The organism is uncultured Tateyamaria sp., from assembly GCF_947488715.1.
In the GTDB taxonomy this organism is placed as follows: domain Bacteria; phylum Pseudomonadota; class Alphaproteobacteria; order Rhodobacterales; family Rhodobacteraceae; genus Tateyamaria.
Map to the genome: position 1 here is coordinate 176,887 of NZ_CANLAG010000006.1, position 105,876 is coordinate 282,762.

General features: G+C 60.8%; 117 protein-coding genes, 1 tRNA gene and 2 riboswitches (1 of these 120 only partly in view). Of the genes, 51 read left to right on the forward strand and 67 right to left on the reverse strand.

Translation table 11 applies throughout. From position 1 onward, the window contains the following. Together Q0936_RS14900 and Q0936_RS14905 are read right to left on the reverse strand one after the other, a co-directional pair. On the reverse strand, positions 1–1,590 hold the 5' portion of the coding sequence (locus Q0936_RS14900) for an NADH:flavin oxidoreductase (RefSeq protein ID WP_299293211.1). The gene continues 453 nt to the left of window position 1, outside the view; 1,590 of the gene's 2,043 nt are visible here — the first part of the coding sequence; the start codon lies at positions 1,588–1,590; the stop codon falls past the left edge of the window. Position 1,591: 1 nt separating this feature from the next. Next, complete coding sequence (locus Q0936_RS14905; RefSeq protein WP_299293214.1) at positions 1,592–2,683, reverse strand: NADH:flavin oxidoreductase/NADH oxidase; 1,092 nt, start codon at positions 2,681–2,683, stop codon at positions 1,592–1,594. Between the two features lie 89 nt (positions 2,684–2,772). On the opposite strand from Q0936_RS14905, the gene Q0936_RS14910 reads away from it, so the two are divergent. Next, entirely contained in the window at positions 2,773–3,645 is an 873-nt protein-coding gene (locus Q0936_RS14910; protein ID WP_299293217.1) for a LysR family transcriptional regulator, read from the forward strand. Between the two features lie 28 nt (positions 3,646–3,673). On the opposite strand, the gene Q0936_RS14915 is transcribed toward Q0936_RS14910, so the two are convergent. After that, positions 3,674–5,023, reverse strand: a complete 1,350-nt coding sequence (locus tag Q0936_RS14915; RefSeq protein WP_299293219.1) for an aminotransferase class III-fold pyridoxal phosphate-dependent enzyme — start codon at positions 5,021–5,023, stop codon at positions 3,674–3,676. A gap of 196 nt (positions 5,024–5,219) precedes the next feature. Between Q0936_RS14915 and Q0936_RS14920 the strand changes: the two genes are divergently transcribed. The 3 genes from Q0936_RS14920 to Q0936_RS14930 are packed head-to-tail and all read left to right on the forward strand — an operon-like array spanning position 5,220 to position 7,790. Further along, on the forward strand, positions 5,220–6,227 hold the full coding sequence (locus Q0936_RS14920; RefSeq protein ID WP_299293223.1) for an ABC transporter substrate-binding protein: 1,008 nt from the start codon (positions 5,220–5,222) through the stop codon (positions 6,225–6,227). Positions 6,228–6,249: 22 nt separating this feature from the next. Continuing rightward, positions 6,250–7,032 carry an ABC transporter ATP-binding protein gene (locus tag Q0936_RS14925; RefSeq protein ID WP_299293225.1) on the forward strand — a complete coding sequence of 261 codons (783 nt, stop codon included), beginning with the start codon at positions 6,250–6,252 and terminating at the stop codon, positions 7,030–7,032. After that, the gene (locus Q0936_RS14930; protein WP_299293228.1) at positions 7,029–7,790 is read left to right on the forward strand and encodes an ABC transporter permease; all 762 of its coding nucleotides are present in this window, start codon (positions 7,029–7,031) and stop codon (positions 7,788–7,790) included. The genes Q0936_RS14925 and Q0936_RS14930 overlap by 4 nt, the downstream gene beginning before the upstream one ends. Before the next feature lie 96 nt (positions 7,791–7,886). Here Q0936_RS14930 and Q0936_RS14935 read toward each other — a convergent pair whose 3' ends face one another. From Q0936_RS14935 to puuE, 3 genes are read right to left on the reverse strand one after another with little or no spacing between them, the layout of a single operon-like run. Continuing rightward, positions 7,887–8,366 carry an ureidoglycolate lyase gene (locus Q0936_RS14935; RefSeq protein ID WP_299293229.1) on the reverse strand — a complete coding sequence of 160 codons (480 nt, stop codon included), beginning with the start codon at positions 8,364–8,366 and terminating at the stop codon, positions 7,887–7,889. Then, a complete protein-coding gene (locus tag Q0936_RS14940; RefSeq protein ID WP_299293232.1) occupies positions 8,353–9,162 on the reverse strand; it encodes a bifunctional allantoicase/(S)-ureidoglycine aminohydrolase in 810 nt (269 codons plus the stop codon). The genes Q0936_RS14935 and Q0936_RS14940 overlap by 14 nt, the downstream gene beginning before the upstream one ends. Beyond that, complete coding sequence (gene puuE / locus Q0936_RS14945; protein WP_299293235.1) at positions 9,159–10,580, reverse strand: allantoinase PuuE; 1,422 nt, start codon at positions 10,578–10,580, stop codon at positions 9,159–9,161. Before puuE ends, Q0936_RS14940 begins: the two co-directional genes overlap by 4 nt. A gap of 62 nt (positions 10,581–10,642) precedes the next feature. Here puuE and uraH point away from each other — a divergent pair, with 62 nt between their 5' ends. Next, on the forward strand, positions 10,643–11,002 hold the full coding sequence (gene uraH, locus Q0936_RS14950; RefSeq protein WP_299293238.1) for a hydroxyisourate hydrolase: 360 nt from the start codon (positions 10,643–10,645) through the stop codon (positions 11,000–11,002). Here uraH and rsmD read toward each other — a convergent pair. Together rsmD and Q0936_RS14960 are read right to left on the reverse strand one after the other, a co-directional pair. Then, positions 10,999–11,547, reverse strand: coding sequence for a 16S rRNA (guanine(966)-N(2))-methyltransferase RsmD (gene rsmD, locus Q0936_RS14955; protein ID WP_299143632.1), 549 nt, complete (start codon positions 11,545–11,547; stop codon positions 10,999–11,001). The two genes, uraH and rsmD, sit on opposite strands and share 4 nt — an antisense overlap. Continuing rightward, positions 11,544–12,746 (reverse strand): FAD/NAD(P)-binding oxidoreductase, encoded by a 1,203-nt coding sequence (locus Q0936_RS14960; protein WP_299293241.1) that lies wholly within the window; start codon positions 12,744–12,746, stop codon positions 11,544–11,546. The genes rsmD and Q0936_RS14960 overlap by 4 nt, the downstream gene beginning before the upstream one ends. Before the next feature lie 87 nt (positions 12,747–12,833). On the opposite strand from Q0936_RS14960, the gene Q0936_RS14965 reads away from it, so the two are divergent. Beyond that, on the forward strand, positions 12,834–13,322 hold the full coding sequence (locus tag Q0936_RS14965; RefSeq protein ID WP_299293244.1) for a peroxiredoxin: 489 nt from the start codon (positions 12,834–12,836) through the stop codon (positions 13,320–13,322). Positions 13,323–13,385: 63 nt separating this feature from the next. Here the strand turns inward: Q0936_RS14965 and Q0936_RS14970 are convergent, their stop codons facing one another. The 7 genes from Q0936_RS14970 to Q0936_RS15000 form a co-directional block, all read right to left on the reverse strand. Continuing rightward, a complete protein-coding gene (locus Q0936_RS14970) occupies positions 13,386–14,240 on the reverse strand; it encodes a mechanosensitive ion channel domain-containing protein (RefSeq protein WP_299293247.1) in 855 nt (284 codons plus the stop codon). Between the two features lie 3 nt (positions 14,241–14,243). Next, positions 14,244–14,540, reverse strand: a complete 297-nt coding sequence (locus tag Q0936_RS14975; RefSeq protein WP_299143643.1) for a 4a-hydroxytetrahydrobiopterin dehydratase — start codon at positions 14,538–14,540, stop codon at positions 14,244–14,246. Beyond that, the gene (locus tag Q0936_RS14980; protein WP_299143645.1) at positions 14,537–15,724 is read right to left on the reverse strand and encodes a GNAT family N-acetyltransferase; all 1,188 of its coding nucleotides are present in this window, start codon (positions 15,722–15,724) and stop codon (positions 14,537–14,539) included. The genes Q0936_RS14975 and Q0936_RS14980 overlap by 4 nt, the downstream gene beginning before the upstream one ends. 52 nt (positions 15,725–15,776) lie before the next feature. Further along, positions 15,777–16,544, reverse strand: coding sequence for a glycerophosphodiester phosphodiesterase family protein (locus tag Q0936_RS14985; protein ID WP_299143647.1), 768 nt, complete (start codon positions 16,542–16,544; stop codon positions 15,777–15,779). Next, positions 16,541–16,999, reverse strand: coding sequence for a RidA family protein (locus Q0936_RS14990; protein ID WP_299293250.1), 459 nt, complete (start codon positions 16,997–16,999; stop codon positions 16,541–16,543). Before Q0936_RS14990 ends, Q0936_RS14985 begins: the two co-directional genes overlap by 4 nt. A 68-nt stretch (positions 17,000–17,067) precedes the next feature. Continuing rightward, on the reverse strand, positions 17,068–18,369 hold the full coding sequence (locus Q0936_RS14995; RefSeq protein ID WP_299143651.1) for an HlyD family type I secretion periplasmic adaptor subunit: 1,302 nt from the start codon (positions 18,367–18,369) through the stop codon (positions 17,068–17,070). Next, positions 18,366–20,102, reverse strand: coding sequence for a type I secretion system permease/ATPase (locus Q0936_RS15000; RefSeq protein WP_299293253.1), 1,737 nt, complete (start codon positions 20,100–20,102; stop codon positions 18,366–18,368). Before Q0936_RS15000 ends, Q0936_RS14995 begins: the two co-directional genes overlap by 4 nt. 166 nt (positions 20,103–20,268) lie before the next feature. Here Q0936_RS15000 and Q0936_RS15005 point away from each other — a divergent pair, with 166 nt between their 5' ends. Beyond that, complete coding sequence (locus Q0936_RS15005; protein WP_299378220.1) at positions 20,269–21,027, forward strand: VacJ family lipoprotein; 759 nt, start codon at positions 20,269–20,271, stop codon at positions 21,025–21,027. A 2-nt stretch (positions 21,028–21,029) separates the two neighbouring features. Then, positions 21,030–21,617 (forward strand): phospholipid-binding protein MlaC, encoded by a 588-nt coding sequence (locus Q0936_RS15010; protein ID WP_299143658.1) that lies wholly within the window; start codon positions 21,030–21,032, stop codon positions 21,615–21,617. Positions 21,618–21,622: 5 nt separating this feature from the next. On the opposite strand, the gene Q0936_RS15015 is transcribed toward Q0936_RS15010, so the two are convergent. Continuing rightward, positions 21,623–23,806 (reverse strand): transglycosylase domain-containing protein, encoded by a 2,184-nt coding sequence (locus Q0936_RS15015; protein WP_299293259.1) that lies wholly within the window; start codon positions 23,804–23,806, stop codon positions 21,623–21,625. 251 nt (positions 23,807–24,057) lie between these two features. Here Q0936_RS15015 and Q0936_RS15020 point away from each other — a divergent pair, with 251 nt between their 5' ends. Further along, the gene (locus Q0936_RS15020) at positions 24,058–24,396 is read left to right on the forward strand and encodes a P-II family nitrogen regulator (RefSeq protein ID WP_299143663.1); all 339 of its coding nucleotides are present in this window, start codon (positions 24,058–24,060) and stop codon (positions 24,394–24,396) included. A 27-nt stretch (positions 24,397–24,423) separates the two neighbouring features. Then, positions 24,424–25,734, forward strand: coding sequence for an ammonium transporter (locus tag Q0936_RS15025; protein WP_299293262.1), 1,311 nt, complete (start codon positions 24,424–24,426; stop codon positions 25,732–25,734). A gap of 379 nt (positions 25,735–26,113) precedes the next feature. Here the strand turns inward: Q0936_RS15025 and rpiB are convergent, their stop codons facing one another. From rpiB to smpB, 5 genes are all read right to left on the reverse strand, one after another. After that, positions 26,114–26,554, reverse strand: a complete 441-nt coding sequence (rpiB, locus tag Q0936_RS15030) for a ribose 5-phosphate isomerase B (RefSeq protein WP_299293264.1) — start codon at positions 26,552–26,554, stop codon at positions 26,114–26,116. Positions 26,555–26,556: 2 nt separating this feature from the next. After that, on the reverse strand, positions 26,557–27,738 hold the full coding sequence (locus tag Q0936_RS15035; protein WP_299293267.1) for an amino acid aminotransferase: 1,182 nt from the start codon (positions 27,736–27,738) through the stop codon (positions 26,557–26,559). Then, a complete protein-coding gene (gene sseA / locus Q0936_RS15040; RefSeq protein WP_299143675.1) occupies positions 27,738–28,592 on the reverse strand; it encodes a 3-mercaptopyruvate sulfurtransferase in 855 nt (284 codons plus the stop codon). The genes Q0936_RS15035 and sseA overlap by 1 nt, the downstream gene beginning before the upstream one ends. Positions 28,593–28,662: 70 nt before the next feature. After that, positions 28,663–28,932: a hypothetical protein gene (locus Q0936_RS15045; protein WP_299143679.1), complete on the reverse strand. Its 270-nt coding sequence runs from the start codon at positions 28,930–28,932 to the stop codon at positions 28,663–28,665. Between the two features lie 144 nt (positions 28,933–29,076). Then, positions 29,077–29,550, reverse strand: coding sequence for an SsrA-binding protein SmpB (smpB, locus tag Q0936_RS15050; protein WP_299293270.1), 474 nt, complete (start codon positions 29,548–29,550; stop codon positions 29,077–29,079). Between the two features lie 112 nt (positions 29,551–29,662). On the opposite strand from smpB, the gene Q0936_RS15055 reads away from it, so the two are divergent. After that, the gene (locus tag Q0936_RS15055; RefSeq protein WP_299293273.1) at positions 29,663–30,334 is read left to right on the forward strand and encodes an SGNH/GDSL hydrolase family protein; all 672 of its coding nucleotides are present in this window, start codon (positions 29,663–29,665) and stop codon (positions 30,332–30,334) included. 5 nt (positions 30,335–30,339) lie between these two features. Here Q0936_RS15055 and Q0936_RS15060 read toward each other — a convergent pair whose 3' ends face one another. After that, complete coding sequence (locus tag Q0936_RS15060) at positions 30,340–31,158, reverse strand: sulfotransferase family protein (protein WP_299143688.1); 819 nt, start codon at positions 31,156–31,158, stop codon at positions 30,340–30,342. A 142-nt stretch (positions 31,159–31,300) separates the two neighbouring features. Here Q0936_RS15060 and Q0936_RS15065 point away from each other — a divergent pair, with 142 nt between their 5' ends. Both Q0936_RS15065 and Q0936_RS15070 read left to right on the forward strand, forming a co-directional pair. Beyond that, the gene (locus Q0936_RS15065) at positions 31,301–32,878 is read left to right on the forward strand and encodes a DUF5928 domain-containing protein (RefSeq protein WP_299293276.1); all 1,578 of its coding nucleotides are present in this window, start codon (positions 31,301–31,303) and stop codon (positions 32,876–32,878) included. A 74-nt stretch (positions 32,879–32,952) separates the two neighbouring features. Next, positions 32,953–34,068 (forward strand): class I SAM-dependent RNA methyltransferase, encoded by a 1,116-nt coding sequence (locus Q0936_RS15070; protein WP_299293279.1) that lies wholly within the window; start codon positions 32,953–32,955, stop codon positions 34,066–34,068. Positions 34,069–34,111: 43 nt separating this feature from the next. Here the strand turns inward: Q0936_RS15070 and Q0936_RS15075 are convergent, their stop codons facing one another. The 10 genes from Q0936_RS15075 to Q0936_RS15120 form a co-directional block, all read right to left on the reverse strand. Then, the gene (locus Q0936_RS15075; protein WP_299293282.1) at positions 34,112–34,762 is read right to left on the reverse strand and encodes a DUF1523 family protein; all 651 of its coding nucleotides are present in this window, start codon (positions 34,760–34,762) and stop codon (positions 34,112–34,114) included. 11 nt (positions 34,763–34,773) lie between these two features. Beyond that, positions 34,774–35,037: a hypothetical protein gene (locus tag Q0936_RS15080; RefSeq protein ID WP_299293284.1), complete on the reverse strand. Its 264-nt coding sequence runs from the start codon at positions 35,035–35,037 to the stop codon at positions 34,774–34,776. Position 35,038: 1 nt separating this feature from the next. Further along, a complete protein-coding gene (locus Q0936_RS15085) occupies positions 35,039–36,376 on the reverse strand; it encodes a DUF6638 family protein (protein ID WP_299293286.1) in 1,338 nt (445 codons plus the stop codon). Continuing rightward, on the reverse strand, positions 36,373–36,666 hold the full coding sequence (locus tag Q0936_RS15090) for a hypothetical protein (protein WP_299293288.1): 294 nt from the start codon (positions 36,664–36,666) through the stop codon (positions 36,373–36,375). Before Q0936_RS15090 ends, Q0936_RS15085 begins: the two co-directional genes overlap by 4 nt. Beyond that, the gene (locus Q0936_RS15095) at positions 36,663–37,481 is read right to left on the reverse strand and encodes a hypothetical protein (protein ID WP_299293291.1); all 819 of its coding nucleotides are present in this window, start codon (positions 37,479–37,481) and stop codon (positions 36,663–36,665) included. Before Q0936_RS15095 ends, Q0936_RS15090 begins: the two co-directional genes overlap by 4 nt. Before the next feature lie 66 nt (positions 37,482–37,547). Next, entirely contained in the window at positions 37,548–39,482 is a 1,935-nt protein-coding gene (locus Q0936_RS15100; RefSeq protein WP_299293294.1) for an ATP-binding protein, read from the reverse strand. A 72-nt stretch (positions 39,483–39,554) separates the two neighbouring features. After that, the gene (locus Q0936_RS15105; protein ID WP_299293297.1) at positions 39,555–40,670 is read right to left on the reverse strand and encodes a hypothetical protein; all 1,116 of its coding nucleotides are present in this window, start codon (positions 40,668–40,670) and stop codon (positions 39,555–39,557) included. Further along, positions 40,667–41,041, reverse strand: a complete 375-nt coding sequence (locus tag Q0936_RS15110) for a hypothetical protein (protein WP_299293300.1) — start codon at positions 41,039–41,041, stop codon at positions 40,667–40,669. Before Q0936_RS15110 ends, Q0936_RS15105 begins: the two co-directional genes overlap by 4 nt. A gap of 140 nt (positions 41,042–41,181) precedes the next feature. Further along, on the reverse strand, positions 41,182–41,331 hold the full coding sequence (locus Q0936_RS15115) for a hypothetical protein (protein ID WP_299293303.1): 150 nt from the start codon (positions 41,329–41,331) through the stop codon (positions 41,182–41,184). A 3-nt stretch (positions 41,332–41,334) separates the two neighbouring features. After that, positions 41,335–42,411, reverse strand: a complete 1,077-nt coding sequence (locus Q0936_RS15120) for a hypothetical protein (protein WP_299293306.1) — start codon at positions 42,409–42,411, stop codon at positions 41,335–41,337. 194 nt (positions 42,412–42,605) lie between these two features. On the opposite strand from Q0936_RS15120, the gene Q0936_RS15125 reads away from it, so the two are divergent. Then, on the forward strand, positions 42,606–43,727 hold the full coding sequence (locus Q0936_RS15125; RefSeq protein ID WP_299293308.1) for a serine/threonine protein kinase: 1,122 nt from the start codon (positions 42,606–42,608) through the stop codon (positions 43,725–43,727). 172 nt (positions 43,728–43,899) lie between these two features. Here the strand turns inward: Q0936_RS15125 and Q0936_RS15130 are convergent, their stop codons facing one another. Next, on the reverse strand, positions 43,900–44,691 hold the full coding sequence (locus tag Q0936_RS15130) for an alpha/beta hydrolase (RefSeq protein WP_299293311.1): 792 nt from the start codon (positions 44,689–44,691) through the stop codon (positions 43,900–43,902). A 76-nt stretch (positions 44,692–44,767) separates the two neighbouring features. Here Q0936_RS15130 and Q0936_RS15135 point away from each other — a divergent pair, with 76 nt between their 5' ends. Beyond that, the gene (locus Q0936_RS15135) at positions 44,768–46,243 is read left to right on the forward strand and encodes an NAD-dependent succinate-semialdehyde dehydrogenase (RefSeq protein ID WP_299293314.1); all 1,476 of its coding nucleotides are present in this window, start codon (positions 44,768–44,770) and stop codon (positions 46,241–46,243) included. Between the two features lie 69 nt (positions 46,244–46,312). On the opposite strand, the gene msrA is transcribed toward Q0936_RS15135, so the two are convergent. Continuing rightward, entirely contained in the window at positions 46,313–46,819 is a 507-nt protein-coding gene (msrA, locus tag Q0936_RS15140; RefSeq protein ID WP_299143740.1) for a peptide-methionine (S)-S-oxide reductase MsrA, read from the reverse strand. Next, positions 46,816–47,265, reverse strand: a complete 450-nt coding sequence (msrB, locus tag Q0936_RS15145; RefSeq protein WP_299143744.1) for a peptide-methionine (R)-S-oxide reductase MsrB — start codon at positions 47,263–47,265, stop codon at positions 46,816–46,818. The genes msrA and msrB overlap by 4 nt, the downstream gene beginning before the upstream one ends. Before the next feature lie 187 nt (positions 47,266–47,452). On the opposite strand from msrB, the gene Q0936_RS15150 reads away from it, so the two are divergent. Beyond that, positions 47,453–47,920, forward strand: a complete 468-nt coding sequence (locus Q0936_RS15150) for a glutathione peroxidase (protein WP_299293328.1) — start codon at positions 47,453–47,455, stop codon at positions 47,918–47,920. Between the two features lie 7 nt (positions 47,921–47,927). On the opposite strand, the gene Q0936_RS15155 is transcribed toward Q0936_RS15150, so the two are convergent. The 11 genes from Q0936_RS15155 to Q0936_RS15205 form a co-directional block, all read right to left on the reverse strand. Continuing rightward, positions 47,928–48,173, reverse strand: a complete 246-nt coding sequence (locus Q0936_RS15155) for a hypothetical protein (RefSeq protein ID WP_299293317.1) — start codon at positions 48,171–48,173, stop codon at positions 47,928–47,930. 258 nt (positions 48,174–48,431) lie between these two features. Next, entirely contained in the window at positions 48,432–48,668 is a 237-nt protein-coding gene (locus Q0936_RS15160) for a hypothetical protein (protein WP_299143753.1), read from the reverse strand. A gap of 115 nt (positions 48,669–48,783) precedes the next feature. Then, positions 48,784–49,470, reverse strand: coding sequence for a YjbF family lipoprotein (locus tag Q0936_RS15165; protein ID WP_299293320.1), 687 nt, complete (start codon positions 49,468–49,470; stop codon positions 48,784–48,786). Further along, positions 49,467–51,641: a YjbH domain-containing protein gene (locus Q0936_RS15170; RefSeq protein ID WP_299293323.1), complete on the reverse strand. Its 2,175-nt coding sequence runs from the start codon at positions 51,639–51,641 to the stop codon at positions 49,467–49,469. The genes Q0936_RS15165 and Q0936_RS15170 overlap by 4 nt, the downstream gene beginning before the upstream one ends. 119 nt (positions 51,642–51,760) lie before the next feature. After that, the gene (locus tag Q0936_RS15175; protein ID WP_299378224.1) at positions 51,761–53,668 is read right to left on the reverse strand and encodes a nucleoside-diphosphate sugar epimerase/dehydratase; all 1,908 of its coding nucleotides are present in this window, start codon (positions 53,666–53,668) and stop codon (positions 51,761–51,763) included. A gap of 187 nt (positions 53,669–53,855) precedes the next feature. Beyond that, a complete protein-coding gene (locus tag Q0936_RS15180; RefSeq protein WP_299298816.1) occupies positions 53,856–54,491 on the reverse strand; it encodes a sugar transferase in 636 nt (211 codons plus the stop codon). Beyond that, positions 54,488–55,267: an NAD(P)-dependent oxidoreductase gene (locus tag Q0936_RS15185; RefSeq protein WP_299298819.1), complete on the reverse strand. Its 780-nt coding sequence runs from the start codon at positions 55,265–55,267 to the stop codon at positions 54,488–54,490. The genes Q0936_RS15180 and Q0936_RS15185 overlap by 4 nt, the downstream gene beginning before the upstream one ends. 3 nt (positions 55,268–55,270) lie before the next feature. Then, the gene (locus tag Q0936_RS15190) at positions 55,271–56,518 is read right to left on the reverse strand and encodes a glycosyltransferase family 4 protein (RefSeq protein WP_299298822.1); all 1,248 of its coding nucleotides are present in this window, start codon (positions 56,516–56,518) and stop codon (positions 55,271–55,273) included. 52 nt (positions 56,519–56,570) lie between these two features. Continuing rightward, a complete protein-coding gene (locus Q0936_RS15195) occupies positions 56,571–57,557 on the reverse strand; it encodes a GlxA family transcriptional regulator (protein WP_299298824.1) in 987 nt (328 codons plus the stop codon). Next, positions 57,547–57,942, reverse strand: a complete 396-nt coding sequence (locus tag Q0936_RS15200; protein ID WP_299298826.1) for a thioredoxin family protein — start codon at positions 57,940–57,942, stop codon at positions 57,547–57,549. Before Q0936_RS15200 ends, Q0936_RS15195 begins: the two co-directional genes overlap by 11 nt. Positions 57,943–58,016: 74 nt before the next feature. Beyond that, the gene (locus tag Q0936_RS15205; RefSeq protein ID WP_299298829.1) at positions 58,017–58,886 is read right to left on the reverse strand and encodes a DMT family transporter; all 870 of its coding nucleotides are present in this window, start codon (positions 58,884–58,886) and stop codon (positions 58,017–58,019) included. 133 nt (positions 58,887–59,019) lie between these two features. Here Q0936_RS15205 and Q0936_RS15210 point away from each other — a divergent pair, with 133 nt between their 5' ends. Continuing rightward, positions 59,020–60,387, forward strand: coding sequence for a DUF3179 domain-containing protein (locus Q0936_RS15210; RefSeq protein WP_299298832.1), 1,368 nt, complete (start codon positions 59,020–59,022; stop codon positions 60,385–60,387). A 53-nt stretch (positions 60,388–60,440) separates the two neighbouring features. On the opposite strand, the gene Q0936_RS15215 is transcribed toward Q0936_RS15210, so the two are convergent. The 3 genes from Q0936_RS15215 to Q0936_RS15225 form a co-directional block, all read right to left on the reverse strand. Then, entirely contained in the window at positions 60,441–60,728 is a 288-nt protein-coding gene (locus tag Q0936_RS15215; protein ID WP_299143788.1) for an HU family DNA-binding protein, read from the reverse strand. A gap of 175 nt (positions 60,729–60,903) precedes the next feature. Next, the gene (locus Q0936_RS15220; RefSeq protein ID WP_299298835.1) at positions 60,904–62,364 is read right to left on the reverse strand and encodes an AMP nucleosidase; all 1,461 of its coding nucleotides are present in this window, start codon (positions 62,362–62,364) and stop codon (positions 60,904–60,906) included. Next, on the reverse strand, positions 62,361–64,175 hold the full coding sequence (locus tag Q0936_RS15225; protein ID WP_299298838.1) for an adenine deaminase: 1,815 nt from the start codon (positions 64,173–64,175) through the stop codon (positions 62,361–62,363). Before Q0936_RS15225 ends, Q0936_RS15220 begins: the two co-directional genes overlap by 4 nt. 117 nt (positions 64,176–64,292) lie before the next feature. On the opposite strand from Q0936_RS15225, the gene Q0936_RS15230 reads away from it, so the two are divergent. From Q0936_RS15230 to Q0936_RS15245, 4 genes are all read left to right on the forward strand, one after another. After that, entirely contained in the window at positions 64,293–64,715 is a 423-nt protein-coding gene (locus tag Q0936_RS15230) for a glyoxalase (RefSeq protein WP_299298841.1), read from the forward strand. Between the two features lie 15 nt (positions 64,716–64,730). Next, positions 64,731–65,126, forward strand: coding sequence for a hypothetical protein (locus tag Q0936_RS15235; protein ID WP_299298844.1), 396 nt, complete (start codon positions 64,731–64,733; stop codon positions 65,124–65,126). An 82-nt stretch (positions 65,127–65,208) separates the two neighbouring features. Then, positions 65,209–65,964 (forward strand): class II aldolase and adducin N-terminal domain-containing protein, encoded by a 756-nt coding sequence (locus tag Q0936_RS15240; protein WP_299298847.1) that lies wholly within the window; start codon positions 65,209–65,211, stop codon positions 65,962–65,964. Continuing rightward, entirely contained in the window at positions 65,954–66,943 is a 990-nt protein-coding gene (locus Q0936_RS15245; RefSeq protein WP_299298849.1) for a sterol desaturase family protein, read from the forward strand. The genes Q0936_RS15240 and Q0936_RS15245 overlap by 11 nt, the downstream gene beginning before the upstream one ends. Before the next feature lie 7 nt (positions 66,944–66,950). On the opposite strand, the gene Q0936_RS15250 is transcribed toward Q0936_RS15245, so the two are convergent. Continuing rightward, complete coding sequence (locus Q0936_RS15250) at positions 66,951–67,574, reverse strand: class I SAM-dependent methyltransferase (protein ID WP_299298852.1); 624 nt, start codon at positions 67,572–67,574, stop codon at positions 66,951–66,953. 80 nt (positions 67,575–67,654) lie between these two features. Between Q0936_RS15250 and Q0936_RS15255 the strand changes: the two genes are divergently transcribed. Next, positions 67,655–68,509, forward strand: coding sequence for an SDR family oxidoreductase (locus Q0936_RS15255; protein WP_299298855.1), 855 nt, complete (start codon positions 67,655–67,657; stop codon positions 68,507–68,509). A 7-nt stretch (positions 68,510–68,516) separates the two neighbouring features. Here the strand turns inward: Q0936_RS15255 and Q0936_RS15260 are convergent, their stop codons facing one another. The 7 genes from Q0936_RS15260 to Q0936_RS15290 all read right to left on the reverse strand — a co-directional run bounded on the left by Q0936_RS15260 (position 68,517) and on the right by Q0936_RS15290 (position 74,469). Continuing rightward, positions 68,517–69,176, reverse strand: a complete 660-nt coding sequence (locus Q0936_RS15260; RefSeq protein ID WP_299298858.1) for a hypothetical protein — start codon at positions 69,174–69,176, stop codon at positions 68,517–68,519. Positions 69,177–69,237: 61 nt separating this feature from the next. After that, positions 69,238–71,166, reverse strand: coding sequence for a 1-deoxy-D-xylulose-5-phosphate synthase (dxs, locus tag Q0936_RS15265; RefSeq protein ID WP_299298861.1), 1,929 nt, complete (start codon positions 71,164–71,166; stop codon positions 69,238–69,240). 7 nt (positions 71,167–71,173) lie between these two features. Then, positions 71,174–72,040 carry a polyprenyl synthetase family protein gene (locus Q0936_RS15270; protein WP_299298864.1) on the reverse strand — a complete coding sequence of 289 codons (867 nt, stop codon included), beginning with the start codon at positions 72,038–72,040 and terminating at the stop codon, positions 71,174–71,176. Positions 72,041–72,043: 3 nt separating this feature from the next. Continuing rightward, entirely contained in the window at positions 72,044–72,286 is a 243-nt protein-coding gene (locus tag Q0936_RS15275; protein ID WP_299143816.1) for an exodeoxyribonuclease VII small subunit, read from the reverse strand. Beyond that, complete coding sequence (locus Q0936_RS15280; RefSeq protein WP_299298867.1) at positions 72,283–73,221, reverse strand: histone deacetylase family protein; 939 nt, start codon at positions 73,219–73,221, stop codon at positions 72,283–72,285. Before Q0936_RS15280 ends, Q0936_RS15275 begins: the two co-directional genes overlap by 4 nt. A gap of 37 nt (positions 73,222–73,258) precedes the next feature. Further along, positions 73,259–73,960 carry a response regulator gene (locus Q0936_RS15285; protein WP_299143822.1) on the reverse strand — a complete coding sequence of 234 codons (702 nt, stop codon included), beginning with the start codon at positions 73,958–73,960 and terminating at the stop codon, positions 73,259–73,261. Continuing rightward, positions 73,957–74,469: a MarR family transcriptional regulator gene (locus tag Q0936_RS15290; protein ID WP_299298870.1), complete on the reverse strand. Its 513-nt coding sequence runs from the start codon at positions 74,467–74,469 to the stop codon at positions 73,957–73,959. Before Q0936_RS15290 ends, Q0936_RS15285 begins: the two co-directional genes overlap by 4 nt. A gap of 153 nt (positions 74,470–74,622) precedes the next feature. Here Q0936_RS15290 and Q0936_RS15295 point away from each other — a divergent pair, with 153 nt between their 5' ends. After that, positions 74,623–75,489 (forward strand): branched-chain amino acid aminotransferase, encoded by an 867-nt coding sequence (locus Q0936_RS15295; RefSeq protein WP_299298873.1) that lies wholly within the window; start codon positions 74,623–74,625, stop codon positions 75,487–75,489. 3 nt (positions 75,490–75,492) lie between these two features. After that, positions 75,493–75,834, forward strand: coding sequence for a nuclear transport factor 2 family protein (locus tag Q0936_RS15300; protein ID WP_299378227.1), 342 nt, complete (start codon positions 75,493–75,495; stop codon positions 75,832–75,834). On the opposite strand, the gene Q0936_RS15305 is transcribed toward Q0936_RS15300, so the two are convergent. Together Q0936_RS15305 and Q0936_RS15310 are read right to left on the reverse strand one after the other, a co-directional pair. Then, a complete protein-coding gene (locus Q0936_RS15305) occupies positions 75,831–76,772 on the reverse strand; it encodes a DMT family transporter (RefSeq protein ID WP_299296918.1) in 942 nt (313 codons plus the stop codon). The two genes, Q0936_RS15300 and Q0936_RS15305, sit on opposite strands and share 4 nt — an antisense overlap. A 42-nt stretch (positions 76,773–76,814) precedes the next feature. After that, entirely contained in the window at positions 76,815–77,213 is a 399-nt protein-coding gene (locus Q0936_RS15310) for a DM13 domain-containing protein (protein ID WP_299143837.1), read from the reverse strand. Between the two features lie 144 nt (positions 77,214–77,357). Here Q0936_RS15310 and Q0936_RS15315 point away from each other — a divergent pair, with 144 nt between their 5' ends. Then, positions 77,358–77,939 carry a TetR/AcrR family transcriptional regulator gene (locus tag Q0936_RS15315; RefSeq protein WP_299296920.1) on the forward strand — a complete coding sequence of 194 codons (582 nt, stop codon included), beginning with the start codon at positions 77,358–77,360 and terminating at the stop codon, positions 77,937–77,939. Here Q0936_RS15315 and aroC read toward each other — a convergent pair. Then, positions 77,936–79,036 (reverse strand): chorismate synthase, encoded by a 1,101-nt coding sequence (gene aroC / locus Q0936_RS15320; RefSeq protein WP_299296922.1) that lies wholly within the window; start codon positions 79,034–79,036, stop codon positions 77,936–77,938. The two genes, Q0936_RS15315 and aroC, sit on opposite strands and share 4 nt — an antisense overlap. 57 nt (positions 79,037–79,093) lie before the next feature. Beyond that, positions 79,094–79,288: a hypothetical protein gene (locus Q0936_RS15325; protein WP_299296924.1), complete on the reverse strand. Its 195-nt coding sequence runs from the start codon at positions 79,286–79,288 to the stop codon at positions 79,094–79,096. A 151-nt stretch (positions 79,289–79,439) separates the two neighbouring features. Further along, a riboswitch (TPP riboswitch) is annotated at positions 79,440–79,539 on the forward strand. 41 nt (positions 79,540–79,580) lie between these two features. On the opposite strand from Q0936_RS15325, the gene Q0936_RS15330 reads away from it, so the two are divergent. Genes Q0936_RS15330 through Q0936_RS15340 form a run of 3 tightly spaced genes read left to right on the forward strand, consistent with a single transcriptional unit; the run spans position 79,581 to position 82,772 of the window. Further along, positions 79,581–80,561 (forward strand): thiamine ABC transporter substrate binding subunit, encoded by a 981-nt coding sequence (locus Q0936_RS15330; protein WP_299296927.1) that lies wholly within the window; start codon positions 79,581–79,583, stop codon positions 80,559–80,561. Beyond that, on the forward strand, positions 80,537–82,093 hold the full coding sequence (locus tag Q0936_RS15335; protein ID WP_299296930.1) for a thiamine/thiamine pyrophosphate ABC transporter permease ThiP: 1,557 nt from the start codon (positions 80,537–80,539) through the stop codon (positions 82,091–82,093). Before Q0936_RS15330 ends, Q0936_RS15335 begins: the two co-directional genes overlap by 25 nt. Further along, complete coding sequence (locus tag Q0936_RS15340) at positions 82,080–82,772, forward strand: ATP-binding cassette domain-containing protein (RefSeq protein WP_299296932.1); 693 nt, start codon at positions 82,080–82,082, stop codon at positions 82,770–82,772. The genes Q0936_RS15335 and Q0936_RS15340 overlap by 14 nt, the downstream gene beginning before the upstream one ends. Here the strand turns inward: Q0936_RS15340 and Q0936_RS15345 are convergent. Then, positions 82,761–83,201, reverse strand: coding sequence for a 6,7-dimethyl-8-ribityllumazine synthase (locus Q0936_RS15345; RefSeq protein WP_299296935.1), 441 nt, complete (start codon positions 83,199–83,201; stop codon positions 82,761–82,763). The two genes, Q0936_RS15340 and Q0936_RS15345, sit on opposite strands and share 12 nt — an antisense overlap. Before the next feature lie 84 nt (positions 83,202–83,285). Next, a riboswitch (FMN riboswitch) is annotated at positions 83,286–83,444 on the reverse strand. Between the two features lie 62 nt (positions 83,445–83,506). On the opposite strand from Q0936_RS15345, the gene Q0936_RS15350 reads away from it, so the two are divergent. From Q0936_RS15350 to Q0936_RS15370, 5 genes are all read left to right on the forward strand, one after another. Next, positions 83,507–84,121 carry an FMN-binding negative transcriptional regulator gene (locus Q0936_RS15350; RefSeq protein WP_299296938.1) on the forward strand — a complete coding sequence of 205 codons (615 nt, stop codon included), beginning with the start codon at positions 83,507–83,509 and terminating at the stop codon, positions 84,119–84,121. Positions 84,122–84,151: 30 nt separating this feature from the next. Further along, a complete protein-coding gene (locus Q0936_RS15355) occupies positions 84,152–84,757 on the forward strand; it encodes a glutathione S-transferase (protein ID WP_299296941.1) in 606 nt (201 codons plus the stop codon). 264 nt (positions 84,758–85,021) lie between these two features. Continuing rightward, the gene (gene petA, locus Q0936_RS15360) at positions 85,022–85,582 is read left to right on the forward strand and encodes a ubiquinol-cytochrome c reductase iron-sulfur subunit (RefSeq protein ID WP_299143869.1); all 561 of its coding nucleotides are present in this window, start codon (positions 85,022–85,024) and stop codon (positions 85,580–85,582) included. 15 nt (positions 85,583–85,597) lie between these two features. After that, positions 85,598–86,941 carry a cytochrome b gene (petB, locus tag Q0936_RS15365; RefSeq protein ID WP_299143871.1) on the forward strand — a complete coding sequence of 448 codons (1,344 nt, stop codon included), beginning with the start codon at positions 85,598–85,600 and terminating at the stop codon, positions 86,939–86,941. Positions 86,942–86,954: 13 nt separating this feature from the next. After that, positions 86,955–87,743, forward strand: a complete 789-nt coding sequence (locus Q0936_RS15370; protein WP_299143874.1) for a cytochrome c1 — start codon at positions 86,955–86,957, stop codon at positions 87,741–87,743. A gap of 113 nt (positions 87,744–87,856) precedes the next feature. Here Q0936_RS15370 and mtaB read toward each other — a convergent pair whose 3' ends face one another. Both mtaB and dapF read right to left on the reverse strand, forming a co-directional pair. After that, the gene (mtaB, locus tag Q0936_RS15375) at positions 87,857–89,104 is read right to left on the reverse strand and encodes a tRNA (N(6)-L-threonylcarbamoyladenosine(37)-C(2))-methylthiotransferase MtaB (RefSeq protein WP_299296944.1); all 1,248 of its coding nucleotides are present in this window, start codon (positions 89,102–89,104) and stop codon (positions 87,857–87,859) included. Continuing rightward, on the reverse strand, positions 89,101–89,940 hold the full coding sequence (gene dapF, locus Q0936_RS15380) for a diaminopimelate epimerase (protein WP_299296947.1): 840 nt from the start codon (positions 89,938–89,940) through the stop codon (positions 89,101–89,103). Before dapF ends, mtaB begins: the two co-directional genes overlap by 4 nt. 97 nt (positions 89,941–90,037) lie before the next feature. Between dapF and Q0936_RS15385 the strand changes: the two genes are divergently transcribed. The 4 genes from Q0936_RS15385 (at position 90,038) to Q0936_RS15400 (ending at position 93,117) form a co-directional block, all read left to right on the forward strand. Next, positions 90,038–90,113, forward strand: a tRNA-Lys gene (locus Q0936_RS15385). Between the two features lie 139 nt (positions 90,114–90,252). Beyond that, entirely contained in the window at positions 90,253–91,461 is a 1,209-nt protein-coding gene (locus tag Q0936_RS15390) for a tyrosine-type recombinase/integrase (protein WP_299296949.1), read from the forward strand. A 163-nt stretch (positions 91,462–91,624) separates the two neighbouring features. Then, complete coding sequence (locus Q0936_RS15395) at positions 91,625–91,858, forward strand: helix-turn-helix domain-containing protein (protein ID WP_299296951.1); 234 nt, start codon at positions 91,625–91,627, stop codon at positions 91,856–91,858. Beyond that, complete coding sequence (locus Q0936_RS15400) at positions 91,858–93,117, forward strand: hypothetical protein (protein WP_299296953.1); 1,260 nt, start codon at positions 91,858–91,860, stop codon at positions 93,115–93,117. The genes Q0936_RS15395 and Q0936_RS15400 overlap by 1 nt, the downstream gene beginning before the upstream one ends. 159 nt (positions 93,118–93,276) lie before the next feature. On the opposite strand, the gene Q0936_RS15405 is transcribed toward Q0936_RS15400, so the two are convergent. Beyond that, positions 93,277–93,483: a hypothetical protein gene (locus Q0936_RS15405; protein ID WP_299296955.1), complete on the reverse strand. Its 207-nt coding sequence runs from the start codon at positions 93,481–93,483 to the stop codon at positions 93,277–93,279. Between the two features lie 883 nt (positions 93,484–94,366). Here Q0936_RS15405 and Q0936_RS15410 point away from each other — a divergent pair. From Q0936_RS15410 to Q0936_RS15455, 10 genes are all read left to right on the forward strand, one after another. Then, on the forward strand, positions 94,367–94,561 hold the full coding sequence (locus Q0936_RS15410) for a hypothetical protein (RefSeq protein ID WP_299296957.1): 195 nt from the start codon (positions 94,367–94,369) through the stop codon (positions 94,559–94,561). Next, the gene (locus tag Q0936_RS15415; protein WP_299296959.1) at positions 94,558–95,940 is read left to right on the forward strand and encodes a DUF4055 domain-containing protein; all 1,383 of its coding nucleotides are present in this window, start codon (positions 94,558–94,560) and stop codon (positions 95,938–95,940) included. Before Q0936_RS15410 ends, Q0936_RS15415 begins: the two co-directional genes overlap by 4 nt. Beyond that, on the forward strand, positions 95,940–96,551 hold the full coding sequence (locus tag Q0936_RS15420; RefSeq protein ID WP_299378230.1) for a hypothetical protein: 612 nt from the start codon (positions 95,940–95,942) through the stop codon (positions 96,549–96,551). Before Q0936_RS15415 ends, Q0936_RS15420 begins: the two co-directional genes overlap by 1 nt. 75 nt (positions 96,552–96,626) lie before the next feature. Continuing rightward, positions 96,627–97,025, forward strand: a complete 399-nt coding sequence (locus Q0936_RS15425) for a hypothetical protein (protein ID WP_299296964.1) — start codon at positions 96,627–96,629, stop codon at positions 97,023–97,025. Positions 97,026–97,116: 91 nt separating this feature from the next. Next, the gene (locus Q0936_RS15430) at positions 97,117–97,674 is read left to right on the forward strand and encodes a hypothetical protein (protein WP_299296966.1); all 558 of its coding nucleotides are present in this window, start codon (positions 97,117–97,119) and stop codon (positions 97,672–97,674) included. Next, positions 97,671–97,862 carry a hypothetical protein gene (locus tag Q0936_RS15435; RefSeq protein WP_299296969.1) on the forward strand — a complete coding sequence of 64 codons (192 nt, stop codon included), beginning with the start codon at positions 97,671–97,673 and terminating at the stop codon, positions 97,860–97,862. Before Q0936_RS15430 ends, Q0936_RS15435 begins: the two co-directional genes overlap by 4 nt. Next, positions 97,859–98,635: a terminase family protein gene (locus Q0936_RS15440; RefSeq protein WP_299296971.1), complete on the forward strand. Its 777-nt coding sequence runs from the start codon at positions 97,859–97,861 to the stop codon at positions 98,633–98,635. The genes Q0936_RS15435 and Q0936_RS15440 overlap by 4 nt, the downstream gene beginning before the upstream one ends. Beyond that, entirely contained in the window at positions 98,632–98,952 is a 321-nt protein-coding gene (locus tag Q0936_RS15445; RefSeq protein ID WP_299296973.1) for a hypothetical protein, read from the forward strand. The genes Q0936_RS15440 and Q0936_RS15445 overlap by 4 nt, the downstream gene beginning before the upstream one ends. An 84-nt stretch (positions 98,953–99,036) precedes the next feature. Next, positions 99,037–99,351, forward strand: a complete 315-nt coding sequence (locus tag Q0936_RS15450; protein ID WP_299296975.1) for a hypothetical protein — start codon at positions 99,037–99,039, stop codon at positions 99,349–99,351. A gap of 39 nt (positions 99,352–99,390) precedes the next feature. After that, complete coding sequence (locus tag Q0936_RS15455; protein WP_299296977.1) at positions 99,391–99,777, forward strand: hypothetical protein; 387 nt, start codon at positions 99,391–99,393, stop codon at positions 99,775–99,777. A 161-nt stretch (positions 99,778–99,938) separates the two neighbouring features. Here the strand turns inward: Q0936_RS15455 and Q0936_RS15460 are convergent, their stop codons facing one another. After that, positions 99,939–100,427 (reverse strand): hypothetical protein, encoded by a 489-nt coding sequence (locus Q0936_RS15460; protein ID WP_299296979.1) that lies wholly within the window; start codon positions 100,425–100,427, stop codon positions 99,939–99,941. A gap of 232 nt (positions 100,428–100,659) precedes the next feature. Between Q0936_RS15460 and Q0936_RS15465 the strand changes: the two genes are divergently transcribed. Together Q0936_RS15465 and Q0936_RS15470 are read left to right on the forward strand one after the other, a co-directional pair. After that, a complete protein-coding gene (locus Q0936_RS15465; protein ID WP_299296981.1) occupies positions 100,660–100,881 on the forward strand; it encodes a hypothetical protein in 222 nt (73 codons plus the stop codon). A gap of 12 nt (positions 100,882–100,893) precedes the next feature. Continuing rightward, on the forward strand, positions 100,894–103,305 hold the full coding sequence (locus Q0936_RS15470) for a hypothetical protein (protein WP_299296984.1): 2,412 nt from the start codon (positions 100,894–100,896) through the stop codon (positions 103,303–103,305). Here the strand turns inward: Q0936_RS15470 and Q0936_RS15475 are convergent. Further along, the gene (locus tag Q0936_RS15475) at positions 103,250–104,473 is read right to left on the reverse strand and encodes a DNA methyltransferase (protein ID WP_299296986.1); all 1,224 of its coding nucleotides are present in this window, start codon (positions 104,471–104,473) and stop codon (positions 103,250–103,252) included. The two genes, Q0936_RS15470 and Q0936_RS15475, sit on opposite strands and share 56 nt — an antisense overlap. A 455-nt stretch (positions 104,474–104,928) precedes the next feature. Between Q0936_RS15475 and Q0936_RS15480 the strand changes: the two genes are divergently transcribed. Beyond that, on the forward strand, positions 104,929–105,486 hold the full coding sequence (locus Q0936_RS15480; RefSeq protein WP_299296989.1) for a metallophosphoesterase: 558 nt from the start codon (positions 104,929–104,931) through the stop codon (positions 105,484–105,486). 169 nt (positions 105,487–105,655) lie between these two features. Beyond that, positions 105,656–105,811 (forward strand): DUF5131 family protein, encoded by a 156-nt coding sequence (locus tag Q0936_RS15485; protein ID WP_299296991.1) that lies wholly within the window; start codon positions 105,656–105,658, stop codon positions 105,809–105,811. Positions 105,812–105,876: the final 65 nt, after the last annotated feature.

The following is a 105,876-nucleotide window of genomic DNA, read 5'->3' on the forward strand; positions in this document are numbered from 1 at the left end:
CATCTCTGCGGCCTGCAATCCGGCGTGGTCCCCGGACTCGTCAAACACCAGGACATCACCGCTGGCTGTCACGTCACCCGACAGGATATCCCATGCGCTGATGACGTGGGGCAGGTCCGTCATCTGTTCATAGAGACGCATTTGCGGCAGGCCACCGGTCGCGACGATCACCAGATCGGGGTCGAGTGCTGTGACATCCGCAGCTTCCGCCCAGGTGTTGAAATGAAACTGCACGTCGTGCGCGGCGCATTGCGCCATGCGCCAGTCGATGATCCCGATCATTTCGCGCCGCCGGGGGGATTGCGCCGTCAGCCGCACTTGCCCGCCGGGTTGGTCCGCCGCCTCAAAAACTGTCACGTCGTGACCCCGCATCGCCGCCACACGGGCGGCTTCCAGCCCGCCCGGACCGGCCCCGACCACAACGACCTTGCGCGGCGTGTGGGCCGCTTGGATGACATGTGGCATCGTCAACTCGCGCCCCGTCGCCGCGTTGTGAATACAGAGCGCCTCACCCCCTTGATAGATCCGATCGAGGCAGTAAGTGGCGCCAACACAAGGGCGAATATCGTCCTCGCGCCCCTCAATGATCTTTTGCACCAGATGCGGATCAGCCATATGCGCGCGGGTCATGCCAACCATGTCCAGATGCCCTGCGGCAACCGCGTGGCGGGCAGTGGCCACATCAGGAATGCGCGCGGCGTGGAAGGTGGGCAGACCGATCTCGGCCTTGATCCGCCCCGCGAAATCCAGATGCGGCGCGGATGGGGAACCTTGCAAGGGAATGACCTTGGACAGATCAGGGTCAGAGTGGATGCGCCCGCGGATCACGTTCAGGAAGTCGACCAACCCTTCGGCTTTGAGCATCTGCGCAATCTGCAAACCCTCGTCATCGGTCAGACCGCCGGGCGTTGCCTCATCCGCCGTGAACCGGACGCCAAGCAGGAAATCGTCACCCACTTTGGCGCGCATACCCGCCAATACCTCGCGGACAAACCGCGTGCGGCTTTCCAGTGTCTGCGCGCCATAAAGCCCTTCCAGCTCATTGGTAAGCGGGGACCAGAATTGATCCGCCAAATGGCCGTAACATTCGATTTCCAACCCATCCATGCCGCCGGCCTTCATCCGTTCGGCAGCGTCGACATAGTCCTGAATGATGCGGGCGATGTCCCAGTCTTCGAGCAGCTTGGGGTTATACCTGTGCGCCGCCTCGTGGTGGTGGGTGGGCGCAACCGAGGGCAGCCAATTTCCCTTGCTCCACCCCGTGCGCCGACCCAGATGCGTCAATTGGATCATCACGGCGCAGCCATGATCGTGCAGTTCGTCGGTCATGCCCTTGATCCACGGCACCACCTCGTCCTTGTAGGCCAGCACGTTGTTGAAGGCGGGCGGGCTGTCACGCGACACACAAGCCGACCCCGCCGTCATCGCCAGCGCGACACCCGCCTTGGCCCGTTCGGCGTGATAGGCGCGATAACGGTCCTTGGGCATGCCCTCTTCGGGATAGGCGGGCTCGTGACTGGTCGTCATGATCCGGTTGCGCAGCGTCAGATGCTTGAGCCGGTAGGGTTGCAACAAAGGATCACGGGTCATCTCAGCCTCCGACAAATGCGCCGTATTGTTCGGCCAAAACATGCCGCGCGTCTATGCCCAGCGTCTTGGCCGCTGCAAATGGCCAGTGCGGGCTGCGCATCATCTCGCGCCCCAACAGCACGATGTCAGCCTTTCCACCCGCAATGATCTGTTCCGCCTGATGCGGGTCAGTGATCGCACCCACCGCCATGGTCGGCAGTTGCGTCGACCGCCGGACGTCGCCCGCCATATCAGGTTGCTCTGGCGTCCGACCGTTGATCGCCCCGCGTGCCTCAGGCACAGCGCCCCCGGCAGAGCAATCCAGGATGTCGACGCCGCGTTCCCGCAACCAACCGCCAATTTGTCCCATGTCTTCGACAGTCAGCCCGTCTGGCGCAAAATCGTCTACGGACAACCGGACGGACAAGACACGTTCCGCAGGCCAGACCGCCCGTACCTTTTCCACCGTTTCCAGTAAAAACCGCGCGCGCCCCTCGGGAGAGCCGCCATAGGCGTCACTGCGTGTGTTGACCAAGGGTGTCAGGAAAGAATGCAGCAGATAGCCATGCGCGCAATGCACCTCCAACAGATCATATCCTGCGGAGCAGGCACGTTGAGCCGCGGCCACAAATTCATCCTGGATCGCGTGGATCTCCGGCACTGTCAGGGCATGAGGTTCCCGCCACAGGCGTTGCTCGGTTGGATCAAACCGGTCACTTGTCGGACCTACGGGCGTCCACCCGCCATCCTCGTCAGCGATATGATTGCCGCCCTCAAGCGCAGTTGCCGCGCTGCCTTTGCGGCCCGAATGAGAGATTTGGATGCCCGCCACAGCACCATAGCTTTTCACAAACGACACAATCAGCGCAGCCTTTTCGGCCTGCGCCTCGTTCCACATGCCCGCGCACCCGTTCGATATCCGACCCGTTGGCGAAACGGCGGTGCACTCTGCCATGACCAGCCCCGCGCCGCCCACCGCGCGCGCGCCAAGGTGAACCAAATGCCAGTCCGTCGCCACGCCATCGACGGACACATATTGGCACATCGGCGACATGCCGATCCGGTTTCTGAACACCACGTTATTGATCTTGAGTTCCGAGAACAGCTTTGACATGCACGCCACCTTTTGCTTTGCGGATAGAAAACAGGCTCTTGGGCAATTGAGGCAAGCCAAATTAACTGCCTGTCTTATAAGTTGGCGTTATGAATCATACTGAACTTCCATCGCTCAAGGCGCTGCGTGCCTTTGCCCTCGTGGTCGAGGTCGGCAGCCTGTCTGCCGCCGCACGCGCCATGAATGTGACGCAGCCCGCCGTCACCCAACAGGTTCGTGCGCTGGAAAAGCATCTCGGCAAGAAGCTTTTGAAACGGCATGGGCGCGGGGTTTTGCTGACGGATGACGGCCAGATTCTGGCCCAATATCTGCAACGCGGGTTTGACGAGTTGAGGCGCGGTCTGGACGCTGTGGCGGCCAACAGGCATCCCGCAAATGTGCGCGTGACCACCTCGCCCAGCTTTGCCGCCTTTTGGCTGGTGCCGCGCGTTGCTGCGTTTCAGGCGGCACATCCCGGCATCACCGTGCAACTCGACCTCAGCGCGGAGATGCGACCCATCGACAGTTCCGACTTTGACGTCGCCATTCGGTTCTGCCTGCAACAGGACATGCCCGAAGACATCCCGCCACTGCTCAACGTGACGTTGAATGTACTGTGCCACAGCGCCATCCGCCCGACTGCGCCAGTATCCGGCCCGGACCTCACCGATCTCCCGTGGTTGCAAGAGTTGGGCGTGTCCGTGGTCAACGACTGGTTCACCCGCCAAGGCATCGCGGACTGTGTTCCGGCACAGATTTCTGAGATGCCGGGCAACTTGATCGTGGACGCCATCCGCCGCGCAGAGGCTGTTGCATACACCGTCTGTGACTGGGTTTCAGATGACCTGAGCCGTGGGGACATCGTCGCCATATGGGACAAGCCAGAACGCGGCTGCTATTACGCGCTCGCGGATGCGCCCTCACCTGCCTGCGCGGCCTTTCTGCAGTGGCTGCAGGAAGCGGTGGCGTCAGGCGCGCATTGAGACGCGGGACCCTACCCCAGGCTCTGTATCAGATGGTCTGCATGCCTGCGTCCAGGGCGTCCAGCACACGGGTCACTTCGTCTTCGGTCACGACCAAGGGCGGGGACATCATGATGTTGTTGCCGCCGATGCGGACCATGGCCCCGGCTTCGTAGGTGGCCTTGTGCAAGCGCTTCATAGTCTCTGCATCCATCGGCGTTTTTGCAAGCGGATCGCTGACAAACTCAAGGCCGGTCATCAACCCGTGCCCGCCCCGCACATCGCCCAAGATATCGTATTTCTCGGCCAAACGCTGGCACCCTTCGAACAACTGCGTGCCACGCGGCCCGGCATTGGCCTTGGTATCAAGGCGCAGCGTCTCTGACAGGCAAGCCGTGACCGCCGCCGCACCCACCGGATGCGCCGAATAGGTGTAGCCGTGGAAAATCGCCCCATCCGCGTCCGCCTTTTCAAACACTTCGGCCACCGGTTCTGACATCAACGCAGCACCGACGGGGAAATAGCCCGATGTGATGCCCTTGGCACAGCTCATCATGTCGGGCTGCACACCCCAATGGCGGCTGCCGCTCCAATCTCCCGTGCGGCCAAAGCCTGTGATGACTTCGTCGGCGATCATCAGGATGCCGTGCCGGTCGCAAATCTCGCGCATCAGCGGCATGAACGTCTCGTGCGGGACAATCACGCCGCCCGCGCCCTGAATGGGCTCCATGATAAAGGCGGCGATGCTGCCCGGCCCCTGAAACTGAATCTCGTCCTCCATCGCGGCGGCGATGTTCTGGGCCAGCACAGCCGGATCGGTCTCGTGGAACGGGTTGCGATAGGGGTAGGGCGACGGCAGGTGGAAACATCCGGGCATCAGCGGCTCATAGGCGATGCGGAACCGATTGTTGCCATTGACCGAAGCACCGCCGAAATGGGTGCCGTGATAGCCCTTTTTTAGGCTCAGGAACTTGGTCCGGCCCGGCTCGCCCTTGATGCGGTGATACTGGCGCGCCAGCCGCAGGCAGGTTTCCACCGAATCCGACCCGCCGGAGGTAAAGAACACCCGCGCCATGCCGTCCTCGGCGAAAAATTCGCGCACGGCATAGGATGCTTCAATCGCCGTGGGGTTCGATGTGCCGAAAAACGCTGAATAGTAGGGCAGGTCATAAAGCTGCTTTGCAATCGCGTCCTTCACCTCGTTGTTGGAATAGCCCAGGTTCACGCACCACAGACCACCAACGGCATCCACGGTCTTGTGCCCGTCGATATCTTCGATCACTGACCCTTCGGCCCCGGTGATGATCGTCGGCGCATGGGCCATGGCCTCGCCCGGATGGCCCATCGGGTGCCACATGTGGCGGGCATTGTTGGCGCGCAGGAAATTGTCGTCTTTCATCTCGGGGCCTCCCATGGCTGCACCCCAACAAGGCCACGAACAGGCGCGCCGCACAATCCATATTGAAATCGATTGCATAATTTTTAATCGCACCGCACAGTCCACGCCCAGATAACGGCGCGGACCGAACCGCCTTGCGTTCCACACCGGACCGCCAGGGCCTAGGGTCGCGTGATAAACACCTGGGAGAACACGTATGATCAGACAAACCTTTGCGGCCTTTGCCGCAGCCGCCCTCATGACCGGCGCGGCCATGGCCGAAACCAAAGTGCCCTTTGCACTCGACTGGAAATTCGAAGGCCCCGCCGCCCCCTATTTCGCCGCCATCGACAACGGCCACTTTGGTGCCGCCGATCTGGACGTCGAAGTGTCTGCCGGTCAGGGATCGCTCGACGCCATTCCCAAGGTCGCGACAGGCGCGTTCCCCATGGGTTTTGCCGACATCAACAGCCTGGTCAAATTCCTCGACCAGAACCCCGGCGCGCCGGTCACGGCCGTGATGATGGTCTATGACAAACCACCCTTTGCCATCGTGGGCCGCAAGTCGCTGGGCGTGTCCGAGCCCAAGGACCTCGAAGGGCGCGTGCTTGGCGCCCCGCCCCCGGATGGCGCATGGGCCCAGTTCCCGGCCTTTGCCACCGCCAACAACCTCGACGTGGACAAGATCACGGTCGAGCCTGTGGGTTTTCCAACACGGGAACCGATGCTGGCCGAAGGCAATGTGGCGGCTGTGACAGGGTTCAGCTTCTCGTCCTTCCTGAACCTCGTGCGTCTGGGTGTGCCGGAGGAGGACATCTCCACCATCCTGATGGCGGATTACGGTCTTGAGCTTTATGGCAACGCGATCATCGTCAACACCGACTTTGCCAGCGCCAACCCCGAGATCGTCACCGGCTTTCTCACCGCCGTCGCCGCAGGGTGGAAAGACGCCATCGCCGATCCCGCCAAGGCCATCGAAAGCCTGATCGAGCGGAACCCGGCAGCGGATGCAGCACTGGAAACCCGCCGTCTGCAACTGGCCATCGACGCCAACGTGCTGACCGACAACGTGGCGGCCAACGGCATGGGCGGCGTGGATGCCGCACGCATGGAAACCGCTCTGGGCCAGTTGGCTGAGACCTACGCGTTCCAGAACGCACCCGATGCGAGCCTCTATTTCACCGACGCGTACCTGCCCGCTGCAGATGCGCGGATGCTGAAGTAAGCGGGAAAGACGGCGTGCGCCCATGACAAACCTGATTGATATCAAGGGCGTACGCCACGCCTATAAAACCCCCTCCGGCCCGCTGCCTGTGCTAGACGGGCTGGAGCTTTCGGTGCCCGAAGGCGGCTTTGCCGCTGTGGTGGGGCCGTCGGGCTGCGGCAAGTCCACGTTGACGCGACTGGTGGCCGGGCTGATGAAGCCCGACGAGGGCGAGGTCTGGTTGCACGGCGATCTGGTTAAAGGGCCGAAATCAACCGTCGGCATGGCCTTTCAAAACCCTGTCCTGCTGGAATGGCGGACGATCCTGCAAAACGTGATGCTGCCGCTGGAGATCGTCTCCACAGGCATGAACAAACGCGAGCAGGAGGACCGCGCGCGGCACTTGCTGGACCTTGTGGGGTTGTCGGGGTTCGAAGACAAACGCCCCTCCGAATTGTCCGGCGGCATGCGCCAGCGCGCGTCGCTCTGCCGGTCAATTGTGCACAAGCCCGAGGTGCTGATCCTCGATGAACCCTTTGGCGCGCTGGATGCGTTCACGCGCGAGGACCTGTGGCAGACCATGCACAAGGTCAAAGCCGAAGAGCCGTTCACGGGCGTACTCATCACCCACGACCTGCGCGAGAGCATCTTTCTCGCCGATCAGGTCATCGTGCTGTCGGGACGGCCCGCGCGTACGCAATACGTGATGGATGTGCACCTGACCGGCGAGCGGGACATTGAGATGCTCTATACTGCGGAAAGTGCGGAGGCGCTCAACATCCTGCGCCAGCAGATCCGCATCGCGCAAGGGAGGGACGCGGCATGACCTTTCGTCAGATCGGCGTGCCTCTGGCCGCGCTCGTCCTCTTTGGTCTGTTCTGGGAATGGTTGGTTTGGGTCAATGGTTGGCCGAATTACAAGATGGCCTCGCCCAGCGATATCTGGCCCGCGTTCTGGAAGTTCCGGGGCCTGTTTCTGGAATACGGGTGGGACACCTTGTGGCGCACGGTGGCGGGCCTGCTGCTGGCGGTGGTGTTCGGCGTGTTTCTGGGCATGGTCATGGGCCTGTCCAAGACAATGCGCGACGCGCTTTATCCGTTGCTGGTGGGGTTCAACGCCATCCCCAAGGCGACCGTGGTGCCGATTGTGGCGCTGATGTTCGTGGGCCAGCACGACATGAACACGATCCTGATCGCGTTCCTGATTTCGTTCTTTCCCATCGCCGTGTCGGTGTCGATTGGCCTGAGCACGTTGGAGCCGGAATACCGCGATATCCTTGCGTCGCTGGGCGCGTCGAAGTTCACGATCTTCTGGAAGATTGCCTTGCCCAAAACGCTGCCGGAGTTTTTTGGCGCGCTGAAGGTGGCGGTGACGCTGGCCTTTATCGGGACCAACCTGATGGAGATCGTGGAGCCGCATGGCCGCGGGCTGGGGCATCTTTTTGACAGTGGCAAGATCAGCGCGGATTACCCGCTGATGTTTGCCGTTCTGATCGCCTTGGCGCTGATGGGGATTGTCCTTTACTACGTGGTGGTCGCGCTGGAAAAGGTGTTCGCCGGCTGGGCTGAGCGCAATCCGGGCTGATCTTTGCGGCGCGCGTGCCGCGCACGACATGTTTCAGGGGGCTCTGCCCCCGGCGCATGCGCGCCTCCCTCGAGGTATTTGTGGGCGAAAGGAAGATCAGGCGGTGATGGTGTAGCCGGGGTCGAGCGCGTGTTCTTCGAGATTTGCGCCCGGTCCGATGCGGTCGATGACGGCAAAGAGGCCCGGTGCGTGCAGTGGGGTCAGGACGCCGTGCCATGTACCGCGGTGCAGGTTGATCGCTTGGCCCGGTTCGGTGAGGAACGCCTGTGGTAGGTCGGTTTTGTCCCGGGCCACGGTGACGAGGAAGCTGTGTTCCGACATCGGGACAAAGCATTGCGAACCGTCCGGGTGTCGTTCCAGCAGGTCGAGCGTGTAGGGCAGTTGGCGGGGTTGGGCCTGGAACAGGCTGATGCCTGCGCGGCCGTCCGCGAAGTCCATCTGTGCCCGGTCGTGGTAGCGGCCGCAGAGGCCCGCGTTGATGATCTTGTCCGGATCACCCGCGCAGTCCAGAACATCGCCGAAGGGGGCGAAGGTCCGGGCGGTCAGGGGCTGTGCCTTGATCTCAGAGCGGGACATGGCGGTTCACATCTTTGTAGAGCAGGTAACGGAACGGGCCGTCGCCCGTGGCAATGCAAGCTTGCGGGCAGAAGGCGCGCAGCCACATGAAGTCGCCCGGGCCCACCTCGACCCAATCGCGGTTCAGCAGGTAGCGCGCGGTGCCTTCGAGGACGTAGAGCCCATGTTCCATCACGTGGGTTTCGGCAAAGGGGATGCGCCCGCCCGGTTGGAAGTTGACGATGTTGACGTGGCAGTCGTAGCGCATGTCGAGCGGGTCGAGGAAACGCTGTGTAGCCCAAAGATTGCCGCAATCGGGCATGGCGGCGGCGGGGACATCCGTGTCGTGGGTCACGACCGCCTCGGGCAGGCCCACGCCTGCGCCCGGCACGTATTTCTTGCGGATCCAGTGCGCGCCGCAGGGCGCATCCGACCGGTTCCACAGGGTCCAGCGCGCGCCCGGCGGGATATAGGCAAAGCTGCCTGCGCGCAGCTCGTAAAGGTCCGCGCCCACGGTCAGATGTGCGGTGCCGTGCGCCATGAACAGCACGGCCTGCGCGTCCATGTCCGGTTCGGGGTCGTTGCTGCCGCCTTCGGGGGCAAGTTCGATGGCGTATTGCGCGAATGTCTCGGCAAAGCCGCTGAGCGGGCGGGCGAGGATCCACGCGCGCGTGCCGTCCCAGCCAGGCAGAAAGGACGTGACGATGTCGCGTTGCACCGAGGCAGGGATCACTGCGTAGGCTTCGGTGAACACGGCGGTGCTTTCGGGGTTTTCGTTCTGGCCGGGCAGTCCGCCGGGGGGAAAGGCGTATGTCATCCCATCGCCTCCAGCCGCAGGCGCGCAATGCGTTCGACCTGCCGGCAGGCTTCGGCCATTTCGGTGGCGGTGTCATTGCCGATCCGCCGGTCAAAGGCGCGCAGGATCCCTGCCTTGTCATGGTCCTTGACCGCGATGATGAAGGGGAACCCGTGCTTGGCCACATAGGTGCTGTTGCGCGTGTCGAACTGGTGGCGTTCGTCGTCGGTCAGCGCATCGAGGCCCGCGCTGGCCTGTTCGGACGTGCTCTCTGCCGTCAGACGCTTGGCCGCCGCCAGCTTGCCCGCAAGATCGGGGTGTGCGCGCAGCACGCCCAGCCGCTGGTCCTGCGTGGCGGCGCGGAAGACGCGGCAGAGCGCGTTGTGCAGCCCTTGGGAGGTGTCATGGGCAGGCCCCAGTTCGAGCGCATGCGCGCCCTCGGCAATCCATGGAGAGTGTTCGAAGATACCGCCGAACTGGTCGACAAACGCCGCCCGGTCCAGCAGGTGCCAGCCGCGCGGTGGCACAGGCGGATGCGTCTCGGCCCAGTGGTCCGCAATATCCTGACGGCGCGCGCACCACACCCCTTCGAACCCCTGCACATAGTCGATGAACCGGCGCAGCGCCTGCACCCGTCCGGGTCGCCCGATCAGGCGGCAATGCAAGCCCACGGACATCATCGCGGGCCGCCCTGCCACCCCTTCGGCATAGAGCGCGTCGAACGTGTCACGCAGGTAGGCAAAGAACTGGTCGCCCGAATTGAACCCCTGCGGCGTCGCAAAACGCATGTCGTTGCAATCGAGCGTATAGGGCAGGATCAGCTGATCCCGGTCGCCCACACGCGTCCAATAGGGCAGATCATCGTCATAGGTGTCGCTGATCCAGGCGAACCCGCGCGCCGCCGCCAGCGCCACAGTGTTGACCGAACAGCGGCCCGTGTACCAGCCACGCGGGGGCGTGCCGGTCACCTCGGTGTGCAGCGCGATTGCCGCATCCATGTCCGCCGCCTCGTCCTGCGGAGCATGATCCTTGTAGTCGATCCATTTCAGCCCGTGCGACGCGATCTCCCACTCGGCCCCCTGCATCGCCTCGACCTGTGCGGGGCTGCGCGCCAGTGCCGTGGCCACACCGAAGACCGTCACCGGCACGCGGGTCTCGGTGAACAGGCGGTGCAGCCGCCAGAACCCGGCACGCGCGCCATAGTCATAGATCGATTCCATGTTCCAATGCCGCTGCCCCGGCCAGGGGGCGGCGCCCACGATCTCGGACAGGAACGCCTCGGACGCGGCATCGCCATGCAACAGGCAATTCTCGCCCCCCTCTTCGTAGTTCAGCACAAAGGACACGGCGATGCGCGCACCACCGGGCCAGGCCGCATCGGGGCGGTCCGCCCCGTGGCCGTGAAAGTCGCGCGGATATCTTGGTGGCAGGTCTGCCATGGACTTCCCTTTGCAATCAGAGTGAGATGCGCACAATCTGAGAGAAACGGGGGCCGGATGCAATGGCTGCGGGATATCTGACGACACATGTTCTGGACACGGCGCGGGGGCTGCCCGCTGCAGGCATAAAGATTGCGCTTTATCGTGTGTCCGGCAACAGCCACCGCAAGATTGCCGAGGCCGAGACAAATGCCGACGGGCGCACCGATACGCCCATCCTGCCGCAGGGCAAATTCAAGGCCGGGCAATACGAGCTGATCTTTTTCTGCGGTGACTATATCGATGCGCACGGGCTGAACGGCGAGGCGGTCAAGTTCCTCGACCAGATCCCGATCCGCTTTGGCATCTCTGACGCGGACGCGCATTACCACGTGCCGCTGCTGCTCTCGCCGTTTGGCTATTCGACCTATCGCGGCAGCTAGGCAACCGCCTCCAACAGGGTCAGATGGGCAGTGCCAAACCGCCGCGTGTCCACGGGCGCATAGCCTGCGGGCGCGTCCATGACACGCTCTTCTTCCCACACAACCAACGCGCCGGGCCGCAACCAGCCGTGCACAGCACCCAACGCCTTTTGCCCCAACCCCTTGCCGTAAGGCGGGTCGAGGAACACCAGATCAAAGGGGCCCTGCGCCTTGGCGCCCAACCGCGTGGCATCCCCGCGCATCAATGTCGCGGCCTCCCCGGCCTGCAACTTGGCCATGTTCTCGGAGATCAGCCGCTGGCCCACGCGCCCGTTTTCCACGAACACCACCCGGTCCGCCCCGCGCGACAGCGCCTCGAACCCCAGCGCACCGGTCCCTGCAAAGAGGTCCAGCACCTGCGCCCCGTCAATCACGTCACGGTGGGTCAGCATGGAAAACAGGCTCTCGCGCACCCGGTCCGGCGTGGGACGCAGATGCGCGCCCGGATCACCCTTGCCAACCGAGGCAAGAGGCACACCGCGCCAACGCCCGGCAATGATCCTCACTTGAGCAGCGCCTTGAGGTCCCCCGCAGGATCCGCCACCACCGCAGGGTCTGCATCCTTGCCCGCCTCGATCAGCCGCTTGCCGATCATGTAGGCGCGCGGATCATTGGCCGCATCGACGGCCAACAGCGTGTCGCCACGGTAGTACCAGAATGACTGCGCCGCCCCGCCATCCCGCGTCACCACCCGGTCATAGCCGGTGTTGAGCCCCGCAATCTGCAATTTCACATCATACTGATCTGACCAGAACCAGGGCCGCGCAACGTATTCCTTGCCCGCCCCCATGATGTTCTCGGCCACGCATTCCGCCTGATCGATGGCATTGGGCACGCTTTCCAACCGAATGCGCGCGCCGCGAAAGGGGAACGACGCACAATCGCCCGCCGCCCAGACATGCGGTACATTGGTGCACCCCTGCGCATCCGTGGCAATCCCGTTGTCGAGTGCGAGTCCCGCCGCCTCGGCCAGCGCCGTGGCGGGCGTGATGCCCACACCGACGATCACCAGATCCACGTCCAGCATGGTGCCGTCCGTCAGTTCGGCCCCCTTCACGGCCCTATCACCCAGCAGGCGGGTCAACCCGACGCCCTCGCGCAGATCTACGCCATGCCCGGCATGCAGGCTGCGGAAATAGTCACTCGTTTCAGGTGCTGCCACACGTTGCAGGATCCGTTCGGCCATCTCGACCAGCACGACATTCAGGCCCAGCTTGGAACAGACCGCCGCCGCCTCTAGGCCGATATATCCGCCGCCCACGATCAACACCGTCTTGCCCGCCGCACAGACCGGCGCCATCGCGTCCACATCCGGCAGATCGCGCACCACGAACACGCCGTCCAGATCACCGCCAATGGCAGCGGGCAGGCGGCGCGGCTCCGACCCGGTGGCAAAGACCAGATCGGTATAAGACAGATCGTCGTCTCCCACCCGCACGGTCTGCGCACCCGTATCAATGCCCGTCACCACGGACCCAAGACGCAGATCAATGTCATGCTCCGCGTAAAACGCCTCCGGACGCAGGAACAACCGCTCCAGCGGCATCTCGCCCAGCAGATAGGCCTTGGACAAGGGCGGGCGCTGATAGGGCGGCACAGGCTCGGCCCCGATCAATGTCACCGCCCCCTCGAACCCGCCATTGCGCAACTTGGCCACACAGGACGACCCCGCCTGCCCTGCCCCGATCACCACCACATGGCTCATTTGCCCAACCTTTGTTCTCGCCCTTTACCGACGCGCAGCCTATATCGCTCTCCAAGGCATAGGCAATTCCAAGAAAGGCCCAAACACATGGCAATTTCCCAAGGCGATACCCTTCCCGACGCAACCCTGTCCTATCTGGGCGACGACGGCCCCGCCACGCTCCAGCTCAGCGACAAGACCAAGGACCGCAAGGTCGTGATCTTTGCCCTGCCCGGCGCCTATACCGGCGTGTGCAGCACGGCCCACGTGCCCAGCTTTATCCGCACCAAAGACCAGTTTGCCGAAAAAGGCGTGGACGAGATCATCTGCATCTCCGTCAACGACCCCTTCGTGATGGGCGCATGGGGCGAGGCGACAGGCGCCACCGCCGCAGGCATCACCATGCTGGGCGACGCCGAGGCCGCGTTCACCAAGGCCATGGGCCGCGACTTCTCCGCCCCGCCCGCGGGCCTCATCGACCGCTCCAAACGCTATGCGATGGTGGTAGAAAACGGCACCGTCACCCTGATCCACGAAGAAGAAAACCCCGGCATGTGCGAAGTCTCCGGCGGCGAGGCCCTGCTCGACGCCATGTGAGCGGCGCGCCAAATCAATAATGTCGTAAAAGGCCCCCGGCGACGGGGGCCTTTTTCCTTTGGATCACTCCGCCGCCTGGACAAGCGTGCGCGTGGGGAACGGAATGTCCACATCCGCCGCATCCAGCGCTTCCTTGACCTTGCGCTTCATGTCCGCCTGATACTGGAAATAAACCGCACTGTCGCACCACACCCGCACCAGGAAATCCACCGAACTGTCGCCCAGGTTGTTCACCTGAATGAACGGCTCGGGATCGCTGTGCGACCGCTCGTCCGCCATGATCGTGTCGCGGATCACCTCCTCGGCCTGCTTCAGGTTCACACCGTATCCCACACCAAACGTCCACTCGGCCCGCCGCTTGGGATAGATCGAATAGTTGGTGATCACGTTCCCCCACACCTCGGAATTGGGGATGATCACCTGCACATTGCTCAGGTCCGCCAGCTCGGTAAAGTTCAGCGTCACGTCCTTGACCGTGCCCATCTTGCCCGCCACGTCGACAAAATCGCCGATCTTGAGCGGCCGGAACAGGATCAGCATCACGCCCGCCGCCACATTCGACAACGTCCCCTGCAAGGCCAGACCAATCGCCAGACCGGCGGCACCCACGGCCGCGACCACCGACGTCGTCTGCACCCCGAAGGTGTTCAGCACGATCAGAAAGGTGAAGCCCAAAATGATGTAGCGCACCAATGAGCCGAGGAAGTTGAACAGCGTGTCGTCCAGATGCTTGTGGTTCAAGCCGATCTTGCGCACCCGCCGTCCGGCCCAGGCCGCAATCGTCCAACCCACAAACAGAATGGCAATCGCGGCCAGAACCGACCCCACAATCGACGCCAGAAACTCCAGCGACATGAAATCGCCCAACGTCTTGCCGTCCCACACCTCGGTGGCCATCAAACTCTGAATATAGTCCATCTCTTAACCCGCCAGACTGTCCATCTTGCGCGCCAGTTTCACATCCAGCGTGCTGACACCACCCAAATCATGGGTCGTCAGGGTCACATCAACGGTCTTGTAGACGTTGGACCACTCCGGGTGATGGTCCCACTTCTCCGCCCAGATAGCCACACGAGTCATCCAGCCAAACGCCTCGACAAAATTGTCAAAGACGAAGGATTTGAAAATCGCATCACGCCCGTCAACAACCGACCACCCGGTCTCCTCCAGCGGATCCAGCAGGGTGTCGCGCGTCTCTTCGCTCAGCTTTTCGGTCATTCCTGTTCCTCGATCTGGACCCGCTTGAACGGTCCGTAATCCGTGAGAATTTCAATCTCCTCTTCCACCGCCTCACGCTCGGCTTCGAGGTAGTTGGCAATCGCATCGGCAAAACCCGCGTCGCCAACCCAGTGCAGGCTGTGGGTCTGGGTCGGCAGATACCCTCGCGCCAGCTTGTGTTCACCCTGTGCGCCCGCCTCCACACGTGCCAGCCCGCGGTCAATCGCGATGTCGATCGCGCGGTAGTAACACAGCTCGAAATGCAGGCACGGATGATGCTCCACACAGCCCCAATAGCGTCCGTATAACGCATCAGCCCCGACAAAGTTCAACGCACCGGCAACATACCGCCCGTCGCGTTCGGCCAGCACCAGCGCCATGTCGTCCCGCAACGTCTCCTGCGCGATGTCAAAGAACCGGCGCGTCAGATACGGTGTGCCCCATTTGCGCGCGCCCGTGTCCTGATAAAACTCCCAGAACGCGTCCCAATGTTCAGGCCGCAGGTCATCGCCGGAAAACGTGTGGATCACCCCGCCAAAATCCTGCGCCTGCCTGCGCTCCTTGCGGATGTTCTTGCGCTTGCGGCTGCTCAACGTCGCCAGAAACCCGTCGAAATCCGCGTATCCGTCGTTCAGCCAGTGAAACTGCTGCGTGGTGCGCGGCATCAGGCCCAGCGCAGCGCCCGCCTCCCGTTCCGCTTCGGTACAGAACGTGACATGCAGCGAACTCAGCTGATTGTTCGCCCCCAACTGCACCGCCCCCTGAACCAGCGCCGACAGGCCGGTTTCCGCAAAATCGGGATGGGTCAGGAACCGCCGCCCCGTGGCAGGCGTATGCGGCACGGCGATTTGCAGCTTGGGGTAATATCGCCCCCCCGCCCGCTCATAGGCATGGGCCCAGTTGTGGTCAAAGATGTACTCGCCCTGGCTGTGCCCCTTGGCGTACATCGGTGCCACGCCGATGGTCTGCCCGGCCAGCACGGCTTGCAGGTATTGCGGCTGCCACCCGGTGCCGGGGCCCACCGAATTGCTGTCCTCCAGCGCCTTGAGAAACCGGTGCGTCGTGAACGGATCATTGGGCCGCCCACCGCCCGCCGCTTCGGGACAGGCACAGGCATCCCATGTCGCCGCGTCGATGGCGTTCAGGCTGGGCAGAACACGAATTTCGATCTCTTGCTCGGACACGCGGCCTTCCCTTCGCTCTGGACTGTTGAATGTGTGTCGCAGGCGGGCAGGTTCAACCGGGCTGCGCGGCCAAGTACCCCTCAAAGGTCACATTTTCGGCAATCCGCCGCGCTTCCGCCTCTGCCTCTGGCGACCGGATGGTCCAGCACAGGATGTGCGCGCCCGCAGCCTTTAGCGCCGCCACTCGTGGCCGGGACAAATCGGCGGCCTCGTGGCTGATGAAACTTGCGCCCACACGGTCAAAATCGGGGATGTCCCTCAGCCGCGCACAAGTCGCCTCGGGCAAGGGCCAATTGGCGGGGTCATAGGCGCTGGTCACCAACCCTCGGGGCAGGTCGGGGCACAGGTCGGCCATGCGCGCGACGCTGTGCGGGTTGAACGACATCAGCGCCACGGGTCCCGCATAGCCCGCCAATGCCGCAGCGGTTGCAGCCTCCAGCGGGCCGATGTTGTCGCCCATGCCGCCATCCTGATCTTTGATCTCGATCAGCAGCGGCACCTGACCGGCCACAAGGTCCAACACCTCATCTAGTGTCGGAACACCCTCGTCACCACCACGTAAGGTGATACCCCCAAGTGTCCCCGCGGGGACAGATCGCACCGGACCAGTCCCATGCGCCAGCCGGGCCAGGTCATAGTCGTGGAAAACCATCGCCTGGTCATCGGCGCTGAGCTGCACGTCAATCTCGATGCCATAGCCCTGCGCAATCGCCGCACGGATCGCCGCCCGACTGTTTTCCGGGCGGCCATCATCGACGTCATGCAGGGCGCGGTGCGCAAGCGGTGCGCGCAGGAACGCAGGGTCCAGGGCAGGCGTCATTTGATTTCAAAGATGCCTTCGATCTCAACCGCCACACCCAACGGCAGCGCCGCCGCGGACACAGCCGAACGGCTGTGACGCCCGGCATCGCCCAGCGCCTCGACCAGGAAATCAGACGCACCATTGATCACCTGCGGCTGGTTCGTGAAATCAGCGGTCGAGTTCACAAACCCGGTCAGCTTGACCACCCGCACCAGACGCTCGATGTCACCGCCACAGGCCGCCTTGACCTGGGCCAGCAGGCTGATCGCGCAGGTCTTGGCCGCAGCGGCCCCTGCCTCGACTTCCATGTCAGCGCCCAGTTTGCCGGTGATCAACCCGTCTGCGCCGTTCGAGATCTGACCCGAGACGTAGACGATGTTGCCCACCTGAACAAAAGGCACATAGTTCGCGGCGGGCGCGGGAGCGTCCGGCAGGGTTACACCCAGTTCGGCAAGGCGGGATTCGATCGACATGGCGGCATCCTTTCAGGCTGTTTCGCGCGGACGCTAGACCGCCAGCCGGACCGAGGAAAGGGCCAAGATCAGGATTCCCGGAAGGCCCGGTTGAAATAATCCGCCAGCGGCTTGATCAGATAGGCCAGCGGCGACCGATCCGCCGTGCGGATGAATGCCTCGACCGGCATGCCGGGGATTAGCACCTGCCCCTCGGCCAGCTTGTCCTGCTCACCGGGGTTCAGCACGATTTCCGCGCGGTAGTAACTGGCACCAATCGCCTCGTCCTCGAACGCATCCGCAGAAACCAGCGCAACCTCGCCCACCAGTTCAGGCGTCGTGCGTTGATCCAGTGCAGAGAACCGCAGGTTCACCGCCTGTCCCGTCACAATCTGGTCAATGTGCAGCGGGTCCACCCGCGCGGCGATCACCAGCGGACGATCCTGCGGGATGAGGAACAGCACCGGGTCCGCGCCGCGCACAACCGACCGCATCGTCTGAACGCGCATGTTGTAAACGATACCCGACACAGGCGCGCGGATTTCCATACGCTCGATGTCCGTCATCAAGGACAGACGCTGTTCGATCAGTTCCAACTCGCGCGAGCGCAGATCACGCAGTCGGGTGATCGCCTCTTCGCGGCGTTGCGAGTTCAGACGCAGCACTTCGATCTCGATCTCGGTGATGCGCTGTTCGGACTGTGCCTTGCCCGCCGCCAGCTCGCCCAACTGACCGTCCAGCGATGCCGATTGCCGTTGCAGCGCCAGCACGCCCGACGCTTGCGTCAAACCCCGCTCCAGCAGGCTTTGCTGCGCTTCCAACTCGACCTCGATCAGCTCAAGCTGACGGGCCAGCGATGCCTCTTGCGCCTCGATGCCGATAATCTGGTTGCCGGTTTGGCCTGCGCGTTTCTCCAGTTGTTCGATCTGGCGCGCAATGGAATCGCGGCGGGCAAAAAACAGATTGCGCTGCCCCTCGACCAGTTCGGCCACGGACGGGCGTTCCTCTGCGATCTTCAGCAACTCGGGCTCAAAGGTGATCGTGTCGCGCTCGTCCCGCTCGGCCTCAAGCCGTCCGCGACGGGCCATGAACTCGTAGAGTTGCCCTTCGACGATGGCGAGGCTGGACCGCATCTGGGTCACGTCCAACTGGATCAACAGGTCACCCGCCTGAACGGTATCGCCCTCCTGAACCGCGATCTTGGACACAACGCCGCCTGTGGGGTGCTGCACAATCTGCCGGTTCTGATCGACCTCGATACGTCCCGGCGCGATGATGGCGCCCGCAATCTCGGTGTAGATGGCCCAGGCCATGAACCCGCCCAGCAGGCCAAAGAGGCCAAAGAACCCGATGAAAAGCGGGCGTTTGGCCGACCAATTGTTGTCGCTCATGTGACACCCCCTGCACCGGCGGGTGCGCGCTGGATTTGTTGATGGTTCTTGACCATGGATTTCAGAATCTCGTCCTTGGGCCCAAAGGCGGTGCGGACACCGCCGTCGATGACCAGCAACAGATCACATTCCTGGATCGCGGCGGGCCTGTGCGCCATGATGATGACCGAACGACCGTCGGCCTTGGCCCCGCGAATGGCCTGGTTCAGCGCCTGCGTCCCCTCGTTGTCGAGGTTCGAGTTCGGCTCATCCAGAACCAGGATCACCGGATCATCATAGAGCGCCCGCGCCAGCCCGATCCGCTGGATCTGACCGCCTGACAGGCGCTGTTGGGCGGCGTTCACACGGGTGTCGTAGCCTTCGGGCAGTTCAAGGATCATCTTGTGCGCGTCCGCCTTTTGCGCGGCAGCCACCACTTTGGCGTCATCCGGTTGCAAGGACAGCCGCGCGATGTTCTCGGCGATGGTCCCGTCAAAAAGCTGGACCCGTTGCGGCAGGTAGCCGATGTGCTGCCCGAGGACGTTGGGCGCATATTGATCAAGCGCCGCAGCATCCAGACGGATCGATCCACCCGCAGGTCGCCACACACCCGTGACACAACGCGCAAGCGTCGATTTGCCCGCACCCGACGGTCCAATCACACCCATCGCGTGACCGGGCGGCAGGTCAAAATTCAGTCCCCGCAGGGACGCCGTCTTTTCGCCCGGCGGCACCACGGTCAGCGCCTTGGCCACCAGTTGTGCTTTGGGCTTGGGCAGGTCGGTGCGCGGCGGTTCGGGGCGCACAGTTCCCAACAGATCCGCCAGCGCATCCCATCCTTTAGTCGCGCGCTGCACGGTTTGCCACTGGGTCAACATCGTCTCAATCGGAGCAAGCGCGCGGCCCAACAGGATGGACCCCGCAATCATCGCGCCCGGCGTCATCTCGTTCTGCAGCACCAGATAGGCCCCCAGACCCAGCATCGCACTTTGCAGAAACAGGCGCAGCGTCTTGGTCAGCGAGGTAAAGCCGCCACCCACATCCGTGGCCTTGATCTGTTCCTGCAACGCGCCGCTGCGGGCCGTCTGCCACCGGTCAAAGGCCGCGTCGCGCATGCCCATGGCCTGCACCATCTCAGCCTCGATCCGCAATTGATCCGACATCACCGTCGCAGTCTGGCTGGCGTGCCCCGCCTTGAGTTGCGGCAAGCGCGACAGCAACTGGTTCGCCAGCGCGATCAGGATAAGGACCGTGCCGCCCGCAACAGCGAGCCACCCGAGCAACGGGTGAAACAGGAAAATCCCGGCGATAAAGATGGGGGTCCAGGGCAGGTCGAAGAACGCCAGCAAAACCGGAGAGGTCAGAAACCGCTGGATCGATTCCAGATCGGCCAGCCCCGATTGGGTGCGCGCGTCCGGCGCCACGGCGGATTTGCGCACCACCGCATCGAAAACACGGCGATCCAGGTCCGCCTGAAACCGTGCACCCACCCGCGCCATGACGCGGCCACGGGTGAAATCCAGAATACCCATCACACCATAGAGAAACACGACAAGCAGCGACAACGCGATCAGGGTCTCTTCGCTCTTGCTGCCCAGCACGCGGTCATAGACCTGAAGCATGTACATCGGACCGGTCAGCATCAGCAGGTTGGCGAACATACTGAACAGACCAACCGACCAGTACAGCCCGTTGCTCTTGCCGCGCACGGCCCGCAATTCGGCCAGGCCCATCTTTCTAAGATCGTTCTGCATCGGCACCTTTTCGCTTGTCTGTTTGCGTCTTTGTGTGATTAGCGACGCTATGGTTTATTTTGCCTGTCACGCAAGTGCCACATGAGGCTAAAGGAATTTCTACGGCTATGGGCATTTTGAACAAAGGCATTAGGTAACTGATACAAATTGTGGTCGGAGAATTCCATTGACACTTATTGTTCGTTTGCAACGTGCGGCAGTTATGTTGCTCGCCGTGGCATCAGTGGCCGCCTGCGCCAGTTCGGGCGGACAGCCAACGGCGGACGGGGTCTATGACCCTTACGAGACACAGAACCGCAAAGTGCACGCCTTTAACCGTGGTCTGGACCGCGCCATCGTGCGTCCGGCGGCGATTGGGTATTCGACCATCCTGCCCGATGAAATCGAAGACAGCGTGGGCCATTTCGCCAAGAACCTGGGCCAGCCTTCGGTTGTCGTGAACAGCGTCCTGCAGGGCGATCTGCGCGGCGCAGGAATTTCGACAGTACGTTTTCTGACCAACTCGGTTCTCGGGATTGGCGGGCTGTTTGATGTGGCCACGGATTTCGATGTGCCACAGCACGACACGGATTTTGGCGAGACGCTGTATGTCTGGGGTGTGGGCGAAGGTGCCTATCTGGAACTGCCGGTTCTGGGCCCGTCGACACAGCGTAACACCGCCGGCAAGGTTGTGGACCTGTTCACCAACCCGCTGAGCTATGCGCTGGACAGCCCCGAAAGCTATTACGGGACCGTCGCGGGTGTCGCCTCTGGCCTTGGCACGCGTGGCCGGTTCTCGGACACCGTGGATTCGATCCTGTATGAAAGCGCCGACAGCTATGCGCAGGCCCGCCTGATTTACCTGCAAAACCGCAGGTTCGAGCTGGGCGATGGTGAGGCGTCCACGGAAATCGACCCGTTTGCCCTCGACACGGAAGGATTTTGATCATGTTTCGACGTCAGTTTCTTGCTTTGACCGGCGCGGCGGTTGCTCTGCCCGCCCTGCCCGCCTTTGCGATCAACGAAGCAGGTGCCGAACGGCTGGTGAATGCGCTGGTCGGTGACATCAACAATGTGATTGCCTCCGGCAAGGGCGAGAACGCGATGTTCCGCGACTTTGAACGCATCTTTGCGCGCTACAGCGACACGTCCTACATCGCGGCCTATGCCATGGGCGTGGACGGACGCCGCGCCTCGACCGCGCAAAAACGCGCCTTTTCGACCGCCTTTCAGGGGTACATCTCGCGCAAGTATGGCAAGCGGTTCCGCGAATTCATCGGCGGGCGTCTTGAGGTCAAGGGCGTCAAGCGCGTCAAGAACTGGTACGAGGTCGAAACGACGGCGTTCCTGCGCGGCGAGTCGCCCTTCACCGTGACGTTCCACGTGTCGGATCGGTCCGGCAAGGATCTGTTCTTCAACATGTTCATTGAAGGTGTGAACCTGCTGTTGACCGAGCGCACCGAGGTCGGCGCGCTGATCGACCGCAATGGCGGCAACATCGACGCGATGATTTCTGACCTGAAAAAGGCGGGCTGACCGCCTTAGCGGTCTGACCCGGACGGATACCGGTTGGTGTTGTCCGGGTTCGGCGCACCACCGCCCAGAATATCGCGGATCAGGAATTCGATGATGCCCTCGGTCGTGCGCGGCGGTTCGGTCCGTTGCGTCGGCGCAGGTGCCGTACGCGTGGCCCCCTCGGGCGGGCGCATCGGCAGCGGACGCGCGGGCAGGCCATCATGCACCCGCAACATCGTCTCGCGCCAGATCTCTGCGGGCAGACCACCACCCGTCACCCCGGTGAGCGGCGTGTTATCGTCATAGCCCATCCAGACACCCGCCACATAATCAGCGGTAAAGCCGATGAACCACGCATCGCGTGCGGCTTGGGTCGTGCCAGTCTTGCCCGCGATTTCGCGGCCGCCAAATTTCGCGCGCTGGCCCGTGCCCTGGCTGACGACCTTTTCCATCATCCAGATCAACTGGGCGGCGGCACCGTCCTGGATCACGCGTTCGCCAATGCCGCCACCGCTGCCCATCAGCGGCTCGGCGTCGCCTTTGAGGCGCAGATCGACAAGACCGTAGGGCGTCACCGATGAGCCACCATTGAGGATACCAGCATAGGCCCCGGTCATTTCAAGCAACGTGCTTTCGGATGCGCCCAGCGCAAGTGCAGGCCCAGCGGCCAGATCGCTTTCGATGCCAAAATCGCTGGCCACACGGCGCACCAGATCACGCCCGACACTTTCAGATATTTTCACGGCCGGGATGTTGAGCGAATCCTTGAGCGCATCGGTCAACGTCACGCGCCCCTTGTAGTCGTTGGTATAGTTGCGCGGCGACCAGGGCCCCGAGCCGGGGATGTTGATCGTCATCGGGCTGTCATCCACGGTGTCCAGCGGCGAATAGCCCAATTCCAGCGCAGCAGCATAGACAAAGGGTTTGAATGCGGATCCGGTCTGGCGCTCGGCCTGAATGGCGCGGTTGAACACGCCCGAGACGCGGGTTTCGCGCCCACCGACCATGGCACGCACTGCACCGTCCGCGCCCATGACCACAATCGCGGCCTGCGCCTTGGAGCCTTTGCGGACCTTGTTTTCAAACACGTCGATCAGCGCCTCTTCGGCGGCGCGTTGCAGGCGTTGGTCAAGGGTGGTGCGGATCACCACGTCTTCGGTGGTGTTGCGGGTGAAAAATTCGGGACCGGTCGACATGACCCAATCGGCAAAATAGCCGCCCGCTTTGCGCCGAGCGGCAGAGGACAGTGTGGCGGGGTTTTGCTGTGCTTGCGCGACGTCCGCGTCCGACAGGTATCCCTGTTCGCCCATCAGCCGCAGCACAGTCGCCGCGCGATCCTGAGATCGTTTGAGGTCAGATGTCGGGGCCATGCGGGACGGCGCGGTCAACAGACCGGCAATCATCGCCCCCTCCGCCGCGCTGAGCGCAGAGGCGGGTTTGCCGAAATACCGCTGTGCGGCGGCCTCTGCCCCATAGGCACCGCCGCCCATGTAGGCGCGGTTGAGGTAGATCGACAGGATTTCATCCTTGGAATACTTGACCTCCATGGCGAGGGCATAGATCGCTTCCTTGGCCTTGCGTTGCAGCGATCCCCGGCGGCAATCGGCGACATAGGCGGCTTCGGATTTCCATTCGGACGGGTCGTATTCCACGCCGAGGCACAAGAGTTTCGCCGTCTGCTGGGTGATGGTCGACCCACCGTGTCCCTGCAGGGCGCCACGCCCCTCGCTGAGATTGATACGCACCGCGCTGGCGATGCCGCGCGGGCTGACGCCGAAATGACGGTAGAACCGCTTGTCCTCGGTGGCGACAACGGCGTTCTTGAGGTCTTTGGACACCGATTGCGCCGTCACCGCGCCGCCAAACTGGTCACCACGCCAAGCGTATACCTTGCCCTCTTGATCGAGCAAGGTGACGGACCCGCGCGCCCGTCCGTCGAGCAGTTGGGTCACATTCGGCAGGGTGGTCCAGAAATATCCAACCGCAAGTGCGAGCACCAGAACTGCCACGGCAGAGACACGCCAGGTGATCACCCACACCAGACGCAGCACCCAGCGCAGCGCACGCATGAGCAGACCGCCCTTTTTCCTGGGCGATGCCTTGCGTTTGCGAACGGGTTTCTTCGCCTTGGAGGCGGTTGGTTTGGCGGGTTTGGACGCATAGCGCCGATCCGCAACCAAAGGGCGTTTGCCCTTTTTTGAATCACTCATACTCGACCCCTGCCCGGCCTTTTGTTTGGCTCATCATATCCCGTTTGCCCCGCATTGCCACGCCCCGCGCACCGGTGAATTTCGATTCTTAACTGCACTAAAATTAGGCAACGCTGCTCGTTTGCGCATTTTTTATGCACATGTCTCGTATTCGCGTCCCCGAAGATGCGCCCAAATCTTTGCCCTGCGACCGCTTTGCATTCTTTTCCGGGCATATCGCAGGGCAGCCTGCCAACCAAAGGGGACATGTGGTGAAACTCATCATTGCTACAATCAAGCCGTTCAAGCTGGAGGAGGTCCGCGAGGCGCTGACCGAAGCCGGTGTGCGCGGCATGATGGTCACGGAAATCAAGGGCTTCGGCTCGCAATCGGGTCACACGGAAATCTATCGCGGCGCAGAATACGCGGTGAACTTCGTGCCCAAGGTCAAGATCGAGATCGTGGTCGCGGCGACCATGGCCGACCAGATCGTACAGACCATCACCAAGACAGCGCAGACCGGCAAGATCGGCGACGGCAAGATCTTTGTGCTGGACGTGGAACAGGCCGTGCGCGTGCGCACCGGCGAAACCAACGAAGACGCCATCTAAGCGCAGTATCAAAGGGAAAAACGGACAATGAAACCTATCAAATCTCTCCTCGTTGGCGCGGGACTGACCGTTCTGCCGACGCTGGCGCTGGCACAGGATGCTGCACCGGGCTTTGACGAGATCGGCCCATACATCATGACCACCCTGCTGTTCTGCATGGCTGGTTTCCTCGTGTTCTTCATGGCGGCTGGCTTTGCCATGCTCGAAGGCGGTCTGGTGCGGTCCAAGAACGTGACCATGCAGATGACCAAGAACATCGCGCTCTTTTCGATCGCGGCGATCATGTACTGGCTGGTCGGCTTCAACACGATGTACCCCGGCGACTTCAACGGCTTTTTCGCTATTGGTGGCTGGACCGTTCTGGACCCGGTTGGCGTGAGTGCCGCCGATGCCGCGCTTGATTACGCGTCGGTTGGTTCTGACTTCTTCTTCCAGCTGGTGTTTGTGGCCGCAACTGCGTCCATCGTATCCGGCGTTCTGGCCGAGCGGATCAAGCTCTGGCCCTTCCTGGTCTTTGTCGTTGTTCTCACAGGCTTTATGTACCCGATTTCCGGGTCCTGGCAGTGGGGCGGCGGTTGGTTGTCCGAGATGGGCTTCTCCGACTTTGCCGGTTCGACTGTTGTGCACTCTGTGGGTGGCTGGGCCGCTCTGGCTGGCGCCATCGTGCTGGGTCCGCGTCTGGGCAAGTACAAGGACGGCAAGGTTGTTCCAATGCCCGGTTCGAACCTGGCGCTCGCCACTTTGGGTACGTTCATCCTGTGGCTGGGTTGGTTCGGCTTTAACGGTGGTTCGCAGCTTGCGATGGGCACCGTGGGCGACGTATCTGACGTGTCGCGCATCTTTGCCAACACCAACATGGCGGCGGCAGCCGGTGCGATTGCTGCACTGATCCTGACGCAGATCCTGTACAAGAAACCTGACTTGACCATGGTGCTGAACGGCGCGCTGGCCGGTCTGGTGTCGATCACCGCAAGCCCGCTTGACCCCTCGTTGTTTGGTGCGCTGTGGATCGGTGCCGTGGGTGGTGTGATCGTGGTCTTTACCGTGCCGCTGCTGGACAAGTTCAAGATCGACGATGTTGTTGGCGCCATCCCGGTTCACCTGTTCGCAGGCATCTGGGGCACCATTGCCGTTGTCTTCTACCAGGAGGGCGCAAGCCTGATCACACAGCTGATCGGTATCGTGGCTTACGGCGCATTCACATTCGTCGCCTCGCTGGTGATCTGGGTCATCCTCAAGGCTGTCATGGGCATCCGTGTCAGCGAAGAGGACGAGATCAACGGTCTGGATATGTCCGAGCTGGGCATGGAAGCGTACCCCGAATTCTCGAAAGGCTGAGGCTCCTTCCTCTCAGACAACAAGAGAACCAACTGGCCGGGCAATTTGCCCGGCCTTTTTCGTTTGTGAAGGGTGCGTGCAGTGCATTAACCTGTCGGCGCAACAGGTCACAGACAAGGGTGGCGGAGCGCAAAAACGTGCAGAACGAGGCCGAAACTGTACAGTTTTGACCGCATGTTTTTTGTCAGGATCGGGCCATTTCAGGAAACTGCGCAGTTTGACCCGCAAACTGTACAGTTTGCCGGACGCCCGTGGACAGTCGGGTTAACGCCCCGCCCAAAGCCCAAAGATTCAGCGTTCTTTACCCGTTGGTAACGGACAAATCCTGAACGCCACGCATGTTTTTGGGGTGTAGGGTGGGCATTCTGCCCACCTTGCCTCAGGCGCCTGCGGGTTCGATCATGTCCACGCGGGTGGCGTGGCGGCCACCCTCGAAATCGGTGGTCAGGAATGCATCGACAATGGCCATGGCGGCCACGTCACCCACAATCCGCGCGCCGATGGCCAGCATGTTGGCATCGTTGTGCGCCCGGATCAGACCGGCGGACACCGGGTCAGAACAGGCACCGCAGCGGATGCCCGGCACCTTGTTCGCCGCCATCATGATGCCCTGCCCCGTGCCACAGAGGACAATCCCGAGATCGCAGTCGCCCGAGGCGACGTGTTGCGCCGCCGCCTGACCATGCAGGGGGTAGTGCGTGCTTTCTGTCGTGGTGGGGCCGATGTCGACCACCGTGTGGCCGCGTTCCGCCACGTGGGCCGCAACGGCCTGTCGCAGGTCGATGGCGGCGTGGTCGCTGGAAAGAACGATGCGCGCCATGGTCAGGCACCGGCCTTGACGATGGCGTCGGCCAGAATCGGCACGGTTTGCGCGTTCAGACCGGCGATGTTCATGCGGCTGTCGCCGACCATGTAGATGCCGGAGTCTGTGCGCATTTTCTCGACCAGATCGGACGACGCGCCGAGACGCGAGAACATGCCCCGGTGCTCGGCGAGAAAGCCGAAGCGGTTGGAGCCGGAGCGGGTCTCAAGCTCCTTGGCCAGTTGTTCGCGCAGGGTGAGCATGCCTGTGCGCATCTCTTCGAGTTCGGCCATCCAGTCGGCGCGCAGGGCGTCGTCGTTCAGGATCATGGTCACCAGACGCGCGCCGTGATCGGGCGGAAAGCTGTAGTTCTGGCGGTTGAGGAAGTTGAGCGTGCCTTGGGCCACCGCCTTGTCCGTGCCGTTTGCGACCAGCATCAGGATGCCGGTGCGCTCGCGGTAGATGCCGAAGTTCTTGGAGCAGCTGGCCGCGATCAGGCATTCAGGCACAGCGGCCGCAACAGCGCGTGTCGCTGCGGCATCCGCGTCCAGCCCGTCGCCAAAGCCCTGATAGGCGATGTCGATCATCGGCGTGGCCCCGGTGTCGTGCAGAACCTCGATCACTGCGTCCCATTGCGGGCCGGTCAGGTTGGCCCCCGTCGGGTTGTGGCAGCAGCCGTGCAGCAGGATCAGGTCGCCCTTTTTCGCGGTTTTGAGGTCCGCGATCATGCCGTCGAAATCCACGCCGCGGGTTTCGTCGTCAAAGTAGCGGTACATGACCTTTTCCATGCCCAGATAGTCGAGGATGGACAGGTGGTTGGGCCATGTGGGGTTCGACACGAACACGCGCGCCTCCGGGTTGGACATGCGCGTCAGCTCGAACGCCTGCCGCACCGCGCCGGTGCCGCCCGGTGTGGCCACCGAGTGCACGGATGTGCGCGGCACTGCGTCGCCCAGCACCAGTTTCACCATCGCGTCGTTGAAATCAGGCGCACCGGCGAGGCCCACGTAGGTCTTGGTGTCCTGCGTTTCCCACAGTTTGTGTTCCGCCGCCTTGATCGCGCGCATCACCGGTGTGTTGCCGCTGGCGTCCTTGTAGACGCCCACGCCAAGGTCGACTTTGTCCGTGCGCGTGTCCTCGCGGTACATCTGCATCAGCATCAGGATGCCGTCGGGTTTCTGGGCGGTGAGGTGTTCGAACATCAGGCGTCTCCGGTTGCCACTGGTACGGTGGGGAACATCCCCCATTCGGTCCACGATCCGTCGTAGAGGGACCATTGGTCATGCCCCATCCGTTCCAGCGCGAGTGCGAGAATGGCCGCTGTGACGCCGGATCCGCAGCTGGTGATGATGGGTTTGTTCAGGTCGACGCCCGCCGCGTCGAAGATCGCGCGCGTGTCGGCGGGCGACTTCATCGTCTTGTCGTCGTTGAGCAGGGTTTCGTAATGCACATTGCGCGCGCCGGGGATGTGGCCTGCGCGCAGGCCCTCTCGGGGTTCGGGCGCATCGCCGCGGAACCGACCCGGCGCGCGGGCGTCCACGATCTGGGTGGAGCCCAACTTCGACGCCTGGCTGACCTGGGTCACGTCCCGCACGAGGTGGTTCTGAAAGCGCGCAGTCAGGTGGCGGTCCTTGATGACGGGGGGCATGTCTTCGACCGGATGGCCGTCGGCCTGCCATTTGGGGAAACCACCATCGAGGACGGCCACGTCGCGGTGACCCATCAGGCGAAAGAGCCACCAGACGCGCGCGGCACTAAAGAGGCCCGCGCCGTCGTAGACCACGATCTGGTGGCCGTCGCCCACGCCCATCGCGCGCATCCGCGACATGAACTTTTCCGGTGGAGGCGCCATGTGCGGCAGGTCCGAGCGCAGGTCGCTGATTTCGTCGATGTCAAAGAAACGCGCGCCGGGGATGTGGGCCGCGTCATACTCGGCCCGCGCATCGCGATCAGAGCCCGGCAGATACATGGACGCATCAAGGATGCGCAGATCGGGATCCTTGAGATGTGCGGCCAGCCAATCGGTCGATACAAGCGTTTTGGGATCGTCTGACATGGGGTGCCCCTCCGGCGGCGTCAAAAACGCCTTTGACTAACGCCGGAGGGGGATTGAAGCAAGGGTCGGCTTACTTGCCCAGTTGCGCACGCACGGCGCCCACAATGGCCAGCACAGCACCGCCCCCGATGCCGCCGCCTGCGACCTGAGACAGGATGCCCGCCAAGTCCATGCCGCCGCCCGCATTCGCGCCCAGCATGGACAGCACCGTGCCGCCGATACCGCCGCCAACAATGCCGCTGAGCGAGTTGATGAGAACACCCTGATTGAGGTTCTTGAGCAGGCCGCCGGCGACGTTGCCGCCAACTGCACCCGAGATGAGGCCGATGATAAGCTCCATGGGTTCTTCCTTTGATCGTTCAGGCGATTGTATGAACGCCGCGGCCTGCGCCTGATCCGCCAGCGGCGCAACAGACCTAGCCGGTCAAAGGGGGGAGGTATCAGGGGAAAGAGCGCGTTGTTTTCCCACGGGAAACCGCGCGTATCAGCCCTGTTTGAGCAGGCGCTGCTTTTGGCGACCCCAGTCACGCTTGGCCGATGTGTCGCGCTTGTCGTGGTTCTTTTTGCCCTTGGCGATGCCGATTTTGATCTTGGCCATGCCCTTGTGGTTAAAGTAGAGCACCAGCGGCACAAGGGTCATCCCCTTGCGCTGGGTCGCGTTCCACAGATTGCTGAGTTCCTTGCGGCTGACCAGCAATTTACGGCGGCGGCGTTCCTCGTGTTTGAACGATTTCGCCTGATCGTAGGGCGCGATGTAGCTGTTCACGAGCCACAGTTCACCATCCTCGACCGCCGCATAGCTTTCGGCGATGTTGGCCCCGCCCTTGCGCAGGGATTTGACCTCGGACCCTTCGAGAATGATACCGCATTCGATATCGTCCTCGATCGCATAATCGAAGCGCGCGCGCCGGTTTTCGGCGGCGATCTTGTAGTTTGGGTCTGATTTACCTTGGGCCATGGCACGTGGATGTAGGGGCTTGGCCCCGTGCAGGCAAGGGCTGTGCGGCGTTCATGGATTCTTGGTCGTTGGGCCGGTAGGTTGCGCGCAACACATAAGGCGGAGCAGAGAGATGCGGATTTGGTTGGTGCTGTTGGCATGCGTGGCCCTGTTGGGCTGCACCGAACCGGTGCCGTCATCGGGCAACGCGCGGATCATTGCGACGGGCGACAGCATGCTGGCGTGGAATGCCGGGTCGGGGCGGTCCGTCGTTGACGCATTGGAACAGCAATTGGGCGCGCGCGTCGTGGACCGGTCGGTGATTGGCGCGCGGTATCACTATGTCCTGCCGATCAGCGGCAGCCTGGGCGTGCGCATTGGTGCGCAATATGTGTCCGGGCCGTGGGACTGGGCCGTGATGAACGGCGGCGGCAATGACCTGTGGCTTGGATGTGGGTGCGCCAAATGTGACGCGCAGTTGGATCGGCTGATTTCAGCGGATGGCGCGCGCGGCACAGTTGTCGACACGGTAACGCGCGCCCGCGCGGATGGCGCTCAGGTGGTGTATGTGGGGTATCTGCGCACGCCGGGCAAACCGTCGCTGATCGACCATTGCCGCACCTGGGGGCAGAAATACGAGGCACGGTTGGCGCGCATGGCGGCGCGTGATGCCGGTGTGACGTTTGTCTCGATTGCCGATGTGGTCCCCGATGGGGACCTGAGTTTTCACGATGTGGACCGCATCCATCCATCACCCAAAGGCAGTGCCGCCATCGCCGCACGGATTGCGGCGGTGATCAAGTAACCGGGTCAGTCGCCCAGTTTCTTGTGCACTTCGTCCAGGTCGATCTCAGCAATGGGCATCTTGTTGCCCGGATTTTCGAAATCGTATTTGAACAGGTCAAAGTCCCGTTTGAAAATCTCGTAGACAAGGTGCATCGACAGGTCGTCAAAGTAATCCTCGACCGGGTGCGCGCGCTTTGGCCCGTGCCCTTCGCTTTCGTTGAAGCGCGGGATGCCCGCGATATCGACGCTGTGCGGGGTTTCGATGGCCTGCATGACCTCTTCCATCCCCTCGTTGAACTTTTCCGTCCAGATGATTTTATCGTAGCGGCCACCGTTCACGATGAAGGTCGAGACGTGGCCCGACATGGCGGACCAGTGGATGTCGGGATCCATCGGGCGGCGCCAGCGGATGGTGTCGCGGGCAAAGAGCAGGAAGCGGCGGAACGACTGGACCTGGTCGAATTCCTGTTTCCCGTCGTCGCCGCCGACCTCGATCCCGTATTTTTGGATCAGCAGCGGCACGAGGTTGCCACGGTAGCGTTTGCCGTTGCGCTGGATGCCGCAAATCTTGTCAAAGAAGGACGACAGGATGCGCGTGTACGGGTTGCGCACACAGGTAAAAGCATAACTGTTGTGCGCTTTGACGTTCTCGGTGATCACCGGCTGGCTGTCTTCGAGCGCCCATTTGTGCATGCCGCCCTGCGCGTCATGGATGTCGCCGTCAAAGAATTCACCATGGTCCGAGTAGAACATGATCTGACCAATGGTCGAGCAGGCGCACTTGGGCACCACGCGGTAGACCACGCTTTCACTTTCCGTCATCCAGGTGCCAGGAAAACCCATACCACTCGTCCCTCATAACTTGCGCGGATTATCACACCGCGTTGGTGTCATGCAAAAAAGCAAAGAAAGCCTGTTTATTCAATCTCTCCTTAGCTTTATCTACGTAAACAATACGAGGTAAAGAGGCAGTTAAGTTTCCAGAATGGCAAAAATCGCCTACATCCTCCTGTGTCACAAGGATCCGGACGCCATTATCAAGCAGGCGGAACGGTTGACTGCGGCCGGCGACTACATGGCGATCCATTTCGATGCGCGGGCCAATCCGGCCCATTTTGCGGCCATTCGCGGTGCTTTGAAGGACAACCCAAACGTCACCTTTGCGCAACGGCGGATCAAATGTGGTTGGGGCGAGTGGAGCCTGGTGCAGGCGACTTTGCATGCTGTGGAGGCGGCGGTTGATGCCTTTCCGCGGGCCACGCATTTTTACATGCTGTCCGGCGATTGCATGGCGATCAAGTCGGCCGAGTACACGCATCGGTTCCTCGATGAAAATGACGCCGATTTCATCGAGAGCTTTGACTATTTCGAAAGCGATTGGATCAAGACGGGGATGAAGGAAGAGCGGTTGATCTACCGCCATTTTTTCAACGAACGCACGCAGAAGTGGCGGTTTTACACCAGTTATCACCTGCAACAGCGGTTCGGCATCACCCGCGAGATCCCTGCCGACATCCAGGTGCAGATCGGCAGCCAGTGGTGGTGTCTGCGCCGCCGCACGATCGAGTGGGTTCTGGATTTCACCCGCCAGCGCAAGGATGTGATGCGGTTTTTCCGCACCACCTGGATCCCGGACGAGACGTTCTTTCAGACCGTTGTGCGCCACGTGGTCCCGGAGGACGAGATCCGCACGCGCACGCTGACCTTCCTGATGTTCACGGACTACGGGATGCCCGTCACGTTCTATGACGATCACTATGATCTGCTGCTCAGTCAGGATTTCCTGTTTGCCCGCAAGATCAGCCCCGAGGCCAAGGACCTGAAGCGGCGGCTGGGTCTGCTCTATGCGGCGGAGAACGTCAGCTTCCAGATTTCCAACGAGGGGGCCAGCCTGTTCAAGTTCCTGACGGGCCGGGGCCGGATCGGACGGCGGTTTGCCACCCGATTCTGGGAAACCGAAAGCACATTGGGCCGCAACCGCGAGCTGTTGATCATCGTGTGCAAGAAATGGCACGTCGCCAAACGCCTGTTGGAGCGCATCCGCGTGATGACCAACGTCCCGGCGATGGAATACCTGTTCAACGAAGAGCATACGCCGTTGCCCGATCTGGGCGGCATTCAGAACACGCTGGGCAAGCGGACGCGACACCGGCGCGCGTTGATGCGGATGCTGTTTGACTACTACGAGACCGACCGCCTGATCGTGTGCATGGACCCCGGCAACCTTGATCTGTTGCAGGACTTTGCCGGGGATCGGTCGATCACGCGCATGCTGGAAATCCAGTGCGATTTCACCGACGACTACCTCGTCGGGCACGCGATGCGCGTCGGTCTGGCGGGTGAACAAACCGCCCAAGAGACCTTGGAACGGCTGTTGCCCACCATCCGCAACGACATGACGTTTGAATCCGACCGCATCCGCGACGCCGATTTCGAACATCTGGAGCGGATGCGTGAGAATGCCGATCTGGATGACAACGCCAAGGCGCTGGCCCGTTTCCTGACCATGCCAGAGGAAAAAGCGCGCGAGATTGCCGCCGTCGACTACCTGTTTTCCGACTGAGACGACGCGGCCTCGCGGGCGGGACACATAAAATCCTCTCGAACACTGGCGGCTGACCCGCTAAGGACGGCGGCATGTCCGACGACGCCCTCACCCTGTTTGCGATCACCTTGCCCGGTCTGGAACAGACCCTTGCCGACGAAGCGCGCAGTCACGGTTTTGATGTGACGGCGACGGAACCCGGCGGCGTCACCATGGCGGGCGGTTGGTCCGAGGTATGGCGCGCCAATCTGGAGTTGCGATGTGCGACACGGGTGCTGGTGCGCCTGGGGTCGTTCATGGCGTTCCACCTCGCACAACTCGACAAACGCGCGCGCAAGTTTCCGTGGGCCGATGTGCTGGACCCGACCGTGCCGGTCAGGGTCGATGTCGCCACATCCCGGAAATCCAAGATCTATCACGCAGGGGCCGCCACCAGCCGGATCGAGACTGCGTTGACCGAAACGGCGGGGATGCAGGTCGCCGCAGACGCGCCCGTGATCCTGAAAATCCGCATCGACGACAACCGCGTCACCATCAGCGTCGACACGTCTGGCGAGCCCCTGCACAAGCGGGGCCACAAGGAAGCCGTGGGCAAAGCGCCGCTGCGCGAAACGCTGGCGGCGGCGTTCCTGATGCAATGCGGGTTCGATGGCACGCAACCGGTGTTCGATCCCATGTGCGGCTCGGGTACGTTCGTGTTGGAGGCCGCCGACATTGCCGCAGGACTACAGGCCGGGCGGGCGCGACCCTTTGCCTTTGAGCGCTTTGTCGGGTTCGCGCCGGAGGATATGGCGCAGTTGCGCACGGACGCGCGGCGCGCCGTGCCGCCCGTTCGGTTCACCGGGTCGGATCGCGACCAAGGGGTCATTGCGATGGCACAGGCGAACGCCGCGCGCGCGGGCGTGTCCGATCTGGTGCAATTCGACACGGGCAATGCGGGTGATGCGACCCCACCCGACGGGCCACCCGGTATTGTCATGATAAACCCGCCCTATGGCGCGCGGATTGGCAACAAAAAGGCGCTGTACCCGGTCTACGGACGGTTGGGTCAGGTGCTGCAAGAACGGTTCAGCGGTTGGCGCGTGGGCATTGTCACCAGCGAGGCGGCACTGGCCAAGACCACCGGGCTGCCGTTTCTGCCCGACGGCCCGGGAATCGCGCATGGTGGGTTGCGCGTGCGCCTCTACCGCACCGACGCATTGCGGTAGATGTCGGGTGCGCGTTCACTGCGCACCGCCTGTTGACGCCCATTTAACGCCAGGTGTTCAGCCAGCGGCGGAACCGACCGCGGCGTTCTTGCACTGCATCTCCGGCGGCTTCCCAATTGTCCTGCAACTCTTCGATCCGTGGGTCGATCCGCGCCCGCCGGAACCGACGCCACCGCGCCCAGATTGCATAGAAGAACGCCGCCAGCAGAGTGAGCAGGGTGAGCGCGATGATGTTGATCCAGGGGATTCCCTTGGGCGCATCCGGCCCGTCCACGGGCTTGAGGCTGATTGCGTTGGCATAGATCGACAGGAGCGGGCTGCGCCAGCCGTAGTGGGTCACGATCACCCATTGGGGATCAGCCTTGGTCGACACGACCTCTGCCGCCTCGGCTTGCAGGTTCGAGCTGTCGAGTTTGAAGTAGGGCGGCCAGCCAAAACCCGTGTCCTCGTTGCGGTAGACGCTGACCCGCCCGTTGGCGCGGGTCGTGGTGATCAGCCGCAGATCGCGGTTGCCCACATCGGTGTCGCCGCTGTCCGCCTGCGCATAAAACAGCCGCGACAGGCCCGAGAAATCCTTGCGGATGATCTCTGTCCCCGTGACGCGGACGATGTCCTTTTGCGGCAGGGTATAGTGCAGAAAGGCCCCGACAAAGACCCAGAAGGCAATCAGAAGTGTCCAGCCGATATAGCGCATGGGGGTCCCTTTCAGGCAAAATTCACAAGGTAGATGGTGAGACAAACCAGCGTCATGGGCACGATATAGACACCCAGGATCAGTTTGCGACGCAGAGAGCTGTCATAGGTGGTCAGCCCCTGCTGGACATAGGTTTCGCGCGGTCCCGCGATATCGCCGGTGTCCCATTCCGCCTCGAGCCGGTCACGGGCGCGGGCGCGGGAATAGAACGACAGCGACACATAGATCACCGTCAGCACCACAAAGGCGATTAGGAACAGTCTTAGCAGCGCCATGTCATCTCCTCCGGACTGCGCCCCACGGGCCAACGCGCTGGATCATGTCGCGTGGCGGGGGTGCTGGTTGCTCCATCGGCGCGTCATGCCCGAAGAGTGCGGCACGGGCACCGGCCTTGTCGGCCTTGTACTCGGCTTCGAGATACTGCGCGACATATTCCTTTTTCGTCTCGGGCCATGTGGCATAGGCGGCATAGAAGGCCTGTTTGTGGCAGATGAACAGCTGGCGGACGTCACGCGGGCATAGTTCGGCCAGCAGCATGTTGACCAGATCCACGTCCGCTGTGTCCGCGGCGCGCAGGGTGTAGAAATAGGCCGGGTGTTCCGAGCTGATCCGCGGCCACGGCCCGCCATTTTCGGCCCAGTTGACCAGATCGGCCAGACCGTGAAACGCCTCTGGCAGCAGGTGCGCGTGGTGCCGCGCCAGCATTCGCATGTCGCGCCGTGTCGTGCCCGCGAGGTCCACGCCCGCCCCGGTCACCGCGTCGATGAGGATGAAATCCATCTTTTGCCGCAGGATCGCCGCCCCGTCGACGCCCCGCGCCTTGACCACCGGTTCGGCCAGGTCGTTGAATTCGAGGAACTTGGCGATCCGGTTCCGTTCGCTCAGGTCAAAGGTGTATTTGGTCGGAACCCCGTCGGGCTTTTGCGTGGCCGCGATGGTGGCGGGGTGGTCGAGGGTCTGAAAGATATAGAGCCCGCCGAAATGCGCCGTCCAGAAGTTGCCCTTTTGCACCCGCAGCGGGTCCAGTCGGACGGGGTTGCGCGTGACGTCGCCCGTCTGTCCGGCCAGTTGGATCATCTCGCCGATCAGCACGTCGTCGAACCAAGCGTCGTCCGCGTTGAGAAACGTGTCGACCTTGGTGGCCAGCGTCGCCGCATCGCGGACCGCACCGCGCGTGGTATCCGCCTCGACCGTGATGGCGCGGATGTCAAAGAGGCGCGCGGGGTGCGAGATGTCGTAGACGGAATTCACCAGCTCACCCGCCACCGCATCGCGGGCCGTCAGCGCAAAGAGTGCTGCCTCGTTTTCGGTGATGAACCGTTTCAGGATGCCATGCGAGGTCGAGAATTTCGCGTCCAGCAGCGGGCATTTGCGCTGTTCGGTGGAGAGCAGGATGAACTGCCGGTTGACCCCGTTATGGTTGAGGTAGAGCGGGTCGCTGAGTTCGTTGCCCACCTCGGGAGAAAAGCCCGAGATATCCACATAGAAATCGGTGAGGCCCGTGCGCTTGCCCGTCAGATGCTCAAGCGCGCGGTTGTACCGTTCAACCAGCGCCGGGCTCGCCACGTGGAACAGGTTGCCATACATCAGGCCGCGTTGGATGAGGCGGATCATGTGCGGCTCCTTGCGAGGCGGAAGATGAACGGGGTGGCCAGCGCCAAAAGCGGCAAGGCAAAGGCGCGGTAGGTGATTTGGAGGTTGAAGCCCACGTAGGACAGGTAGCTGTCGTTGAACAGCAGCAGCGATTCCGAGATCGGGATGCCTTCGAACCCCATGGCGGTGTTGATAACAGATTGGGTTAGGAACAACACGGCAGCCGCAGCGAGAAAGCCGAAGGCGCCCCAGCGGACGGGGAGGACAGTGCCGATGACTAGGGCGACGGTTGTGACGAGAAAGAGGGTCATGCGCAATCCTCCCAAATGGGCAAGTCGAGTATCTTTTCAAAGATCTCCGCGCTTTCATCTATCCTGGTTCTAACAGCGAAGTTTCTGTCGGCTGAACTCAACGTTTGGAAACGATTTGCAGCATCACGGATCCGGCCAGCTATCTCCCCAAACGTCATTTTGTAATTCGATTTTGTGATGATTGCCTTTCTGTCAATCAAGTCTACAAGTGCCGCATAAACGGACTCCGAGTAATCGTTGATGAAAGCAAACTTGTCAGCGAGTGCTATCTGATCGGGCACTGACAACAAACAAAGCTTTACCCCAAACCGGTCGCTCCCATTGAAAAAGTATGAGGCAAGGTTCCCCAAAGGCGGCCCTCGTTTCGCTGAAACGACAATTTCATTCCGATAGCGAATCAGCAATGAGGAGATGAGTTCCAACTCTTCTCGAAACAACAAACCGGCTTGCAACTCTCTGCGTTGGATCTGTTCATCTTTGAAAATCTCTGCTTGTGCGCCCATAGACTTCGCCATCTCCTGCGTGGCCGCTCTTTGCTCCTGCATTTCTTTCCGAGTAAGCGTTAGCTCTTCTCTTTGAGCAGCTAACTCCCGACTTTGTAGAAGCACCGTGACGATGATCCAAATGAAAGCTAAAGAGCCTGCGAAGCCTGCCAGGGTATCACCGATTTCATTTGGTGAGGCCTTCAAAAAAGTGTCAAAACGTTGGGAACACTCACCCATCACATTGCATGTTTCGCCAGCGCCAAGAAAGAGCGCTAGCGACACCATAATGAGTGAAAACAACACTCCCCAGAAAACCGGATTACGAAGCACGTGCGCCAACCTCCCCCGGGGCTCCGCCCGTTCGCGATGGAAACGCTCCCCCGGAGCGTTTCCTGATCATCGCTCACCCCCCAAATACCGCTTCTTCGCCTCTTCCTGCCGCCCAAAGTCGCGCACCATCGCCTCGATTGCCACTTCATCCGACTTGTCCGCATAGCGGAACTCACTATCGGCATAGCGGTTGATCTCCTGCACAACCATGTCGACCGTGATCGGCACGCGCAGCTCGGAAATCATCGCCTTCTTGGCGTCGTAATCCTTGAACAGGAACAGCTCGGGGTTCTCCATCCACTCATCCGGCAGCTCGAAATCCATCGCCCGGACCTTGACCGCGTCGGTGATGTTCTTGATCGCGCGCCCGGTAAAGCGTTCGTCCGCCTCCTGGATCGCCTTCAAGTACGTGCCCAGCTTGGCAATCGTGTCCAGATCACCCACTTGCCCATGCACCCGATCAAACACCTCCATCAGCCCGGCCTCGTGCGGGCGCGAATGGCTGTCGAAACTGGCGGCGACAGCTTTCTTGATCTCTTGCGCCGAGAACAGCTCATGCGCGCCCATAGGAATGTCGTGGTTCTTGCCCATCAGCAGCGCAAGGATGTCGATGTAATCCTCGCGCGTTTGCGGCCCGTCCACGAGGAACCGCGCGCCCGCCCGCTGGCGCAGGGCGTCGTCCACGTTCTCGGGATAGTTCGAGAACATGCCGAATGTGCAGTTGCCGCGCACGACGGTGTTGGCCCCGGCAAAGCTCTCCATCAGCACGGCGGTGATCTCCAGCTGGCCCGCCGACGACTGGCGGTCGCCGCGCTTGCCAGCCAACTGGTCGATGTCGTCAATGGTGCCGAAACCGATGGCGTTCGGGTCCAGCACGTTGTTGATGAACGCCTTGGCGTTCTGGCCGGACTTGCCCTGATAGCTGTCGATATTGTCGGTGCTCAGGTTCTGGTAGCGGAACGCATAGCCCGCCACCTGACAGTAATCGTTGATCAGCCCCGCCATCATCTGGATCAGCGTGGTCTTGCCCGTGCCCGGTTTGCCGTCGCCCATGAAGGTAAAAATGAACCCGCCCAGTTCGGCAAAGGGGTTCAGCCGCCGGTCAAAATCATAGGCCATCAGCATCTTGGCCAGCTTCATGGCCTGATATTTGGCGATGTGGTTGCCCACGACCTCGTGCGGTTTCTTGAAGGTCATGGTGAGGGTCTGGGTCTTGGCCTTGGTGGCCGGTGTGAACCCCTGAACGGTGAAATCATCCGCCTCTACGTGCCAGCTGGCCCCGACAAAGGCGGCAAGGCGTGGGGCGTTCTGGGCCCGCAGAGCCACCTTTTCCATCAGCGCCTCGGCAAAAGCGGTGATGGTGGACACCAGATGCGCATCATCCGGCGCGTGGGTCGCAATGTCCTGGTCCAGTTCCCACAACGCACCGTGCAGCGCGGTCTGGCCATTGTCGGTCAGCACCTCTTCGACCTCGCCCACGTCCGTGGTCACCTCGGTCTGATGCGCCGACAGCAGGTAGGCCGTCGCGTTGCCAAAGACATAGGACGTGATCAGCGCCTCGGCGGCGAGCAATTCTGTGAATTCGGTCTTGCGCGCGGCGGGCAGAGCGCCTTCGAGATTGGCGCGTTTCAGGTCGCCTAGGCCGGAAACACTGGCGTAATTCTCGCCCACGGCCAGAGCAATCGAAATGGCCCGTCGCAACGCATTGAGCGCCGTGGCCTGCACCGGGGACATGAGTGCGTCGTCATCATCCGCCCCCTCGATTGTCGCCATCAACTGCACGGCCCCGGTGGGCACGGTGCGGCGTGTGACAAGGCCGGGCGTTGTGGTGCGGAAACGGCGACGCGTGCCAATGCCAGAGGACCGCTCCACTTCGGGCGCGTCCTTGGCCTTGCCGATGCGCGGCGCGTGGTCAAAGCCCTGAAGCATGGACAAAGCCATGGGATAATGAGCCGTAATCTCTTCTTCGCGCAGTTCCATCTGATCTGTTGTCTGGCTCATATCACTGACCTGCTCTTTTCATCTTGCAAAATAAACTCCCCCCGGAGGGCCGATCTGCCACATACCGCTCCGTCAGTATCGCAGCACCCGGCCCGAAGGGCTGACCACATATTTGCGCACCGACCCGAACCCCGGTGGGTTCATCTCTTCGAGCGCCTGGAAGGCGCGTTGGGGCAGGACGATGCTGCGCTCCATCCGCGTGGCGCCCAGGTCCGCACCCCGACCCGAGAACGGATCGAGCGCGAACACCTCGCGCTCCACCGACGAAAACCAGCCCGAGCGTTCTTCGATCACCCGTTCGGAGTGCAGGTCTTCTTCGGTCCAGACCAGCGCCCAGTCTTGCCCTGCGGGCGCGCGGGCGGTCTTGAGCACATCGAGGATCGGACCCGGCTGCGCGGTAAAGGCCGAGGAATACATCGGCCCTGCGTAGAACCGCCGCAGGCGTTTGGGGTGCAGGTCGTCAAAGTCCTCGTCAAAGCCCTTGGCGATGGTGACCAGCTTTAGCTGCCCAAGCGATTGCGCCATCAGGTGCGCCTGCGCCTCGGGCCAGCGGCGTGGGTCCTTGGGCAGGGCGGTGCGGCCTGTGTCCTCCACCTCCATCATGTAGATGACGGGCAGGTTCAATTCGGTGTCGTAGACGGCCCAGTGGATGCGGAAACTGCGGCGGTTGTCGCTGAGGTTGCCGGTCCACACGATCTGCGGATCGTTGCGGGGCCAGAACAGTTGGCCTTTCAAAAGGTCTTCGTAATAGAGCCTTTGAGACAGGGCGAATTGCAGCTTGGTGGGCACTTGCCGGTCGCCGATGATGACTTCGACCATCTGCTTTTTCAGCTCATCCGCAGTGTCGATGCGGTCAAGGTGAACGTCGGCCTGCAAGGCGTCCGACGCCATGGTCAGCAACTCTTCGGCGGCGGGAAAGCCGCTGTGGCGCATGTCGATGGCGAGGCTGCCGAAGAAGCGACCGGTGTCGCGACCCACCAGCAGGTATTTCTGCGACAGCGCGCGGAAGGTGAAAGTGAGTTCGGCGATGTAGCGGGTGAGGATCTTGACCTCGTCCCGGTTCAAATCGCCCTCGGCCTCCATCACGCCCGCGACGCGGCTCAGATGCCCGGTGATCGTCTCGAATTTCTTGAAGTAGCGGCGCGAGGCGAAGAGGTCGGTGAGGCCTGAGATTTCGGGTTTGGTCATATGTCCATACCGTCATCGTCAAGTCGGTAGACAAATCGCTCAAACGCAGTGAGTTTGAACGGGCCCCAGAAGCGCCATCTTTTGACAGTCCCCTTCGCCTTCCACAATTGCATCCGCCGGCTTCGACGGCTGATGATGCCGAATACGCAACCAATAACACCCGCAACAATCGTTATCAGCAATAGTTCCGCAATCAGCTCATTGCCTGGGGCAGTGCGCTCGGTTGTGACGCCGGTAAATCCGTTGGAAACTGTCACCGATACTGCATCGGAAAAAAACATAGGCAGTGTGAAAAGCCCGAAGACAACCGTGAAGATAGAGCCAAAAATTGCGGCTGATCGCATCTCCAGCTTGCTAGGGAAAAACATCATTTTCTTCTCCGACCGAGCCCAAGCGATGAGGGCAGCCCGCGAGCCAAGGTGGGGGTGATAGCCCCCTCCCGTGGGGAGGGTCGGGGGCTGCCCGGCGGTGCCGCCGGGCGTGGAAAGGGACGGCAAAGGGTGCGCATGACTTACCCGCCCTTGCGCGCCTTTGTCAGGACGAACAGCCCCGCGAGACCGCAGAACAGGCCCACAAGGTTCACCCATGGCGGCGCGCCGAAGGCCAGCGTCGCGATCAGGCTGAGGATGGAGACGCCAATGGCGGCAAGTCCGAGTTTCATTGCTTAACCGCCGTAGGCATTGCTGTCGTGCTTCTCGACAATCTGGGCAAAACGCCGGGCAAAGCGTTCATCCGCCTTGGCCTTTTGCTCCAGCACGTCGCGGGCAAAGACCATCTGGTCTTCGTGGGCTTCCAGCATGTCGGCCATCCGCGCGTTGGTAGCGGCACCGATCCCGGCCATGGCGGTCTGGGCCTCTTGATCCGTCTTGACGCCGATCTCGTTGATGCGGTGGGCGACGTCCTGTTGCTGCGCGGTTTTCAGCGACTTGGTCAGCGCATCGTACAGCACCACGCGCTGCTTGGTGTCTGTTTGCAGCTTGTTGATCAGCACCATCTGGGTCGCGGCCTGGTTTTGCAGCGAGTCCACCCAAGTTTTGCCCTTTTCGATATAACGCTCAAGGGTCTGGGACTTGGCCAGTTTGACCTGTTCGTCCTGCACCATGGCGTTGTACTGGCTGTTCATCTCGGCCAGTTCGGTTTCCAATGCCGTCCGCGCCGCTGCGTCGGTCTCAGAGGCGATCTTGTTTTCGAGCGCGATGATCTTGGGGTCCATACCCTGAATTTCGGCTTGTAGCGTTGCCAGTTCCTGAACCGTGAATTCACGTTCATCCAGCGTTTCGGTCAGGTTTGCTTCGACCTTGGTTTTCTGCTCTTCGAGCATGGTCAGCTGGCCCTGCAGCAGTTGCACGATCACGTCAGACTTGGCGATCAGATCCTGCAGTTTGTCGTCGATGGACGCGGAGCGCACACGCTCCTGACGCATGGATTCCGATTTCGCGCGGGCGAAAATGCCGACAAAGCTTTCCCAGCCCGTCTTGGACCGCATTTCGTCGAAGTCCTTAGAGAACGCGGCAGTCACGTCGTCGAGACCCATGATAAGCTCGGCAATGTTGGCGTTCATCGTGTCGGTGTGCGCGTGCACGTCTTCGAGCGTGGCGTTCTCGATGTCGATGGCGATGTCGTCGCCGGTCTTCATCTTGGCCCGCGCGGTTTCGATCCGGCTGGTCAGCTCGGCGATCTTGGATTGCGCCTCTTGGACCTGCGCCTGGGATTCCCGCACCTGTGTGTCGAAATCTGCCATGAAAACACTCCCTCTTATCAATTACTTGTTCTTCATATAGGTAATGTGAAGGCAATTTACATCACCCAGCACACTATTTTCACGCGAGTTTCGCAAATGCCGTGTCGCAAGGGAAGCCTAGAGCGGTGGTTTTGAGCTTGATCAGAGATCATATTTGGCATTTTTTCGCCCGGTCAACGCAGGGGAGAGAGCACATGGCATGGTCGGCCGACAAAACGCAGGTCAAAAGCTGGAACGAATGGGACACGTTGCGCCACGTGATCGTGGGGCGCGCCGATGATTGCCACATCCCGCCCGAGGAACCCGCGCTGGATGCCAAGGTGCCCGAGGACAGCGATATGCGCGGTCAGTGGGGGCGCCGTCCGCAAGAGACGATCGACCGTGCCAATGAGCTGCTGGATACGTTCGCAGGCCAGTTGAAGGCGCGTGGCATCCGGGTCGACCGGCCCACGTCGATTGACCATTCCCTGCCCGCGACCACGCCGGATTTCCACACGGACAGTCAGTTTGGCTGCATGCCGCCGCGCGACGTGCTGCTGACCGTGGGGCATGAGATCCTTGAGGCGACGATGTCCTATCGCTGCCGGTGGTTTGAATACCTGAACTATCGCCCGCTGATGCAGCAGTATTGGGACGAGGACCCGAATTTCCGCCACGAGGCCGCGCCCAAGCCGCGCCTGACGGATGCCGATTACCACCCCGATTATCTGAGCGACAAGATCGGCGTGGCCAAGCGGCTGGAATGGGCGGCGGAGAAGTTTTTCGTCACCACCGAGGAAGAGCCGTTGTTCGATGCCGCCGATGTGCTGCGCTTTGGCAAGGATCTGGTGGTGCAGCACGGGTTTACGACGAACATGAAGGGGATCGAGTGGCTGCGCCGGCATTTCCCCGACCACCGCGTGCATGCGGTGAACTTTCCCGGTGATCCCTATCCGATCCACATCGACGCGACGTTCACGCCGCTGCGGCCCGGTCTGATCCTGAACAACCCGCAGCGCCGTTTGCCCGACGATCAGCGCAGCATGTTCGAGGCGAATGGCTGGGAGATTGTTGATGCGGCGCAACCTGCGCACAACACGCCGCCGCCCTTGTGCTATTCGTCGACATGGCTGTCGATGAACGTGCTGGTTTTGGATCCGAAAACCGTGTGTGTGGAGAAATCCGAGGTCTATCAGGCCGAGCAGATGGACAAGCTGGGCATGGAAGTGGTCGAGGTCGAGCTGCGCGATGCCTATGCGTTTGGCGGCGGGCTGCATTGCTGTACGGCGGATGTGTACCGGGATGGCGACTGCGAGGATTATTTCCCCAAGCAGTAGGGTACAGAGCCGTGTCATCGGCAGACCGCGGGCTGTCGATCCGACGGGAATGCGGGTGCGCTTTTTGGTGGCATGGTCTTTGTTCGTTCGAGCGGAGCGCTGACACCGATCTGTCGACAGGCCGTCCGGGCGGCCTGCCGATGGCGCGGCGGCCTGCGGCCTTGATTCCGCGCTAGGTGTCGGGGGTCAGGCGTTTGACCATTTCGCTGTCGGCGTCCTCAAGGGCGTCGATGACGTTGAAGTGGTGTTCGCCCGGTGTGATCACATGTGCCGCACCCCACGCCTCGGCCAGCCATTGCGCCTGATCGAGGAAGGCGGGGCGTTCGGATGCGCCGACCCAGACGGTGACGGGCACGTCCGGGCGAGGCTGGTGAACAGGAGATTCGGCGCGGGCCATGGCCGTATCCAGCCCGAAATCCGCATTCATCGAGGTGCGTAGCAGCGGTTCCAAATCTGTTACGGGCGAGATCGGCATTACGCGGGCCAGACGCGCGTGGATGGTTTCGTGCAACATGCCGGGCGCGAGCATCCGGGCGACGAGGTGGCCGCCTGCGGAGTGGCCGGCCAGGCTGATCGGGCCGGTGGTGGTGTCGGCGATGCGGGTGACGGCCTGGGCGATTTGCTGGGTGATGCCGGCGATGCGGATGTCGGGGCAGAGATCGTAGGACGGCATCGCCACGGCCCAGCCGCGTGCCAGGGCGCCGGAGGCAAAGTGGGACCAGTAGCTGCGGTCGAATTTCAGCCAGTAGCCGCCATGCACGAAGATCAGCGTGCCGCGGGCCTCTGTCTCGGGCAGGAACAGATCAAAGGCCATGCGCGCAGAGGGGCCGTAAGACACGCCCAACGTCGCACGCGCGCCCAGCGCTGTGCGAAACGCCTCTGCCCTCTGCGACCAGCGGGGGGGATAGTCCGCAGCCCCATCGATATAGGCCCCGTTGGCATAGGCGTCGTCGAGATCTGGCATGAACGTCTCCGGTCTTTGGAACTGGACAATGCTATCGCGGGTTGGTTGAGATGCACCAGACCTGAAAGGATGTGTAATGCTGGATCAAGTGACCGACCTGAAATCAATGCTCAGCGACCCCACGCTGTTGGAAACGCGCGGCTATGTGAATGGCGCGTGGGTAGATGGCGACGCGGGCACGTTCAACGTCACCAACCCGGCCCGAGGCGACGTGATCGCGCAGGTCGCTGACCTGAGCCGCGCACAAGTCACGGACGCCATTGCCGGTGCAGAGACCGCCCAAAAGGAATGGGCCCGCTGGACTGGTAAGGAGCGGGGCGCGGTCCTGCGGCGCTGGTTTGAGTTGATGATGGAAAACCAGGACGATCTGGGCATCATCCTGACCGCCGAACAGGGCAAACCGCTGGCCGAGGCCAAGGGTGAGATCGGATATGGCGCATCCTTTGTCGAATACTTTGCGGAGGAGGCCAAGCGCATCTATGGCGAAACCATCCCCGGCCACCAGCGCGACAAGCGGATCACAGTGATCAAGCAGCCCATCGGCGTCGCCGCCTCTATCACGCCCTGGAACTTTCCCAACGCGATGATCACGCGCAAGGCCGCGCCTGCGCTGGCAGCGGGCTGTGCCTTTGTCGCGCGGCCAGCGGAATTGACGCCGTTGTCGGCCATTGCGATGGCTGTCCTGGCCGAGCGCGCAGGCCTGCCCGCAGGTGTGTTCCAGGTGGTGACAACATCCAATGCCGCAGAGACCGGCAAGGAATTCTGCGAAAACCACGCGGTGCGCAAACTGACCTTTACCGGCTCGACCGAGGTGGGGCGCATCCTGCTGCGGCAGGCCGCCGATCAGGTGATGAAATGTTCGATGGAGTTGGGTGGCAATGCGCCCTTCATCGTGTTTGACGATGCCGATCTGGATGCCGCTGTCGAAGGCGCGATGATCTGTAAGTTCCGCAACGCGGGCCAGACTTGTGTCTGCGCCAACCGCATCTATGTGCAGGACGGAGTCTACGACGCCTTTGCCGCCAAGCTGAAAGTGGCGGTTGAGGCGCTCAAGGTCGGTGACGGGTTGGAGGACGGTGTCACGACCGGCCCCCTGATCACCGACAAGGCGGTGGACAAGGTGCAATCGCACCTCGCCGATGTGGTGAACAAGGGCGGTGCCATTCTGACCGGTGGACAGACACACGCATTGGGCGGCACGTTTCTGGAACCCACGGTGGTCACAGGGGTCACGCAGGACATGAAGGTCGCCCACGAAGAGACCTTTGGCCCGCTCGCGCCGTTGTTTCGGTTCAGCGATGTGGACGATGTGATTGCGATGGCCAACGACACCATCTTTGGCCTTGCGGCATATTTCTATGCCAAGGACCTGAGCCGCGTTTACAAAGTCGCGGAAGAGCTGGAATACGGCATGGTTGGTGTGAACACCGGTATCATCTCGACCGAGGTGGCACCCTTTGGTGGGGTCAAGCAATCCGGGCTGGGCCGCGAGGGTTCGCATCACGGCATCGAGGAATTCCTCGAGATGAAATACATCTGCATGTGTGTGTGAGGGGTGGTGGGCAGACGGCCCACCCTACCCAAAGGGACGGCAGGTGCGCCGTGACGGCGCACCCTATGGTCACTCGGCGGCGCGGCGTGGCAAGACCCAGTCCGGGCGGACAAAGTGGCATGTGTAGCCGTTTGGAATCCGCTCAAGATAGTCCTGATGCTCTGGCTCCGCCTCCCAGAAATCACCGACGGGTTCAACTTCGGTCACGACTTTGCCTGGCCACAGGCCAGAAGCGTCCACATCGGCAATCGTGTCCAGCGCAACCGCCTTTTGTGCGTCATCCACATAGTAGATCGCCGAGCGATAGCTGAGACCACGGTCATTGCCCTGACGGTTGGGCGTGGTGGGGTCGTGGATCTGAAAGAAGAACTCCAACAGCTCGCGATAGGAGATCACCGCCGGATCGTAGATGATCTCGATCCCTTCGGCATGGGTGCCGTGGTTGCGGTAGGTCGCGTTGGGCACGTCCCCGCCGGTATAGCCGACACGGGTGCCGTGAACGCCGGGCTTTTTGCGGATCAGGTCCTGCATGCCCCAGAAACATCCACCTGCCAGAACTGCGCGTGCATTGCTCATGCCACATCCTCCACTTGGTTCAGATACGCACCATAGCCTTCGGCCTCCATGTCGTCACGGTGCACAAACCGCAGTGACGCCGAGTTGATGCAATACCGCAGGCCACCGCGGTCGCGCGGGCCGTCCGGGAACACGTGGCCCAGATGGCTGTCGCCGTGTTTGGACCGCACTTCGGTGCGGATCATGCCGTGCGTTGTATCGCGCAGCTCTTCGACGTGGGCGGCCTCGATCGGTTTGGTGAACGACGGCCAGCCGCAACCGCTCTCGTATTTGTCGGATGACGCAAACAGCGGCTCGCCGGAGACGATGTCGACATAGATCCCCGGTTCCTTGTTTGACAACAGCTTGCCTGTGCCGGGGCGCTCTGTGCCGCTTTCCTGCGTGACATAGAACTCTTCGGGGGACAGCGTCGCGATGACATCCGGGTTCTTGGTGTATTTGGTCATGTTGGGCCCTCTCTGGGATATTTCGGGGTCACGCCTATATTTGGGGCGGCGCGCGCGGATTGAAAGAGGGTGACGCATGCGCCGCGCGCCCTACCTGAGGGTCAAGCAAACCGCCGAGGCCCCCGATATGCGATACTTTCTGGCACTGATTGCGACGCTTTTGTCCACAGCACCCGCGTGGGCGAAGATGCCCGCACTCACCGTTCCGTCCATTGATGGCGGGGTGCTGCACCTATCGGATTGGGATGGGCGGCCCGTTCTGGTGGTCAACACGGCGTCGCGTTGCGCGTTCACCGGACAGTATGAGGCGCTACAGGACCTGTACGACACGTACCGGGATCAGGGGCTGGTTGTGCTGGCCGTTCCGTCGGATGATTTCCGGCAGGAACTGGGCAGTGCCGAAGAGGTCCGGCACTTTTGCGAGATGACCTTTGGGGTGGATTTGCCGATGACGGACATTCTGTCGGTCAGGGGTGCCGCGGCGCATCCGCTCTATCGTCACATCGAGGTCGAGGCGGGCTTTGTGCCGCGCTGGAATTTCAACAAGGTGCTGTTTGGACCGGACGGGTCCATCGACGGCACATGGGGTGCCAACACCGCGCCCGACGCGCCCGCCATACGGCGTGCCATCGAGGCGGCGCTGGCCCCCTCATGACACCTGCCTAGGGTGAGGTGGTCGTGGTGGTGGTCGTGCCGTCGCTGCCGTCCGAGCCCAGAACAATCAATGCGATCCCTGTCGCGGCGGCGAGCGCGCCCAGTTCGGGCGTCAGGCCACCGCCGAGCAGTGCGCCTTCGTTTGCGGGGGGTGGCGGTGTCGTGCCGTCCGCAGGTTGCGTGTTGGTGTCTTGTGCGGATGCCGCTGTTGCCAGGGCCAATGCAGTACCCGCACCGATCAGGAATCGAATCATTGTGGTCGCGCCTTTCCGTGAGTGTTTACAGCGCGACAGTTCAGCGATCCGGGGCAGCGTCACAACGCAGTCGGGGGTGACGACAGCAAACAGGTGTTGCATTGCCTATTCCGGCCTGCGGCACGCGCGGGAAACGGCACGTGCCTGATATTCCGCCACACCCGCACGGACGCAAAGGCAATTGGTGTGATCCAAAAGAAAAGGGCCCGCGCAGAACGCGAGCCCTCACACCTTAAATTCCGCAAGGAATTGAAGGTATTAGTTTGTTGTCGTGGTCGAGTTGTCCGAACCAGCGATGAACGCCAGCGCGGTCAGACCTGCGAACGTGCCAACAGCTGTCAGCGTGATCGCCGATGCTTCGGCTTGACCGTTCACGATTTCAGCACCGTTGCCACCGGCAACAGTTGTGTTCAGCGGAACGTCTTGCGCCAGAGCGGCTGTCGACGTGGCAGCCACCAGAGCGGCAGCAGCAATCAGTTTGAATGTTTTGGTCATGATATGACTCCTTTACGAACTAAGTTGGATGTAGGGCAAAATTGTCTGAAACACAATCAAGTTCCGGGTTTTGCACCTGTCTGTGATGAATTTTTGCCGCACTGCGGCAGAACGATTACTTTTTAAGCCTGCGGGTCCGGATGTATCCCAAATTGGGCCCTCCCCACTGGCGCGATTGTAGAACGGTTCCGTCCCGTCGGTCTACCCAATAGTCATATGTGATGATCCCGCGCGTCCCGGTACAGTTTTCCTGCAAATGAACGGTGTTGAAGGATCGTTGCACAATCTCGATTGTCTCTGCGCCAACGGTGCGCATTTCACACTCAAGCGCGATGGATTGGGTTTGGTTGTCGCCGTCCACATAGTAGATCGTGTGCGCGCCCGAGATCGGTGACTGGGCTTGGATCGCGCGCACAGCCGCGTCCGCCTGCGACCCGGCCAGATCGTTGCCCAGGCCGCGCGTCGTGACCAACACATCGCCCCGCATCACAACCATCGCATCATTGGCCGTACGCCACGTCCGCAACAGACCCGGACGGCTGTCCCGGCGTTCGGAAAACGGGATCAGAAAGGCGGTGGCGTCGCGGTCTTCGACGATGACCTCAAGCGACGGCACGGTCAGTTGGTCGATCAGGGCCGGTGTCAGGGTCGGCAAAGGTGCAGGCCCTTGCCGGTTGGACCGGATGATGTCGACGTAGGTCCGGAGCTGCGCCGCCTGCGAACTGGATTGCTCGGAGCCGCCGGTGCAGCCCGCAAGGGCAAGCGTGGCAGCGGCCAGCGCATATGTGAAACGCCGCATCATTCCCAAACCCTTCCCCAGTCGCCGGTCAGGTCGTTGATATGACCGTCGCGCACCTGTTGATACAAACGACCCGGCACGTTCAACCGTGCGCCGCCGTCCCGTTGGATCGGACGGATTGTGGTCGAAACGCTTTGACGTGTTGGGCGGCCAATGAACCACGACACAGGGATCGTGATGTTGATGCCCTTGTCAAAGGACCCTTCGCCGAAGTCCTCGGCAGAGACATCCGTGAGCGTAAAGAACCCGCCCACACGCCAGCCATTGTTGAACTCGCGTTCAACGGTGAACGTCGCGCCATAGTCGCCCGCGAGGTAACGCCCGACATCGACCTGTCCATAGTAGCCGCGCCCGAACTCGTAGTAGGCCGAAACGTGACCGGTTGCGATACTGTAGTCCTGAAAGCCGAAGGCCTGATCAAAGTCACGCTGGCGGGCATAGTTCGCCTCGACCCCGAGGGCCAGACGGTTGCCCGTTGGTTTCCACAGCAGCTCGGCCGAGACACCGCCGAACATCTGTTCGAGGTAGCCTGCGGTCACACGCGCATAGGTGCTTTTGCCCGGCTTCCACTGCTTGGAGACATAGAGGTTTTCAATGGTGGTATCAGCGCCCTGTGCAAACAGGACCGCATCGGTACGGACACGGGGCAGTACTGAGTTCGACAGTCGCGTGCTGTCCCCAATTGTACCCGTCACACGGTGCCGTACCTCACCCGCGACCAGCCAACCCGGCGCAAAGCGATAGCGCGCCTCGGCAGCGATGCCCGCGTCATAGCGCAGCGGTTCGTCCGGATCGAAATAGCTGGGGCGGAAGTAGGGACCGATGGACCAGCCAAACCGTGGGTGGATGTTGTCCACCACCACCGCGTTTGGTGCGGGACGCGGGGCCGCGTCGCTGATCACTGCCTTGGACAGCAGCAGGTCAGCCGCGTCAGGCTGGAATTCCAGCGATTCAAAATCGCTCCGCGAAATGGTCACTGTCGACAGGGCGAGGCCGTTGTTCATCAGGGTGATGTCAATGGTTTCGACCGACGGCGGCAGAATACGCGCCAGCGTCCGGGCCGTGCGACCCACCACAATGGCGTGGTTGTCATAGCGGATGCTGGACACGCGGGCTTCGGCGCGGGTGCCGGTGACAGAGAGCGTTTCCAGGCGGATCCCATTCTCGGTCAGTTCCGGTTCAACCGCATCACGGATCACCATCGGCGCGCTTTGTGCTGAGGCCCAGGCCGTGTCGTAGGCGGCGGGGTTGGCGCGGCGGCTGGGGCGCACGATGATCGGGCGTGGACCCGCGATGGTATAGGGTGCGGGTGCCGTTTTGGGGTTGAACTGGAGCTGTGCGTTGATCCCGATTTCGGACCCATAGAGCCAGTAGCCACCGACACGCAGGTTGTTGTTGACCTGATATTCCGCACCAAAGTTCAGGCGCGAGTCCCGGTCAAACACGCCACGTGACGTTTCCGGCTGGTAGGCGTCTGTCGAATATTCCGCCTTGAGGCCGAGGCGGTCATTGACCTGCCATTCGATCCCCGCAAACGGCGAGACCGGGCCGCGGAACCATTGGTCTGTTGCCGGTTCACCGCCAGTATCATTGGGGTTGAACACAGGACGTGTGCCGCCGCTCAGGCTGCCGATGTCGCCAAGTGTGCCGAGACGGCCCCAGCCCAGACCCGCCGTGACCTTGAGCTTGCCCGGCAGTCGGAAGGGGCGTTTGAAATTCTTGGTCGCGGCGATGTATTCCGCCGCATAGATGCCCGTGCCCGCGAAGTCCTGCAGGCCAACGGTCACGGACGGGCGATAGCGCCCCTCTTTGAACAGCAGGTATCTGACGTCAAAGCTGCGGTCGCGGTAGGTGTCGAACCCGTCAGAGTTCCAGTCCTGGATGCCGATGTAGCGGAAGGTGGCCGAAATCCGGGGCGAGAACTGGAACGTCAGGTTTGTCCGCGTTTGCCCGCCGAAGTTCGAAACACCAATGGCCAGTTGGCCGTCGGGCAGCGCCTCGCCGCTGGGCAGGTCAACGATACCGGGCACACCGTAAAAGTTCAGCGATGGCGCGGATGTCACCACTTTGGGCTTGGTGTCCGCACGCCCCTGTGCCTGCGCAACAGTCGCCGAGGCGCCAAGTGTCAGGCAGCAGGCCGTGGCCAGCATACTTGCTTGAATGGTCTTGGGCATTGTTGTCACTGTCCGGTTCAAATAGATTTTTATTGTTGGATCACGTTAAATCACGCACCCGAGACTTAAATCAACGCAAAGCCTGACCGGGCCATTGGACCAGCGGCAAAGCGCGTCTTTCAGGATACAGGCGTGACGAGTTCGCGGTCTGCTTCGGCCTCGACACTGGGCGCGTTGTACCCTTCCACCCAGCGCCGCGCGATGGCCCGCGCCTCGCCTTCGTCGCTGTTGGCCAGCGCGTGGCGCAACGACCGCAGCGCAGACGCAACTTCGATCTCGCTCAGGCTCTTTTCCACGGTAAAGAAAATCTTTTTGTGGCCGGTGCCGATCAATGCACCGTTCAGGGTCAGTTCCTCGGTCATCTTTTCACCCGGCCGCAGGCCCGTGAATTCGATTTCGATGTCGCCCTCGGGGTTTTGCGCATCCCGCACGGTGAACCCGGCGCTTTCGATGACCTGACGGGCCAGTTGTTCGATCTTCATCGGTTTGCCCATGTCCAGAACGAACACTTCGCCGCCCTGCGCCATGGACCCCGCGCGCAAGACCAGATGCACCGCCTCTTGAACGGTCATGAAATAGCGCGACACCTCGCGGTGCGTGACGGTCAGCGGACCACCGCGCCGAAGCTGTTCCTGAAACAGCGGCACAACAGACCCGGACGACCCGAGCACATTGCCGAACCGAACAATCGAAAAGACCAACCCGCGCTGTTCGGCGATCCGCTGCGCGACGTCCTGCACAACCAGTTCAGCCAGACGCTTGGACGCGCCCATGACGTTGGTGGGGCGCACCGCCTTGTCCGAAGAGATCAGCACAAAGCGTTCGACACCCGCCTCGGCGGCTTCGGTCACCAGCGTCTGGGTCCCGAGTACGTTGTTCGCCAGACCGGCCAAGGGGTTATATTCCACAAGCGGCACGTGCTTGTACGCGGCGGCGTGCAGGACAACCTGAATCTGGTGATCCTGCAGCACGCGGCGCACCTGGCGCGCGTCGGTGACCGACCCCAACAGCGGGATGATTTCGATATCGCTGCCTTCGGCGAGTTGCACCAGTTCGTGGTGGATTTGGTACAGCGCAAGTTCGCTCAGTTCGTAGAGCACAATCTTGGCCGGATGGCATTCCAGCACCTGACGGCTGAGTTCAGACCCAATCGAACCACCCGCGCCAGAGATCAGGACCGAACGGCCCGCGTAGGCCTCGGAACCCTCGCCCTGACGGGTGTTGACCTCGTCCCGGCCCAAGAAGCTGCGCGCGTTCACGGGCGTCAGTTTTTCGACCAGCGCCTCTTCTCCGATCAACTGCGAGAAGGACGGCAGGGTTTGCACTTCGAGGCCCATCTTTTGCAGGCGGCGCGCAATCTGCATCTGTTTGGGATGGCTTTGCGACGGAATGGCCAGCAGAACCCGGTCAATCTTGCGCTCGGCCACGATCTCGGCAATGCGCACCGGGCTGTAGACCGGCAGGCGCAGGACGTTGACGCCGTGCAGGGCCTGATTGTCGTCGACAAAGGCCACAGGTTCGATCAATTCGTGGCTGCGCAGGGCCGACACAAGCTGCATGCCCGTGGTCCCGGCACCGTAGATCAGCACGCGGCACCGGTTCGTGCCATTGCGGTAGATGGCCAGCACAATCTGCAACAGGATCGCCCGGCTGAGGATCGAAAACACAAAGAAGGTGAACCCGAACACGATCTGGGTCGACAGCAGCAGCGGCATGTTCGCCGCCGCACTCAGCAAGGTAGAGGTCATGGCCAACAGGCAGGAAAACACCGCCGTCCGGCCAATAGAACCGGCCTCGTAATCGTTGAGGGTGGTCGACGAGATGCCCAGCCAGATGGACAGCGCCGTCGCAACGATCAGCATGTAAGGCAGAACCGGCAGGTACGACCGGGTCATTTCCCATGCGCCCGTGGCCGACAATTGAAGGCTAAACGCAAAGAACAACGCAGCGGGGATCAGCATCGCATCAATTGCGATCAGAAGATTGCGTTTCTGGGTGCGTGAAAGCGACTTCAAAATGTTAATCATTGTGTCCTCGTTCCGACCACGTTGAGCGTGTCACTGCTCCGTTAACACGGCCATGTATCAATTTATTGCGACCCTTTCGCACACGCAGAAAGATCGAGCCAAAAATGGCGAATATGTGCTTAAAATTTTGACAAAAAATTGCCCCCTGCGCAGTTTTTACACACTTTTCTCTGATTCGGTAAGGGAATCAGTTCTTGGCGTCTCCGCCCTTCCTTTTGCGGCGAAACAAGTTGCCGATGGTTTGGAACACCAGGTCGAAATCGTAGCACGTGCTTTGGTTCCGTGCGTAGATCAGGTCCAGACGTGCTTTGCGCGGGACACAGATGCGGGTGTAGACGTCATCGGTTTCTTGCGCGGTGGTGCAGCGGGACAGCAGCCTGTCCTCGTGTTTGTGGAACCGGATGGTGGCCAGGCCGGTGACGCCGGGACGGGATTTCAGCACCTCGCCGTAGATGTCGGGAAACCGTTCGACATATTCGCGCAGCGGCGGGCGCGGCCCGACAAAGCTGAGGTCGCCCTTGAGGATGTTCCAAAGCTGCGGGAATTCGTCCAGCCGGCGCGCGCGCAGCTTGGCCCCCATGGGGGTGATCCGCGCCTCTTTGTTGCCGCCGGACACACCTGCATCCGCATCAACCACAGTCATCGTGCGGAATTTCCACAGGCCGAACGGCTGATCCGGCGTCTTCATGCGTTCGGCGACGTAGAACAGGGGGCGGCCCTGTTTGCGCCAGATGACGAGGATCAGGAACAGGATCACAGGACCCAGAATGATCACCAGAAGGCTGGCAAAAAACAGGTCGAATATGCGTTTGCGCCACGTCATGCGGGCACCCCCTTTTGCCAGTCTGCCACGATTCCCTGGGCCGTGCTGTCGTCCGGTTTCATCTGAGTGAAGCGGCACAACAGCGTGGTGTCGAGGGTGACATTGGCCAGAGTATTCCCCGTCGCGGGTCGCGCGGTCCATGCCAAACCCGCCGCATCGAGCAAATCGCCCATAGCAACGGCGCCGGGTGCTGCGAGGTTCATCAGCGGCGGCACGTCCGGTGTTTGCGCCAGCGTGGCCAGCACCCGCGCAAGGGCGCCGGGGCCGATATAGCTGCGCCGGGGCGTGGTGCCGTCCGCCAGAACATCGAGCTGAAAGCCGGATCGCCAACCGCCCAGAATGGCGTCTGCACCGGCCACATTGCCCAGCCGCAAAACCGTGCTGGGGTGGGCGTGCGTGGCCGCGACGTGTTCCATGTCGACCTTGGCCTGTCCGTAGGGTGACAGGGGCGCAATTGGGCCGTCCTCGGTCAGGGGGCCGGGCAACGCGCCATAGACGGCCGCGGTCGAGAACAGAAACACGCGCCCCGCCCTTGCCGCCGCGGCAGCATCCAGCACCGCGGCCGCGATCCGCACATTGTCCTGCATGTCACCCGATCCGGCGGGGGTCACACCCGCCAGGCACATCACGCAATCACCGGGTGCCAGCACCGCCGTCAGCGCACCAACATCCAGAACATCCGCATCCGCGCGGGTCAGCCACCGCGCCGCCACGGGCATCCGGTCGCGGATCAACCGCCCCAAGCGGCCACCGGCACCAAGAACCACAAGACCCACGAGTTAAGGCACCGGGATGCGCAGCGGCTCTGGGACCAGCGCATTGATTTGGCGGATATGTTCCGGCAGGCACACGGTTTCGAAGTCATAGGTGTCGACAACATGCTGGCGCGCGGCAGGGCCGATATGCGCGTATTTGCGCGGCTCGGCCAGCACGTCGACCACCTGTGCCGCAATCGCTTCGGGATCGAAGAAATCCACCAGCAGCCCGGTTTCACCGTGCGTCATCGCCTCGCGGACAGGGGCCACGTCGCTGGCGACAATCGTGGCCTGCATCGACATGCTTTCGAGCAGCGACCACGACAGGACAAAGGGCATCGTCAGATAGATGTGGCAGGTGCTGATCTGGATGATGCTCTGGTAGCTTTCGTAGGGCACCTGTCCGAGAAAGTGCAGCCTGTCCCAATCCAGCAGGTGCCCGACCTCGGCCTCCATCTGGCCCCGCAGCCCGCCGGGGTGTTTGCTTTTGCCGCCGTAGGACACGTCGTTGCCGCCCACGACCAGAATACGGGCATTGGGCCGGGCCTTTTGGATGTGCGGCAGGGCGCGCATGAACTGGTGATAGCCGCGCGTCGTCTCAAGATTGCGGGCCATGAAGGTGACAATCTCGTCCTTGGCCGTCAGCGCGCGACCAATCCGGCCCAGCGTGACCTTGGCCTTTTTGTTGGGCTTCAGCTTGTCGGTGCGGATGCCGTCGTGACAGACGTAAATCTTGTCGTGGAAACTCTTGGGAAAGCGGTTGCGTTGCCACATGGTCGGACTGTGGCCCAGATCGACCGCCTCGATGTTGACCAGCGGGACGACGTTGTGCCCGTGCATGATGTAGGGCGCGTGTTCGCTGACCTTGGCCTCGGGGTCAAAGCCCACCGGGCCGCCGTGCACAGAGTAGAAGTATTCGAAAAAGCCAATCATCGGCGTGTCGGGCAGCACCTCGCGGAAAAACGACATTTCGCCCCAGCCGACGTGGCCGATGATGATGTCAGGGGTAAAGCCGCCGTCGACCAGACTGCGCAGCGCCATCACCGCGCCAAAGCCGTTACCGGCCGCGTTTTCCCACGTCCGGGACAGACCATACCCGTCCTCCGGGGCGGTGTGGTGGCTTTTGTAGACCACCGTGTTCACACCTTTGAACACCGGCGCGTTCTTGCGTTGGGTCAAAAAGGTAATCTCGTGTCCACCCTGGGCGGCGAGCCACTGAATAAGCTCGCGGTACTGGCCCGGCATGTTCTGATGCACAAAAAGAAATTTCATGAAATCCTCGTCACTCTGCGCATTGGATACCGTTCGCAGGCGCGCGGTGCAATCACGCCCGCACCGGCCAGATTTCACCGGTGCCGCGTTTCTCTTGTCCGGGGCTCAGTCCGAAACACCCGCGATAGCTTTTGGAAAAATGCGAGAGCGAGCGAAACCCACAGGCCACACAGATATCCGTGACGCTCAGGTTGGTCTGCCGCAGCAGCCCACGCGCCTTTTCCAGCCGCAATTGCAGGTAGTGCCGCTTGGGCGACACGCCCAGATGTTTGGCAAACAACCGCTCCAGTTGCCGCGTGCTCAGTTCAATCGCTTGGGCGATCTCGTCCGGGCGCAGCGGGTCCTCGAGGTTGTTTTCCATGATCTGCAGGGCGATCCCCAGCTTGCCATGTGACATTCCCGGACGAACCCGGCGCGACAAACGCTGTCCGTGGGTTGCGACCCGCGGGTCGGTGTACACCATCTGATCCGCCACCCAGGTCGCGAGGTCCGTGCCAAAGTCGTGACGAATGCGGTCGAGCATCATATCCATCGACGCCGCCCCACCTGCAGTGGTGAAGATGCGCCCATCAACGGAAAACAGGCTGGATTCAATGATCACGTCCGGCAACAACTCGGTCAGGGCGTCACGGTAGGCCCAGTGCGTTGTCACCCGTTTGCCCGACAGCAACCCGGCTAGTGCCAGCGTGTAGGTGCCAGACGACAGCGCGCCAAAATCCATGCCCTTGCGCGTCTCGCGGCGCAGCCAGTTCAGCACGGCACGGGTGCTGCCGGTGCCAGCATCATTGCCCGCGCATACAACCAGCGTTTCGTCCCGGTCCAACGCGGTCAAGGCGCTGTCCACGGCGGCAGTCACACCGTTGTAGGCGGGCACCGGTGCGCCGGTTTCACCGATCAACCGCCAGGAATAGAACCTCTGGCCCGATGGGTGGAGGTTGGCGAGGCTCAACGCTTCGAGGGCGCAGGCAAAACCCAGTTGGGAATATCCCGGAATCAATAAAAACGCATAGCGTTTGGTCCCGTCGGGATCAGGCCGCAAGTGCGGTATCCAACAGCGCGCGCACGCGGCGGGCGTAGGGTTCGTTGACGAGGCGCGCGACCTCTTTGCCGTTCTTCATGACCAACAGGGTCGACCGCCGCTGGACACGCAACCGCTGGGTCATCTGCGACTGACCAAACGTGTCCCAATCGACGTCGACAAAGATCAATTGCCCGTAGGCAGGATTGTCGGCCAGCGCCTCAGCGATCAGGTCCGCTTTGATCTGGCATGTCAGCGACCACGACGCGCGATAGTTCAGGATCACGGTCTGATCTGTCTGCTTGAGATCATTCCATACCGCCGGGCTGAACACCTCGGATGGATAGGCGTAAACCACCGTGGGCAGGAACGCGGCAGAGGACAGCAAGAACAAACGGCGGTGCATCAAATGGGCTCCGGGCACGAGACTGAAATCAGGCGGCAGAATATGACGGATGCGCGCCCGCGCAAGGGGTTGTTTCAGGTTTTGGCCTGGCGTGACAATTGCACCGCAAGAATGCCCGCCGCGATGATCACCACCCCGATCACGTCCAGCGGGCCCAACCGCTCGCCCAGCAAAAGCGCCGCAATCGCCACGCCGAAAAACGGATTGAGAAAGTGGAACGTGGCCGCCTTGGTCGGCCCGATCCGTGCCACCAGCGAAAACCAGATCCATGTTGCCACGAGGCCCGGCACCAGCACCGTGTAGGCAAAGGCCACAAGGAACACCGGCGTGACCGTGACCACAATCGTCTCTGTCGCGGCAGAGATGACCCCGAGAACACCGGCACCCACAAACATTTGCAGCCCCACAACCATCATCAGGTTGCCACCCGACGACATCGTCCGCATCGACAGGGTCGCAATGGTCAGGGCGATGGCCGCGATCACGCATAGCGCAATGCCGTAGACATCCACGCCCGCTTCGAGACGCGCCGACATGATCAGGAACACACCCGCAATGCCCAGTACCAGCCCGACGATGCCCAGCGCCGGCAACCGGTCGCGAAACACGACCCAACCGGCAAAGGCGACCATCAGCGGCATGGTCGATGCAATGATCGAGGCCAGAGAGGCTTCGATCGTTTGCATCGCGACAAAGTTGAGGCCGAGGTAGATCGCGTTCTGGCACAGACCAAACACAAGCGTTGCGCGCCACTGGTCACGGGTCAGGTGCCACGACTGACCCAGCGCGCGTGCCACTGCCACGCCGATCACACCGGCGATGAAAAAGCGCAGGGATGAGGCGGCAAGCGGTGGTGCGTGTGTCACGATGATGCGCGCAGAGGTAAAGGCCGACGACCAGATCAGGGCAAAGGTCAGCCCCATCAGAATTGCGCGTATGTCCATGCCGGGGGCCTTTGTCGTTCGCGCGGACGATCCGGCAAATCGTGAGGGGATGCAAGGCGGCAATCACGACGCTGTTGGGTGCAAGTGAACGCGCAAAGGTGCACAGTGGTCTGGTACATCAGGAGGAACATGTATGGATCTGTCTCGGCGCGCATTTGGCGGACTGGCCTTGTCGGGGATTGCCCTGCCCGGCGCAGCCCTGTCTCAGGACCTTGCGATACTGGATGCGATGCGCGCACCGCTGTCTGCGCCGACCACCGAATTCGAGGCCGCAATGGCCATGATGATCGAACGCGGCAATCCCGACATGGCCGCCAGCCTGATCAGTTCGATGCGCTTTTCCCGGTCACGCGGCCCGCAGATTGCCGAAACCCTGACGGCGCTGACCGGAGAGGATCACTTTACCGACTGGTTCGCCTGGATGCTGTGGCAGGAACAGAACCCGCAGATCAAACCGCACCCCGACTTTCCCACTTTCAAGCGCGAACTGCTCTTGCAGGTGGATGACAATTTCGCCGATTTCCTGCGCCCGGAATACATCGAACCCGACCGGATGCGCATCCGCCTCGAAGAGATCACCTGGGGCGGTGTGGTCAAGGACGGCATTCCATCGCTCGATAATCCTGCGCTGATCGCAGCCAAGGACGCAGATTACATGCGCGGCGACGATCTGGTGTTTGGCGTGTCGATCAACGGTGATGTCCGGGCCTATCCGCTGCGGATCATGGGATGGCACGAGATGTTCAACGAGGTGATTGGCGGCGTGCCCGTCGCACTCGCCTATTGCACGCTCTGCGGCTCGGGCATCCTGTTTGAAACGGACGTGCCGGGACGCGCGGCACCGTTGGTCTTTGGCTCATCCGGGTTCCTGTACCGGTCCAACAAACTGATGTTTGACCGCGAGACACATTCCCTCTGGAACCAGTACACCGGCCAGCCGGTTGTCGGCCCTTTGGTGGACAGCGGCATCGCACTCAAACAACGGCCCGTCGTCATCACGACGTGGGACAACTGGAAAACGTCGAACCCCGGCACCCAGGTTCTGAGCCTCGAGACCGGTCATCGGCGCAATTATGGGTCCGGCGTGGTCTACAACGACTATTTCGCATCCCCCGACCTGATGTTCCCCGCGCAGGTGGACCAGCGCACACATCAGCAAAAAGACTATATCTTTACGGTCCGGCAATTCGGAGCGGCGCGCGCCTGGCCGCTGAAGTCATTCGACGGAATGCCGGTGATCAACGATGGCATCGCGGATACGGCTCTGCTGTTGGTTGGTGATCCCAAGACACGCAGCGTGCGCGCTTACGAACGTGGCGCGCATACCTTTGCCCCGTCGGGTGGACGTCTGAAAGACGAGGCCGGGGCGGAATGGCGCGTGACCGAAGACGCCTTGCTTGGGCCGGATGGCGTCAGCCTGCCGCGCGTGGCGGGCCACATCAGCTATTGGTTCGCCTGGGACAACTATTTGGGCGACGCCGCAACCGTCTATGGCGGCTGAAATGCAAAAGGGCCGCCCGAGGGCGACCCTTTCAAAACCGTGTCCGAGAGGACTTAGCCGTTCACGCTGTCTTTCAGCGCTTTGGCGATGGTCATCTTGACGACCTTGTCCGCCTCTTTCTTGAACTGCTCACCGGTGGCAGGGTTGCGCACCATGCGCTCGGGGCGCTCGCGGCAGTAGATCTTGCCAACGCCGGGCAGAGTGACTGCGCCACCGCCCGATACTTCCTTGGTGATCAGCCCGCAGATCGCGTCCAGCGCGCCGCCTGCGGCTTTCTTGTCTGTCCCCATTTCTTCGGCCAGCGCGGCGACGAGTTGGGTTTTTGTCATTGGTTTTGCCATTTTCTGGTCTCCTTCGTCTGCCCGAGTTCTTGGGCCTCTGTCCCGCATTGTAACGGAATGTTGTGCGAACACACAACGAATAGTGGCCCAAGGCAAGTGAAAAACAGGCGTTTTCGGCGGTTTTCGGCGGGTAAACCGCCCAGTGACCGCCGATCACCGGCCCGTTATGGCCCGGTCACAGGAATGCCGTCTCGTCAAAGGACCGCAATTTCCGGCTGTGGATGCGTTCCAGCGGCATTTTGCGCAGGTGTTCCATGGCCCGAATGCCGATCATCAGATGCCGCGCGACCTGCTCTTTGTAGAAATTTGACGCCATGCCGGGCAGTTTCAATTCGCCATGCAGCGGCTTGTCCGACACACAGAGCAACGTGCCGTAGGGCACCCGGAACCGGTAGCCGTTGGCGGCGATGGTCGCGCTTTCCATATCCAGGGCGACGGCGCGCGATTGCGACAGACGCTGCACCGGTCCGTGCTGATCGCGCAATTCCCAGTTCCGGTCATCATAGCTGGCCACCGTGCCGGTGCGCATGATCCGCTTTAGCTCGTAACCCTTAAGCTGGGTGGTCTCGGCCACCGCCTCTTCGAGCGCGATCTGGATTTCTGCCAGCGCCGGGATCGGCACCCAGGGCGGCAGGTCGGTGTCGAGCACGTTGTCCTCGCGCAGGTAGGCATGGGCCAGCACAAAGTCGCCCAGCGCCTGCGAATTGCGCAGACCCGCGCAGTGCCCCACCATCAGCCAGGCATGCGGACGCAACACGGCGATGTGGTCCGTGGCCGTTTTGGCGTTGGACGGGCCGACCCCGATGTTGACCAGCGTGATGCCCGACCCGTCCGCACGCTTGAGGTGGTAGGTCGGCATTTGCGGCATCTTGGGGCTGGCGGGCAGGTCCTGATCACCGGCTGTGATCTCGGCGTTCCCGGTCGACACAAAGGAGGTGTAGCCACTGTTTGGATCGTCCAGTTGCGCGCGGGCATAGGCCTCGAATTCAGAGACGTAAAACTGGTAGTTCGTGAACAGCACGTGGTTCTGAAAGTGGTCCGCGTCGGTCGCCGTGTAGTGTGTCAGGCGCGCCAGCGAATAGTCGATGCGCTGGGCGGTGAAGGGCGCAAGCGGGCCGATGCCATCGGGCGACTCGTAAGTGCCGTTCACGATGTCATCGTTGGTGTTGCTCAGGTCCGGCACATCAAACACGTCGCGCAACGGAAAGGACGCGGCCCCCTGCTGTGGCACGGTGATGTCGGGGTTGTTGGCCACGGCAAAGTGGACCGGCATTGGCGTGTTGGAATACCCGATCTCGACCGGTTGCCCGTGATTGGTGATCAGCAACCCGATTTGTTGGGTCAGGTAATTGGCAAACAGGTCGGGCCGCGTCACGGTCGTGGCATAGGTGCCGGGGTCCGACACATGGCCAAAGCTGAGGCGCGTATCAACCTGTGCATAGGTCGACGTCGTCACGCGGATTTCGGGGTAGTAGGCGCGCACGCGCCCCTCGGGTGCGCCCTGCTCCATCGCCTGCTGAAACTGCTGGCTCAGGAATTGGACGGCGTCATCATACAGCTCGCGCAGGTGCGCGACGGCTGCTGTGGCATCGTGAAATTCGATGCGGCCGCGGCCGCCTTGTTCAAGGGTTCTCATGTTGTTGGCTCTAGGACTGGAATGAAATCAAACGTGCGGACATCGACCAGTCCCAGGTCAGAGATGCGCAGTTCAGGGATAACGACAAGCGCCAGCAGCGAGTGCTGCATATACGCGTTGTTCAGGGTACAGCCGCAGTCGACCATGGCCGCAACCATCTGGTCCGCCTTGGCGGCAACGTCTTGGGCGGGGCTGTCGGACATAAGGCCCGCGATGGGCAGTTCGACCAGCGCCAGTTCTGCGCCATCGCGGAAGATGGTGATGCCACCCCCCACTTCCGCCAGCCGGTTGGCAGCCAGCGCCATCTGGTCGCGGTCGGTGCCCACGACGATCATGTGGTGGCTGTCATGTGCCACGGTCGAGGCCATGGCCATCTTGCCGGAGTAGTTGAACCCGGACACCAGCGCGTTGGTCACGCCGCCGGTCGCCCGGTGCCGTTCGACCAGCGCGATCTGGCAGGTGTCGCCGTGCGGTTCGACCTTGCCGTCGTGCACCGGCATATCACGCTTCAGCGCCTTGGTCGGGGCCTGGTTTTCAACCACGCCGATCACGTTTGCCGTGACCGAATTGCGCCCCTCAGGGGCCGCGATTTCGAAATCCGCGGCGGTTTTGGGTGCACCCATGTTCACCGTCTGCCGGGCTTTGGCCGGCCAGTCGAGATGCGGACAGTCCGCCGTCAACGCACCGTCGACCGCGACCGTCTTGCCGCGCGCGATGACCTGTTCGATGGGCAATGTCTTGAGGTCAGAGGTCAGGATCACATCGGCCCGGCGTCCGGGGGTCAGCGACCCGATCTCGCGCTCCAGCCCGAAATGGGTGGCGGTGTTGATCGTCGCCATCTGCAACGCCACCAGCGGGTCACAACCGCAGTCGATGGCGTGCCGCACCACGCGGTTCATTTGGCCGTCGTTGACCAGCGTCGCGGAATGGCAGTCGTCCGTGCACAGGATCATGTTGCGCGGGTCGAGCCCCTTTTCCGTGATCGCGGTGATCTGCGTCTCGACATCATACCACGCGCTGCCCAGCCGGATCATCGACCGCATGCCCTGCCGCATCCGGGCAATGGCGTCGGCCTCGCAGGTGCCTTCGTGATCATCCGCCGGACCGCCCGCCACATAGGCCGCGAAATCGGGGCCAAGATCGGGCGAGGCATAGTGCCCACCCACCGTCTTGCCCGCGCGCTGGGTCGCCGCGACCTCGGCCAGCATCTGGGGATCGGCGGCGGCCATGCCGGGAAAGTTCATCATCTCGCCCAGACCGATGATACCGGGCCAGCCCATCGCTTCGGCCACGTCCTCGGCGCTGATCTCGAAGCCTGTCGTCTCCATCCCCGGTGCGGAGGGCGCGCAGGACGGCATTTGTGTCCAGATGTTCACCGGCTGCATCAGCGCCTCATCGTGCATCAGGCGGACACCTTCGAGGCCCAGCACATTGGCGATCTCGTGGGGATCGGTGAACATGGTGGTTGTGCCGTGGGGAATGACGGCTGCGGCAAATTCGGCGGGGGTCAACATGCCCGACTCAATATGCATATGTCCGTCGCACAGGCCGGGGATCATATAGCGCCCCTGCGCCTCGATCACCTCTGTTTCCGGGCCGATCTGCGCAGAGGCATCCGGCACGACACAGGCGACGCGTCCGTGTTTGATTGCAATATCGTGGTCAGGCAGCGCCTCACGCGTGTGTACGTTGACCCATATGCCACCACGTATGACGGTATCCGCAGGCGCACGGCCAGCAGCAACATTCACAAGGTCAGGGGCGACATCGGGCCACGACGGAAAGGCAGTCGGGAAAAGGTCATGTTCCATGTCCCAATGGATCAAGTTTGGCGGGCAGGCGCAAGGGGGGCTGACGCGATGTCGTCAAAGCTTCATTATTTTCGCCGGTGACTTGACGTGATCGCGCGCACGGGAAACTGTCGAAGGATGGATTACGAAACGATAGACGCCGACAGTTTTGGCCGGAACCTGCGCGGGATCGGTCTGAACCTGCTGGTGCGGGATGTGGGCGCGCAGGTGGCCTTTCTCGAAACCGTGTTCGACATGCAGGCCCATCAGCCCACCGCAGATTTCGCGATCATCACCTATGGCAATGAAGTGTTTCAACTGCACAGCGACGGGACCTATCATTCCAACCCGCTTCTGAGCCTCTTGCCGGAAACACCGCCGCGTGGGACAGGCATTGAAATACGGCTGTACGACACGGACCCGGACATCGCGGCAGGGCTCGCGGAAGCCGCAGGCGGCACCATCCTGCAACCCGCGACGGACAAGCCACACGGCCTGCGCGAGGCGTTCATCCTGTGCGAAAACGGATACGCGTGGGTGCCATCGCGGCCCAAGGACTAGAGGGGGAACCAACAGTTGCTTTTGAACAACCCCTATGTGCCCGGCATCGTCTACGGGTTCAGCATCGTCGCTCTGGCAGCGGCCCTTGGCCTGATCATTGTGGTGTTTGCCTTTTACGGTCGCACGCGGGACGTCTATGGCGACACGGCGGAGAAACAGCGCTGGACCCTGCTGATGGGATCGTGGCGCGACAGCCTGCTGATCACTGTTTTGTACACGTCCGATGCGTTTCTCTATAAATTCGCGGAACTGAATGGCCTCGCGCAGGCCTATTTTCTGACCGAAGTTCACATTCCTTTCCTGCTGCAACCCGTGCTTGGCCTCGCTTTGCACAGCCTGATCTTTATGATCACGATCATGCGGATCATCGTCATTTCCAAGTGGCTGGCCGCGCAAAAGGCACCGGCCTGAAGGTCGCAGACAGGACAGGCTTTTGAGTTGATCGCAGGCGGCGGTCGCTGGCACCCTCGTGCCGAACACAAGGAGACGTCCAATGACTGTCACAGATTTGCGCCCGAACATGGACCACTGGCAGGACCGCGTGGACCTGGCCGCAGCGTTTCGATGGACCGTGCGCCTGAACATGCACGAGGCGGTCGCGAACCATTTCTCCTTTGCCATCAATGACGACGGCACGCGGTTCCTGATGAACCCGAACCAAATGCACTTTTCCCGGATTAAGGCGTCTGACCTGATCGAAGTGGACGCCAACGACCCCGCCAGCATGGAAGGGCCGGATGCGCCTGACCCGACCGCATGGGGACTGCACGGCGGGATGCACCGGCACTGCGCCCACGCGCGATGCGCGATGCACGTCCATTCGCCCTATGCGACGGCACTTGCGGCGTTGGCAGACAGCACCTTGCCCCCGGTCGACCAGAACGGCTGCATGTTCTTTGACCGGGTTGTGGTGGACGACAACTATGGCGGTCTGGCGTTCGAAGAAGAGGGCGAACGCTGTGCGCGTTTGTTCGATGACCCAAAGAAAAAGGTCATGGTGATGGGCAACCACGGCATCATGGTGATTGGTCAGACCGTGGCGGAAACCTTTAACCGCATGTTCTATTTCGAGCGCGCCTGTCAGACCTATCTGCTGGCCTTGCAGACGGGCAAACCGCTGCGGTTGATCCCCGAGGACATCGCCGAAAAGACCGCACAAGAGATCGACGACTACCCCGAACAGGATGAACGCCATCTGGCAGAGCTCAAGGCCATTCTGGACGAAGAAGGGTCAAACTATGCCAACTGATGCCGACAGCCGCGAGGCCGGGCGCTGGAACCATCGGCCACCCACACCCATTGCGCAGAACCCGTTGTTTCAATGGCCGCCCCGTCCCATGGCGATCTTTCGGTGGTACGCGGCGTTCTGGTTTGAAATCTCGACCACGACGCTGTGTCTGGTGCTGGCATTGCTGGCCTATTTCCTGATCCTGCCCCCGCTCGAGGCGATGCAGTCCCTGGAATGGGGCTGGGCCATGCGTGTGTGGATGGCCAACCTTGTGCCTCAATGCCTGATTGCGGGGGCGTTGCACCACTGGCTGATCACCGCCCGCAAACAGGGCGACGCCTCGAAATTCGATCCGCGCGATCAGAACCGTTCCAATGGCACGTTCACATTCAACAACCAGGTTCTGGACAACATGTTCTGGCACATCGCCAGCGGCATCACCCTATGGAGCGCGGCCCAGATCCTCGTGTTCTGGGCCATGGCCAACGGCTGGGCACCCACTTTTATGTTTCCAGACAACCCGGTCTGGTTTGTGATGTGTTTTGTCCTCATTCCAATCTGGAGCAGCTTTCATTTTTACTGGATCCACCGCGCCCTGCATTGGCCGCCGCTCTATAAATTGGCGCATTCCCTGCACCATCGGAATGTGAACATCGGGCCATGGTCCGGCATTGCCATGCACCCGGTTGAACACCTGATGTTCTATACGAACTTTGCCATACACCTGATCGTGCCCAGCCATCCGCTGCACCTGATGTTCCATGGCTACGTGCAGTCCACGCATCCCGTCTTTAGCCATTCGGGGTTCGAAGAACTGGTCGTGAACGAGACGCCCCAGATGCGGATGGGAGTGTTCTTTCACCAACTGCACCACCGCTATTTCGAGTGTAACTACGGCACTGTCGAAATGCCGTGGGATCGGTGGTTTGGCAGCTACCACAACGGCACAGGTCAGGCGACCGAAGAGGCCCGCGCGCGCAAAACGCAGATGTACACCTGAGGCAGAGTCAGGCCTTGCGGAACGCGACCAGGAATGCCGTGTCCTTGGCGTGCGGTCCGGTGGCGTCGGGGCCATAGATCGACACCTCCGTATGGCTCAGGTCCGTGATGGTGTCGCCCAGCGCTTTGATCTTGGCCTCAAACCCTGTGGCAGCGTAGTGCAGCGCGTTGACCGACACCACGATCCAGCCCCCTTGGCGCATAACGGCCAGCACGGGGTCCAGCCCATCCGGGCCGACATGCCCGTTGGTAAAGGTCCCGGAACTGACCGCGCCCTGATACACCTGAGACGTTTGCAGCGGCTCAAGAATGTTGCCGACAAAAAGGTCCCGGTAGACCCCCTTGGTCCGCGCGGTGTCTAGCATCTGGGGTGAAATATCCACGCCGTCGACCGGACCGATGCCGCGCCTGGACAGTGCCTCGGCGCACAGGCCCGTGCCGGCGCCGACATCCAGAACCGGACCGTGCCCACCGATCAACGCAAAATGGCGCGCAACCTCGGCCGGCAGCACATAGTGGTTCGCACTGGCGAAATCGCGGTCATAGCTGTCGGCCCAGGCCCGGTACAATCGCACCGAATCTGCCGGGGTTTTCAACGCATAGGCGCTGTCCAGGTCGGGATCATCTGACATGACATGACTTTGACCAACCCATGATGGCATTGGCAAGCCTTGGGGCTTGTCCCCGCGGGGACAGTCGGTACGAATGGCATATGACCAAGACGCTTCTTTCCTTTGGGCACGGCTATTCCGCGCAGGCACTGACCAAACTGCTGCTGCCTGAGGGTTGGCGGATCATCGGTACAACCCGGACGGCCGAAAAGGCGGAAACGCTGGCTGCAACGGGCATTACACCCCTCGTGTTTCCCGGTGACGACGTGGATCGGGCCATTCGGGAAGCGACGCATCTGCTGATTTCTGCGGGGCCGGATGCGGATGGCGATCCCGTGCTGCGCGCGGTCGGCACCCAGATCGCAGCGCGCGCGGCGTCTTTTGAATGGGCGGGGTACCTGTCTACGACGGGTGTTTACGGTGATCACAGCGGCGGTTGGGTGGACGAGGACACGCCCCTGTCCCCATCGACACGGCGCGGGCAGTGGCGCAAGGATGCAGAGGCGGCGTGGTCCGCCATCCCCGGTTTGCCCCTGCATATTTTCCGATTGGCGGGCATCTATGGCCCCGGTCGCGGCCCATTTGCCAAGGTGCGCTCTGGCACCGCGCGGCGGATTATCAAACCCGGTCAGGTGTTTTCCCGCATCCATGTCGAGGACATTGCCCAGATCGTGCAGGCGTCCATTCGTCACCCCAATCCGGGCACGGCCTACAATCTGTGCGACGATGACCCCGCACCGCCTCAGGACGTGATTGCACATGCCGCTGACCTGCTTGGGTTGCCCATCCCCCCGGCCGAGGATTTTGACACCGCCGAGATGACGCCAATGGCCCGCAGTTTCTATGCCGAGAGCAAGCGCGTGCGGAACGACCGGATCAAGACCGATTTGGGTGTGGACCTGCTTTACCCCACCTACAAGGAAGGGTTGGCGGCCCTGCTGCGCGAGGCGGAGTAGTGTCGGATCACGCCGCAGGCCGATCGCGCAGGACGCGGTAGAGCACCGCGCCCACAACGCCGAAGACAATCAACAGACCAAGTGCCGTGCCAGCATTCACCGCGTAGAACACCGCGCGTTCCGGCAGTTCCATGCTGTTGAGGAACGGATAGGGCAGACCGCTGGTCACTGTGCCTGTGGGCTTTTCGTTGAACCGCTGCACGAACAGCTCGCTCCATGCGACATAGGCGCCGATGATCAGCATGAGCGGCACAACACCGCGCCAAACGCGCCGAAACACGCGCCCGAAAAACAGCGCGTCGATGATCTGAAGCGCGGGGCCAAGGGCGTGCAGGTAGTATTCCAGCCACCAGATGATCGGTCCGCTGCCATTCACCAGTGATGGGTCGGTGAAGTAGAGCCGCCAATACAGGAACACGACCATCACATTGAGAACGGCGGCGCACATCGCGGTCACCTCGTGTCGCCGTGTGATCCGGTGTTCGGTCAGTGCCAGCATTCGGCTGGCGGCATAGAACGACAGAAACAGCGCCCAGATCGTCAAATAGCGGAAGGGGCCGCCCGGACCCGACCACGACCCCAGCACCATTTGATGCAGGCAATAGCCCGCCGCCAAGAGAAACACGATCCAGCGGTAGATGTGGACGGGGCGGCTGTGAATGGACATGGGGCACCTTGGGCGTTGCGGATGCCGCACTGTGGCTGAGATAGCCTGCGCGCGGCAAGCCTCAGGCGCGGGCTTCTCCGATTGACGTCACGCCAAGTACGGCAAGCACTTTGGCCTCGATCTGCTCGGCATTCATGCCTGCGACGGCATACATGTCTGCCGGGCTCGCCTGATCGATGAAGATGTCGGGCAGGACCATGGATCGGAATTTGAGACCTGTGTCGAACACGCCTGCGTCGGCCAAAAGCTGTGCAACATGACTGCCAAAGCCGCCGACGGCGCCCTCTTCGATTGTGATGAGGGCCTCGTGTTTGGATGCGAGGTCCAGGATCAGATCCCGGTCCAGCGGTTTCGCAAAACGTGCATCCGCAATGGTTGGCGTGATGCCTTTGGCGGCGAGGTTCTCTGCTGCTTTCTCGACTTCGGCCAGGCGGGTTCCGAAGGACAGCAGAGCGACCCCCGACCCTTCGCGGATGCGCCGCCCCTTGCCAATCTCGATGGGTGTGCCGCGTTCCGGCATGTCGGCCCCGGTGCCCTCGCCACGTGGGAAACGGAATGCAATTGGCCCTTCGTCATGCGCAGCGGCGGTGGCAACCATATGGGCCAGCTCGGCCTCGTCCGCGGCGGCCATGACTGTAAAGCCCGGCAAGTTGGCGAGGTAGGCCACGTCGAAGGCACCAGCATGCGTTGCCCCGTCGGCACCCACCAGCCCGGCGCGGTCTATGGCAAAACGCACCGGAAGGCGTTGGATCGCCACATCGTGCACCACCTGGTCGTAGCCGCGTTGCAGAAAGGTCGAATAGATCGCGCAAAACGGTTTCATCCCACCAGCCGCAAGGGCGGCGGAAAAGGTCACACCGTGCTGTTCAGCGATGCCCACATCAAAACAGCGGCTGGGATAGCGTTCGGCAAAGAGGTTCAGGCCCGTGCCGTCCGGCATCGCGGCGGTGACGGCGCATACCTTGTCATCTGCCTCGGCCTCTTTGATCAGGTGCCGCGCAAAGACGGAGGTATAGCTGGGCGCGTTGCTGGGCGCTTTCTTTTGTTCGCCGGTGATCACGTTGAACTTGGACACGCCGTGGCCCTTGTCGCGGGCCGTCTCGGCGGGCGCGTATCCCTTGCCCTTTTTGGTCAGCACGTGGATCAGGATCGGCCCGGTTGCCCGCGCCTTGACCGTGCGCAGGACGGGCAACAGTTGATCCATGTCATGGCCGTCGATGGGGCCAAGATAGCTAAAGCCAAGCTCTTCGAACAACGTGCCGCCAACGGCCATGCCCTTGAGCATTTCCTTGGCCCGTTTCGCCCCTTCGCGGAACGGTTCGGGCAAGAGGCTGACCGCGCCCTTGGCCGCCGCCTTGAGGTCCTGAAACGGGTTTTGGGCGTAAAGCCGCGACAGATAGGACGACATCGCACCCACAGGCGGGGCGATGGACATTTCGTTGTCGTTCAGGATGACAAAGAGCCGTTTGCCCAGATGGCCCGCGTTGTTCATCGCCTCATAGGCCATGCCCGCGCTCATGGAGCCGTCACCGATCACCGCGATGGCATCGCCTGCGCCCTCGGGTGGCTGACCGCCCAGGTCACGCGCAACGGCAAAGCCAAGTGCTGCACTGATCGACGTCGACGAGTGCGCCGCGCCAAAGGGGTCATAAGGGGACTCGGATCGTTTGGTAAATCCGCTCAGCCCGTCCTTCATCCGCAGGGTGCGGATACGGTCGCGTCGTTCGGTCAGGATTTTGTGCGGGTAACACTGATGGCCCACGTCCCACACCAGCTTGTCACGTGGGGTGTCAAAGACTGCGTGCAGGGCGACGGTCAGTTCGACCACCCCCAGACCGGCCCCGAGATGGCCGCCTGTTACGGACACAGCCGACACCGTTTCGGCCCGAACTTCATCCGCGATCTGGCGCAGTTGGGCGTCGGAAAAGTGTTTCAGGTCCGCCGGGCGGGTGACCGTATCGAGCAATGGGGTGTTCGGGCGTTCCGTCATGGTGCACTCACGTCTTGCGGGTCACAACAAAGCGGGCGGCATCCCGCAATGTGTCGGCCTCAGCTTGGTATATACTTAATGCGTCGCAGGCTTCGGTCACGAGGGCGTCAGCGCGGCGTTTCGCCTCGTCCAACCCCAGGAGGGACACAAAGGTCGCCTTGCCCGCCTCGGCATCCTTGCCGGTGGCCTTGCCCATCGTGGCCGCGTCACTGGTGACATCCAGAACGTCATCGGCAATCTGAAAGGCCAGCCCGAGCGCGCGGGCATAGGCCTGAAGCGGGCCAATGTCCGCCTGCGCCATGCGCGCACCCGCCGTGGCGGACCATTCGATCAACGCGCCGGTCTTGCCGCGCTGCAAAGCGGTGATTTCGTCCAGTGTCAGCGGCGCGTCGGCTGTTTCCGCAGCAATGTCGAGCGCCTGGCCCAAAACCATGCCCTGCGCACCTGATGCCTTGGCCAGAGATGCGGCCAGATCGGCGCGCACGTCCCCCGAACCTGCATTGTGATGTGTGGCCAGTTCAAAAGCCAGCGTTTGCAGGGCGTCACCGGCCAACACGGCTGTGGCCTCGTCCCATTTGACATGCACGGTTGGGGCGCCGCGCCGCAGATCGTCGTCGTCCATGCAGGGCAGGTCATCATGCACAAGCGAATAGGCGTGCAGCGCCTCGATACCCGTGGCGGGCCAGATCGCGGCAGATGGGTCAACCCCGTGCAAATGCGCGCTTTCCAACACCATGAACCCACGCAACCGTTTGCCGCCGTTGGTCGCATGCGCCATGGCGTGCACAACCGGCAGATCATCCAACGCGCCCAGAACGCCATCGAATTGCGCCTGAATGGCGGTGGCCGCGTCCTTCAACCGCTTTTGAAACATGGCTCAGAGATCGCCCGTGGCTTTCAACCCTGTGGGGTTTCCATCCGCATCCAGCGTGATGGCCGCCACCTTTTCCTCGGCTTCCTTCAACTTGGTCTCGCACCGGGACTTGAGCGCGGCACCGCGCTCATAGAGCTTGATCGAATCGTCCAGCGCCACATCGCCCCGCTCCAACTGGCCCAAGACCTGTTCCAGTTCGGCCATCGCTTCTTCAAAGCTCATCTCGTCTACGGGGCGGTCGGTCATAGGGTAGCCTTTATCAGCGATTGGACATGGGCGCGGGCGCAAAGCGCGAGTGCATCCAGATCATAGCCACCTTCCAGCACCGACACCACCCGGCCCTTGCACAGGTCTCGTGCAGATTGTGCGATCATATCTGTTAGACGCGTGTAGGTGTCCGCAGTCCAGTTCAGTTGCGCCAGTGGATCATCCTGATGCGCATCAAAGCCTGCCGAAACAAGGATGAGATCGGGCGCATGTTTCGCCAGCGCCGGTATGACAAGGCGCTGATACTCTGCGATGGCATGCGCCCCGTCCGTCCCCGGCGCGAGGGGGATGTTCAGCACCGTTCCATGCGGGCCGCGATCACTTGCGACGCCCGTGCCGGGCCAGAGCGGCATTTGTTGCGAGGTGATGACCAGAGCACGCGGATCGTCCTGCAACAGGGCCTGCGTACCATTGCCGTGGTGAACATCGAAATCCACGACGGCAACACGGGACAGCCCGCGCGCCTCCAACGCATGTTTGGCGGCAATCGCCACGTTGCCAAAGATGCAGAACCCCATTGGCAAGGACTGCTCCGCATGGTGTCCGGGTGGGCGCATGGCAACAAAGGCGTTCTGCACAACCCCGTCCAGAACCATGTCGACCGCATGCACCGCGCCGCCCGCTGCACGCCAGATGGCATTGCCCGAAGTGGGGCACAAAAACGTCTCGGCATCCGTGTCCCGATCAAGACCCGCAAACCCGTCGGCAGGCATCTTGGCACGCACAGAGTCAATGTAGTCCTGCGGATGACACAGGGCGATCGACGCATCCTCTGCCAAGGGTGGATCCACACGCAGCACATCCAGATCTGCCAACGCCTTTTGAATATAGGCCAGACGCGCCACCTGCTCGGGCATGCCTGTCGGCGTCACATGCAACAGACCATCAGCATGGGTCAGCAGCGCAGTGCTCATGGCTTCATTGTTCCAAAAATATGCAAATCCAAAGGCCTCAGTCCGGCGCCAGCATGTAGCCTGCACCGCGCACGGTTTGCAGATATCGTGGCTGCTTGGGGTCGCTTTCGATCTTGCGCCGCAGCCGGGTGATCTGCACGTCCACTGCGCGTTCCTGCGCCTGTCCTCGGTCGCGGCCCAGATCCTCAACCAGCTTGGCGCGGCTGATGGCCTCTCCGGGTTGGGCCGAGAAAATCTTCATCAACTGCATCTCGGTCGCGGTCAGGCGCACAAGGTCTGCCCCCTGCCACATCTCGCCCCGTTCCATGTCATACCGGATCGGACCCAAGGTCAGGATTTTGGGCGTCGCCTCTTCGGCGGGGACATCCGGCACGCGGCGTAGAATGGCATTGATCCGCAGCAAGAGCTCTTTGGGCTCGAACGGTTTCGCCAGATAATCGTCCGCCCCGGCCTCAAGCCCTTCGATCCGGTTGTCCGTCTCACCCTTGGCGGTCAGCAACAGGATGGGTGTGATATGGGTCTCGCGCAAACTGCGGCAGAGGCTCAGACCGTCCTCGCCCGGCATCATCACATCAAGGACAATCATGTCGAAATCCAGACCGGCCAGAACCCGGCGGGCATGTTCGGCGTCCCGCGCGGCGGTCACGAGAAAACCGTTCCGCATCAGGAATTTCTGCAACAGTGTACGGATGCGTTCGTCGTCGTCGACGATCAACAGATGTGCGTCAAAATCCATCAAGCCCCACTTTCCTTGAGCCTTGTGTAGGTGCGCTGCATCTCTGTGTCCATCATGGCCTCAAGAACCGTGCGGAACCCCGCCACAGCATCCGGCCCCGCATCGCGGAATGCGGCGCGCATACGGGCCCGTTGCGCATCGGACAGACGGCCTTCGAGCGTCCGGCCATCTTCGGTCAGAAACAGGTGGCGTTCACGCTTGTCAGTCTGGCCCACGCGGCTTTCCACAAGGCCGTCGGCAATCAACGTGCGCAGGACCCGGTTGAGGGACTGCTTGGTCACGCCGAGGATGTTCAAGAGGTTGTTGACGGTAGTACCCGGCGCGCGATTGATAAAGTGGATGGCCCGGTGATGCGCCCGACCGTAGGCCATGTCGGTCAGGATACGGTCCGGGTCTGCCGTAAATCCACGATATGCAAAGAACATCGCCTCGATGCCCTGGCGCAATTGCTCATCCGTCAGAAACAGCAGGTTTTCCCCGCTGATCGAACCACTTGTGCGTCCGTCGGCCATGCCGTTCACCGTCCCTGGTGTCTTGTTTGGCGGACAGTTTATGTCAGCCTTGTTGACATTCCAATAGCGAAGGGCTATCGAATCGCAGGTTTTGCGCAACTTTATGACCGTTTCGGACTTAGTCGCGCAACTTATGTAAAAACGGAGGGTGCCATGGCTGGCTATGATGATCGTGATGGGAAAATCTGGATGGACGGCCAGATGGTCGATTGGCGCAGTGCCAATGTCCACGTCCTGAGCCATGCCATGCACTATGCCTCGTCGGTGTTCGAGGGCGAGCGGGCCTATAACGGCAAGATCTTCCTGAGCCGCAAACATTCGGAACGGCTGCACTTTTCCGCCGGAGAGCTGGATTTCCAGATCCCGTACACGGTGGACGAGATCGAGGCCGCCAAGCAGCAGGTGCTGACCGCCAATGGCCTGACGGATGCGTATGTGCGTGCGGTGGCCTGGCGCGGTGCGGGCGAGGACATGGGTGTCGCATCCGCGCGCAACCCCGTCCATCTGGCCATCGCGGCATGGGAATGGGGCAGCTATTACGGCGACGCCAAGTTCAAGGGCGCCAAGATCGACATCGCCAAGTGGAAGCGCCCCAGCCCCGAGACGATCCCGGTGCACGCCAAGGCCGCGGGCCTCTACATGATCTGCACCACGTCAAAGCATGCGGCCGAGGCCAAGGGATGTTCCGATGCGCTGTTCATGGATTACCGCGGGTACGTGGCCGAATGTACGGGTGCCAACATCTTTTTCGTCAAGAATGGCGAGGTGCACACGCCCAAGGCTGATGTGTTCCTGAACGGTCTGACGCGCCAGGCGGTCATCGGCATGCTCGAAGATCGCCAGATCAAGGTGCACGAGCGGGTGATCATGCCCGAAGAGCTTGAAGGGTTCGAGCAGTGCTGGCTGACCGGCACGGCCGCTGAAGTGACGCCGGTGGGGCAGATCGCCGACTTCAACTTTGAGGTCGGGGCCATCGCGCGCGACATCGCGGAAGGGTACGAAAAGCTCGTCCGGGAATAGGTTTTGGATTTCGAGGCCTTTGCAGAGGCGTGGGAGGCCGCCTGGAACTCCCACGACCTTGACCGCATTCTGGCGCATTACAGCGACGACATCGTGTTCCGCTCACATAAGGCGATGCGACTTGTGGGGACGGGAGAGTTGCGCGGCAAGGCGGCGCTGCGCGCGTATTGGACGCGCGCGCTGGAGGGGCAGCCGGATCTGTCCTTTGTCGTGGTAGACGTGTTGCACGGGCATGGGATGCTGGTGATCACCTATCGCAACCAGCGCGATGTGCTGGCGGCTGAGACCTTGCGCTTTGGCCCCGACGGTCTGGTGATCGAGGCGTCGGCCTGTCACAAGCCTTAACCTTTTGGATCGGTCACGGCCCGTGCGCGGTTGCGGCCACCGCCTAGCTGGCGTTCGCGCCAGATGATGAGGACGCCGCCCAGCACCACAAGTGACGCACCGATCACCGTGGGTGTCGTCGGCAGTTCGGCAAAGATCACGTAGCCGATCAGCGCCGCAAAGATCAGCGAAGCGTAGTCGAACGGGGCCAGCATCGATGCCGCACCAAAGCGGTAGCTGGCCGTGACGAGGATTTGTGCCACGCCGCCCACCAGCCCGGCACCGATCAGCAGGCCCGCATCCACAGTGGACGGCGCGACCCAACCGAAGGGGATGCTGATCAGGCTGAGGACGGTGGCAGTCAGCGAGAAATAGAAGACGATGGCAGCGGTGTGTTCGGTTTTGACCAGGGTGCGGATGTGGATCTGGACCACTGCGCGCAAGAGTGACGCGCCCAGCACCATGACCGCACCGAGCCCTGCGGCCGTGCTGAGGGCATCCGTACCGATGGAGAGGCGCGGCCAGAGCACGATCATCACGCCGACAAGGCCAAGGCCCACAGCGGTGATCCGAAAGATGCGCACGCGTTCGCCCAGCATGACGGCGGCAAGGATCACGGTGAAGATCGGCGTGGCGTAGCCGATGGCCGTCACCTCGGGCAGAGGCAGCAGGGCGAGCCCGCCAAAGGTGAGCGCCATGGCCGACGTCCCGAACAGCCCGCGCCAGATGTGGCCCGTCAGGTTCACCGGCACGAGGGCCTCGCGCATCTCGCCCCGTTGCCAGATCCAGGCAAGGATGATCGGCATGGCAAAGAACGACCGGAAGAACACCGCCTGACCGGCGGGCACGTTCTGAGTTGCCGCTTTGATCATCGCGGCCATCACCATGAACAAAAACACCGCCAACAGCTTGAGGCCGATGGCGGTGCCGGGTCTATTTTGGGTCGAGGGCGCTTTCATGTCCCCCGACCCTTGTCGTGTCGTGAGTGGTTTGGCAAGCCGTCAGTTCAGTTTTGCGACCCCAAGCGGCACACTGAACTTTTCGCACCAGATGTAGACTTCGTTGAAGGCAGAGACGTCGACGCCCGCAGGGACAACAAAGGATTGTCCGCCTGTCAGATTGCCCAGCACGCCGGAATCGGTGTTGCCGTCGTAAAAGCCGTCTTTGCCCAGGCCAACGCGCGGATCAGGTGCGCCGTCGAGGCTGAAATCGTCGGCGAGGACGATGGTGTGGCTGCCGTCATCATTTTTGATCACTTCGACGCCGCCAGTGGTGATGTGGTCAGACGCGCCTGTGAAGGTGCCGGATGCAACGCTGTTTTCAGCGGCTGCGGGGATGGCGGCAAAGCCGATAAAGGCGGCCAGTGTAAATGTAGCGATGGTTTGGATCAGCTTGAGCATGAGTCTCTTCCCTTAGTGGACTGAATGGTTCCGAATGAGGCCTATCTAAAATAAGGAACCGATCAGTACAATACACAGGTTCGTGAATTCTGGACTAATCAGTTCCCAATACTATATGAGGGGGCAATCGCGGAGGAGATCCACATGGCGCGCCCAAGAACTTTCAACACTGACGACGCCGTCGAAAAGGCGATGCAGGTTTTCTGGACCCACGGGTACGAAGGCGCGTCGCTGCCTGACCTGTTGGAAGGTATGGGGCTGACGCGTGGCAGTCTCTACAAGGCGTTCACGGACAAGAAGACGTTGTTCCTGAAGGTCCTCGAGCACTACGAAGGTCAAGCCGTGGATTCAGGTGTCGCAGTGCTGGAAAGCGCGGACATTCCAAATGGGGCGGACCGCATCATGACCGTGTTCACCGGCGCGTACCGTGCGGTCACCGAAGGTGATCAACGTGGCTGTCTGTTGTGTACCGCAGCGGCGGGACCCAGCACATATGACGACGAGATTGCACATGCCGTATCCAAAGGGCTGGGTGCGCTGCGGGATGGGATCTGCGTTGCGCTGCAAGCATCGCCAAAGCATGAAGACATGTCGGACGAGGCGCAGGGCGCTTTGGCGGATATGCTGATCGCCCAATATATGGGTCTGCGCACAATGGCGCGGGCGCGGATTGATACGAATACGCTGCGCAACGCGGTGCGGTCGGTTGGCGTGATGCTGGCCTAGCCGATCGGGCCGCGCACGCCACCCGTCTGACCCCGGTCAAGCAACAGGTGATCGAGGATCACACAGGCCATCATCGCCTCACCTACCGGGACGGCGCGGATGCCGACGCAGGGGTCGTGGCGACCTTTGGTGATGATTTCAGCGGCTTCGCCCGACTTGGTGATCGTCTTGCGGGTTTGCAGGATGGAAGAGGTCGGTTTGACCGCGAAACGGACAACGATGTCCTGACCCGTGGATATGCCGCCAAGAATACCGCCCGCGTGGTTCGAGGAATACTCAGGCCCGTCCGGCCCCATGCTGATCTCGTCGGCGTTGAGCTCTCCGGTCAGCATGGCGGCTGACATGCCTTCGCCAATCTCGACGCCCTTGACCGCGTTGATGCTCATCATGGCTGCGGCCAGGTCGGTGTCCAGCTTGCCATAGATCGGCGCGCCGAGGCCCGCAGGCACACCCCGTGCCACCACTTCGATAACGGCACCGACGCTTGACCCGGACTTGCGCAAACCGTCCAGATAGTCGGCCCAGGTGGCGGCTGCAGCGGCATCCGGCACCCAGAACGGGTTCTGGTCGATCTGGTCCCAGTCAAAGTTTGCCCGGTCCATCTCGTGCGCGCCCATGCGGGTCATGTAGCCCTTGATCTCGACATTGGGGGCGAGGTGTTGGAGTGCGGCGCGCGCCACACCGCTGGCCGCCACACGCGATGCAGTTTCCCGCGCTGATGAGCGGCCACCGCCACGGTAGTCGCGGATGCCGTATTTCTGCCAATAGGAAATGTCGGCGTGACCGGGGCGGAATTTCTCGACGATGTCGCCATAGTCCTTGGACCGTTGATCCGTGTTTTCGATCATCAGTTGGATGGGCGTGCCTGTCGTTTTGCCTTCGAACACGCCGGACAGGATTTTCACCGCATCGGGTTCGCGCCGCTGGGTGGTGTATTTGTTCTGGCCCGGCTTACGCTTGTCCAGCCAATGCTGGATCATCTCGGCATCCAAAGACACCCCCGGAGGGCAACCATCAACGGTGGCACCCAAGGCAGGTCCGTGGCTTTCGCCCCATGTGGTGACGCGAAAGAGATGTCCGAATGTGTTGAACGACATGGAATGCTCCGAAAAACCGACCAAGCGGGCATACTTGGCGCACCCCGGATTGCCAAGTCATTCCGACAGTCTGGCCGATATCCGAGTTCGTTTTCGGGTCGCGATGGTGGTGATGAACCCTGTGGCGCGGTCCACGGCGATGACCAGAAATGTCGTCAGCCAGATGGGCATGTCATAATGCGTCGCAACGCCAAACAGGAAATAGATGAGCCAGATAACCGCCAGCTCCGCACACAATATACTCAGACGCAATCCCCCATGGGCGCCTCCTTTCTCCTGAATTTCTGAATGTAACTCCTTTTAACATAAATGGCGAAAAATGCAATGAAATTATGAATTTCGCTGCTTTGGTCACGCTGCGTCAGAACGGCGGCTTGATGGTAGGTGCGCAACCGCCTATACGGGCCACACCTCGGGGTGCCTGACAGGGCTGAGATGCACAATGCGAACCCGTTGAACCTGAACCGGTTAACACCGGCGGAGGGAAGGTTTGGATTGTCCCAATACCCTTATCCCGCCGCCTTCAGTCTTTTTGGAGGACGCGATGAAATATGTGACGACTTTGGCAGCCACTCTGGCAGCCACCACGGCTTTGGCCGACACACCTGTACTGACAGTTTATGCAGGTGACTACTTTACTTCGGAATGGGGTCCCGGCCCGATCATTGAGGCCGAGTTCGAAAAGGTCTGCGCATGCGACCTGGAGTGGTCGACAGGCGATCTGCTGCCCCGGCTGTTGCTTGAGGGCGAACGCACCAAGGCGGACGTGGTCATTGGCCTGACATCCGACGTGACTGCGCGCGCCCGTGCCACCAACCTTTTTGCGCCACACGGTCAGGACAACAGCGCGCTGACCCTGCCGATCGAGTGGTCTGACGACACGTTCCTGCCGTTCAACTACGGGCACACCGCGTTCATCTACAACGAAACGACGATGGATGCGCCGCCTGCCAGCTTTGAGGCACTGCTGGCCCTGCCTGATGACGTCAAGATCGTGATCCAGGATCCGCGCACCTCTATCTCTGGTCTGGCATTGGTGCTTTGGGTGCAGGCCGTCTACGGCGACAAATCCGCTGAGGTTTGGGAGGCGCTGTCCGACAACATTCTGACGGTGACCAAGGATTGGTCGGCATCTTATGGCCTGTTCACCGACGGTGAGGCCGACATGGTGCTGAGTTATACCACCTCGCCCGCCTACCACATGTTCGCCGAAGAGGACTTTACCAAGAAGGCGGCGATCTTCCCCGAAGGTCACTATTTCATGGTCGAGACTGTGGGCAAGATTGCAGGCACGGATCAGCCCGAGCTGGCGGATCAGTTCCTGGCCTATGTGATGTCGCGTGATTTCCAGACCATCATTCCGACCGCGAACTGGTCGTTGCCATCGGCACTGCCGCAGGCGGATTGGCCCGAAGGGTGGTCCGAGCTGCCACTGCCGGAGAAGGTGCTGTTCTACTCTGAAACTGAGGCTGCAGACCTGCAAGAAAGCGCGATCGAGACATGGCGCGCCGCGCTGAGCAAGTAAGCCCCTGGCCGGGCATCGCTGCGACAGGGATCCTTGTCGCAGCGATATTTGCGGCCTTTGTCGCCATCGGCCTGCGGGTCGAAACAGGCACAGGGCTGCGCCTTGCGGAATGGCAGGCTGTACGCTTCACCATTTGGCAGGCGTTCTTGTCCGCGCTTTTTTCAGTTGCGCTGGCCGTGCCTGTGGCCCGTGGTCTGGCGCGACGTCGGTTTCCTGCACATGCGCTGCTAGTCACGTTGCTGGGTGCGCCATTTATTCTGCCGGTGATCGTCGCAGTGCTTGGCATCCTGGCGATTTTTGGGCGCAATGGTTGGGTCAATCTGGCGCTTGGCGCCTTGGGTTTGCCGGATGTGTCCATTTACGGCGCGCATGGCGTGATCCTCGCACACGTGTTTTTCAATATGCCTTTGGCCACGCGCCTGATCCTGCAAGGGTGGCAGACGATACCCGGCGAACAATTCCGTTTGGCCGGACAATTGGGACTGACGCCCGGCGCCGTGTTCCGCACATTGGAATGGCCGGTGTTGCGTCAAGTGGTGCCCGGCGCCTTTGCCTTGATCTTTGTCATTTGCCTGACGAGTTTCGCGGTTGCGCTCACCCTGGGCGGTGGCCCGCGCGCGACAACGATTGAACTCGCCATTTATCAGGCGTTTCGGTTCGACTTTGACCTCGGCCGTGCCGCGGTTCTCAGCCTGCTGCAACTGGCCGTCGCAGGGTGTGCGGCGGTGATGGCCCTGTGGATTTTGCCGCCCATCGTTTTGCAAACAGGGCGCGACCGGGTGCAGCAACGCTGGGACAGACGGACGTGGGGGCCACGTGTCCTTGACGGTTTCTGGATCGTCGCAGCGGCCGCGTTCCTTTTGATGCCGTTGCTGGCGGTTGTGTTGGCCGGTGTACCGGGGCTGTTGCAACTGCCCGCGTCGATCTGGCCCGCCACTGGGACGTCGATCTGGGTGGCTTTGGTCAGCACTGTGCTGCTGGTCGCCCTCGCCCTGCCCATCGCCGCGTGGTTGGCACAGACCAAGCGGGGCGGCGCAGAGACCCTGACTTTGCTCGGCCTGATCGCGTCGCCATTGATGATCGGAACGGGGTGGTTCCTGTTGATCTTCCCCTGGGCCTCGCCCGTGGCATTTGCTTTGCCTGTCACCGCGCTGGTCAACGCGATGATGGCCCTGCCCTTTGCTGTGCGCATCCTGTTGCCCGCGATGCGGCAGGTGTTTCGGGATTACGGGCGGCTGGGTCAAAGCCTTGGGCTGCGCGATGTTGCCTTTTGGCGGATCGTGTTGCTGCCGCGCCTGCGTCCGCAGATCGGCTTTGCCGCGGGACTCACTGCGGCGCTGTCTTTGGGTGACCTTGGGGTCATCGCATTGTTCGCGGACCCGGATGTCGCGACCTTGCCGCTGCAAATGTACCGCCTGATGGGCAGTTACCGGACCGAAGCGGCCGCCGGTGCTGCGGTTCTGCTGCTGATGCTGGCGTTTGGGATGTTCTGGATATGCGACATGTGGGGGCGGCGTCATGCTGAAGGTTAACGGACTGCGCGTCGAACAGGGCACGTTCACCCTGCACGCCACGTTCGATGTGGAGCAAGGCGCGCGGGTCGCAGTTATCGGGCCGTCGGGGGCGGGCAAGTCAACGCTGCTGGGCGCCATCGGGGGGTACGCACCCGCAACCGGTCAGGTGTTGGTTGACGGTCGTGATGTCAGCGCGGCGGCCCCCGACCAACGCGGTATGGCGATGTTGTTTCAGGACGGGAACCTGTTTCCGCATCTGACGCTGGAACAGAATGTGGGCCTGGGCATCCGCCCCGCACTCAGGCTGACCACAGCCGAACGGACCCGCGCACGTGACGCGTTGGGGCAAGTGGGGTTGGGCGACTTTGCGACCCGCAAACCCGGTGGTGTATCCGGAGGTCAACAGAGCCGCGCGGCGCTGGCGCGCGTGCTGGTTCAGGATCGCCCGCTGTTGCTGCTTGATGAACCCTTTGCCGCACTTGGGCCCGCGCTGCGTGGCGAGATGTTGGACCTGACCAGCCGTGTGGCGCGCGACGTCAACGCGACCGTTCTGATGATCACGCACGCGCCCGAAGACGCGGAACGTGCCGCCGATCAGGTGCTGTTTGTTGACAACGGTCGGGTCGACACCCCCCGGCCCGTGGCCGAGATCCTGTCCAACCCGCCCGAAGCCTTGCGAGCGTATCTAGGCCGCTGAGCGCACAGCGCGCCGTGTATCCAGGATGCCCAGCGCAGCCTGCGCCGCCTCGCGGCCCTTGGTCACAAAGTGCTCGGCATAGATGGCCGTGTGATGCGCCGTGTCCTGAAACTGGTGCGGCGTCAGCGAAACGGACAGCACCGGCACGCCGGTCTTGAGGCCGACCTGCATCAGACCGTCAACAACTGCCGCAGCCACGAAGTCATGGCGGTAGATCCCACCATCCACCACCAAGGCGGCACAGACGACAGCGTCGTAGCGCCCCGTTTCTGCAAGCGTTTGGGCCATGAGCGGCATTTCAAACGCGCCCGGCACGTCGAACGTGTCCACCTGTGTGGGCAGAATCAGTTCTGTGAAACCCTGATAGGCGCGGTCGACGATGTCGGCGTGCCAACGGGCTTGGACAAAGGCAAAGCGGGTGTGTGTCATGGCATATCTCCTTTAGGTTCAGACACGTCACCCAAGGCGATTGCGCACAAACGGCCTGCACCCGGATTGGGCGCATGCCAGCCTGTGCGTTCTCTTTCATCCGGACTGTAACCGTCGGCTCAGGCGTCTCACCTGATCTGCTGGACCCCCGCGCGGTGCGGGGCGCTCGTGGGCTCGCGGCGTACTGATCGACAGCATCCGCATACCACCGGTGGGGAATTTCACCCCGCCCTGAGAACACCCCCAGCTTGCCAAGGCTGCGCGCCCGAGGCAAGACGGACGTGACGTATCACAAGGCGGTCGCCATGCACCCGAATCCCGTGTTCCACACCGAGACTGCAGACCGGAACCTCGCCTTTGCCCGCGAGCGGGCCTTTGGCGTTCTCGCGGTCAATGGTGCCGACGGTCCGTTGATGGCCCATGTGCCGTTTCTGATTGACGAGGATGGCGCCCATTTGCACCTGCATCTGGTGCGGTCAAACCCGATTGCGCGCGCGCTCAAGGCGCCACTACAGGCCCGGATCGCAGCCAGCGGTGCGGACGGCTATATCAGCCCGGACTGGTACGACGTGCCGGACCAGGTGCCGACCTGGAACTATGTGGCGGTCCATCTGACTGGAACGCTGGAGTTACGCCCCCAAGACGAGATGCGCGCCCTGCTGGATCGGCAGTCGGCACATTTCGAAGACCAGCTTGCGCCCAAGCCATCCTGGAAAACAGACAAGATGACGCCTGACGTCCTGGACAAGATGATGCGCCAGATTGTGCCGTGCCGGATGCGGATCGACACGGTGGACGGCACCTGGAAATTGAATCAGAACAAGCCCGATGACGTGCGCCTGCGGGCTGCAACCCACGTGGACGCCTACGGTATGGGCAGCGAAACCCGCCTGCTTGCGGCGCTGATGCGCGGGGCCTAGGCTGCGCCGAAATCAACCCGGAGAATCGTGATGAAACTGTTGGTGGCGGGGCCCAGCCCCTTTGTGCGCAAGGTACTGGTTGTTCTGCATGAAACGGATCAGGCCGGCGATGTCGAGACGGTTAAGGTGACGGCGACACCCGGCGGCACGGACGCGATGCTCAAGGCCGCGAATCCGGTTGGGAAAATCCCGGCGCTGGTCCGCGATGAGGGCACGACCATCTATGACAGCCGTGTCATTTGCCGCTATCTGGACGACCGGCGGGGTGCTGGCCTGTATCCGGACACCAACCCGTGGGAAACGCTGGTTCTGGAGGCGACGGCAGATGCCATGATGGAAGCCGCCGTGCTGATGGTCTACGAAAAACGGTATCGCGACACGACAGAGCAATCGCCCGCATGGGTCGAGGCGCAGTGGAGCAAAGTGGAAAGTGCTCTGGATGCGCTGAACGCCCGTTGGATGAGCCACCTGTATGGACCGATGGATATCGGGCAAATCGGGGTTGGCTGCGCGCTTGGTTACCTTGATTTCCGGCATGAGGACCGAGGCTGGCGTGCCGGGCGGGATGCGCTGGCGGCGTGGTATGACACCTTTTCCGCTCGGCCATCCATGCAAGCGACGAATCCGGCAGCCTAGCAGGGCCATTTGCTCGAACACCGCGCGTCGTGACGTGGAAAGCACCATGATCACAGACGTGTTTGTGCGGTCGAAACGTCCGGCGCGGCGTACCGGAGTCTTATCAAGGGGTTAATCAAGCCCCCTGCGACCACGTGCGCCACTTTGTATGCTGGACGTGGGGGCATCACCCCGCTAGATAGCCCGGTGAACCAAGCCGCATTCCGTGCGGCGGGTTATGGTATTGGCCCGTTGCGGGTCGCTTGGAAACTGGAGAAGTCCCCCGTGTCCCACGCAGAAGAAGAACACGAAGGCAACCGGCGCGATTTTCTGTACTACGCCACCGCTGGCGCTGGTGCGGTCACGGCCGGAGCCGCGGTTTGGCCCCTGGTCAACCAGATGAACCCATCGGCGGACGTTTTGGCGCTGTCGTCGATCCGCGTTGACGTCAGCTCGCTTGAACCCGGTTCGCAGCTGACTGTGAAATGGCTAGGCAAGCCGGTGTTTATTCGCCGCCGCTCGGAAGAAGAGATTTCTGCCGCGCGTGACGTGGCCATTTCCGATCTGCCAGACGGCATCGCACGCAACGACAACCTGGGCGACGTGCCAGCGGACGACGAAAACCGCACGCTGGACGAAGCCGGTGAATGGTTGGTGATGATGGGTGTGTGTACGCACCTCGGTTGTGTTCCGCTTGGTGACGCTGGCGACTTTGGCGGCTGGTTCTGCCCGTGCCACGGGTCCCACTACGACACCGCTGGCCGCATCCGTAAAGGCCCCGCACCGACCAACCTGCCGGTGCCTGTTGCAGAATTCGTGGACGAGACCACGATCAAACTCGGTTAAGGGAGAGAACGAACCATGGGTGGAATTCCTCACGACCATTACGAACCGAAGGCGGCCTGGGAAAAGGGTCTGGCCAAGCGGTTGCCGATTGTTGGCCTGCTCTATGACACGCTGATGATCCCGACGCCTAAGAACCTGAACTGGATGTGGATCTGGGGCATCGTTCTGACATTCTGTCTGGCGCTGCAAATCATCACCGGCATCGTGCTGGTCATGCACTACACGCCGCATGTCGACTACGCTTTTGCGTCGATCGAACACATCATGCGCAACGTGAATGGCGGCCACATGCTGCGGTACCTGCACATGAACGGCGCCTCGCTGTTCTTTGTCGCCGTTTATGCGCACATCTTCCGCGGTCTCTACTACGGGTCTTACAAGGCCCCGCGCGAGATCACGTGGATCATTGGGATGCTGATCTATCTGCTGATGATGGGCACGGCATTTATGGGGTACGTGCTGCCTTGGGGTCAGATGTCCTTCTGGGGTGCGACCGTGATCACCGGCCTGTTTGGTGCCATCCCGTTTGTGGGTGAGGCGCTGCAGACATGGCTGCTGGGCGGGCCTGCGGTGGACAACGCCACGCTGAACCGTTTCTTCTCGCTGCACTATCTGTTGCCCTTCGTGATTGCAGGTCTGGTGATCGTGCACATCTGGGCCTTCCACACCACGGGCAACAACAACCCAACCGGTGTCGAAGTTCGCCGTGGCAGCAAGGAAGAAGCAGAGAAAGACACTCTGCCCTTCTGGCCCTACTTCGTGATCAAGGACCTGTTTGCGCTGGCCGTGATCCTGGTGGTGTTCTTTGCCATCGTGGGCTTCATGCCGAACTACCTGGGCCACCCCGATAACTACATCGAAGCGAACCCGCTGGCGACGCCCGCGCACATCGTTCCTGAATGGTACTTCCTGCCGTTCTACGCGATCCTGCGTGCCTTTACCGCTGACGTCTGGGTGGTGATCATCGCCGAGACACTGACCGGCGGTATCATCGACGCCAAGTTCTTTGGCGTGGTTGCGATGTTTGGTGCGATTGCCGTGATGGCGCTGGCGCCATGGCTCGACACCTCGTCGGTCCGCTCGGCACGCTACCGTCCGATGCTGAAGTGGTGGTTCTGGCTGCTGGTCGTCGACTTCTTTGCCCTGATGTGGCTGGGTGCGATGCCTGCGGAAGAGCCGTTTGCGTCGCTGTCGCTGATCGCCTCGGCCTACTGGTTCGCCTACTTCCTGGTCATCCTGCCGCTGTTGGGTGTGATCGAGAAACCGGACGCGACGCCTGCGACCATCGAAGAAGACTTTGCCGCACATTACGGTGGTGACGATGCGGGTGCTGCCCCATCCTCGCAACCCGCGGAATAAGGAGAGACTGCAGATGTTCAAGAAACTTGCAGCAAGTGCGGTGGCAGCAGTGATGCTGACCACCGGAGCCTTCGCCGCTGGTGGTGCTGGCGGTCATGTGGAAAACATCGACTTTTCCTTTGACGGCCCGTTCGGCTCTTATGATCAGAACCAGTTGCAGCGCGGCCTGCAGATCTACACCGAGATCTGTGCTGCCTGCCACGGCCTGCAATATGTGCCGATCCGCACCTTGGCAGATGAGGGCGGTCCAAACCTGCCTGATGACCAGGTGCGCGCCTATGCCGAGTTCTATGAGGTCTTTGACCCGGAGCTGGACGACTTCCGTCCTGCCACGGAGAATGACCATTTTCCCGGCAGTAACCTGGAAAACGCGCCCGACCTGACCATGATGGCCAAGGCACGTGCCGGCTTCCATGGCCCCTACGGCCTGGGGATCAATCAATTGCTCAAAGGCATGGGTGGTCCCGAGTACATTGCGGCGCTGCTGCAAGGGTACACAGGCGAGGAAAAAGAAGAAGCGGGTGCCGTTCTGTATGAGAACACGATCTTCCCCGGTGGTTGGATCGCAATGGCACCGCCGCTTTACGGTGAGGATCTGGACTTTGCGGACGGTCACGCGAACGATCTGCACCATTTGTCCGAAGACGTGTCTGCGTTTCTGATGTGGACGGCGGAACCCAAGCTGATGGCCCGGAAGCAAGCTGGCTTTGTCGGCGTGGTGTTCCTGACCATTCTGTCGGTGCTGCTGTACCTGACGAACAAGCGTCTGTGGGCGCCGGTCAAGGCGCGTTACAAGAAGTAACGACCTCTACATAGACATTTGGAAAGCCCCGCCTTTTGGCGGGGTTTTTCGTTTGGGGCTCTGCCCCCGTCGCGTACCGCGACGCCCCCGAGGTATTTCAGGCGAAAGGAAGGTCAGGCCGAGAGGCGGTCCTGATCGTGCCCGAGGATCTGAGCGGTCACAATCTCACCCTCGGTCTGCGGCGTTTCAAAGGTCACTTCGGTGAATTGCTCTGTCCGGCCCATCGTTGGGCTTTCCATGAGAACCTGGTGCCGTTTGTCCACCTGTGCCGCTAGGTGCTTTGTAACTTGTACGCGGCCCTGACCGCGCAGCCGGGCGGCCCGCGCCTTGATCGTAGCGCCGTCGACTTGCGGCATGCGTGCCGCAGGCGTTCCGGGGCGGGGCGAGTAAGGGAAGACATGCAGCCATGTCAGATCGCATTCCTCGACCAATTTCATCGAGTTCTCGAACATCGCGTCGGTTTCGGTCGGAAAGCCCGCGATAATGTCTGCGCCAAACGTCATATCGGGGCGCAGCGCCCGCGCTTCTTGGGCAAAGCGGATGGCATCATCGCGCAGGTGGCGGCGTTTCATCCGCTTGAGGATCAGATCATCCCCATGCTGCAAAGATAGGTGCAGGTGTGGCATCAGGCGCGGTTCGGTTGCGATGGCCTGCATCAACGCCGGGTCAACCTCGATGGAATCAATGGAACTGATACGCAGCCGCGGCAAGTCAGGGACAAGCTTGAGGATGCGCATGACCAGATCGCCCAATTGGGGTGTTCCGGGCAGATCAGCCCCCCATGACGTCAGATCAACGCCTGTGAGGACCACCTCGTTGAACCCACGCCCGACGAGGCGTTTGATCTGATCGACCACAACGCCCGCTGGCACAGAGCGAGAATTGCCGCGGCCAAAGGGGATGATGCAAAACGTGCATCGGTGGTCACATCCGTTCTGGACCTGCACGTAGGCGCGGCTGCGCGTGCCGAACCCGTCGATCAGGTGGCCTGCGGTCTCGGTCACGGACATGATGTCGTCCACCTGGACTGGCTCTGTGCCAAAGTTGCCGGACAGGCCGTCCCAGGTGCTGGCCTGCATCTTTTCGGTGTTGCCAATGACAACATCCACTTCGTCCATTTCAGCGAACGTGGCTGGTTCAGTTTGCGCCGCACAGCCCGTTACGATCAGTTTGGCGTCCGGGTGCGCGCGTCGCAATTTGCGGATGTCCTGGCGTGCCTTGCGCACCGCTTCGGCGGTAACGGCACAGGTGTTGATCACAACAGCGTTCTCAACGCCGTTTTGCGCGGCCAGCTCTTCCATCGCCTTTGTCTCATATGCGTTGAGGCGGCAACCGTGGTTGGAAAAAACGGGCGCGGTCATAGGCTGTCCAGGAACTCTTGCGTCAAGGTGCCGTCAAAGACATGTGCCGTGGGCCCCGACATCCAGACACCGTCGTCACGCCAATCGATCTGCAATGTACCACCGTCGAGGTCCACGCGCACAGCGCGCCCTGTCAGGCCCCTGCGATGCGCCGCGATGGCGGTAGCACAAGACGAGGAGCCTGATGCCAGCGTGACCCCTGTGCCGCGTTCCCAGACGCGCATACGGATGTGATCCGGTCCGACCAGATGCGCAAATTGCACATTGGTCCGTTCGGGGAACAGCGGATGATGTTCGATCTGCGGCCCAATGGTGTTCAGGTCCACGGCATTGAGGTCATCCACAAAGAACGTGCAATGCGGATTGCCCATTCCGGTTGCCACGGGTGTGCCCTCAATCGGAAGCGCAAGCGTATCGACAGCATGGGACAGCGGCACGTCCTGCCATTCAGTTTGGGGATGGCCCATGTTGACAGAAGTGATGCCATCCGCGCCTTGCGCGGCTTGCAGCGTGCCGCGCCCCGTGATGTCGATGTCCAATCGCGATTGGCCGGTCATCGCCATCTCACGCGCAGCAATGCACCGCGTGGCATTTCCACAAGCAGCCGAATGTGAGCCATCCGCGTTGTAGAATGTGAGGGTCAAATCTGTGCCTTCGGAAATCACCGCAAGCTGATCGAAACCAACACCACGGTGCCTGTCGGCAAGCGCGCGTACCAGCACCGCATCCAAGGCAACATCATGCGCGCGGGCATCTACGACGACAAAGTCGTTGCCGAGGCCGTGCATCTTCATGAAGGGCCATTGAGTGATGGGTGACTGTTGCATCCGGCGCATATAACGCTGGGGTTTTGAGGAATCCAGTATGTCGCAGAAAAACATCTCAGAATCGGCTTGACCCTGTGCCGTAGCCTTTCTAGATAGGCCGCCTAGTGGGCCGTTAGCTCAGTTGGTAGAGCAACTGACTTTTAATCAGTGGGTCGCAGGTTCGAACCCTGCACGGCTCACCACTGACACACCAGTCAAACACCGGAAGAAAAAGAAGTTTCCTCAATAGTTTGAGGTGCTTCCCGAAACTGTGGTTGGGTTTGAGCGTGGTTAGAACATAACATGAACCTTGTAAAAACGATGCCGTTACAAGGACACAATATGCCACAGATCAAGTTCAAGGATTCGACACTCAAAACGCTGTCGGCGGACAAGACCACATGGTTCACCGACCCCGACGTCAAAGGGCTGCGCCTCTGCGTCACCAAGGGAGGCGCAAAAACCTGGTGGGTCAACAAGTGGGATCCGAAGGCCCAAAAGACTCGGGCCGTGAAGCTTGGACAGTGGGCAACCAAGGGTATGCATTGCGCATGGGCCAAGAAGCAGATGGGTGCGGCGCTCCTCGACATTCAGGAGGGCAATGTCCACACAAAGGACGAGCGCGAGGCTGACAAGGCGCGTCTTGGTATCCAGACATTCGCTGAGGCTTTGGACCAGTACATTGAACACCGGACGAGCGAGAGGGCGTCGGGCAAGGCTCCGATGGTTGAGAAGACGGCCCGAGACTACCGCAATTCGTTCAACCTACATTTCACGCGGTGGGCAGACACCTACGTCGATGAAATGCCGATCCTTGAGATCAACCAATACCTAAATGCATTGCAACTCAGGCGTCCTCATGGGGCCAGAACAGCGGCGGTCGTTGCCGGTGCAGTCGTGCGGTTCATCAACCGCCTATGCGCCCTTGCATTGCCGATCCCGTCGCTGCTGGACAACACCACAATCAAAAGTCGGGTCGAGACAGGCAAGCTCGACATGTCTTTGGGATGGTCCGACCGCTGGGCTGAAATCGAACAAGTCGGTAACGAGCATATTCGCCTGTGGTGGATGCTGACGTGGTATACTGGGTTTCGGCAGGAAACGTTTCGCACGCTGACATGGGATCAAGTTGACCTTGAGGCGGGCACGGTCACGTTTCGGCGCAGCAAGCATACCTATGACCGAGAGATCGCGATTTCTGACGACGCAGTCAGGTTGTTTCAGCGCCTGCACGAAATCCAGTATGACGACTGCGATTGGGTATTCCCATCGCGCCGTATTGTCGGTGAACGTCGTGGGCACCTCGGTCAGATGGATGCCCTGAACCTGACAAAGCCCGGAGACTTGCGCCATTTCTGGATGACCGTTGCGCGGGAAGTAGCCCCGCGTCACGTTCACAGGTGGCTGGCGCAGCAGACCATGACCGACAATGACCTGCGGATGCTCGGCCAGTATGGCGAACCGACGTATGAAGAACAGAAGGCGGCGGCAAATGCGATTGCAGCGGCGATCAGCAAGCGGATTCAGGCAGCACCTTACTTCCGTTGTTGAATTGCGCCGAAACACCGCCTAAATTGAATGCACCAATACCTCCATGCCTATAGGTAGTGACCCGGATAGGTGTGAGGCCGACGCGTGAGAGTAGTGGCATTGCCACTCAGTAAGCGGGAGACGCGGTTCGGTCATGTGGGTTCCCATCACAGGACCTATAATCATGACCATTGACCAAATCGCGTCACAAATTGACTCTCTCCGGGCGGACTTGATACGTTCAAATCCACCACTGGTAATGACCAGCGCCGAAGCCGCCGAGTTTCTTGGCGTGTCAGATGAAACGATGCTTCGCTGGCGCAAAGACGATTTTGGACCGTCATATTCACAGCCCAACTGCCGAATTGTGCGATACCTTCGCGACGATGTGGTCGCATGGCTCGAGGAGAATCGGTGATGGCGCGTATCAAAAAGCAGAAAAGCGAAATTGAATTGGCGCGTTTCCATCCAAAGGATGCAGAACGCCTCCTGAGCTTCAACATAAAGAAGCAACGAATTGTCGATCTGTGCAATCAGGAGTTCGACGATGATCCTTTTGACCAAGGAAAGAATTACAGTTCGTGGCACCGCGCGCTGGACGGGCAGGAAGTCTGGGAAGGCATCGTCCAGGAGCTGGACGGTCTCTTGGACGACCAAATTGCGCATCCTCGAAGATACCTGCCGACAAACGATCCCGGTGACGATCTACGAGAATGGATGGCGCAGATTGCCAAAGCGACTTGGTGGCACGAGGTTCTCGAATTGGATATGTCGCTCAATTCCCTGAATAGCTGGTTCTCAGGACGCGTTTCGAAAACGAATCCACAGTTGCGAGAGCAAGTTGAAAGTTGGTGGTCGCTTGTGAAATCCGCAGCAGACGAGGCAGAGCGACATTCGGCGGTGGCTATGCGGGACAAGATCGCGAACGATGATCGGGAGCAGAATTCAGACTGGGACAACACTCAGCCCAAAATCGGCTCTTGGGATACGTGGTGCAAGGACTTGCTCGAAGACGGGTTGTCGGTCGACGAAGTGCGCGAGCGGTTCGTTTCTGAGGGACTGCTGCATGATCAGCACCACCTGAAACTCATTGACCTGGCCGATCCGCAGTCGCCTTTGACCGAGGGATACGTCAAGGAGCATCAAGAAGTGTGGCGTCGGCAACAGTTCGACGAATTGGCGGAAGCGGGCTTTCCGCTCGCGTTGTCGCGCACACCTCCCGAGTTCGACCAGACGCCGTTTGCACGCGAAGCAAAGTGGGGAGATCGCCGCGACGAGGAGGGGCCAAAAGACCTGAACACACATCTATACGGCAAGCACTATCGCCAGCAATGCGTCCGGCGCTGGGATGCCTCAGAGCGTCGGGTTGTTGTGGATGCCGAGATCGTCGAAGTTTCCGAAGATGGCAAGAACTGGCGTCCCGCTACTGAGCTTGAAAAGCAAGGTTGGCAGAGCGGTATCTACTTCTGGGAAAAGGCGCTGATCGAGGGCCAAGATACGAGCAATTCTTACACTCAAGAACTTGAAGCCGCGAAGACCAAAGAGAAGCGGGCTCGCCGGGCTTGGGAAAGCTGTGAACAAGACTTGCCGTCGAACCGAAACCTAGAGGTGGCATTTCGCGAAGCCGAGCGCGACTTGCAGGTCGCACTCGACAACACTCTTGGACAGTACGACTAAATCACTGCCTCTTCACCTTGGACGCGTTTCAAAATTGAGACGCGTTCTTGGGGCGTGCAACGGTGGCGCAAGGCCGCCGATACGACCGACCAAGGCTTACCTTGATGACGCAGGTGTCGGGCGCGTTCGGTCGGTGTGATGGTCGTTTCAGGGGTCATGTCAAAAGGCATTCGGGTCATCCTTCTTGAGTAGGTTGCGGTGAAACATCTCGAGCAACAAAATGCGTGTCTGCGCGGGCACGTTCTTTGAAAGCCATTCCTCGAACGCAGCAGCGGGCATTGAGAGCGCATTGTCGGCAATCATAGCGTCCACGACACGAGCCGATACTTGGTAGCGGTTGGGGCGGCCCGGACGATCTTGGATCACTTCGCTCTCCGTTGCGGTGTTGATGTTGGCATCATACAGGCAGCGGGCAGCGGTATCCGACCGACATGGCAGGTAACGATAAGGGAGTTATAGGTGCAGGGGCGTTAGGCAGGACGCTCGGTATTCTTGATGCGAGCTACTCGCGCGCGTATGCGTGTGCACAATAAAATGTTGTTGTCACTTTTCAGGCTACTGGATCAAAACCGACAACAACATTTTTTCATGCACACGTGTATACGCACAATGCAGTCTTGCATCACTGTCGCCCTGTCTCCTGTCAGAAAGACGTCCCCTTGAGGCGTCTCTCAAGCCCAACTGATAGGCTATCAGTGGGTCTAGTGTGCCAACTCATTGAACTTTAAGCATTATTCTGCATTCGCGACTTGTAACGCGAGGCATATCACAAAGTTTCTGTCGATTTAGCCTCGACCACCCCCTTTCTCTGCCGCCGATCCTCGGACCCGGGCGCATTTTGAAGATCACAAATCCACGATTTTCCCACCGCATCCGCACGGCAAATATCGCCTGTGCCCTGCCACCGCATCAAAGCCGCAGCGAAACCGCCCAAGCAACGCGTTCCTGCACATGCGCCCCACCATGATGCCCACGACCCCACAACCGCCCGTCTCTGACGCGCTCTGCAAGCCTGCGCAAACCGCCAATACTCGCCACCTGCTTTTCGCGGTTCGCTACCTGAAACTCCGGGAACGCCCACTACGCGTTCCTGATATGTTCTCTCTATGCTCGCAAGTCGGCGGGTCGCCCGCACCGTCCCGCCGACATCCAAACAGAGAAAGAAGATCGAATGCCCCTGCACGTCACAGTCCAGCCAACGCCTCACGGTTCCCGTATCTTGGGCCAAGACATTCATACGGCCTTCCACATGGACGTGCCGCTGCCCCCTGATGACCTTCATCAACTGATCATCGCCGCCGCGAAGTCTGACGACCTGCACCCGCGTGCCGAACTGATGGGGGTGATCGCTGATCGAACGCCCGAAGGCGTCCGCATCCGCGTTGTCGCGAATGCAGCCCACTGCGACATTCCTTGGCCCCTGATCGTGCGAGGCATCAAGTGACCAAGATCAAGCACCGCACCTACCAAGAGCAGCGCCAAGCCTATGACAAAATCCGCGATGTGATTGCGGGCGAAGACCGGCTGAAAAACGCAGGCGCTCGATACCTCCCCGAACCGGAAGGCATGACCACCTCCCAATACACCCGATATGTGCAGGGGTCGTCCTTCTATGCGGTCGCCGAGCGCACTCTGCGCGGCATGGTCGGTGCGGTGACGCGCAATGCCCCAGTCCTTGAATTGCCTGAACGGATTGCAGGGATGCGAGACGCCGCGACCTTCGAGGGGCATTCGCTCGACGTGCTTCTGGAAAGCGCCCTGCGCGAAGTCCTGTCCCTTGGGCGGTATGCGATGCTGCTCGACTACCCGACCGATGGCGCGGCTCCCGGCTCTGCGCCGTTCATTTCCACCTTTGACGCAGAGTCGATCTTGGACTGGAAAGAGGAACTTGTCGGCGGTCGTCAAAAGCTGACCTACCTGCGGCTGCACGAAACCAACCATGATCTCGAAGACACGGGCGTCGAACAGCACCTCGTCCTGACACTCGATCCCGCCTACACGGTCAAACGCTACCACGTCAAATCGCAGCGCAACGGCCCAGACGTGCAAACGGTCGAAGAGGTGCAAGTCGGCGAAGACATCACGCCGACAATCGACGGCTCGCCCATGTTCGACATTCCGGCTGTGATCGTGTCGCCTTACAATCTGAAAGCAGACGTTGAAAAGCCGCCCTTCCTCGACCTTGTCAACGTCAACCTCGCGCACTGGCGCGTAAGTGCGGACTATTACTGGTCGCTCTACCTGACTTCTCAGCCGACGCCTTGGGTCGCCGGGTCGATCAACGAGAAGAACATGCCTAGGCAAATCGGTAGCGGCGCGTTCTGGGTTCTGCCTCAAGGCGCACAAGCAGGAATGCTCGAGTTCACGGGCGCAGGCATCGCCGCGCAAAAGACCGCTCTCGACGATCTCACGGCTCAAATGGCAACCCTCGGTGCGCGGATGGTCTACGACGGCAAAGGCCGCAACGAAACCACCGACACGGCCCGTCTGCGCCACCGCTCCGAACTGTCCCTGCTTCACAGCAGCGTCAACATGGTCGAAGCGGGCCTGTCGAAACTCCTGCGCCTTGCCGCTGAGTGGACTCGTCCCGGCACCGCAGACGATGTTGTCTTCAAACTGCACCGTGACTTCGTGACCGCCCAGATGGACCCGGCCATTCTCACGGCCCTGCTCAAGGCATACACCGCTGGCGCGATCTCGCACGACACCTTCTTGATGAACCTCAAGAAGGGCGAACTGATGGACGTGAACCGAGCCCTCGACGATGAACGCGACCTGATTGAGGAGGACGAAAACGTGTTGCCCATGCCCGGGGGTGCGTGATGCTCACCGACCCCGACTTTGGCCAGCACAATTCTCGAACGCCGCCCGAAGAACTCCTGATTTTTGCCGTTCTGTCTCGAGCGATCTTGGACCTGTTCGGCCCCAACACTCTGGCGAACAATCAAGCTGAGGGAAAAAAGTCGCGATACGAAGCCTTGCGGTTTCTGACCGACCATTCAGGCGCGTGGGCGAAACGGCGAACGGAGCTTTGCGACGCCATCGGTTTCAACGGTGACGACGTTCGGGCGCGCGTCGTCCGCGTTCTCGAAGGCGACTCGAAGGCTCTCGACCACTACGAGGGGCGCGGCTCTCTGAACCATGTCGAAGAGGCCCGCGAGCTTTGGGAGCGTGAAAAAGACGCCCGGGCGCGCGCCCCTGCCAAACGACCCAAAGAACCGAAACGGAAAGCCGTTCGATACATGGAGGCACGCCCCAAGGTCTTGGCGCTTCTGGATCGACCGCGCACCGTTAAGGAACTGTCTGACGAAACCGGCTTCTCCGACGGCGTGGTCCGCACAGTCCTGAACAAAGCGATTGAGAAAGGCACCGTCGAGAAACAAGGAGCCGCATACCGAGTACCTGATACTCCGGTTGCGGCAACAGCGGCGTAGCACCGATATTCGATCTACAGAACGCGAGTTAGGCTCAACTTTCTGGTCTTGTGATGGAAACGGGGCGGGTTGGGCATGACCCGCCCCAATCACGAGGAACCAGAAATGGCCGACGAAAACGACAAGCAAGCAGAAGCCCTGATTGCCGCACTCGCGCCGAAAATCGCAGAGGCGATCCTTCCCCAAATCACGGAATCCGTTGAAACCCAAATGAAGGGTCTCAAGGACAAGAACGACGAGCCTCTGGACAAGCTCGCGAAGCAGAAAGCGGACGACAACCACAGTAAGCTGCTCGCCGCCGCAGAAAGCCAGTACCAAGCCCGCCTCGACGGCAACGGCGTGTATCAGGGGCGCAAACCGGGCGACAGCATCAAGATCAAGAAGTCCGATGCGCGTTCGGTGTCCAAATATCGCGAGGCCAAGGCTCTGGCCGAGAAAGAAGGCGTGCCGCTTGAGATCGTGGCCAATGACTAAGGTCACTCTGGTGCCCGGAAAAGGGCCGGTCCCACGCAAGAAGCCCGGACCGCCCAAAGGCACGCCGCGAAAGAAAACCCAGCCGCACAAAATGGCGGTGCTCCCAGATGCAAAGCGGGAGCATTACACGCGGGAGATCGTTCTTGGGCGCATGTCGATGTTTCAGGCGGGCAAAGAGCTTGGAATTTCTGATACGTCGGTCGCCCGGTATATCACCCAACTCCCCGAAGAGGAAAAACTAGCGATCCTCGCGACCGCAATGCACGACGCCAAAGTCAAAACGGCGATGCAGCACGCGGCCATCGTCAATGAGTTTGGCGAGGACACCGACAAAGACCTCAAATGGGTTCTGCGTGAGCTAAAGGCACTTCTGGAATCCGCCAAGGGCGACGAAGACCGCATGATGCAGTTGGGCGCGCTGAAAGAGCTTCGGCAGAGCCTCATGTCGCTGGCCGACCTGCATGGCAAGCTGAACAAGAAGATGGATATTCACCTGAACCTGAACGAAAGCCCTCAATTCATTCAGTTGCGCTCGATCATCCTGAAAGTGCTCAACAACCACCCTGCCGCGAAGCACGAATTTCTGAACGAGATGGACGCTATGGGGATCATTCAGGAACCTGTCCTTGTAGATGATCGGAGGTCATGATGCCGTCCCAAGTCGCAAAAGCCGCCGTTGGGATCGTGAACCAACTCGAAAAGGTCGATCTCGAAAGCCCGCGCGATATGCGCGAACAGTTCGAGTCTGCGCCGCCCATCGTCGTCAAACTCCTGTCCGAGTTGGCCGCGCGTCGAATGCTGAAACCTGCGACGCGGTGGCCGGGGCAAAACCGATGATCCACGACCCGCACCTCCTTTCCTTTCTGCAAGGTCTGACTGTCTCGCTCGATCCGGTCGAGCGGTTCCGCCTCGCAATCGGTGAGCCGGATCCTTGGCAGCGAACGCTTCTGTCCACCGATCCGCGTTTAAACGAGGCGGATCGAATGGTCCTCGCTTTGTGCGGTCGCCAGTCAGGCAAGAGCACTTCTGCGGGCGGTCTTGGGTATGACGATTTCTCAGTCGGTAAGACAGTGATCCTGACGGCCCCCAGCTTGCGGCAATCGACAGAATTGTTCCGCCGGATTCTGGAATTCAAGAACACCGATCCGTTCTGCCCGCCCATCGTGCGCCAGACGCAAACGGAACTTGAGGCACACCCATCGCACGGCGGTCGCATCATCGTTGTGCCTGTAACAGATCAGGCACGCGGTATGACGGCGGACACGATCATTGCCGACGAGGCGTGCTTCCTCGACGACGATGCTCTGACGGCCTTCTTTCCAATGCGCAAAGAGACCGGGCGCATTTTCCTTCTGTCCACTCCGAACCTGCGCGCCGGCTATTTCTACGAGACATGGACAGGTGACAAACAGGTTCGCCGCATCATGGCGCGCTCCATCGACATCCCCCGACGCGCGGCTCAAGTCGCCTTCGACAAAGCCACAATGTCCGACACCACGTTCCGCCGGGAGCATTTGTGTGAGTTTGTCGGCTCCGGCACGCCCCTTCTGTCTTGGGACACGCTCGAAAACTCAAGCAACCCGAACGTCAACGCATTGGAGCTGTCATGACCCCCGACAACCCACCCGAGTTTGAATTTCTGAAAGACGGGCGCGTTGTGCTGCCATCTAACGCTGATCCCGCGGCCTATGGCACAGTCGTTCACGGCTGGATGAAACATCATGTGGGCATGGACTTGGGGCGCAACGATCCGTCCGCAATCGTGGTAATCCGTGACGAATGCTATCCGCAGTTCACGGGTCGCGGGTTCGAGCAGGAATTGGGAGAAAGGCGCTGCACCGTCGTCTTTCAAGAGACGATCCAGCTTTACTCCTACACCGACCTTGCCGATTTCCTCGCGCGGCGTCTGAATCAAATTCCGCACTGATCCCTTGCCATCGACGCATCAGGCTTGGGCGCGCCTTTCTCCTCGACCTTGGACAATGCAGGGATCGAACACCACGCCGTTGTCATGACCGCTGGCGCGAACATGTCCCGCAGCGGCAAGGACGTGAAGATCGCGAAAACGATGCTTCTGGAGAACATGGCCGTCGGCCTTGAGACCGGCGCGCTCACCGTCGCCCACGACCTTGAAGGGAAGCAAGACCTGCTGAATGAGATCGCCAGCTTTGAACTCGCCAGCACGTCGTCAGGCAATCTCGTGTTGCAGGGCGGTGGAAAAGGCCACCACGCCGACCGGGCCATCGCAACAGCCCTCGCATACCTGTCCGCAACCCATCTCGAAACGACCCTCAGCGGCTCGTATCGGCTGCACGGCTGGGCCTGAATCCTTGCTGTCGCTTAGGTTGTATGCGACGCTGGTCGCATGGAAAATGACAAAGACCTATGGCCCAAATTTGGACCTACTGGTGACGCAGAAGAAGACGAGCGCCGCAGTAAAGAACTGCTCAGGAAACTTGAGCGGATCATCAAGGATCATAACCTAGGCGTATCCGAGGACTTGTTCCCCGATGCGGGCCGGGTGCGTCCTCCTGACAGCAAACGGAAGTTTGCCAAAGATCGCAAAGTTGTCATGTTCGCCTTCGCGTTCGGCCTGGACGTTCCCGAAGAATTGGCAAGCAAATACCTAGGGCCAGATATGCCTGAAGATGCTAGGCAAGAACTTGAAAGCAAGTATCCACCAAGACCTGCTACCGAGGAGGAACTGCGGGCACGGGCGAAGAGGTTCGAAGACAAGGACATTCCTTTCTGACCCGCGTCTCTCGTCGCGCTCGTGCCCGTGGCGCCTACCGTTGCCCGACGAGTTCGACGAGACGCGCCCAGCGACCCCCGAAAATTCGCGCGCTGACGGGCGTCTCCATGTTTTGGGCATCGACACCCACCGGCCCAAAAAACCGCGTTAGCGACGCCCGCTCATAGGTTATCGCACGAAACGACCGCTTGCAGATGGCTTGTCACGTCCTTGACGCCAGCAGCGTCCCAAATGTCGTCTCGTAGCAAGAACCGATGGCTGTTGGTGTGCTTGGTGAACGTTGAGCGGTCCTGCACAACCGATGATGGGATCAAGGCGGCTCTCGCTACCCCAAATTCAGCGCTGAACAAGACCCCTGCCAAGACATCGAACCCCGCTAAGTCTCGAATAGCAGACAGTTGGCGGGATGTGTTGTGCTGGTGCAGCCGCCTGCCTTTGATCTGAAAGCGGGTGCCTTCCGCGTCCGTCGCATCGTAGCCCTTCACGGAATTTGCTGCTTGCTCCCAGCCGAAGGCCCGACAGAACAACCATTCGGCATAGTCACCCGTCGGATTGTTAGCACTGCGCAGAATGCCTCGCCCCCTCAACTCCTCCAGGAAGCCTAAATGAGCTTGGAGCAGTTCAGAGATGGTAAGTGGCTTCAAGTCCATGCACCGAACCTACAGGCCGCCTATAGCGAGAGACAACCATGGGTGTTCAGTTCCTGTGTATGAACGCTGCCAACCGCGCATATGCTGTCGATTCTTCCTTCTGATATGCAATCAATCTACTTGGGTAAGCTTTCGCAACAGTATTGCTCGAAAAACTTTCCACATACTGCGGTGTTGACTTACGATTATTGGCGGCCATATTGGGAGGTGAGATGAAGAATCGGAGGGCAATGTGACCCAAAAACACGACAAATTTCGAGAACTCGCTGAGGGCAGGACGAACAAGGCGCTTGAAGCCATCGTTCGCCTTGGGAAGCTGTCAAATCGGCAGCTCTACGAGTGGGACGACGCCGAGGTGAGAAAAATAACGAAGGCGTTGCGCGACGCTGTTGCAGAGGTTGAGAAAAAGTTCTCTGCTCCAAAGGGTGCAAAAGAGAACAAGTTTAAGCTGTAAGGATTTCCCGAGATGACGATTGATCCCAAGACCCTTTGCGAAGCACTCATCCATGCTGACAAGGAAGACCAAGTGGTCTCGTTGCTTGAACGGGCGGGCTATTGGGACAACCCGGATTGTTGGCGTGACCTGGGTGATATGGAAAACAATTTTTCTACGGCAGGCGCGCAGCAGTCAGATCCGGTTGCAGCGCTCGTGGAGAAGCTCGTTAATGCCGCAGACGCGCGACTCATGAATGAATGTCGGGTCGCTGGCATTGACCCAGAAGGACAGGAAGCACCGCCTTCGGTTCGCCATGCGGTTGCGCAGCTGATACAAAAGTCGACGCACCCCGAAAACGAAACCAACGGCTTGATCGAAACCATGTACCCCAACGAACGCCGGGATCATGCGCGCAAGATTACATTGGCCGCTACTGGCCTTAAAGGACGCCCATGCATCACCATAGTGGATGAGGGAGAGGGTCAGACGCCAGACCGGGTTCCATTCACCTTTATGTCCCTGAACAAATCAAACAAACTCCGCGTGCCATTTGTCCAAGGACGTTTCAATATGGGCGGCACGGGGGCCTTGCGTTTCTGTGGTGATAAGCGGATGCAACTCATCGTGACCCGGCGCAACCCTGACATCCTCGACAGTGAGAACAGTGAGGATGAACTGTGGGGTTTTACCGTGGTACGGAGGGAAACGCCAACCACGGGCGAGCGCAACAGTGTGTATCGCTACCTTGCTCCGGTCGAAGCCGACGCAGGCAGGCGGGGCGGTGTTCTGCGCTTCAAGGCAGATGAGTTGCTGGTGAAACCAGACGGTAACAACGCTTACGCGGAACCTTTGAGCTTTGGTTCGCTTGTGAAGCTCTACGAGTACAAGTTTTCTGGCACGTCCAACATTTTGATGGGCGACGGGCTACTGCGCCAAGTTGACGTGAGGCTTCCAAGCCCCGCACTTCCCATGATGTTTCATGAGTGCCGCGACTATGGCGGCAAGGAAGGCAGCTATTCCAATCCGAGTACTGGATTGTCTGTCCGGCTTGCAGACAACAAGGCAGGGAATCTTGCCGACGGCTTTCCTTATGACGAAGTGATTACCGTTGATGGCCAAGAGTTCACTATCAGGTTCTTTGGGTTCAAGGAGGGCAAGGCAAAAACTTACCTTAACAAATCCGAAGGCGTCCTTTTCGTCGTGAACGGTCAGACGCAGGGGGTCTTGCATTCCCGCTTCTACACACGCAAGGGCATCAATTTCAGCTACGTATCGGATTCACTTCTGACCAGGGTTGACTGTTCGAAAATCGACCAGTGGGCGCACGAAGAACTGTTCATGAACACAAGAGAGTCGCTCGCAGACTCAGAGTTCCGTCGGAAAGTCGAAGCCGCCGTGCAGAAGAAAGTTGGCGAAAACAGCGCGCTTAAAGCGTTCAACCATCAGAGGCGTGCGGAAAAGATCAAAGAAAAGGTCAAAGACGACAAGACGATGGAGGACGTTCTCAAAAGCGTGATGCGTAAATCGCCAGCGCTTAGCGCGTTGTTCCTCTCCGGTGACAGGCTGACCGACCTTACCGCTACGGCCCCGGTGGATACACAAGAAGACTACAAGGGCGAGGAGTTCCCGACGTATTTCCATTTCCGAAACCGAAAGCCAGGGGATGTCCTTTCGAGGAACTGCGAAAAAGGGCGCGAAGTCCGCATCCCTTTCGACACAGATGCTGAGAACAACTACTTTGGCCGGGCTAAAGAGAAGGGCCGATACAGTGTGTTTGCTGTCGATCAGAACGGTGAGAACGTCACGATCCTTGACCATTCAATGAGCCTTCACAACGGGACTGCGACATTGCGAATGGAACTGCCGGACGCGCAGATCGGCGACTCGTTCACAATCAAGGTTTTGGTCACTGATAACAGCCGAATTGATCCATTTGTGAACCAGATTGAGGCGACAGTGACCCCATTTGTGGAACGGCAAGGGCAAGCTAGCACAACGCGGAAGCCCCCTTCAAAAGACAAAGGGGATGATCGCCTTGCGCCGTCTGGTTTGTCGCTTCCTCATGTTGAGTGGGTGCCACGGGAGGAATGGGATTCACACAGCTTTGACAAGCATTCTGCCCTTAAGGTCGTCCAATCTGACGAGGCGGACGACCCATCGCAACGAAGCTTCGATTTCTTTATCAACGCTGAAAATATCTACTTGCAGAAGGAAATGGAGCGGGCAAAGGGAACCGAGGACCTGCTTCGGGAACAGTTCAAGATAGGACTCGTATTGGTCGGGCTTGCGCTCATCCACGAGGCTGGCGACGAAGCTGACGGCCAGGACATCGCGGAACGGGTCGCCTATTCGACCCGAGCCATGGCAATGATGCTTATCCCGATGATCAATTTCCTAGGTGATCTCGACCCGGAAGATCTGAAAGCTGAGTTGGCCGCTTAGCCTTTCGGTGAAACAGAACAACTTCCCGAGACCCTGCTTTGCGGCTCTGGCGTTCGGCGTGCCATTTCCGGTTTGGAACGTCGCGCCAAATCCGATCCTCATCGGCTTCTTGAGAACCAATTTCGACCAGGCCCGCATTTTCCATAACCTCCAAGTATTTTGGAAGTTGCCAGTCTGGTTCTGAAAACGCGACCATTTGGACGATCTTGGTGTCGTGGTCACTGATCTTTGCCAGAGACGAGAATATTGCTTCCAGATTGGCGAAGTAGGTTTTGAGTTCTTTTTCATGCCGATTGCCAAGCGTGTAGTAGCGCTCACCATCACCATCCAGCTTGTTTGCGATCCAGTAAGGAGCTGGAGTCTCACGCCGACCATTTACCTGCCAACGGTGATACAGAACATGAATGCCTGGATATGGAGGTGACGTGACAATCAGCTTAGGAGCGCCGGCATCGGTTACCGTCTCATGTTCATGAAGCTGGTTGGAATTGCATTTCAAAATGGTCGGAGTTGGGATGCCACGGTGATCGCCGATCTCCTCGCGCAGCAGGTCCATGTCGTCCAGCATCATGACGAAGTGTTTAGAGACTTTGTCCCGCAATTCAGATACCGACATAAGATTTCTGCGACCGTCTAAAGACAGTTGCGCAGAGCGAAGAACCACGCAGCGAGCGAAGTTCTCGAGGCGCGAGCATCCAAGTTTTTCGATCTCACTGAGAGCAGCGGAAATGATATTTCTGTGGCGCCATGTCTCCGAACCTTCCAGGTGTCGGAAATACCCTTTTTCGCGCCATTGCGGGCTTGTGTCATGAGTTCGGGAAATCTTGAGAACCCGTTCGAAATCTGGAAGCCAGCTCCGCAGTTCACTGGTTTCGGATTCCCTGAGGATCGTTGACTTCACCTCGCTGACGAAAACCGCCAATTCGTTGATGTCTGTGCCCAGGCATTTCCGCCTTGCTCGCAGAGCCTCAACAGCCGTGGTCCCGCCACCAACAAATGGGTCAAGCACCAAGTCTCCCTCGTCTGAAAACGCCTCGATGGCGGCTCGGGCAAATTGGGGAGAAAACCTTGCTGGATAGCGGTAGAACTGGTGTGTCGCGCCTCGAACCGAACCCCGGTCCCGCGCCGCTGACCTTATGTGGTAGAAATCCTCACTTGATAAAATCATGTCCGCCTGGCTGCCTTTTCTTACCAGGTATGAATCCTTGTGGCCTCCAGGTCAAGGTGCCATACAACCGATAGCGCCTGTGTGGGTTGTTGGCGGCATATATGGGGCTTTTGAGCTCTAAAGCCGCATCATTGCCCTTGTTACATCCTTGTAACGTAGCCTCCGCGCCCTGAAAAACCGCCTGTTTTCAATCCGGTTAGTCGCTAGTCGAAGGAACTTTTAATCAGTGGGTCGCAGGTTCGAACCCTGCACGGCTCACCACTGAAATCAATATGAGATGACACTTGGTTTGTCGCTTTTGACACGAGTTCACCGCTTTTTCAGCTATTTCTGACCGTTGTAGATGGTGCGTCTTGAACCTACGCTGAAGGAGAGAAAGCACTGCCGGGTTTCTTTCTGAGATGTATCCATTAGTCCGCGTTGGTTTTTGGCGGTCATATGAGTCGGGACATTGAATGGCGCATTGGTACACAGCAGACCCCCACTTTGGGCATGAGAACGTAATCGAGTTCTGCCAGCGCCCTTTCGAAAACTCGGAGCAAATGGATCAAGTGCTGCTCACCAATCTTCGTGATCGTGTGGGTCCTGAGGACGATCTCTGGATCGTCGGCGACTTTGCATTCGGACCGAGAGCAAGAGACCCACATTATCTTGGTGAGATTTTCGGACAGTTGCCGGGTGCGAGAAGACACTTGGTTGTCGGCAACCATGATCTGCGGCCAACTTTGGATCTACCTTGGGACAGTGTTGGACTGCTGGTGGAGTTGCGAGACGGACCCATGAACCAGCTGAACACGCTTTGCCACTATCCGATGATCACCTGGAACCACGCAAGAAGAAGCGCTCTTCAACTCTTTGGACATGTCCACAACAATTGGCTGGGTTCGCGAAACTCAGTGAATGTCGGTGTGGACGTTTGGGATTTTGCGCCGGTCCATTTTGAAGAAGTTGAGAACAGAAGCAAGACGCTGGCCCCAAACCTGCACTGGGAGGATGTGGAGCCCAAAAGGTAGTGCGGGAAGCAGCCATTCGCTGCGGAACCGATGAGAGGGTAGGACTGGCGAAAGCTGACATTCGGAACTGTTGGTCTGCGGTCGGTCAACATACGTACAAAATGTTTCTCATTTGTTCCAGCTCATGCAACTGAGTGAGAAAAAGAATTTGTTTTGGCGAGGCGAACAGATGGGCGAGAATTCGAAAATTGAGTGGACAACCCACACGTTTAACCCTTGGTGGGGCTGCACAAAGGTGTCTGAGGCCTGCAAACACTGCTATGCTGAGGCATGGGCCAAGCGACTTGGTCAAAGGGTCTGGGGACCTAGGGTCATGACCCATTGATTTCCGCTTATTGTGGTGATTCACGATTCACAAACGAGCGGTTAGTATGTCTGATCTTTTCTGGT

Coding starts and splice junctions, on each gene's coding strand:
- Q0936_RS15355 (WP_299296941.1), top strand. CDS start 84,152: ATGAAACTGTTGGTGGCGGGGCCCAGCCCCTTTGTGCGCAAGGTACTG.
- Q0936_RS15025 (WP_299293262.1), top strand. CDS start 24,424: ATGAAACCTATCAAATCTCTCCTCGTTGGCGCGGGACTGACCGTTCTG.
- Q0936_RS15165 (WP_299293320.1), bottom strand. CDS start 49,470: ATGATGCGGCGTTTCACATATGCGCTGGCCGCTGCCACGCTTGCCCTT.
- Q0936_RS15215 (WP_299143788.1), bottom strand. CDS start 60,728: ATGGCAAAACCAATGACAAAAACCCAACTCGTCGCCGCGCTGGCCGAA.
- Q0936_RS15275 (WP_299143816.1), bottom strand. CDS start 72,286: ATGACCGACCGCCCCGTAGACGAGATGAGCTTTGAAGAAGCGATGGCC.
- Q0936_RS15245 (WP_299298849.1), top strand. CDS start 65,954: ATGCCAACTGATGCCGACAGCCGCGAGGCCGGGCGCTGGAACCATCGG.
- Q0936_RS15010 (WP_299143658.1), top strand. CDS start 21,030: ATGTTTCGACGTCAGTTTCTTGCTTTGACCGGCGCGGCGGTTGCTCTG.
- rpiB (WP_299293264.1), bottom strand. CDS start 26,554: ATGGCGCGCATCGTTCTTTCCAGCGACCACGCCGCCATCGACCTGCGA.
- dapF (WP_299296947.1), bottom strand. CDS start 89,940: ATGCGCCGGATGCAACAGTCACCCATCACTCAATGGCCCTTCATGAAG.
- Q0936_RS15440 (WP_299296971.1), top strand. CDS start 97,859: ATGATCCACGACCCGCACCTCCTTTCCTTTCTGCAAGGTCTGACTGTC.
- Q0936_RS15085 (WP_299293286.1), bottom strand. CDS start 36,376: ATGATCCGCCTCATCCAACGCGGCCTGATGTATGGCAACCTGTTCCAC.
- Q0936_RS15345 (WP_299296935.1), bottom strand. CDS start 83,201: ATGACACACACCCGCTTTGCCTTTGTCCAAGCCCGTTGGCACGCCGAC.
- Q0936_RS15125 (WP_299293308.1), top strand. CDS start 42,606: ATGGCATGGTCGGCCGACAAAACGCAGGTCAAAAGCTGGAACGAATGG.
- Q0936_RS15055 (WP_299293273.1), top strand. CDS start 29,663: ATGCGGATTTGGTTGGTGCTGTTGGCATGCGTGGCCCTGTTGGGCTGC.
- Q0936_RS15035 (WP_299293267.1), bottom strand. CDS start 27,738: ATGTTCGAACACCTCACCGCCCAGAAACCCGACGGCATCCTGATGCTG.
- Q0936_RS15470 (WP_299296984.1), top strand. CDS start 100,894: ATGACGATTGATCCCAAGACCCTTTGCGAAGCACTCATCCATGCTGAC.
- Q0936_RS15105 (WP_299293297.1), bottom strand. CDS start 40,670: ATGACCAAACCCGAAATCTCAGGCCTCACCGACCTCTTCGCCTCGCGC.
- Q0936_RS15305 (WP_299296918.1), bottom strand. CDS start 76,772: ATGAAAGCGCCCTCGACCCAAAATAGACCCGGCACCGCCATCGGCCTC.
- Q0936_RS15200 (WP_299298826.1), bottom strand. CDS start 57,942: ATGCACCGCCGTTTGTTCTTGCTGTCCTCTGCCGCGTTCCTGCCCACG.
- Q0936_RS15335 (WP_299296930.1), top strand. CDS start 80,537: ATGGCGCGCCGCGCTGAGCAAGTAAGCCCCTGGCCGGGCATCGCTGCG.
- Q0936_RS15460 (WP_299296979.1), bottom strand. CDS start 100,427: ATGGACTTGAAGCCACTTACCATCTCTGAACTGCTCCAAGCTCATTTA.
- Q0936_RS15130 (WP_299293311.1), bottom strand. CDS start 44,691: ATGCCAGATCTCGACGACGCCTATGCCAACGGGGCCTATATCGATGGG.
- Q0936_RS14995 (WP_299143651.1), bottom strand. CDS start 18,369: ATGAGCGACAACAATTGGTCGGCCAAACGCCCGCTTTTCATCGGGTTC.
- msrB (WP_299143744.1), bottom strand. CDS start 47,265: ATGACCAAATACACCAAGAACCCGGATGTCATCGCGACGCTGTCCCCC.
- sseA (WP_299143675.1), bottom strand. CDS start 28,592: ATGTCAGACGATCCCAAAACGCTTGTATCGACCGATTGGCTGGCCGCA.
- Q0936_RS15160 (WP_299143753.1), bottom strand. CDS start 48,668: ATGACCAAAACATTCAAACTGATTGCTGCTGCCGCTCTGGTGGCTGCC.
- Q0936_RS15480 (WP_299296989.1), top strand. CDS start 104,929: ATGGCGCATTGGTACACAGCAGACCCCCACTTTGGGCATGAGAACGTA.
- Q0936_RS15135 (WP_299293314.1), top strand. CDS start 44,768: ATGCTGGATCAAGTGACCGACCTGAAATCAATGCTCAGCGACCCCACG.
- Q0936_RS15015 (WP_299293259.1), bottom strand. CDS start 23,806: ATGAGTGATTCAAAAAAGGGCAAACGCCCTTTGGTTGCGGATCGGCGC.
- Q0936_RS15150 (WP_299293328.1), top strand. CDS start 47,453: ATGCCCGCACTCACCGTTCCGTCCATTGATGGCGGGGTGCTGCACCTA.
- petB (WP_299143871.1), top strand. CDS start 85,598: ATGGGTGGAATTCCTCACGACCATTACGAACCGAAGGCGGCCTGGGAA.
- Q0936_RS14970 (WP_299293247.1), bottom strand. CDS start 14,240: ATGGACTATATTCAGAGTTTGATGGCCACCGAGGTGTGGGACGGCAAG.
- Q0936_RS15310 (WP_299143837.1), bottom strand. CDS start 77,213: ATGCTCAAGCTGATCCAAACCATCGCTACATTTACACTGGCCGCCTTT.
- Q0936_RS14925 (WP_299293225.1), top strand. CDS start 6,250: ATGACAAACCTGATTGATATCAAGGGCGTACGCCACGCCTATAAAACC.
- Q0936_RS14935 (WP_299293229.1), bottom strand. CDS start 8,366: ATGTCCCGCTCTGAGATCAAGGCACAGCCCCTGACCGCCCGGACCTTC.
- msrA (WP_299143740.1), bottom strand. CDS start 46,819: ATGAGCAATGCACGCGCAGTTCTGGCAGGTGGATGTTTCTGGGGCATG.
- Q0936_RS15400 (WP_299296953.1), top strand. CDS start 91,858: ATGGCGCGTATCAAAAAGCAGAAAAGCGAAATTGAATTGGCGCGTTTC.
- Q0936_RS15180 (WP_299298816.1), bottom strand. CDS start 54,491: ATGACGTGGCGCAAACGCATATTCGACCTGTTTTTTGCCAGCCTTCTG.
- Q0936_RS15255 (WP_299298855.1), top strand. CDS start 67,655: ATGACCAAGACGCTTCTTTCCTTTGGGCACGGCTATTCCGCGCAGGCA.
- Q0936_RS15230 (WP_299298841.1), top strand. CDS start 64,293: ATGGATTACGAAACGATAGACGCCGACAGTTTTGGCCGGAACCTGCGC.
- Q0936_RS14920 (WP_299293223.1), top strand. CDS start 5,220: ATGATCAGACAAACCTTTGCGGCCTTTGCCGCAGCCGCCCTCATGACC.
- Q0936_RS15070 (WP_299293279.1), top strand. CDS start 32,953: ATGTCCGACGACGCCCTCACCCTGTTTGCGATCACCTTGCCCGGTCTG.
- Q0936_RS15430 (WP_299296966.1), top strand. CDS start 97,117: ATGGCGGTGCTCCCAGATGCAAAGCGGGAGCATTACACGCGGGAGATC.
- Q0936_RS15260 (WP_299298858.1), bottom strand. CDS start 69,176: ATGTCCATTCACAGCCGCCCCGTCCACATCTACCGCTGGATCGTGTTT.
- Q0936_RS15120 (WP_299293306.1), bottom strand. CDS start 42,411: ATGGCAGATTTCGACACACAGGTGCGGGAATCCCAGGCGCAGGTCCAA.
- Q0936_RS15240 (WP_299298847.1), top strand. CDS start 65,209: ATGACTGTCACAGATTTGCGCCCGAACATGGACCACTGGCAGGACCGC.
- Q0936_RS15110 (WP_299293300.1), bottom strand. CDS start 41,041: ATGATGTTTTTCCCTAGCAAGCTGGAGATGCGATCAGCCGCAATTTTT.
- Q0936_RS14915 (WP_299293219.1), bottom strand. CDS start 5,023: ATGAAAGACGACAATTTCCTGCGCGCCAACAATGCCCGCCACATGTGG.
- Q0936_RS15395 (WP_299296951.1), top strand. CDS start 91,625: ATGACCATTGACCAAATCGCGTCACAAATTGACTCTCTCCGGGCGGAC.
- Q0936_RS15315 (WP_299296920.1), top strand. CDS start 77,358: ATGGCGCGCCCAAGAACTTTCAACACTGACGACGCCGTCGAAAAGGCG.
- Q0936_RS14940 (WP_299293232.1), bottom strand. CDS start 9,162: ATGACATACGCCTTTCCCCCCGGCGGACTGCCCGGCCAGAACGAAAAC.
- Q0936_RS15190 (WP_299298822.1), bottom strand. CDS start 56,518: ATGAAATTTCTTTTTGTGCATCAGAACATGCCGGGCCAGTACCGCGAG.
- aroC (WP_299296922.1), bottom strand. CDS start 79,036: ATGTCGTTCAACACATTCGGACATCTCTTTCGCGTCACCACATGGGGC.
- Q0936_RS15075 (WP_299293282.1), bottom strand. CDS start 34,762: ATGCGCTATATCGGCTGGACACTTCTGATTGCCTTCTGGGTCTTTGTC.
- Q0936_RS15390 (WP_299296949.1), top strand. CDS start 90,253: ATGCCACAGATCAAGTTCAAGGATTCGACACTCAAAACGCTGTCGGCG.
- uraH (WP_299293238.1), top strand. CDS start 10,643: ATGGCTGCGGGATATCTGACGACACATGTTCTGGACACGGCGCGGGGG.
- Q0936_RS15290 (WP_299298870.1), bottom strand. CDS start 74,469: ATGGCCGACGGACGCACAAGTGGTTCGATCAGCGGGGAAAACCTGCTG.
- Q0936_RS15485 (WP_299296991.1), top strand. CDS start 105,656: ATGGGCGAGAATTCGAAAATTGAGTGGACAACCCACACGTTTAACCCT.
- Q0936_RS15060 (WP_299143688.1), bottom strand. CDS start 31,158: ATGGGTTTTCCTGGCACCTGGATGACGGAAAGTGAAAGCGTGGTCTAC.
- Q0936_RS15475 (WP_299296986.1), bottom strand. CDS start 104,473: ATGATTTTATCAAGTGAGGATTTCTACCACATAAGGTCAGCGGCGCGG.
- Q0936_RS15250 (WP_299298852.1), bottom strand. CDS start 67,574: ATGTCAGATGATCCCGACCTGGACAGCGCCTATGCGTTGAAAACCCCG.
- Q0936_RS15100 (WP_299293294.1), bottom strand. CDS start 39,482: ATGAGCCAGACAACAGATCAGATGGAACTGCGCGAAGAAGAGATTACG.
- Q0936_RS15080 (WP_299293284.1), bottom strand. CDS start 35,037: ATGGCGCTGCTAAGACTGTTCCTAATCGCCTTTGTGGTGCTGACGGTG.
- Q0936_RS15205 (WP_299298829.1), bottom strand. CDS start 58,886: ATGGACATACGCGCAATTCTGATGGGGCTGACCTTTGCCCTGATCTGG.
- Q0936_RS15220 (WP_299298835.1), bottom strand. CDS start 62,364: ATGAGAACCCTTGAACAAGGCGGCCGCGGCCGCATCGAATTTCACGAT.
- Q0936_RS15175 (WP_299378224.1), bottom strand. CDS start 53,668: ATGATTAACATTTTGAAGTCGCTTTCACGCACCCAGAAACGCAATCTT.
- Q0936_RS15410 (WP_299296957.1), top strand. CDS start 94,367: ATGGACGTGCCGCTGCCCCCTGATGACCTTCATCAACTGATCATCGCC.
- Q0936_RS15340 (WP_299296932.1), top strand. CDS start 82,080: ATGCTGAAGGTTAACGGACTGCGCGTCGAACAGGGCACGTTCACCCTG.
- Q0936_RS15115 (WP_299293303.1), bottom strand. CDS start 41,331: ATGAAACTCGGACTTGCCGCCATTGGCGTCTCCATCCTCAGCCTGATC.
- Q0936_RS14910 (WP_299293217.1), top strand. CDS start 2,773: ATGAATCATACTGAACTTCCATCGCTCAAGGCGCTGCGTGCCTTTGCC.
- Q0936_RS15330 (WP_299296927.1), top strand. CDS start 79,581: ATGAAATATGTGACGACTTTGGCAGCCACTCTGGCAGCCACCACGGCT.
- Q0936_RS15045 (WP_299143679.1), bottom strand. CDS start 28,932: ATGGAGCTTATCATCGGCCTCATCTCGGGTGCAGTTGGCGGCAACGTC.
- Q0936_RS14985 (WP_299143647.1), bottom strand. CDS start 16,544: ATGACGCCTGCCCTGGACCCTGCGTTCCTGCGCGCACCGCTTGCGCAC.
- Q0936_RS15455 (WP_299296977.1), top strand. CDS start 99,391: ATGGAAAATGACAAAGACCTATGGCCCAAATTTGGACCTACTGGTGAC.
- Q0936_RS15280 (WP_299298867.1), bottom strand. CDS start 73,221: ATGAGCACTGCGCTGCTGACCCATGCTGATGGTCTGTTGCATGTGACG.
- Q0936_RS15210 (WP_299298832.1), top strand. CDS start 59,020: ATGGATCTGTCTCGGCGCGCATTTGGCGGACTGGCCTTGTCGGGGATT.
- dxs (WP_299298861.1), bottom strand. CDS start 71,166: ATGACGGAACGCCCGAACACCCCATTGCTCGATACGGTCACCCGCCCG.
- Q0936_RS15350 (WP_299296938.1), top strand. CDS start 83,507: ATGCACCCGAATCCCGTGTTCCACACCGAGACTGCAGACCGGAACCTC.
- mtaB (WP_299296944.1), bottom strand. CDS start 89,104: ATGACCGCGCCCGTTTTTTCCAACCACGGTTGCCGCCTCAACGCATAT.
- Q0936_RS14975 (WP_299143643.1), bottom strand. CDS start 14,540: ATGACCGAAAAGCTGAGCGAAGAGACGCGCGACACCCTGCTGGATCCG.
- Q0936_RS15450 (WP_299296975.1), top strand. CDS start 99,037: ATGACCGCTGGCGCGAACATGTCCCGCAGCGGCAAGGACGTGAAGATC.
- Q0936_RS15090 (WP_299293288.1), bottom strand. CDS start 36,666: ATGACCCTCTTTCTCGTCACAACCGTCGCCCTAGTCATCGGCACTGTC.
- Q0936_RS15000 (WP_299293253.1), bottom strand. CDS start 20,102: ATGCAGAACGATCTTAGAAAGATGGGCCTGGCCGAATTGCGGGCCGTG.
- puuE (WP_299293235.1), bottom strand. CDS start 10,580: ATGGCAGACCTGCCACCAAGATATCCGCGCGACTTTCACGGCCACGGG.
- smpB (WP_299293270.1), bottom strand. CDS start 29,550: ATGGCCCAAGGTAAATCAGACCCAAACTACAAGATCGCCGCCGAAAAC.
- Q0936_RS15170 (WP_299293323.1), bottom strand. CDS start 51,641: ATGCCCAAGACCATTCAAGCAAGTATGCTGGCCACGGCCTGCTGCCTG.
- Q0936_RS14960 (WP_299293241.1), bottom strand. CDS start 12,746: ATGAGCCATGTGGTGGTGATCGGGGCAGGGCAGGCGGGGTCGTCCTGT.
- Q0936_RS14930 (WP_299293228.1), top strand. CDS start 7,029: ATGACCTTTCGTCAGATCGGCGTGCCTCTGGCCGCGCTCGTCCTCTTT.
- Q0936_RS14990 (WP_299293250.1), bottom strand. CDS start 16,999: ATGTCGATCGAATCCCGCCTTGCCGAACTGGGTGTAACCCTGCCGGAC.
- Q0936_RS15225 (WP_299298838.1), bottom strand. CDS start 64,175: ATGGAACATGACCTTTTCCCGACTGCCTTTCCGTCGTGGCCCGATGTC.
- Q0936_RS15270 (WP_299298864.1), bottom strand. CDS start 72,040: ATGTTTCAAAAGCGGTTGAAGGACGCGGCCACCGCCATTCAGGCGCAA.
- Q0936_RS15065 (WP_299293276.1), top strand. CDS start 31,301: ATGGCAAAAATCGCCTACATCCTCCTGTGTCACAAGGATCCGGACGCC.
- Q0936_RS15370 (WP_299143874.1), top strand. CDS start 86,955: ATGTTCAAGAAACTTGCAGCAAGTGCGGTGGCAGCAGTGATGCTGACC.
- Q0936_RS15445 (WP_299296973.1), top strand. CDS start 98,632: ATGACCCCCGACAACCCACCCGAGTTTGAATTTCTGAAAGACGGGCGC.
- Q0936_RS15425 (WP_299296964.1), top strand. CDS start 96,627: ATGACCCGCCCCAATCACGAGGAACCAGAAATGGCCGACGAAAACGAC.
- Q0936_RS15155 (WP_299293317.1), bottom strand. CDS start 48,173: ATGATTCGATTCCTGATCGGTGCGGGTACTGCATTGGCCCTGGCAACA.
- Q0936_RS15295 (WP_299298873.1), top strand. CDS start 74,623: ATGGCTGGCTATGATGATCGTGATGGGAAAATCTGGATGGACGGCCAG.
- Q0936_RS14965 (WP_299293244.1), top strand. CDS start 12,834: ATGGCAATTTCCCAAGGCGATACCCTTCCCGACGCAACCCTGTCCTAT.
- Q0936_RS15435 (WP_299296969.1), top strand. CDS start 97,671: ATGATGCCGTCCCAAGTCGCAAAAGCCGCCGTTGGGATCGTGAACCAA.
- Q0936_RS14905 (WP_299293214.1), bottom strand. CDS start 2,683: ATGTCAAAGCTGTTCTCGGAACTCAAGATCAATAACGTGGTGTTCAGA.
- Q0936_RS15420 (WP_299378230.1), top strand. CDS start 95,940: ATGCTCACCGACCCCGACTTTGGCCAGCACAATTCTCGAACGCCGCCC.